Source organism: Herbaspirillum sp. GW822-FHT03A08 (assembly GCF_058801885.1).
On sequence record NZ_JBXANR010000003.1, the window covers coordinates 1 to 114,847 of the forward strand.

At 58.0% G+C, this 114,847-nt stretch carries 107 protein-coding genes, 4 tRNA genes and 1 riboswitch (1 of these 112 cut by a window edge); of the genes, 78 read left to right on the forward strand and 33 right to left on the reverse strand.

From position 1 onward, the window contains the following. Window positions 1-124 precede the first annotated feature (124 nt). Window positions 125-499, reverse strand: a complete 375-nt coding sequence (locus AC1RN6_RS09100; RefSeq protein ID WP_493004778.1) for a DUF3175 domain-containing protein — start codon at window positions 497-499, stop codon at window positions 125-127. A gap of 405 nt (window positions 500-904) precedes the next feature. Next, complete coding sequence (locus AC1RN6_RS09105) at window positions 905-1,801, reverse strand: AraC family transcriptional regulator (protein ID WP_493004780.1); 897 nt, start codon at window positions 1,799-1,801, stop codon at window positions 905-907. Between the two features lie 155 nt (window positions 1,802-1,956). On the opposite strand from AC1RN6_RS09105, the gene AC1RN6_RS09110 reads away from it, so the two are divergent. Then, a complete protein-coding gene (locus tag AC1RN6_RS09110) occupies window positions 1,957-2,937 on the forward strand; it encodes an SDR family NAD(P)-dependent oxidoreductase (RefSeq protein ID WP_493005873.1) in 981 nt (326 codons plus the stop codon). Between the two features lie 423 nt (window positions 2,938-3,360). Here the strand turns inward: AC1RN6_RS09110 and AC1RN6_RS09115 are convergent, their stop codons facing one another. The 7 genes from AC1RN6_RS09115 to argH all read right to left on the reverse strand — a co-directional run bounded on the left by AC1RN6_RS09115 (window position 3,361) and on the right by argH (window position 11,728). Further along, window positions 3,361-4,857, reverse strand: coding sequence for a cryptochrome/photolyase family protein (locus tag AC1RN6_RS09115; RefSeq protein WP_493004782.1), 1,497 nt, complete (start codon window positions 4,855-4,857; stop codon window positions 3,361-3,363). Between the two features lie 127 nt (window positions 4,858-4,984). Next, window positions 4,985-5,713 (reverse strand): ABC transporter ATP-binding protein, encoded by a 729-nt coding sequence (locus AC1RN6_RS09120; RefSeq protein WP_493004784.1) that lies wholly within the window; start codon window positions 5,711-5,713, stop codon window positions 4,985-4,987. A 2-nt stretch (window positions 5,714-5,715) separates the two neighbouring features. Next, entirely contained in the window at window positions 5,716-6,477 is a 762-nt protein-coding gene (locus AC1RN6_RS09125) for an ABC transporter ATP-binding protein (protein WP_094564761.1), read from the reverse strand. Continuing rightward, a complete protein-coding gene (locus AC1RN6_RS09130) occupies window positions 6,477-7,367 on the reverse strand; it encodes a branched-chain amino acid ABC transporter permease (protein WP_493004786.1) in 891 nt (296 codons plus the stop codon). Before AC1RN6_RS09130 ends, AC1RN6_RS09125 begins: the two co-directional genes overlap by 1 nt. Before the next feature lie 4 nt (window positions 7,368-7,371). Further along, window positions 7,372-8,253 carry a branched-chain amino acid ABC transporter permease gene (locus tag AC1RN6_RS09135; protein WP_493004787.1) on the reverse strand — a complete coding sequence of 294 codons (882 nt, stop codon included), beginning with the start codon at window positions 8,251-8,253 and terminating at the stop codon, window positions 7,372-7,374. A gap of 242 nt (window positions 8,254-8,495) precedes the next feature. Beyond that, window positions 8,496-9,662, reverse strand: coding sequence for an ABC transporter substrate-binding protein (locus AC1RN6_RS09140; RefSeq protein ID WP_493004788.1), 1,167 nt, complete (start codon window positions 9,660-9,662; stop codon window positions 8,496-8,498). Between the two features lie 674 nt (window positions 9,663-10,336). Beyond that, complete coding sequence (gene argH, locus AC1RN6_RS09145; RefSeq protein ID WP_493004790.1) at window positions 10,337-11,728, reverse strand: argininosuccinate lyase; 1,392 nt, start codon at window positions 11,726-11,728, stop codon at window positions 10,337-10,339. A gap of 331 nt (window positions 11,729-12,059) precedes the next feature. On the opposite strand from argH, the gene AC1RN6_RS09150 reads away from it, so the two are divergent. Continuing rightward, window positions 12,060-12,887 carry an HDOD domain-containing protein gene (locus tag AC1RN6_RS09150; protein WP_493004792.1) on the forward strand — a complete coding sequence of 276 codons (828 nt, stop codon included), beginning with the start codon at window positions 12,060-12,062 and terminating at the stop codon, window positions 12,885-12,887. Window positions 12,888-12,993: 106 nt separating this feature from the next. On the opposite strand, the gene AC1RN6_RS09155 is transcribed toward AC1RN6_RS09150, so the two are convergent. After that, window positions 12,994-13,482: a GNAT family N-acetyltransferase gene (locus AC1RN6_RS09155; RefSeq protein WP_493004794.1), complete on the reverse strand. Its 489-nt coding sequence runs from the start codon at window positions 13,480-13,482 to the stop codon at window positions 12,994-12,996. 101 nt (window positions 13,483-13,583) lie between these two features. On the opposite strand from AC1RN6_RS09155, the gene AC1RN6_RS09160 reads away from it, so the two are divergent. The 3 genes from AC1RN6_RS09160 (at window position 13,584) to AC1RN6_RS09170 (ending at window position 17,788) form a co-directional block, all read left to right on the forward strand. After that, window positions 13,584-14,135, forward strand: a complete 552-nt coding sequence (locus AC1RN6_RS09160) for a sigma-70 family RNA polymerase sigma factor (RefSeq protein WP_493004796.1) — start codon at window positions 13,584-13,586, stop codon at window positions 14,133-14,135. Further along, window positions 14,132-15,139, forward strand: a complete 1,008-nt coding sequence (locus tag AC1RN6_RS09165; protein WP_493004798.1) for a FecR family protein — start codon at window positions 14,132-14,134, stop codon at window positions 15,137-15,139. Before AC1RN6_RS09160 ends, AC1RN6_RS09165 begins: the two co-directional genes overlap by 4 nt. 81 nt (window positions 15,140-15,220) lie before the next feature. Beyond that, complete coding sequence (locus AC1RN6_RS09170; protein WP_493004800.1) at window positions 15,221-17,788, forward strand: TonB-dependent receptor; 2,568 nt, start codon at window positions 15,221-15,223, stop codon at window positions 17,786-17,788. An 86-nt stretch (window positions 17,789-17,874) separates the two neighbouring features. On the opposite strand, the gene AC1RN6_RS09175 is transcribed toward AC1RN6_RS09170, so the two are convergent. From AC1RN6_RS09175 to ppc, 3 genes are all read right to left on the reverse strand, one after another. Further along, the gene (locus AC1RN6_RS09175) at window positions 17,875-18,810 is read right to left on the reverse strand and encodes a dienelactone hydrolase family protein (protein WP_493004801.1); all 936 of its coding nucleotides are present in this window, start codon (window positions 18,808-18,810) and stop codon (window positions 17,875-17,877) included. A 119-nt stretch (window positions 18,811-18,929) separates the two neighbouring features. Next, a complete protein-coding gene (locus tag AC1RN6_RS09180; protein ID WP_493004803.1) occupies window positions 18,930-19,820 on the reverse strand; it encodes a DMT family transporter in 891 nt (296 codons plus the stop codon). Between the two features lie 199 nt (window positions 19,821-20,019). Then, window positions 20,020-22,905 (reverse strand): phosphoenolpyruvate carboxylase, encoded by a 2,886-nt coding sequence (gene ppc / locus AC1RN6_RS09185; RefSeq protein WP_493004805.1) that lies wholly within the window; start codon window positions 22,903-22,905, stop codon window positions 20,020-20,022. A gap of 167 nt (window positions 22,906-23,072) precedes the next feature. On the opposite strand from ppc, the gene hemC reads away from it, so the two are divergent. The 5 genes from hemC (at window position 23,073) to ppa (ending at window position 27,995) form a co-directional block, all read left to right on the forward strand. Continuing rightward, entirely contained in the window at window positions 23,073-24,026 is a 954-nt protein-coding gene (hemC, locus tag AC1RN6_RS09190) for a hydroxymethylbilane synthase (RefSeq protein WP_493004806.1), read from the forward strand. Between the two features lie 71 nt (window positions 24,027-24,097). Then, on the forward strand, window positions 24,098-24,880 hold the full coding sequence (locus tag AC1RN6_RS09195) for a uroporphyrinogen-III synthase (RefSeq protein ID WP_493004808.1): 783 nt from the start codon (window positions 24,098-24,100) through the stop codon (window positions 24,878-24,880). Beyond that, window positions 24,877-26,061 carry a uroporphyrinogen-III C-methyltransferase gene (locus AC1RN6_RS09200; RefSeq protein WP_493004810.1) on the forward strand — a complete coding sequence of 395 codons (1,185 nt, stop codon included), beginning with the start codon at window positions 24,877-24,879 and terminating at the stop codon, window positions 26,059-26,061. The genes AC1RN6_RS09195 and AC1RN6_RS09200 overlap by 4 nt, the downstream gene beginning before the upstream one ends. Window positions 26,062-26,078: 17 nt before the next feature. Beyond that, window positions 26,079-27,278 carry a heme biosynthesis protein HemY gene (locus tag AC1RN6_RS09205; RefSeq protein ID WP_493004811.1) on the forward strand — a complete coding sequence of 400 codons (1,200 nt, stop codon included), beginning with the start codon at window positions 26,079-26,081 and terminating at the stop codon, window positions 27,276-27,278. A gap of 177 nt (window positions 27,279-27,455) precedes the next feature. Further along, on the forward strand, window positions 27,456-27,995 hold the full coding sequence (gene ppa / locus AC1RN6_RS09210; RefSeq protein WP_050476660.1) for an inorganic diphosphatase: 540 nt from the start codon (window positions 27,456-27,458) through the stop codon (window positions 27,993-27,995). Between the two features lie 72 nt (window positions 27,996-28,067). Here the strand turns inward: ppa and AC1RN6_RS09215 are convergent, their stop codons facing one another. After that, the gene (locus tag AC1RN6_RS09215) at window positions 28,068-29,225 is read right to left on the reverse strand and encodes a GNAT family N-acetyltransferase (RefSeq protein WP_493004814.1); all 1,158 of its coding nucleotides are present in this window, start codon (window positions 29,223-29,225) and stop codon (window positions 28,068-28,070) included. 79 nt (window positions 29,226-29,304) lie between these two features. Here AC1RN6_RS09215 and AC1RN6_RS09220 point away from each other — a divergent pair, with 79 nt between their 5' ends. From AC1RN6_RS09220 to AC1RN6_RS09235, 4 genes are all read left to right on the forward strand, one after another. After that, window positions 29,305-30,918 carry an NAD+ synthase gene (locus tag AC1RN6_RS09220; RefSeq protein ID WP_493004815.1) on the forward strand — a complete coding sequence of 538 codons (1,614 nt, stop codon included), beginning with the start codon at window positions 29,305-29,307 and terminating at the stop codon, window positions 30,916-30,918. Window positions 30,919-31,027: 109 nt separating this feature from the next. After that, a complete protein-coding gene (locus AC1RN6_RS09225; protein WP_007881397.1) occupies window positions 31,028-31,366 on the forward strand; it encodes a P-II family nitrogen regulator in 339 nt (112 codons plus the stop codon). A gap of 19 nt (window positions 31,367-31,385) precedes the next feature. Continuing rightward, a complete protein-coding gene (locus AC1RN6_RS09230) occupies window positions 31,386-32,537 on the forward strand; it encodes an ABC transporter substrate-binding protein (protein ID WP_493004817.1) in 1,152 nt (383 codons plus the stop codon). Between the two features lie 79 nt (window positions 32,538-32,616). Next, a complete protein-coding gene (locus tag AC1RN6_RS09235; RefSeq protein ID WP_493004819.1) occupies window positions 32,617-33,795 on the forward strand; it encodes a PA0069 family radical SAM protein in 1,179 nt (392 codons plus the stop codon). A 35-nt stretch (window positions 33,796-33,830) separates the two neighbouring features. Here AC1RN6_RS09235 and AC1RN6_RS09240 read toward each other — a convergent pair whose 3' ends face one another. Further along, window positions 33,831-34,832, reverse strand: coding sequence for an aldo/keto reductase (locus AC1RN6_RS09240; protein WP_493004820.1), 1,002 nt, complete (start codon window positions 34,830-34,832; stop codon window positions 33,831-33,833). Window positions 34,833-34,971: 139 nt separating this feature from the next. On the opposite strand from AC1RN6_RS09240, the gene AC1RN6_RS09245 reads away from it, so the two are divergent. After that, window positions 34,972-35,859, forward strand: coding sequence for a LysR family transcriptional regulator (locus tag AC1RN6_RS09245; protein WP_493004822.1), 888 nt, complete (start codon window positions 34,972-34,974; stop codon window positions 35,857-35,859). Between the two features lie 22 nt (window positions 35,860-35,881). Here the strand turns inward: AC1RN6_RS09245 and AC1RN6_RS09250 are convergent, their stop codons facing one another. Continuing rightward, window positions 35,882-36,538, reverse strand: a complete 657-nt coding sequence (locus AC1RN6_RS09250; protein WP_493004824.1) for a Smr/MutS family protein — start codon at window positions 36,536-36,538, stop codon at window positions 35,882-35,884. A gap of 71 nt (window positions 36,539-36,609) precedes the next feature. Then, complete coding sequence (gene trxB / locus AC1RN6_RS09255; RefSeq protein WP_094564740.1) at window positions 36,610-37,563, reverse strand: thioredoxin-disulfide reductase; 954 nt, start codon at window positions 37,561-37,563, stop codon at window positions 36,610-36,612. A 332-nt stretch (window positions 37,564-37,895) separates the two neighbouring features. On the opposite strand from trxB, the gene AC1RN6_RS09260 reads away from it, so the two are divergent. Continuing rightward, on the forward strand, window positions 37,896-40,226 hold the full coding sequence (locus AC1RN6_RS09260; protein ID WP_493004826.1) for a DNA translocase FtsK: 2,331 nt from the start codon (window positions 37,896-37,898) through the stop codon (window positions 40,224-40,226). Window positions 40,227-40,283: 57 nt separating this feature from the next. After that, window positions 40,284-40,919, forward strand: a complete 636-nt coding sequence (gene lolA / locus AC1RN6_RS09265) for an outer membrane lipoprotein chaperone LolA (RefSeq protein WP_493004828.1) — start codon at window positions 40,284-40,286, stop codon at window positions 40,917-40,919. Between the two features lie 17 nt (window positions 40,920-40,936). On the opposite strand, the gene fdxA is transcribed toward lolA, so the two are convergent. Next, entirely contained in the window at window positions 40,937-41,272 is a 336-nt protein-coding gene (gene fdxA, locus AC1RN6_RS09270; RefSeq protein ID WP_493004830.1) for a ferredoxin FdxA, read from the reverse strand. 192 nt (window positions 41,273-41,464) lie between these two features. Between fdxA and AC1RN6_RS09275 the strand changes: the two genes are divergently transcribed. Beyond that, window positions 41,465-42,760, forward strand: coding sequence for a replication-associated recombination protein A (locus AC1RN6_RS09275; RefSeq protein WP_493004832.1), 1,296 nt, complete (start codon window positions 41,465-41,467; stop codon window positions 42,758-42,760). A 172-nt stretch (window positions 42,761-42,932) separates the two neighbouring features. Here AC1RN6_RS09275 and AC1RN6_RS09280 read toward each other — a convergent pair whose 3' ends face one another. After that, window positions 42,933-43,532, reverse strand: coding sequence for a hypothetical protein (locus AC1RN6_RS09280; protein ID WP_493004833.1), 600 nt, complete (start codon window positions 43,530-43,532; stop codon window positions 42,933-42,935). Window positions 43,533-43,733: 201 nt separating this feature from the next. Here AC1RN6_RS09280 and serS point away from each other — a divergent pair, with 201 nt between their 5' ends. After that, complete coding sequence (gene serS, locus AC1RN6_RS09285) at window positions 43,734-45,032, forward strand: serine--tRNA ligase (RefSeq protein ID WP_493004834.1); 1,299 nt, start codon at window positions 43,734-43,736, stop codon at window positions 45,030-45,032. A gap of 136 nt (window positions 45,033-45,168) precedes the next feature. Here the strand turns inward: serS and AC1RN6_RS09290 are convergent, their stop codons facing one another. Next, window positions 45,169-47,058, reverse strand: a complete 1,890-nt coding sequence (locus AC1RN6_RS09290; protein WP_493004835.1) for an EAL domain-containing protein — start codon at window positions 47,056-47,058, stop codon at window positions 45,169-45,171. 244 nt (window positions 47,059-47,302) lie between these two features. Between AC1RN6_RS09290 and AC1RN6_RS09295 the strand changes: the two genes are divergently transcribed. Together AC1RN6_RS09295 and AC1RN6_RS09300 are read left to right on the forward strand one after the other, a co-directional pair. Then, window positions 47,303-47,392: transfer RNA gene (locus AC1RN6_RS09295), tRNA-Ser, on the forward strand. A 259-nt stretch (window positions 47,393-47,651) separates the two neighbouring features. Next, window positions 47,652-49,379: a diguanylate cyclase gene (locus AC1RN6_RS09300; protein WP_493004836.1), complete on the forward strand. Its 1,728-nt coding sequence runs from the start codon at window positions 47,652-47,654 to the stop codon at window positions 49,377-49,379. Window positions 49,380-49,390: 11 nt separating this feature from the next. On the opposite strand, the gene AC1RN6_RS09305 is transcribed toward AC1RN6_RS09300, so the two are convergent. After that, complete coding sequence (locus AC1RN6_RS09305; RefSeq protein WP_493004837.1) at window positions 49,391-49,816, reverse strand: MarR family winged helix-turn-helix transcriptional regulator; 426 nt, start codon at window positions 49,814-49,816, stop codon at window positions 49,391-49,393. 139 nt (window positions 49,817-49,955) lie between these two features. Between AC1RN6_RS09305 and AC1RN6_RS09310 the strand changes: the two genes are divergently transcribed. The 4 genes from AC1RN6_RS09310 to AC1RN6_RS09325 all read left to right on the forward strand — a co-directional run bounded on the left by AC1RN6_RS09310 (window position 49,956) and on the right by AC1RN6_RS09325 (window position 52,541). Further along, window positions 49,956-51,155 (forward strand): HPP family protein, encoded by a 1,200-nt coding sequence (locus tag AC1RN6_RS09310; protein ID WP_493004839.1) that lies wholly within the window; start codon window positions 49,956-49,958, stop codon window positions 51,153-51,155. A gap of 95 nt (window positions 51,156-51,250) precedes the next feature. Beyond that, a complete protein-coding gene (locus tag AC1RN6_RS09315) occupies window positions 51,251-51,373 on the forward strand; it encodes a hypothetical protein (RefSeq protein ID WP_493004841.1) in 123 nt (40 codons plus the stop codon). A gap of 243 nt (window positions 51,374-51,616) precedes the next feature. Beyond that, window positions 51,617-51,808: a DUF1289 domain-containing protein gene (locus tag AC1RN6_RS09320; RefSeq protein WP_493004843.1), complete on the forward strand. Its 192-nt coding sequence runs from the start codon at window positions 51,617-51,619 to the stop codon at window positions 51,806-51,808. A gap of 70 nt (window positions 51,809-51,878) precedes the next feature. Then, on the forward strand, window positions 51,879-52,541 hold the full coding sequence (locus tag AC1RN6_RS09325) for a cysteine hydrolase family protein (protein ID WP_493004845.1): 663 nt from the start codon (window positions 51,879-51,881) through the stop codon (window positions 52,539-52,541). Window positions 52,542-52,637: 96 nt separating this feature from the next. On the opposite strand, the gene AC1RN6_RS09330 is transcribed toward AC1RN6_RS09325, so the two are convergent. After that, the gene (locus tag AC1RN6_RS09330; protein ID WP_493004847.1) at window positions 52,638-53,267 is read right to left on the reverse strand and encodes a Maf-like protein; all 630 of its coding nucleotides are present in this window, start codon (window positions 53,265-53,267) and stop codon (window positions 52,638-52,640) included. Between the two features lie 104 nt (window positions 53,268-53,371). Between AC1RN6_RS09330 and AC1RN6_RS09335 the strand changes: the two genes are divergently transcribed. The 37 genes from AC1RN6_RS09335 to htpX all read left to right on the forward strand — a co-directional run bounded on the left by AC1RN6_RS09335 (window position 53,372) and on the right by htpX (window position 85,247). Then, window positions 53,372-53,866 (forward strand): YceD family protein, encoded by a 495-nt coding sequence (locus AC1RN6_RS09335; protein ID WP_493004848.1) that lies wholly within the window; start codon window positions 53,372-53,374, stop codon window positions 53,864-53,866. 108 nt (window positions 53,867-53,974) lie between these two features. Then, the gene (rpmF, locus tag AC1RN6_RS09340) at window positions 53,975-54,157 is read left to right on the forward strand and encodes a 50S ribosomal protein L32 (protein ID WP_006463510.1); all 183 of its coding nucleotides are present in this window, start codon (window positions 53,975-53,977) and stop codon (window positions 54,155-54,157) included. Between the two features lie 145 nt (window positions 54,158-54,302). Further along, window positions 54,303-55,394: a phosphate acyltransferase PlsX gene (plsX, locus tag AC1RN6_RS09345; RefSeq protein ID WP_493004849.1), complete on the forward strand. Its 1,092-nt coding sequence runs from the start codon at window positions 54,303-54,305 to the stop codon at window positions 55,392-55,394. Beyond that, window positions 55,391-56,377, forward strand: a complete 987-nt coding sequence (locus tag AC1RN6_RS09350) for a beta-ketoacyl-ACP synthase III (RefSeq protein WP_493004850.1) — start codon at window positions 55,391-55,393, stop codon at window positions 56,375-56,377. The genes plsX and AC1RN6_RS09350 overlap by 4 nt, the downstream gene beginning before the upstream one ends. A 54-nt stretch (window positions 56,378-56,431) precedes the next feature. Beyond that, window positions 56,432-57,364 carry an ACP S-malonyltransferase gene (fabD, locus tag AC1RN6_RS09355; protein WP_007881443.1) on the forward strand — a complete coding sequence of 311 codons (933 nt, stop codon included), beginning with the start codon at window positions 56,432-56,434 and terminating at the stop codon, window positions 57,362-57,364. Continuing rightward, window positions 57,361-58,125 (forward strand): 3-oxoacyl-ACP reductase FabG, encoded by a 765-nt coding sequence (gene fabG, locus AC1RN6_RS09360; RefSeq protein WP_493004851.1) that lies wholly within the window; start codon window positions 57,361-57,363, stop codon window positions 58,123-58,125. Before fabD ends, fabG begins: the two co-directional genes overlap by 4 nt. Before the next feature lie 123 nt (window positions 58,126-58,248). Continuing rightward, window positions 58,249-58,488 (forward strand): acyl carrier protein, encoded by a 240-nt coding sequence (gene acpP, locus AC1RN6_RS09365; protein ID WP_007881445.1) that lies wholly within the window; start codon window positions 58,249-58,251, stop codon window positions 58,486-58,488. 30 nt (window positions 58,489-58,518) lie between these two features. Continuing rightward, entirely contained in the window at window positions 58,519-59,760 is a 1,242-nt protein-coding gene (gene fabF / locus AC1RN6_RS09370) for a beta-ketoacyl-ACP synthase II (protein ID WP_493004852.1), read from the forward strand. A 63-nt stretch (window positions 59,761-59,823) separates the two neighbouring features. Next, window positions 59,824-60,309: a protein YgfX gene (locus tag AC1RN6_RS09375; RefSeq protein WP_493004854.1), complete on the forward strand. Its 486-nt coding sequence runs from the start codon at window positions 59,824-59,826 to the stop codon at window positions 60,307-60,309. 113 nt (window positions 60,310-60,422) lie between these two features. Next, entirely contained in the window at window positions 60,423-61,025 is a 603-nt protein-coding gene (rpoE, locus tag AC1RN6_RS09380) for an RNA polymerase sigma factor RpoE (protein WP_007881448.1), read from the forward strand. 123 nt (window positions 61,026-61,148) lie between these two features. Continuing rightward, window positions 61,149-61,799 carry a sigma-E factor negative regulatory protein gene (locus AC1RN6_RS09385; protein WP_493004855.1) on the forward strand — a complete coding sequence of 217 codons (651 nt, stop codon included), beginning with the start codon at window positions 61,149-61,151 and terminating at the stop codon, window positions 61,797-61,799. 1 nt (window position 61,800) lies between these two features. Next, window positions 61,801-62,826, forward strand: a complete 1,026-nt coding sequence (locus AC1RN6_RS09390) for a MucB/RseB C-terminal domain-containing protein (RefSeq protein WP_493004856.1) — start codon at window positions 61,801-61,803, stop codon at window positions 62,824-62,826. Window positions 62,827-62,842: 16 nt separating this feature from the next. Further along, a complete protein-coding gene (locus tag AC1RN6_RS09395) occupies window positions 62,843-64,342 on the forward strand; it encodes a DegQ family serine endoprotease (protein ID WP_493005874.1) in 1,500 nt (499 codons plus the stop codon). 101 nt (window positions 64,343-64,443) lie between these two features. After that, window positions 64,444-64,707, forward strand: coding sequence for a glutaredoxin family protein (locus AC1RN6_RS09400; RefSeq protein WP_493004857.1), 264 nt, complete (start codon window positions 64,444-64,446; stop codon window positions 64,705-64,707). Window positions 64,708-64,961: 254 nt separating this feature from the next. Further along, complete coding sequence (lepA, locus tag AC1RN6_RS09405) at window positions 64,962-66,761, forward strand: translation elongation factor 4 (protein ID WP_493004859.1); 1,800 nt, start codon at window positions 64,962-64,964, stop codon at window positions 66,759-66,761. Next, window positions 66,758-67,669, forward strand: coding sequence for a signal peptidase I (gene lepB, locus AC1RN6_RS09410; protein ID WP_493004860.1), 912 nt, complete (start codon window positions 66,758-66,760; stop codon window positions 67,667-67,669). The genes lepA and lepB overlap by 4 nt, the downstream gene beginning before the upstream one ends. Window positions 67,670-67,895: 226 nt before the next feature. After that, the gene (rnc, locus tag AC1RN6_RS09415; protein ID WP_493004862.1) at window positions 67,896-68,951 is read left to right on the forward strand and encodes a ribonuclease III; all 1,056 of its coding nucleotides are present in this window, start codon (window positions 67,896-67,898) and stop codon (window positions 68,949-68,951) included. Beyond that, entirely contained in the window at window positions 68,948-69,862 is a 915-nt protein-coding gene (gene era / locus AC1RN6_RS09420) for a GTPase Era (protein ID WP_493004864.1), read from the forward strand. Before rnc ends, era begins: the two co-directional genes overlap by 4 nt. Before the next feature lie 14 nt (window positions 69,863-69,876). Beyond that, entirely contained in the window at window positions 69,877-70,752 is an 876-nt protein-coding gene (recO, locus tag AC1RN6_RS09425; RefSeq protein WP_493004866.1) for a DNA repair protein RecO, read from the forward strand. A 16-nt stretch (window positions 70,753-70,768) separates the two neighbouring features. Then, window positions 70,769-72,028, forward strand: a complete 1,260-nt coding sequence (locus AC1RN6_RS09430; protein ID WP_493004868.1) for a benzoate/H(+) symporter BenE family transporter — start codon at window positions 70,769-70,771, stop codon at window positions 72,026-72,028. Between the two features lie 4 nt (window positions 72,029-72,032). Further along, window positions 72,033-72,800: a pyridoxine 5'-phosphate synthase gene (gene pdxJ, locus AC1RN6_RS09435; RefSeq protein ID WP_493004869.1), complete on the forward strand. Its 768-nt coding sequence runs from the start codon at window positions 72,033-72,035 to the stop codon at window positions 72,798-72,800. Window positions 72,801-72,802: 2 nt separating this feature from the next. Further along, entirely contained in the window at window positions 72,803-73,195 is a 393-nt protein-coding gene (acpS, locus tag AC1RN6_RS09440) for a holo-ACP synthase (RefSeq protein ID WP_050476692.1), read from the forward strand. Beyond that, window positions 73,192-74,250: a beta-N-acetylhexosaminidase gene (nagZ, locus tag AC1RN6_RS09445; RefSeq protein ID WP_493004870.1), complete on the forward strand. Its 1,059-nt coding sequence runs from the start codon at window positions 73,192-73,194 to the stop codon at window positions 74,248-74,250. The genes acpS and nagZ overlap by 4 nt, the downstream gene beginning before the upstream one ends. A gap of 70 nt (window positions 74,251-74,320) precedes the next feature. Beyond that, window positions 74,321-76,207, forward strand: a complete 1,887-nt coding sequence (uvrC, locus tag AC1RN6_RS09450; protein ID WP_493004871.1) for an excinuclease ABC subunit UvrC — start codon at window positions 74,321-74,323, stop codon at window positions 76,205-76,207. 200 nt (window positions 76,208-76,407) lie between these two features. Beyond that, entirely contained in the window at window positions 76,408-76,998 is a 591-nt protein-coding gene (gene pgsA / locus AC1RN6_RS09455) for a CDP-diacylglycerol--glycerol-3-phosphate 3-phosphatidyltransferase (protein ID WP_493004872.1), read from the forward strand. A gap of 42 nt (window positions 76,999-77,040) precedes the next feature. Then, a tRNA-Gly gene (locus tag AC1RN6_RS09460) sits at window positions 77,041-77,116 on the forward strand. 147 nt (window positions 77,117-77,263) lie between these two features. Beyond that, a tRNA-Cys gene (locus tag AC1RN6_RS09465) sits at window positions 77,264-77,337 on the forward strand. A 10-nt stretch (window positions 77,338-77,347) separates the two neighbouring features. Further along, a tRNA-Gly gene (locus tag AC1RN6_RS09470) sits at window positions 77,348-77,423 on the forward strand. 248 nt (window positions 77,424-77,671) lie between these two features. Next, window positions 77,672-78,622 (forward strand): chemotaxis protein, encoded by a 951-nt coding sequence (locus AC1RN6_RS09475; RefSeq protein ID WP_493004874.1) that lies wholly within the window; start codon window positions 77,672-77,674, stop codon window positions 78,620-78,622. 291 nt (window positions 78,623-78,913) lie between these two features. Further along, on the forward strand, window positions 78,914-79,948 hold the full coding sequence (gene cobT / locus AC1RN6_RS09480; protein ID WP_493004876.1) for a nicotinate-nucleotide--dimethylbenzimidazole phosphoribosyltransferase: 1,035 nt from the start codon (window positions 78,914-78,916) through the stop codon (window positions 79,946-79,948). A 1-nt stretch (window position 79,949) separates the two neighbouring features. Then, complete coding sequence (locus AC1RN6_RS09485) at window positions 79,950-80,762, forward strand: adenosylcobinamide-GDP ribazoletransferase (protein WP_493005876.1); 813 nt, start codon at window positions 79,950-79,952, stop codon at window positions 80,760-80,762. A 15-nt stretch (window positions 80,763-80,777) separates the two neighbouring features. Next, a complete protein-coding gene (locus AC1RN6_RS09490; protein ID WP_493004878.1) occupies window positions 80,778-81,332 on the forward strand; it encodes a histidine phosphatase family protein in 555 nt (184 codons plus the stop codon). Between the two features lie 292 nt (window positions 81,333-81,624). Next, window positions 81,625-82,008 (forward strand): response regulator transcription factor, encoded by a 384-nt coding sequence (locus AC1RN6_RS09495; RefSeq protein WP_493004880.1) that lies wholly within the window; start codon window positions 81,625-81,627, stop codon window positions 82,006-82,008. Continuing rightward, window positions 82,005-82,622, forward strand: a complete 618-nt coding sequence (locus AC1RN6_RS09500; protein ID WP_493004882.1) for a chemotaxis protein CheC — start codon at window positions 82,005-82,007, stop codon at window positions 82,620-82,622. Before AC1RN6_RS09495 ends, AC1RN6_RS09500 begins: the two co-directional genes overlap by 4 nt. A gap of 11 nt (window positions 82,623-82,633) precedes the next feature. After that, window positions 82,634-83,590: a diguanylate cyclase domain-containing protein gene (locus AC1RN6_RS09505; RefSeq protein ID WP_493004884.1), complete on the forward strand. Its 957-nt coding sequence runs from the start codon at window positions 82,634-82,636 to the stop codon at window positions 83,588-83,590. 97 nt (window positions 83,591-83,687) lie between these two features. Next, entirely contained in the window at window positions 83,688-84,215 is a 528-nt protein-coding gene (locus AC1RN6_RS09510) for a hypothetical protein (RefSeq protein ID WP_493004885.1), read from the forward strand. Between the two features lie 147 nt (window positions 84,216-84,362). After that, complete coding sequence (gene htpX, locus AC1RN6_RS09515) at window positions 84,363-85,247, forward strand: protease HtpX (protein ID WP_493004887.1); 885 nt, start codon at window positions 84,363-84,365, stop codon at window positions 85,245-85,247. Between the two features lie 56 nt (window positions 85,248-85,303). Here the strand turns inward: htpX and AC1RN6_RS09520 are convergent, their stop codons facing one another. After that, window positions 85,304-86,263: a sugar-binding transcriptional regulator gene (locus AC1RN6_RS09520; protein WP_493004889.1), complete on the reverse strand. Its 960-nt coding sequence runs from the start codon at window positions 86,261-86,263 to the stop codon at window positions 85,304-85,306. A 59-nt stretch (window positions 86,264-86,322) separates the two neighbouring features. After that, window positions 86,323-86,778, reverse strand: coding sequence for a ribose 5-phosphate isomerase B (gene rpiB, locus AC1RN6_RS09525; protein WP_493004890.1), 456 nt, complete (start codon window positions 86,776-86,778; stop codon window positions 86,323-86,325). Window positions 86,779-87,052: 274 nt separating this feature from the next. On the opposite strand from rpiB, the gene AC1RN6_RS09530 reads away from it, so the two are divergent. The 9 genes from AC1RN6_RS09530 (at window position 87,053) to AC1RN6_RS09570 (ending at window position 95,669) form a co-directional block, all read left to right on the forward strand. After that, window positions 87,053-88,531 (forward strand): sugar ABC transporter ATP-binding protein, encoded by a 1,479-nt coding sequence (locus AC1RN6_RS09530; RefSeq protein ID WP_493004891.1) that lies wholly within the window; start codon window positions 87,053-87,055, stop codon window positions 88,529-88,531. Then, the gene (locus AC1RN6_RS09535; protein ID WP_493004892.1) at window positions 88,531-89,514 is read left to right on the forward strand and encodes an ABC transporter permease; all 984 of its coding nucleotides are present in this window, start codon (window positions 88,531-88,533) and stop codon (window positions 89,512-89,514) included. Before AC1RN6_RS09530 ends, AC1RN6_RS09535 begins: the two co-directional genes overlap by 1 nt. A 28-nt stretch (window positions 89,515-89,542) precedes the next feature. Beyond that, entirely contained in the window at window positions 89,543-90,538 is a 996-nt protein-coding gene (locus tag AC1RN6_RS09540; protein WP_493004894.1) for a substrate-binding domain-containing protein, read from the forward strand. A gap of 20 nt (window positions 90,539-90,558) precedes the next feature. Continuing rightward, window positions 90,559-91,326 (forward strand): SDR family oxidoreductase, encoded by a 768-nt coding sequence (locus AC1RN6_RS09545; protein WP_493004896.1) that lies wholly within the window; start codon window positions 90,559-90,561, stop codon window positions 91,324-91,326. A gap of 65 nt (window positions 91,327-91,391) precedes the next feature. Then, a complete protein-coding gene (locus tag AC1RN6_RS09550) occupies window positions 91,392-92,405 on the forward strand; it encodes a dihydroxyacetone kinase subunit DhaK (protein WP_493004897.1) in 1,014 nt (337 codons plus the stop codon). Beyond that, the gene (gene dhaL / locus AC1RN6_RS09555; protein WP_493004899.1) at window positions 92,402-93,058 is read left to right on the forward strand and encodes a dihydroxyacetone kinase subunit DhaL; all 657 of its coding nucleotides are present in this window, start codon (window positions 92,402-92,404) and stop codon (window positions 93,056-93,058) included. Before AC1RN6_RS09550 ends, dhaL begins: the two co-directional genes overlap by 4 nt. A gap of 12 nt (window positions 93,059-93,070) precedes the next feature. Continuing rightward, a complete protein-coding gene (locus AC1RN6_RS09560; protein WP_493004901.1) occupies window positions 93,071-94,165 on the forward strand; it encodes an alcohol dehydrogenase catalytic domain-containing protein in 1,095 nt (364 codons plus the stop codon). Window positions 94,166-94,295: 130 nt separating this feature from the next. Beyond that, window positions 94,296-94,454: riboswitch (FMN riboswitch) on the forward strand. Window positions 94,455-94,538: 84 nt separating this feature from the next. Continuing rightward, window positions 94,539-95,054 carry a 6,7-dimethyl-8-ribityllumazine synthase gene (locus AC1RN6_RS09565; protein ID WP_493004903.1) on the forward strand — a complete coding sequence of 172 codons (516 nt, stop codon included), beginning with the start codon at window positions 94,539-94,541 and terminating at the stop codon, window positions 95,052-95,054. Window positions 95,055-95,345: 291 nt separating this feature from the next. Then, a complete protein-coding gene (locus AC1RN6_RS09570; RefSeq protein ID WP_493004905.1) occupies window positions 95,346-95,669 on the forward strand; it encodes a hypothetical protein in 324 nt (107 codons plus the stop codon). 178 nt (window positions 95,670-95,847) lie between these two features. Here AC1RN6_RS09570 and AC1RN6_RS09575 read toward each other — a convergent pair whose 3' ends face one another. Next, window positions 95,848-96,459: a DUF2242 domain-containing protein gene (locus tag AC1RN6_RS09575; RefSeq protein WP_493004907.1), complete on the reverse strand. Its 612-nt coding sequence runs from the start codon at window positions 96,457-96,459 to the stop codon at window positions 95,848-95,850. Window positions 96,460-96,723: 264 nt separating this feature from the next. Between AC1RN6_RS09575 and AC1RN6_RS09580 the strand changes: the two genes are divergently transcribed. The 3 genes from AC1RN6_RS09580 (at window position 96,724) to AC1RN6_RS09590 (ending at window position 99,451) form a co-directional block, all read left to right on the forward strand. Then, entirely contained in the window at window positions 96,724-97,764 is a 1,041-nt protein-coding gene (locus AC1RN6_RS09580) for an NAD(P)H-dependent flavin oxidoreductase (RefSeq protein ID WP_493004909.1), read from the forward strand. A 297-nt stretch (window positions 97,765-98,061) separates the two neighbouring features. Then, window positions 98,062-98,283, forward strand: a complete 222-nt coding sequence (locus AC1RN6_RS09585; RefSeq protein ID WP_050476718.1) for a hypothetical protein — start codon at window positions 98,062-98,064, stop codon at window positions 98,281-98,283. Between the two features lie 766 nt (window positions 98,284-99,049). After that, window positions 99,050-99,451, forward strand: coding sequence for a response regulator (locus AC1RN6_RS09590; RefSeq protein WP_493004910.1), 402 nt, complete (start codon window positions 99,050-99,052; stop codon window positions 99,449-99,451). A gap of 79 nt (window positions 99,452-99,530) precedes the next feature. Here the strand turns inward: AC1RN6_RS09590 and AC1RN6_RS09595 are convergent, their stop codons facing one another. After that, window positions 99,531-99,719, reverse strand: coding sequence for a hypothetical protein (locus tag AC1RN6_RS09595; RefSeq protein ID WP_493004912.1), 189 nt, complete (start codon window positions 99,717-99,719; stop codon window positions 99,531-99,533). Between the two features lie 677 nt (window positions 99,720-100,396). Between AC1RN6_RS09595 and AC1RN6_RS09600 the strand changes: the two genes are divergently transcribed. Then, window positions 100,397-101,707 (forward strand): NAD(P)/FAD-dependent oxidoreductase, encoded by a 1,311-nt coding sequence (locus AC1RN6_RS09600; protein ID WP_493004914.1) that lies wholly within the window; start codon window positions 100,397-100,399, stop codon window positions 101,705-101,707. Window positions 101,708-101,834: 127 nt separating this feature from the next. On the opposite strand, the gene AC1RN6_RS09605 is transcribed toward AC1RN6_RS09600, so the two are convergent. The 7 genes from AC1RN6_RS09605 to xylF form a co-directional block, all read right to left on the reverse strand. Next, window positions 101,835-103,616: an IlvD/Edd family dehydratase gene (locus AC1RN6_RS09605; RefSeq protein ID WP_493004915.1), complete on the reverse strand. Its 1,782-nt coding sequence runs from the start codon at window positions 103,614-103,616 to the stop codon at window positions 101,835-101,837. After that, on the reverse strand, window positions 103,613-104,497 hold the full coding sequence (locus AC1RN6_RS09610; RefSeq protein WP_493004917.1) for an SMP-30/gluconolactonase/LRE family protein: 885 nt from the start codon (window positions 104,495-104,497) through the stop codon (window positions 103,613-103,615). Before AC1RN6_RS09610 ends, AC1RN6_RS09605 begins: the two co-directional genes overlap by 4 nt. Continuing rightward, window positions 104,494-105,261 carry a D-xylose 1-dehydrogenase gene (gene xylB, locus AC1RN6_RS09615; RefSeq protein WP_493005877.1) on the reverse strand — a complete coding sequence of 256 codons (768 nt, stop codon included), beginning with the start codon at window positions 105,259-105,261 and terminating at the stop codon, window positions 104,494-104,496. The genes AC1RN6_RS09610 and xylB overlap by 4 nt, the downstream gene beginning before the upstream one ends. 47 nt (window positions 105,262-105,308) lie before the next feature. After that, window positions 105,309-106,520 carry a fumarylacetoacetate hydrolase family protein gene (locus AC1RN6_RS09620; protein WP_493004918.1) on the reverse strand — a complete coding sequence of 404 codons (1,212 nt, stop codon included), beginning with the start codon at window positions 106,518-106,520 and terminating at the stop codon, window positions 105,309-105,311. Window positions 106,521-106,564: 44 nt separating this feature from the next. Then, window positions 106,565-107,722, reverse strand: a complete 1,158-nt coding sequence (locus AC1RN6_RS09625; protein WP_493004919.1) for a sugar ABC transporter permease — start codon at window positions 107,720-107,722, stop codon at window positions 106,565-106,567. A 26-nt stretch (window positions 107,723-107,748) separates the two neighbouring features. Further along, on the reverse strand, window positions 107,749-109,344 hold the full coding sequence (gene xylG / locus AC1RN6_RS09630; protein ID WP_493004921.1) for a D-xylose ABC transporter ATP-binding protein: 1,596 nt from the start codon (window positions 109,342-109,344) through the stop codon (window positions 107,749-107,751). A gap of 166 nt (window positions 109,345-109,510) precedes the next feature. Continuing rightward, window positions 109,511-110,491, reverse strand: a complete 981-nt coding sequence (xylF, locus tag AC1RN6_RS09635; protein ID WP_493005878.1) for a D-xylose ABC transporter substrate-binding protein — start codon at window positions 110,489-110,491, stop codon at window positions 109,511-109,513. 613 nt (window positions 110,492-111,104) lie between these two features. Here xylF and AC1RN6_RS09640 point away from each other — a divergent pair. From AC1RN6_RS09640 to AC1RN6_RS09650, 3 genes are all read left to right on the forward strand, one after another. After that, window positions 111,105-112,340: a XylR family transcriptional regulator gene (locus AC1RN6_RS09640; RefSeq protein WP_493004922.1), complete on the forward strand. Its 1,236-nt coding sequence runs from the start codon at window positions 111,105-111,107 to the stop codon at window positions 112,338-112,340. A 92-nt stretch (window positions 112,341-112,432) separates the two neighbouring features. Then, a complete protein-coding gene (locus AC1RN6_RS09645; protein WP_493004924.1) occupies window positions 112,433-113,497 on the forward strand; it encodes an aldose epimerase family protein in 1,065 nt (354 codons plus the stop codon). Between the two features lie 149 nt (window positions 113,498-113,646). Next, on the forward strand, window positions 113,647-114,847 hold the 5' portion of the coding sequence (locus tag AC1RN6_RS09650) for a SpoIIE family protein phosphatase (protein ID WP_493004926.1). It continues 53 nt past the right edge of the window; only the first 1,201 of its 1,254 coding nucleotides appear in the window; its start codon is at window positions 113,647-113,649; the stop codon falls past the right edge of the window.

The following is a 114,847-nucleotide window of genomic DNA, read 5'->3' on the forward strand; positions in this document are numbered from 1 at the left end:
TCAGGTGGCGCATTCCTTCATCACCAGCGGCTCGGTGCGGGAGGCTGTTGTAGGCCGTATCGGCAAGTTTGTCTGATTTTCTTGTGTTGTGTGTTGAGAAAAGGGCAGCTGCGGCTGCTCTTTTTTATGGTGCTTTGCCGAAGGCTTCGCGCAGCTTTTTCTTGGCTTGTTCCAGTGTGTGTTTGCGTTCCTTGCCGAGGTTGCGGCCGCCGCGGTTGATGTAGAAGTTGAGCATCGACATGGCGGACTGGAAGGGCGAAGCCTTGCGGCGGCCGCTGCGCTCGGAGGCGCTTTTTAGCGAGGTGGCGATTTCTGCGGCGCTGCCGGTCTTGAAGATGTCGTGCTTGATGTCCATGGCGTCGCTGGTTTCGTTGACGTGCTTGGACCAGCGGTTGATGTGGGTGGATTTACTTGCGTGGTGGCGGGCGTGGGTGCGGCGGGAGGTGTTGCCTTTCTTTTGACGGTGCAGGTGAGAGAGGTGGGTTGCTGCGGTGGTCATGGTGGACTCCTTGGCGGTTTGGGCGTCGGAGGTTTAGCGTAGGCTTGTGCGTGGTTTTTGGGTATCGGCGGGTTTGAGGTTGTGGAGTAAGGATGGTCCTACATGTTTTGTTAGGACTGGCTTTGGCGGTAATTGAATCTTTTCTTTCTTCGGACGACCGTGCCGGGGGGAGCCCGGCGTCAGCAGATGAAGATCGGGAAGGGAAACAACTCGCTCAAGCGGACTTCGAGACTGGCGCGCTTCGTTTCGCCGTCGGGTACTGAAGGGACACGATTTTTTCCGGATTTATTTACTTCGTCGTTCCAACGAGAGTTGGAACCCAGCGCCGTGAAGACGGTGGAGTGACGCTTCAACGTCACAGGGGCCCGGCATCCGCTGGGACGACGGCGTGTGCAGGTCTTAGCCTCAAACCACAACGCTGGAAATATCGCTGATGTTTTCACGCAATTGCGAGGCGTCTTGTTTTGGTGGACGTCCAAACAGTCGTGAGTACTCGCGGCTGAATTGCGACGGGCTTTCGTAGCCCACGGTGTAGGCTGTGCGGGTGGCATCAACGTCAGAGGCGAGCAGGCGTCGCGCGGCCTGGAGCCTGAGCGTTTTTTGATATTGCAAAGGACTCGTCGAAGTCGCCGCGCGGAAGTGGCGGTTGAAAGATGCGACGCTCATCCCGGCGATGTCTGCCACGGTTTCGATGGGAAATGATTCATCGAAGTGGTTGCGCATCCAGTCGATGGCTCTTCTGATCTGCGCCAGCCGGCCTTCTTCGCGCGCTATCTGCCGCAGCAACGGCCCGTGAGGACTCTGCAGCAGGCGGTACAACAACTCGCGCTCTCTTGAGGCGGCAAGAACTGGAATGTCCTTCGGCGTGTCGAGCAAGGCCAGAAGGTGGTCCCAGGCTTCCAGTACTTCGCGGGAAACTGTCTCAATGTGGAAGCCTAAAAATTCCTTTTTCGATGGTTCCCCGGGCATGTCGGCAATCAGCGCGGTGAAGATCTCATGATCCAGCGTCAGGCCCGTGCCGAGATAAGGCTTGTCGCCGTCCATTTCGAATATGCAACAAGTCGTCGGCAACTCGATCAGCGATGCGAAACAAGCGCCAGCGCCATAGCGCAGCATTTTCTTGCCGACCATCATCTGCTTGGCACCCTGGAGAACCAGGCAGACACCGGCGGCAACGGCTGTAAATGTCGGCTCCGGTTGCCGGAAGGCGCCGATGGCAAGACGCGGAATGGCGGTCTCCAGCTGCTTGTCGTCGGCGTGGCGCAGCACCCGTCGGCACATCTGATCAAGTAAATCTTTCATGAATCCAGTGTGGCATGACTTGGGAATGAGATCAATAAAATGAGCGGATCAGGCAAGAATTTGCGCAGTTTTGGCGAGTAGATGTCATGTCGGGAGCGTATCTTGGGCAAGACGGGCGCGGTCACTACGCGTCCTTAACTTCACAGGAGAGAATCTTGACTATCAAACACTTCGATGCGCATTCGACAACAGACGATGTACTGGGCAATATCGATCTGCGCGGCAAACGTGCCTTCATCACCGGTGTCTCGGCAGGGCTGGGCGTGGAAACGGCGCGTGCTCTTGTGGCGCGCGGCGCAGAAGTGATCGGCACGGTGCGCGATCTCGGCAAAGCACACCGCGCCACGAAAGTTGTGCGCGATGCGGCAGAGCAAAGCGGCGGCCGTTTTGAAATTATCCAGATGGATCTGGCCGACCTTGCATCGGTGCGGGCGGTGAGCGATGCGATGGTCGCCGGGCAGAAATCCTTCGATCTGGTGGTCGCCAATGCCGGCATCATGGCGACGCCGTTTGAGCACACCAAAGACGGCTTCGAGCTTCAATTCGGCACCAACGTGCTGGGTCACTATGTACTGGCTAACCGTCTTGCACCCCTGATGAAGGAGGGGGCTCGCTTGATCGTGCTGTCTTCCAACGGCCACCGTTTTGCAGACGTCGATCTTGAGGATCCGAACTTTGCGAACGGGCCCTACGATCCATGGGTTGCCTACGGCCGCTCCAAGACCGGCGACGCGCTGCTGGCGGTTGCGTTCGACGCGCGCTATCGTCATCGCGGCGTGCGCGCAGCGAGCATCCATCCAGGCGTGATTCAGACGGAACTGATCCGCAACATGGAACCGGAAGCCTTCCAGGCCGCATTCGCCGCGATGAATGAACAGCATCTGGCGCAAGGACATCAGCCGTTTGAAGTGAAAACCGTCGCGCAAGGAGCGGCAACAACCCTATGGGCAGGCATCGTTGCGGATGCCGAAACGATCGGCGGCCGTTATTGTGAGGATTGCCATGTCGGGGAGATTTTGTCGGACGATGCGCTTGTTAGCGCATTCAGTGCCGGCGTACGTCCCTATGCAATTGATCCGAAGCGGGCCGATGCGCTTTGGGAGAAGGTGGGGGAGCTTGTTGGTGAGAAGTTTTAAAGCCTCTGTAACGCCGACATCAGTTGAGCGCTGACGCCACTGGGTCCCAGCGTTCGCTGGGACGACGCAAACGAGGCCGGAAGAAGTTGATGCATCAAAGGTTCCAACAAGACTGGCGATGCGAAGCGAGCCAGTCTAGAGGTCCGCTTGAGAGTAGCCGGTGTCAGCAGAGGAAAATCGGATTAATAAGGGAAAAATGTCTGAGCAGAGTGAGTTGTTTTTCCTTCCCGATTTTCCTCTGCTGACACCGGGAACCCCCGAAGAGGGCTACAACCAGGCGGTCGCTTCTTTTGCTCACTTTTCTTGGCGAGACAAGAAAAGTGAGTAGCTGCCGGGCTACCCCCGGCAGGGTCGTCCGAACAAAGAAAAGATTCAATTACAGATAAAACCAGCCGGAACAAAACACACCGAAAAAAAGAACACTCAGTCCTCATCCCCCAAATCTTTCTTCACCACCGCATAACGCAGCAACGTCCTCTTCCGAGCCTCTGCATGATCCACCATAGGCTCCGGATAATCCTTCCCCAACTTGACCCCGGCAGACTTCAACAAGTCAGCAGGACACAACCAGGGCGCATGAACATACTTATCCGGCAAGCCGGCCAGCTGCGGCAGATACCGCCGGATGAACTTCCCCTCCGCATCAAACCTCTCCGACTGCGTGATCGGATTGAAGATACGGAAATAAGGCTGCGCATCGCACCCTGAAGAAGACGCCCATTGCCAGCCGCCGTTGTTGGCCGACAGGTCGAAGTCATTGAGCTGATCGGCAAAGTACTTCTCGCCCCAGCGCCAGTCGATCCCCAGATCCTTGGTGAGAAAGCTCGCTACTACCATGCGCAGACGGTTGTGCATGTAGCCGGTCTGGTTCAGTTGCAGCATTGCTGCATCCACCAGCGGATAGCCCGTACGTCCCTCGCACCACGCTGCAAAACTCGCGCGCGCGTGCTTGCCGCCTTCCCACTGAATCGCGTCGTAGTCCGCCTTGAAAGAGCGCTCAACCACGCGCGGATGATGGAACAGGATCATGAAATAAAAATCGCGCCACACCAGCTCGGACAACCACACCGGCGCACCGCGGCGGCCTTCGCCGATGCGCATGGCATCGACTGCGGCACGCGCCAGCGTGCGGATGGAGATCGTACCGAAGCGCAGATGTACCGACAGATACGACGGTCCTTTGATTGCCGGAAAGTCGCGGGTGTCGCCGTATTTTCCCAGCCGCGGCAGGAAGTCTTCCAGCAATTGCGCCGCGCCGGACATGCCGGTCGGGATACGCAGGTCCTTCAGATTGGTCGGCAGGAATCCGAGGTCTTTCAGTGTAGGGAATGCCTTGTGATGTTGCTTCGACGGCGGCGCCAGTTGTGCGAAATAGGCATCCACCGGATAAGGCTTGAGATAAAAGTCGCCGCCGGGGCCGGACAGCTTGTTCATCCATGCATTCTTGTAGGGCGTGAAGACGGAGAAAGGGCGGCCGGCCAGCGACAGTACTTCGTCTTTTTCAAAGATGACCTGATCCTTGTAGGTCAGCAACTGGCGGCCGTCTTTCTCCAGTTGTTTCTTGACGGCGGCATCGCGTTTGATCGCCTGCGGTTCGTAGTCGTGATTGGTGAAGACGGCGTCGACGCCGAGTTCTGCAGCCAGCGCCGGAATGTCTTGCAGGGCCGACGCATGGCGCACGATCAGCGCACCGCCGGCTGCGCGCAGGGCGGCGCCGAGTTCGGCGATGCAGGCCATGATGAATTCGATGCGGCGATCTGCTTGCAGGCCATCGGCGAGCAGCGCGTCGAGGATGTCGCGGTCGTAGACGAAGACGCAATGCACCTGCTTGCTTTGCCTGAGCGCATAGTACAAGGCGGCATGATCGCTGATGCGCAGGTCGCGGCGGAACCAGACGAGAGAAGAATCGAAAGTCGGCATGAAAGAGTGGGTGAAGAGGTTGGTGACGGCAATAACGTTCGATGGTAAAGCATCCGGGCGCTACAAACAAAAACAGCGACCATCAGGCCGCTGTTTTGCTGCAAGCAGCATTGCAACAACGAGGCGATCAACCGCCCAGATAGGCTTCGACCACTTTCGGGTTGTGCAGCAGGTTGGCGCCAGTGTCTTCCAGCACGATCTTTCCGGTTTCGAGCACGTAGCCGCGTTGCGCGATGCGCAGCGCCTGGCGTACGTTTTGTTCGACTAGCAGGACCGTCATGCCGGTCTTGTTGATCTCTTGCACGATGCGGAAGATTTCCTGGATGATCAGCGGCGCCAGGCCCATCGACGGTTCGTCCAGCAGCAAGACCTTGGGCTTGGCCATCAGCGCGCGGCCGATGGCGAGCATTTGCTGTTCGCCGCCGGATAGATTGCCGGCCAGGCCTTTGGCGCGTTGCTTGAGGACCGGGAACAGCGAATAGACCCATTCCAGATCGCCGGCTACGGCAGTCTTGTCCTTGCGCGTGTAAGCGCCGAGGGCGAGGTTTTCTTCGATGGTCAGGGTGGTCAGCGTGGCGCGGCCTTCGGCAACTTGCACCACGCCGCTGCCGACGATGCGGTGCGGTGACTGCTGCGTGATGTCGGCGCCGTTGAACAGCACTTTGCCGCGCGCCGCTTTAACGAGGCCGGAGATCGCCAGCAGCGAGGTGCTCTTGCCGGCGCCGTTGGCGCCGACCAGCGCGGTGATTTCGCCTTCGTTCAGGGTCAGGCTGATGCCTTTGACGGCTTCGATGTGGCCGTAGGAAACCGCCAGGTCCTGGACTTGCAGAATGACTTTAGGGACTGTCTGGCTCATGGTTACGCTTCTTCCTTGCCGAGGTAGGCCTCGATCACTTCCTGATTGTTCTTGATCTCATCCGGTGTGCCTTCGGCGATGATCTTGCCGAAGTTGAGCACGGCGACGCGGTCGCACAGGCCCATCACGAAACGCATGTCGTGCTCGATCATGAAGATCGAGAAACCGCGTTGCTTGATGTTGATGATTTCTGCCATGAGTTCGGTCTTTTCCGCCGGGTTCATGCCGGCCACCGGTTCGTCCAGCAACAGCAGCTTGGGTTTGGTCGCCAGCGCGCGGGCAAACTCCAGCTTGCGCTGTTCACCGTAGGAGAGGCTGTCGGCGAGCATGTCGGCCTTATGGTCCAGGCGTACCCAGGACAGCAGCTCCAGCGCGCGTTCGCGGGCTTCCTTTTCGATCTTGCGGAATGAGCCGAGGTTCAGCAGCAAGCCGCCGAAACCGTAGTCGAGGTGATCGTGCATGCCGACCACGACGTTTTCCAGCAGCGTCATTTCCTTGAACACGCGGATGTTCTGGAAGGTGCGCGCGATGCCGCGCTCGGTGATCTTGTGCGGAGCGACGTTGCCGATGTCCTGGCCGTCGAACACGATGTTGCCGGAGGAGGCGCGCAGCAGGCCGGTGATCAGGTTGAATACGGTGGTCTTGCCGGCGCCGTTGGGGCCGATCAGACCGAAGATGCCGCCTTCGGGCACATGGAACTGGACGCCTTGCAGAACCTGCAAACCGCCGAAGTTTTTACTGATCTGGTTGAATTGTAAAAGCATCAGTTCACCTTCTTGCTTGCAGTTTTACCGGCATTGCGGCGTTGCATGAACGCGCGAATGCGACGCGGATCCCAGATACCCTTCGGCAGATACAGCACGACGAGGATCAGGATCAGGCCGTTGGCGGCCAGGCGGAAGTCCTTGAAATGGCGCAGCACTTCCGGCAGCAGCGAGAGGATGGTCGAGCCGATCATCGGGCCGATCAGATTGCTGGTGCCGCCGAATACGGCCATGGTCAGGATATCCACGGCGTTTTCAAAGCCGTAGTTGTTGGGGCCGATGGTGAAGGTGTAGTGCGCATTCAGGGCGCCGGCCACACCGGCGATTGCAGCACCGATGACGAAGGCCAGCAGCTTGTAGCCGGCCACGTTGACGCCCATCAGGCGGGCGGCAACTTCGTCTTCCTTGATCGCCTCAAAAGCGCGGCCGATCTTGGAGCGGCGTACGCGGGCGAGGAAATACACCGTCACGCCCAGCAGCAGCACGATGTGCCACCACTCGGTGACCGGCGGAACACCGTTCAGGCCCATCGGGCCGCCGGTGATTTCCATGTTCAGCACGACCACGCGCACCACTTCGCCGAAGCCCAGCGTGGCCATCGCGAGGTAGACGCCGGACAAGCGCAGCGTCGGGATGCCGATCACCAGCGCCACCAGCGCCGGCAGGATGCCACCGGCTGCGAGCGCGACCGGGAAGGGCAGACCTGCCTGCATGGTAATCAGGGATGCGACGTAAGCGCCGATCCCCATGAACGCTGCGTTGGCCAGCGACAGCAGGCCGCACGACAGCGTGACGTAGATTGACAGGGCCAGCATGGCGTTGACGCCGACGCTGAAGATGACGGTGTTATACGTCGCCCAGAATCCATCCCACCATTCCATCATACTCATGGGATTAAGCCTTTCTTTCGAGCACTTTGCCGAACATGCCGGAAGGCTTGACCAACAAAATCAAAAACAGGAGACCGAACGCCACCGCATCGCGGAAGTCGCTCGAAATGTATGCCACGGTCAGCACTTCGGCAAAGCCGAGGAACAGGCCGCCGATCATCGCGCCGCGGATGTCGCCCATGCCGCCCAGGATGATCACGGCGATGCCCTTGTGCAGCATCGGCTGGCCCATGAAGGGCGAGATCGCGTTGAATGACAGGCCGACCAGTACGCCCGCTGCGCCGCCGAGGGCTGCTGCTGCGAACGAGGTGAGGTAGAACAGGCCTTCAACGTTGATGCCCAGCAGATAAGCGGCTTTCGGCGACTCGGCGATCGCGCGCAGAGCGCGGCCCAGTTGCGTGCGGCGCATCACGGCCAGCAGCACGATCATCAGCACGAAGGCGATGACCACGATGCCGACTTGTACCGCGGTGACGTGCATGTTGCCGATGGTGACGCTGTCTTCCGGAATGGTGCCGATCGGGAAGCGCTTGTTCTCGGCGCCGAACAGGCCTTGCGCCAGATTAGTCAGCATGATCGCGACACCGATGGTGGCGATCATGGGAATCAGGTGGGGTGCATTGCGCTTGCGCAGCGGTTTCAGCACCAGGAAGTCGACGATGAGGCCGATCAGTCCGGTGGCGACCATTGCCGCGAGCATGGCCAGCCAGAGCGGCAGCGCCAGCTTCTCGACCAGCAGCAGGGCGGCATAGCTGCCCAGCATGAAGATCGCGCCGTGCGACAGGTTGATGACGCCGAGTACGCCGAATACCAGCGTGAACCCGAGCGCAAAGAGCGCATAGACGCTGCCTAGCGAAAGGGCATTGATAAGTTGTTGTTCTAACATAGGACCTGCGAATAGAGTGATGACGAATAGTGAGGAGCGCCGGTCTCATCCGTCAGTCATGCATGAACATGCACGCGCTGGCAGGCTGGCGATGTATCCCTCGTTACATCAGAAAAGCGGCTTTTGGCTAGCCTGTTCTTTTTCGCGATTGGGTAAAGCTTGTGACACTAACTGAGCAGTGGGAACAAAAAGACTCCGGTAAAAAATACCGGAGTCTTTGAGCTCGTTCTTCCTGTTGAAAATTACTTCAGCAGAGTGAACTTGCCGCCCTTGGCGATGCTGACGACAGCTTCCTGTTGTGCATCGAAGCCGACTTGCTTGCCGGCGACGGCAGGCGCAGCGCGGAAGGCGAACTTACCGGTCGCGCCGTCGATCTTGACGGTAGGCAGGGCCAGACGCAGAGCGTCACGGTCCTTGTCCAGTGCGCCGGACAGCTTGACGTTCTTGAGTGCTTCAGCAACCACGTGCAGTGCATCGTAGGCTTGTGCGGAGAACTGGTCAGGATCGGAACCGAACTTGGCCTTGTACGCGGCGATGAACGCCTTGTTGGCGGGAGTCAGGTTTTCCGACGACCATGGGCTGCCCATCAGCGTGTTGTCGCCTGCGTCCTTGGCGATTTCAAACAGCTTCGGCGAGTTCAGGCCGTTGCCGCCGATGAACGGTTGCTTCATGCCCAGCGCGCGGGTTTGCAGGATGATGTTCGCAGCTTCTTCCGCCAGGCAGGAGCAGACGATGGCGTCAGGATTGCCGGCCTTGATCTTGGTCAGCTGTGCCTTGAAGTCGACGTCGCCCTTGGCATACGCTTCAGTCGTTGTGGTCGGGATCTTTTGCTGCTCCAGCGTGGCCTTGAAGACGTCGTAGCCGGACTTGGTGAACGCATCGTCGTTACCGTAGATCACGGCGACTTTCTTGATGCCGAAATGCTTGACTGCTGCTTTGACGGTCACTGGCAACACGTCGGCTTCCATGACGGAGTTACGGAAGGTGAACGGGCCCATGGCAGTGATGCCGTCGGCAGTGTTGCTGGTGCCGAAAGCGACGACCTTGGCGGCGTTGGCGATCGGGTCAGCAGCAAAAGCGGAATTGGACAGGGTCGGGCCGAAGACCATCAGTACCTTGTCCTGGAAAATCAGTTTTTTGAAGACGTTGATGGCTTCTTCTTTCTTGCCTTGTTCGTCTTCTGCAATCAGGACCAGTTTGTTGCCGTTGACACCGCCCTTGGCGTTGACTTCGTCAGCGGCCAGCGTGAAGCCGTTCTTGATGGCGACGCCGTATTTGGCGGCAGGGCCGGTCAGTGCAGCGGCGAGGCCGAGCTTGACGTCGGCAGCCAGGGCTGCATTTGCCAGAGTTGCACCGATCATCAGCGCAGGCAGGGTCTTTAAAGCGGTTTTAAGCATGTTGAATCGCATCGAGTTCTCTCCTTAGTTAGATATTCTTATAGAGGATGACGCGAAATATTAGCCGGGGGTAACCGACGCAGGAATCTTTGGTGGGACTCCCTATTTTGCTCCATCCTCTGGGGCCTGTTAGTAATGAATTTGCGAGATGCGTTTCAAGCATAAGGCGTGCTGGCAAGGCGCGTGGCGTAGCAGGTGGCGGGCCCACCTGCAAGCCATGCAACGCGGCCAGCGCGCCTTATGCTTGAAACCCTTCGGGAACGGCTGCAGGCGTCGCCTGCCGTTATTGCAGCTCCTTGCCGTAGCACCGCTACGTCGCGTCGCTGCGCCTAGGCAGTCAACGCCTGCCGCGCGTTCGCACTCGCAAATTCATTACTAACAGGCCCGAGACCGTTGTGCGGTCTTTGGGATACAACCGGTCAAGAATACCGTAAACCGGCTTAAACACACTGCTGCACTGCAACCTGATAAGTTGCCTTGCAGCGGTCTGCAGACTCCGCCGAAGCGGAGGTGACACTGATGACAGATTTGATGCGGCTCCATCCGGAGACGGAGCGGTCCTGCTGATTACCTCGCACTGCTACTTTTGGTACAGACTCAGTACAGCGGCATCCGGGTCGCGTTGGCAGTTCGGATGCCGCTGGTATTTCTTTATTTCTTTATTGCTTTATTCCTCGGTCGCAGTCTTACAGCGACTTGCGCACTTCCGCGATCGCCAGACGTACCTGATTCGGGGCGGTTCCGCCGATGTGGTCGCGGGCGGCAACGGAACCTTCCAGCGTCAGGACGCCGAAGATGTCGTTTTCAATCAAGGGCGAATAGACGCGCAGTTCTTCCAGCGTCAGGTCCGACAGGTCGCAGTTGCGGTCGACGCAGGTGCGCACGGCGTGCGCGACGGCTTCGTGCGCATCGCGGAACGGCAGGCCCTTTTTGACCAGATAGTCGGCCAGGTCGGTGGCAGTGGCGTAACCCTGCAGTGCGGCGGCGCGCATGGCTTCCGGCTTGACGGTGATGCCGCTCGCCATGTCGGCAAAAATGCGCAGCGTGTCGGTCAGTGTGTCGACGGTGTCGAACAGCGGTTCCTTGTCTTCCTGGTTGTCCTTGTTGTAAGCCAGCGGCTGGCCTTTCATCAGGGTCAGCAGGGCGATCAGGTGGCCGTTGACGCGGCCGGTCTTGCCACGCGCCAGTTCAGGCACGTCCGGGTTTTTCTTTTGCGGCATGATCGACGAGCCGGTGCAGAAGCGGTCGGCGATGTCGATGAAGCCGACGCGCGGGCTCATCCAGATCACCAGCTCTTCCGACATGCGCGAAATGTGAGTCATCACCAGTGCGGCCGCGGCGCAGAATTCAATTGCGAAGTCGCGGTCGGAGACGGCGTCCAGCGAATTGCGGCAGACGTCGTCGAATCCCAGCGTCTTGGCAACGCGCAGGCGGTCGATCGGAAAGGTCGTGCCGGCCAGCGCAGCGGCGCCCAGCGGCAGGCGGTTGACGCGCTTGCGCGCATCGGCCATACGCTCGGCATCGCGGCCGAACATTTCAACATAGGCCAGCACGTGGTGGCCGAAAGTGATCGGCTGCGCCACTTGCATATGGGTGAAGCCCGGCAGGATGGTATCGGCGTGTTGCTCGGCCAGATCCACCAGCGCAGCGCGCAGGTCGCGCAGCAGGCCGCTGATATCGTCAATGGCGGATCGCATGTACAGTCGAATGTCGGTCGCGACCTGATCGTTGCGGGAACGGCCGGTGTGCAGACGCTTGCCGGCGTCGCCGACCAGTTCGGTCAGGCGCTTTTCGATGTTCAGGTGGACGTCTTCGAGGTCGAGCAGCCATTCGAACTGGCCGCCGTCGATTTCACCCTTGATTTGTGCCATGCCGCGCTGGATGTCGGCGTAATCCTGTGCGCTGATGATCTGCTGATGCGCCAGCATTTCTGCATGGGCAAGCGAGCCTTGAATGTCGAACTGCGCCAGGCGCTTGTCGAAAAAGACAGAGGCGGTGTAACGTTTCACCAGATCGGAAACGGGTTCGGAAAAGCGAGCCGACCAGGCTTCGCCTTTTTTCGATAATTGAGCGGTCATAGTGGGGGTCCCGGAGAATACGCGATTATAGCAAGTCGATGACATTTGAGCCACGCCACAGGATGCTCCGGCATGGTGCGGATCCTGACGGGGCGCAAATTGGCGGCAAGTCCGGGGCAAGTCAATAGGGAAATTTCTGCGTGGTGCAGATGCAGGCATGATGGCAACATCGAGGCAATATCAATGGGGCGTGGCATAAAAAACATTGCACTCTTGCCAAATCTTGAAGATACTCAAATTGCTGTTTTGTAAATCCAACTAATTCGATTTTGTCTGGCTTGTTAACCAGAAATCTGACAGGCTGACGTGGTCTCATCCGGGGAGAGGTCTCATGAATTTAGAAGCACTGTTTCAGCAACAAGCAGCATTGCCAAGCATTCCCAAGGTCGTACAGGAAGTCATCGAGAGCTTCAACAACGACAATGTATCGATCGAAGACATCGCCAAGAAACTGAGCGCCGATCAGGTGCTGAGCGCCAAGCTGTTGCGCCTGGCGAACTCTTCCTACTATCACGTCTCGCGCAGCATCGGCACCGTCGACGACGCCGTCCTGATGCTGGGTTTCATGACCGTGCGCACGCTGGTGGTCAGCACCGGCCTGACCGGCAGCTTCAAGTCCATGTCGGGTGTGGATCTCAAACTGTTCTGGCGCTATAGCCTGCATACCGCAATCGTCGCCAAATGGCTGGCGAAGAAGCAGGGCGTCAACTCGGATCTCGCCTTCACGGTTGGCATGATGCACGCCATCGGTCAACTGGTCATGCATGCGGTCATGCCGGAGCAAACCTTGCAGATCGACAAGATCGCCAGCCCCATCGATGCGCGTCGTCTGGACGTCGAGCGCACTACGTTCGGCTATGACTTCTCCGATGTTGGTGCTGAGCTGGCCAAGCGCTGGCGCTTCCCTGACGAATTCTCGGATGCAATCAAGGCTTTCCCGACGCCGCTGGAAGTGACGCCATTCAACAAGATCGCAGCTGTTATCCACATCGCCGCATGGCGGGCTCGCGCGGAAGAGAATAAATATTCCCGCGAGGAAATGGAGTCGACTTTCCCCGACGACGTTGCGGCCAAGCTGGGCGTGAAATCGACGGTGCTGCTGGATGAATTGCCGCCGCTGGCCGAGTTGGGTGCAGGGATGGAAGAGTTGATTTCCTGAACGGAAATTGCTCTTCGGAAATCCGTAGGTGTTGTATGGATTGCGGCCGCATTGTGGGCCGCAATTTTTTTGATTTCTCTGAATTGATCTCTCTGAATTAATCTCTTTAGTCGGACGAGAGTGTTCGCACCATCGTGATCTCACTGGCGACGAATCCCGCCTTGCGATACAGCGCCTGTGCCGCTTCGTTATGCGCAAATACGTTCAGGCTCAGGCTGGCGAGGCCGCGCAGTCTGACTTCTTCCAGTAATAGTTCCAACGCAGCGCTGGCAAAACCGCGCCGGCGATGTTCGGCGTCGATCGTCAGGTCGTACAGGAAGGCCGACGTCTCGCCATCTTCCTCCACTTCGCCAAACCAGATCTCGCCGACACTGGCGCCGCTTTCTTCTTCCTGCAACAACATCAGATAGTGGCCCGGTGTGGCCAGGCCGAGCGGCAGCAAGGCTTGCAGGTTGGCGCGCGCTTGCGGCTGGCTGGTTTCCAGCGAGGGCAGGCCGGTCAGGCGGCATTGTTCGGCATAGTCGGTGGACGAGGTTTCGACAAAGCGTTCGAAGTCGGTAGTCGTCATGGGAATCATCTTGAGCTGGTGCGGCATGGGCGTCCTTCGGGAATACCGGCTTGTGTTTTGCGGTAAATAAGTTAATAATAATCATTCTTATTTAAGAATGGCGTCACCGGATGTTCCAAGGGGGGAGCATGTCCAGTAGTATTCATAACAACATCGACACGATTGATCGCAGCGAATTCCTGAGCAGCCTATTTGTCTGCCATCAGGGCTGGCTTGCGTCGTGGCTGCGTAAAAAGACCGGCTGTCCCCATCATGCGGCCGATCTGGTGCAGGAGGCGTTCATGCGCGTGCTGACGCTGGCCGATCCCACACAATTGCAACAGCCGCGTGCTTTTCTGACGACTACAGCCACGCGCCTGATGATTGATGAAGCGCGCCGCCGCAAACTCGAACAAGCGTATCTTGAAGCGCTGGCCGGCATGGCCGGCGCTGATGAAGATGTCGCGCACTCACCCGAACAGATCATGCTTGCCGTAGAAGCGCTCAACGCCATCGCCGCGATGCTGGAAGGGCTCGCTGCAAAGCCGCGCCGCGCATTTCTGATGAACCGTCTGGACGGCGCCGGCCATGCCGAGATCGCTGCCGAGCTGGGCGTGTCCGTGAGCATGGTCAAGCAATATATCGCCACGGCCATCGGTCATTGCTACCGCGTCCTTTATCCGATCGTCGGCGCAGCATGAACCATATCGCCGCACCCGAGCCGGATCAGGCTACCGTCGATCGCGCCATTGCGTGGCTGACGCTGCTCAGCTCAGGGCAAGCCGGTGAGCACGAGCGGGGGCAATACCGTCAATGGCGCGCCGCCGATCCGCAGCATGCATTGGCCGCCAGCCGGATGGAGCAAATGTTTGCGCATTTCGACGCCTTGCAGGCGGGGCCGGCCAACAAGGCGCTCGACGCCGTTGCTGTGAAGAAGCGCCGTTTGGCGTTGGCTCCGGTTGTTGCCATGCTTGCCGTGATGCTGATCTCTGCAATGGGTTTGTATGCCGCTCAATCGGAATGGCGCGTCTGGCTTGCCGATTACCGTACCGGGGCAGGCGAACGCCGCACCATCGAACTGGCCGATCATAGCCGGATCACGCTCAACAGCGAGAGTGCCGTGGACGTCAGCTATGCAAGCGATGGTCGCCGCGTCGCGTTGTTGCGCGGCGAAGTGCAAGTGGACGTCGCGCACATTGACGACCCGGCATCGCAGCCGTTTGTTGTGTCCACCCGAGATGGCACGGCGCGTGCGCTGGGCACCAGATTCATCGTGCGGCGCGACGTCGACAGCACGCTGGTCACGGTGCTGGAATCCGCTGTGCAAGCCAGCGCAGCTGAGGGGAATGCGACGCAGACTGTGGTCGCGGGCAAGCAGGCGATTGTGACCAGAGATGCAGTTACTGCGCCCCAAAGTATCGACGCCGATCAGGCGGGCGCCTGGGCTGGCGGCAGGCTGATCGCCGACAACACGCCCTTGTCGGAAGTGCTGGCGGCGCTGAGTCACTATCGCCACGGCATGTTGCGTTACGACGCGGAGCAGGCTGCCGCGTTGCGTGTATCAGGCGTGTTTTCGCTGGACGACAGCGACCGTACGCTGGATGCCTTGCAGTCGGCGTTGCCGATCCGCGTGCAGCGTTATACGCCGCTGCTCACGGTTGTGAAATTTCCGAAGATGGTTGAAAAAGCACCGGCCGGGCACTGATTGAAAATATTTTTGGCCGGTGACTGTCTCTTTTTCTTTTTGCTTCGTCATGGTTAGTGATACCCATAAAAAGGACCTGACATGACGTTGAATCTTCGTATTTCTCCACTCTGCGCCGCCGTGCGGCTGAGTCTGTTTTGCCTCACCACAGCCGGCGCCATGATGTCGGCGCCGGCGCTGGCGCAGAACGCCGCCAGCGCCAATGCGGTCACGCCGCAAACGACCTACAGCATCGCTCCCGGTACACTCGGCAGTGCGCTCAACAAGTTTGCACAGCAAGCCGGCGTGACGCTGGTGTTCGATCCCAAACTGGCTGAAGGCCTGAGCAGCGGCGGCCTGAACGGTCGCTATACCGTGCGCGAAGGATTCGACAACCTGCTCAGGGGCTCCGGCCTGACAGCGGTGGCGCAAGCGGACGGCAATTATCTGATTCAGCGCCCGGCAGCCGCCGCAGGCAAACCGCGCGCAGCGGCCCAGGATGCCTCCGGGTTGAGCGAAGTGGTAGTGGTCGGCTCGCGTACCCCGACATCCATTACCGAATTGCCGAGCACCGCCTGGGTGATCGACAGCGAACAGATCAGCGAGCAGGCGCGCGCCGGTGTGCCGCTCAAGGAGTTGCTCGGCAATCTGGTGCCGGGTCTGGACATTGGCCCGCAAGGCAGAACCAACTACGGCCAGAATCTGCGCGGCCGCAGCGCGCTGGTGATGATTGACGGCATTTCGCTCAACGGCTCGCGCGCCCTGAGCCGCCAGTTCGATTCCATCGACCCGTTCAATATCGAACGCATTGAGGTCCTGTCCGGCGCCAGCGCACTGTATGGCGGCAACGCCACCGGCGGCATCATCAACATCGTGACCAAGCGTGCCAAGTCGGGCGATCTGGCCTTTACCAGCGAAGCCGGTTTCCGCAGTGGATTCCGCAGCGGCGACGATTTCGACTGGCGTCTGGCACAGTCCGTTTCCGGCGGCAATGACCGCGTGTACGGGCGGCTTGGCGTGGTCTACGGCAAGAACGGCGGCGCGTATGACGGCAGCGGTAAGGCGGTGATTCCTGATATTACTCAGACAGATTTGCAGTTCAACCAGTCGATCGATCTGCTCGGCAATCTGGATATCAATCTCGGCGGCGGCAGCAGCCTGAAGCTGCTCGGGCAGATTTACGATTCCGGCTATGAGCCCGGCAAGACGCTCTATATGGGGCCCAACCTGGGCGGCGCGATTCAGTTGACCGCGGCGCCGGTCAATCCTGCCTTGCTCGACGTGCGCGACGGTTTCACCTCGGACGTCAAGCCGCGCACCCAGCGCCAGATGCTGTCGGCCGATTATCATGCGGCCGATGTCCTTGGCGGGCAGGATTTTTATCTGCAGACTTATGCGCGGCAAGAGAAGCTGGATTTCTATCCTTTCCCGGGTACGGACAATTACACCATCGGCGGCGTTACGCGCCGTGCGCTGTACTACAGCACCTCGCGCCAGAACACGGATGCCTATGGCATCAAGACGGTCTTGTCCAAACAGTTCGACACCGTCAAGCTGACCTACGGCTTTGACTACGATCATGAAAAGTTTGAAGGCAATCAGGTCATGTTCGACACCACGCAGGCATTTTCCAGTGGCGGCCTGACATTCAACCGATCGAGCGAGATCGGCCGCTATCCCGGTTTCAAGACCAATATTTATGCAGTCTATGGGCAAGCCGACTGGAAGCTGAGCGATCGCTTCACAGCGTCCGGCGGCGTGCGTCGCCAACGCGCCAACATCAGCGTCGGCGATTTCGTGCAGGTGGCGCAGCAGCGTCTGGTAGCGGCTGGTGTGGGCGCATCGGCGCAGGCTATTCCGGGCGGTTCCAACAGTTACGACATGACGCTGTTCAACGGCGGTCTGTTGTTCAAGCTGACGCCGCAGCAGCAGATCTGGACCAATTATTCGGAAGGCTTTGAACTGGCAGATCCGGCCAAATACTACGGACAAGGAACGTACTCGCTGGTGGGCGGCGCCACCGGCACCTGGAATCTGCTGAACGCCGTCAGCCCGGGCACTTCGCCGATGAGTGGCATCAAGACGCGTCAGGTGGAACTCGGCTGGCGCCATCGCGGCGGCGGGCTGACGACGCAGGTGGCGGCGTTCTATGCCTGGTCGGACAAGGCGATCGAGGTCAACCGGACCACGCTCAATATCAACGTGGTGGATCAGAAAGTACGCAACATCGGTCTGGAAGGGCAGATCGGCTATGCCTTCAATGATCATTGGGATGTCGGCGCTTCGGGGCTGGCTATCATCACGCAGCAGGAAATCAACGGCGACTGGAGCAAACGCGACGTGACGGTGTCGAGCCCGTCCAAGCTGACTTCCTACGTCGGTTGGAAACAGACCGATCTGTCGATGCGCCTGCAGGGTACGCAAGTGTTCGGCGTCTCGGATGGGCAAGGCCACCGTCTGACCGGTTATGCCTTGTTCGATCTGCTGGGCGCTTACCAATTACCGAAGGGCGTGCTCAGTTTCGGTATCCAGAATCTGCTGGATCGCGACTACACCACGACCTGGGGGCAGCGCGCCAAGCTCCTGTACAGCAGCCTGATCGCCACGCAGGCGCTGGACTACAAAGGGCGCGGCCGGACTTTCGGTCTGACGTATTCGCTGGATTACTGATCGGCGATAGCGGCTGGCGCGAGCCAATAAAAAAAGCGGATGGGGCTTGCGCCTCATCCGCTTTTTTTCATGGTGTCAGCCTTGGCTTATTCCAGCTTGTCTTTCAGAAACTTCAGCATCTCGCGATAGGCTTCCGCGCGCGAGTCGGCATTGCCGCCGCTGGTGACGCCTTCGCCGCGTTTGCCGACGCCGGGGATATCCATGCGAACGTGGATGGGCAGGCCAGGCGCATCGAAGTCATGGTAGGTGTCCGGATAGAGGCGCAAGGTGATGTCCGTGTCGCTGCCTGCCACTTTCTTTTCCAGCGATTCGCAGGCTTCCGGCGGCGTCCAGTCGTCGTTCTCTCCCATCAGAATCAGCATCGGCGCTGCCGGCTTGTAAGGAGTACGGCTGCCGGCGAAGGGAGTGCAGGTCGGGTAGAAGGCAACGGCGGCTTTGGGTTGGACCTTGCGCACGGCGACGTCGGTCTGCGCCAGATTCAGCGATGCGAGAATGGTCGTGGCGCCGTGCGACCAGCCGACCATGCCGACGCGTGCGTAGTCGACGTCGTCCTGCGTGGCGAGCCAGCGCATGGCGATCTGTACGTCGAAACGGCGATTGGCGCTGCTGGCTTCGCGCTGAGCCAGGCTTTCCTGGCAGATCGAACGGCGGCCGCGCGGCGTGAAGCTGTCCGGGAACAGCACGTTGTAGCCGGCGTCGGTCAGTGCGCGCGCCATCGCGATGTGGCGCGGCGTGAATTCGATTTTCTCTTTATTGACGCTGCTGTAGAGGCCGCCGCAGCCGTGCATGGCGATGATAGTCGGTTTCTTGTCCGACTTGCCTTTGCCCTTGAACCAGAACCCGAACAAGGCCGTCGCTTTGCCGCCTGGCGATTCGACGCTGGTCAGAAAGACGCGCTCGGTGCGCAACGGCGGCAGCGGCGGTGTTTTGGCGGCCGGCGTTGCCGCGACGGCAACAGCAGCGAATTGTGTGCACAGCCCTGTCAGACAGAGCGATGCGATAGTTTTGCCCCAGATACGCATGGTGAACTTCCCCAAATATTTGTGTGTGCAACCGTCGGTCTGCCTGCCGGCTAGCCGTCAGGACGACGTTGGTGTGCTGTCGATTCTGTTTTGCCTGGATACTGCTGTTGCTGCTGATGTCACTTTCCCGTTGTTGCCGGCTTCAGCACCAGCAGCAACGCCGCCCCGATCAATACGCCTCCCACAGCGTAGGCCCAGGACAATTGTTCATTGAGAAACAGCCAACCCCACAAGACACCGAATAGCGGTATCAAAAAAGTAACGGTTAACGACTTCACTGGTCCTATATCGGCAATTAATCGGAAAAATAAAATGTAGGCCAGCGCCGAACACACAAATCCCAATGCCAGCAAAGCAAACCACGTACCAGCGCTGCCATGAAACGGGCTGCCCACGGTGCTTGTCGTGATGGCAAAAAACGGCAACAGCAGCGCAACCGCGCCCAACTGGCTGCCAAATGCAACCAGTTTGCTGTCCAGTCCGCCGCGATCAGTGATCCAGCGCTTGGTCAGAAATCCGGCGAGGCCATAACAGCTGGTGGCCAGCAAGCACGCCAGCGCACCGAAAACGGTCGCCGTATCGAAAGCCACCGGGCCGGTCCTTGTCAGCACGATAACGCCTGCCAGGCCGAGCGCCACACCTGCCACTTTGCGGCCGGTCAGTTTGTCACCGAAAAATAACGCCCCGATGACCACACCCATCAAAGGCGTCGTCGCATTCAGAATCGCAGAATATCCCGCCGGCAATACCTTCGCGGCCACGCTGTACAGCACGAACGGAATGCCGGAATTGATGGCGCCCAGCATCATCGCTGCACGCAATTTTCCCTGAAACCGATATTTTACGCGCAGTACTGCAAGGATGAGCAGCAGGCCCAACGCCCCGAACAACACTCTGAAGAACGCCGTATTCAAGGCGCCCATTTCCGGCACTGCGATGCGCATGAACAAAAAGCTTGCGCCCCAGATGGCGGACAAGATGAACAGGCGAAGCAGGTCGGCGGGTTTCATCGGCATTCGAGAGGAGAAAGAGGAGGGACATCATTCTCGGAGGAGAATGATGCCCGGACACTCCGAAACTTGCTATCGTGTTTTTCCTGATGGATCGCAGGAAGCGAAACGGGTATGGCGGATCACGATAGTGATCGCGTACACCGGCGCGCTGCAGGCCGGTGTACGCACGGAACAACTTACGGCATCAGCTCTTACATCAGCCTGTATTGCGCAAACCGGCCGCCACGCCGTTGATAGTCAGGTGGATGCCGCGCTGCACGCGTTCCTCGACCTTCTTGCCTGCTGCGGCCGTGCTGCGATGGCGCTTGATCAGCTCGACCTGCAAGTGATTCAGCGGATCGAGATAGGCGAAGCGGTTTTTGATCGAACGCGCCAGCAACGGATTGCCGGCCAGGCGGTCCTTGTTGCCGGTGATCGAGCTGAGCAGCTGGCTGGTGCGCTCATGCTCGCTGACGATGCGTCCGAAGATCGCGGTGCGCAGCTTGCGATCGGCCACCAGCCCGGCGTAGCGCGAGGCCACGGCCAGATCGGTCTTGGACAAGACCATGTCCATGTTCGACAGCAGAGCGGCGAAGAACGGCCATTCCTTGCACATGGCGCGCAGTGTCGCCAGTTTCCTGGCGCTTTCTTTGGCGCCGCCTTCCTGCAACCAGCCCGACACCGCGCTGCCGAAGCCATACCAGCCCGGGAACAGCAAGCGGCATTGACCCCACGAGAAGCCCCATGGAATCGCGCGCAGGTCTTCGATGCGGCGCGTCGATTTACGCGAAGCAGGGCGCGAACCGATGTTGAGTTCTGCGATCTCCGCAATCGGCGTCGCCGCGAAGAAGTAGTCGGTGAAGCCCGGTGTTTCGTAGACCAGATTGCGGTAGGCCTGGTAGGCACGCTCCGACAAGTCTTCCATCACGCGTTCGAACTCGGCCAGCTTGCGGGTTTCCTTGGCGTCGGTGGTTTCCGGCATGAGGCTGGCTTCCAGCGTCGCGGCAACCAGCAGTTCCAGATTGCGGCGGCCGATCTCGGGATTGGAGAATTTGGACGCAATGATTTCACCTTGTTCGGTCAGACGGATCTGGCCGTTGACCGTGCCCGGCGGTTGCGCCAGGATGGCTTGATAGCTCGGGCCGCCGCCGCGACCGACGGTGCCGCCACGGCCATGGAACAGGCGCAGCTTGACGCCGGCGCGGTTGAACAATTCCACCAGACGGTTTTCGGATTTGTACAATTCCCAGTTGGAGGTGAGGAAGCCACCATCCTTGTTGGAGTCGGAATAACCCAGCATGACTTCCTGCAGCTTGCCTTGCTTGGCGATCAGCGGCGCCACCAGCGGAAACGACAGCCATTGCTCCATGATGTCGGCGGCGCAGCGCAAGTCTGGAATGGTTTCGAACAACGGGATCACCATCAGTTCGAGTTCCACCAGCTTGGACGGATCCTTGGCGTCGGCATGCAGCAGGCCGGTTTCCTTTTGCAGCAATAGCACTTCCAGCAAGTCGGATGCTGTCTCCGTATGCGAGATGATGTAGTTGCGGATCGCGCGTGCGCCGTAGCGTTGGCGGATCTCACGGGCAGTGCGCAGGATGGTCAGCTCGGAATTGGTTTCGTCGGAATACGTCAGGTAGGGCGAATACAGCAGGCGTGGCTTGGAGAGCTCGGCCAGCAGCAGTGCAATCTTCTTTTCTTCGCTGAGGCTGGCATAAGAGGTCTCCACTTGCGCGCTGGCGAACAGTTCGCCGAGTACGCGCTCGTGCACGTCGGAGCTTTGACGCATGTCCAGCGTGGCGAGGTGGAAGCCGAAGATTTCAATCGAACGCTTCAGCACCGCCAGACGTGGCTTGACCAGTGCGCTGCCGTGATTGGCGTTGAGCGAATCGATCAGGACCTGCAGTTCCTTGATGCATTCTTCCGGCGCATCGTAATGCGCAGCGGCGCCGACTTCCTGGCGCAGGATGTTGACCACGCCGAGATTGCGGGCCGTCGCCGCCAGACGCGCATACACGCCGATCAACGCGCGCCGGTAAGGTTCGTCGGCGCGATGGTTGGATGTGTCGGGCGAGGTGTCGGCCAGCGTCAGCAATTCAGCGCTGGCGTCGACCATCAGGGTCGAGATCGACAGTTCGGCGCCGAGCGCGTGGACTTCGTCGAGGTAGAAATCGAAGATCGTGGTCGACTGGCGTTGCAGCGCGCGCTGCATGGTGCCGGCGTTGACGTTGGGATTGCCGTCGCGGTCGCCGCCGATCCAGCTGCCCATCTGCACGAAAGGCGGGAGTTCCGCCGGCGTGGTGCGTGAACGCGCGCGTGACGGAAACTGCGCATTGATTTCTTCTTCGATGTCGTCGTACAGCGCCGGCAGTTCACGCAGGAAGGTGATGCGGTAATAAGACAACGCGTTTTCGATTTCGTCGGCAACCGTCAGCTTGGTATAGCGCAGCATGCGGGTTTGCCACAGCGTCGCGATGCGCGCGCGCAGCAGTTCGGTGTTGTCGCGCAGTTCCTTGGGGGTGAGCGGATGATCGCGCAGCGCCAGCAGGCGGGCGATTTCGCGCTCTGCATCGAGAATGCTCTTGCGCTGCACTTCCGTCGGGTGGGCGGTCAGCACCGGCGAGATCAGCGATTCCGACAGGAAGTTGCGCACGGTGTTGCCGGACACGCCCGCATTGTCAAGGCGCGACAGCGCATAGGCCACGCTGCTCGGCTGCGGCGCCGAACCTGCCAGCAAGTGGGCGCGGCGGCGGCGGTTGTGGTGCTGGTCTTCCGCAATATTGGCAAGGTGCGAAAAGTACGAGAACGCGCGCACCACTGAGTTGGTCTGGTCGCGGGTCAGTTTCTTGAGCAGCTTGTCGAGTTCGGCGCCGGCCTTGGCGTCCGATTCGCGGCGAAATCGCACGGCGGTCTGGCGTATGGTTTCGACCACTTCGAAAACGGCGTCGCCTTCCTGATCGCGCAGCACTTCGCCAAGCAGACGGCCGAGCAGGCGGATGTCTTCTTTGAGCGGAGCGTCCTTGTCTGCGGACTTGACGGGGCGTTTTTCGGTGGAGCCGGGGGTGTTGCGAGCAGAAGTTTTAGTTTGTGGTTTGGTTGGCATGATCAACAATTGCTACGGTTTTCAGAGGAGAAAGTCGGGCGTGCTGGTCGAACTGTCAGTGGTGCTGCGTGCTAGAATTTGGCTCACTTGTTTGCCTCCACTATTTTTATATTTTTTATGCGCCGGGCACCTTCACAGATGACTCGGCGACTACCGGAAGAGCCCTCTTGAAAGAATTTCCTCCCTCCAAGCTGGTCATCGCTTCGCGCGAAAGCCGCCTCGCCATGTGGCAAGCCGAGCATGTACGCGACCGGTTGGCAGCATTATATCCGCAGTGCAGCATAACTATCCTCGGAATGACCACGCGCGGCGATCAGATCCTCGATCGCACCTTGTCCAAAGTCGGCGGCAAGGGGCTGTTCGTCAAGGAGCTGGAAGTCGCCATGGCTGAGGGCCGCGCTGATATGGCAGTGCATTCGCTCAAGGATGTACCGATGGAGCTGCCGGAGGGTTTTGTGCTGGGCGGCATTCTGGAGCGCGAAGATCCGCGCGACGCCTTCGTCTCCAACGACCATGCCGGACTGGATGACCTGCCCGAAGGCGCCGTGGTCGGCACCAGCAGCCTGCGCCGCCAGGCCTTGATCGCTGCGCGTTATCCGCATCTGGTCATCAAGCCCTTGCGCGGCAATCTCGACACGCGTCTGGGCAAGCTCGACCGCGGCGACTATGCCGCCATCATCCTCGCTGTCGCCGGCCTGAAACGCCTCGGCCTGGAGTCGCGCATCCGCTCGGCGATTCCTCCCGAACAAAGTCTGCCGGCGCCGGGGCAGGGCGCGATGGCGATCGAAATCCTGGCCGACCGCACCGACCTGCAGCGCGTACTGGCGCCGATCAATGATCTGTCGACCGACCGCGCAGTGACGGCGGAGCGCACTTTGTCGCGCACCTTTGGCGGCAGCTGCCAGATCCCGCTGGCGGCTTTCGCCACGATTGACGGCGACAGCATGCACATGCGCGCGATGGTCGCCACGCCCGACGGCAAACAGATTGCCGCCGCCGAGGCCAGCGGTTCGGCCGATGCGCCGCAAGCGCTGGGCAAACAAGTCGCAGATCTCTTGCAAGCGCAGGGTGCAGAAGCTATTTTGGCTGCGTGCAAGGCCGAATCGGCCGGGGCGGAATAGTCATCCGGACTTACCCGATCTCAGAATCTATTCCTTAGCCGATCTCTGAATCCAACTCTGAAAGGAGCGCTGTGGCGGACCTCGGTTCCAGGCCGGTAATCATCACGCGTCCGTTGGCGCAGGCACGGGCCTTTGCGGTCCAGGTTGCGGCGTTGGGGCGCGAAGCAGTGATTTTTCCTTTGCTGGAGATTGCCCCGGTCGCTGAAGCCGGGGAACTGCAAGCGGTCTTGTCCACCCTGAATCACTACGCGCTGGTCGTGTTCGTGAGCCCGAATGCGATCGATGCGGCGTTCCGTTTCGTTCAGGTCTGGCCGACAAATGTCGCCATCGGCATCGTCGGCGAAGGCAGCCGGCTGGCGCTGCAGCGCCATGGTGTCGATGACGGCAATGCGACGATCTACGCGCCGCGCAACAGCGAACGGATGGATTCGGAAGAATTGTTCAAGGCGCTCGACCTCGACGCTTTGCGCGGCAAACGCGTGCTGATCGTGCGCGGTCAGGCGGGGCGCGATTTTTTGACCGACATGCTGCGCGCCGAACAGGTGTCGGTGGAGCATGTCACCGCGTACGAACGTCTGACGCCGCAGATGGACGCGGCAAAGATCGCTCAATTGCGCGCTCTGATTGACGCCGACAGCGAATGGATCGTTACCAGTTCCGAAGCATTGCGCAACCTGTTGCAGATCACGACGGATGTACTCGGCGCCGAGTGTGTGGTAAAACTGCAACGTAACAAAATGATCGTTTCGCACCAGAGGATCGCTGAAACAGCGCGATCGCTGGCTTTCTCCCATGTGACCATGACCGGATCAGGCGACGAACGACTGCTTGCCGCGTTACAATCCCGACCATGAACGAACTGCAATCCTCCCCCGACCAGAACCAGCCGGACGCGAAAGCGGATCCCGGACTGCAGGCGAGCATGGTGCTCCCTTCCTTCACACCATCGGACAACGGCGTGCTGAAAAAACGCCTGCGGCTGCTGACTTTCCTCGTTGTCGTCCTGGCGCTTGTGCTGGTGGCGCAGTGGTGGATGTCGCATTCCGAAATTCGCAGCCTGCGGGAAGAGGTCGCGCGCCGTCTGCAAACCGGCGATGTCGCCAACACCGAAGTCAAAGGCGTGTTGAAGACCGTGCAGGAAAGCACTAAAGAATTGCAGGCCAAGGTCAGTGTCCTCGACAGCAAACAGGCTGAATCGCAAAGCCAGCAACTGGCGCTGGAACAGCTGTATCAGGATCTCTCCAAGAATCGCGATGACTGGGCCTTGTCCGAAATCGAAGAAGTGTTGTCGACAGCAAGCCAGCAGCTGGAACTGGCCGGCAACGTGCAGGGCGCACTGATCGCGCTCGGCAACGCCGACAAGAGCCTGTCGCGCTCGGACAAACCGCAATTCATCGCCATCCGCCGCGCCATCGCGCGCGACCAGGACCGTCTGAAAGCCTTGCCGACCGTTGACGTGCCGGGCATCGCCGTGCGCCTGGACAGCGTCATCGGCCAGATCGACGGCATGCCTTTGCTGTCGGATGAGAAGCCGGTGGTCTCCGTGACTGAACCGAAGAAACAGCCTGTTCGCCCGGCGCCGAAGGCCACCAGCGCTGCCAAGCCAAACGGCAAAGCTCAGTCCGCCGACGCTGCGCCGGCGAACGACTGGCTGGCCAACGCCCAGGACAAATGGCAAAGCCTCAGTTCGGAAATGTGGACCGAGTTGAAGCAACTGGTCCGCATCCGCAGCGTCGATACGCCTGACGCACTGCTGCTGTCGCCGACACAGGCTTACTACGCACGCGAAAATCTCAAGCTGCGCTTGCTCAATGCGCGTCTGGCGCTGTTGTCGCGCAACGAATTTGCCTTCCGCAATGACCTCAGCGCAGCACAGGACACGATTGCCAAGTACTTCGACACCCGCGCCAAGCAGGTCCAGACCACGCAGGCGCTGTTGAAGCAAGTACAGGGCAGCAACCTGTCGATCCAGATGCCGACGCTCAGCGAAAGCATCAACGCGGTGCGTAATTACAAAAGCCGGCGTGTCAATTAAAGCGGCCTAACAGTTATATGCGAATTCTCCTCTGGCTTCTTACCCTGTTTGCCTCCGCCATCGGCCTGGCGGTAGTGGCACGCTTCAATCCCGGCAATGTGGTGCTGTTTTATCCGCCATACCGGGTTGATCTGTCGCTGAACTTCTTCTTGTTGGCAGTCGTTGTCCTTTTCATCGCCTTATACGTGTTGATCCGCGCCGTGCGCCTGACGCAGAAACTGCCGGGCCGCGTGATCGCTTATCGCCGCCAGAAGCGTGAAAACGAAGGCAACAAGGCTTTGCGCGACTCTCTGAAAGCGTTCTTTGAAGGCCGCTTCGGCCACGCAGAGAAAGCTGCCACGCGCGCCGCCGAATTGCCGGAAAACGCCGGCATCGCTGCTCTGGTCGGCGCCCGCGCCGCGCATCGCATGCGGCAGACCGAGCGTCGCGACATCTGGCTGGCCAGCACCGACGGCGACAACGGACTCAAGGCTGCGCGTCTGATGACCAGCCTTGAATTGCTGGTCGACGACCATCAGTTCAAAGCTGCACTGGAAACCGTCGAAGAACTCAACGCCAACGGCACGCGCCACATCCAGGCGCTGCAATGGGCGCTCAAGGCCAACCAGCAAGCCAAGAACTGGCCGGAAGTACTGCGTCTGGTGCAGACGCTGGACAAGCGCAATGCGTTGCATCCGGCCTTGTCCAACCGTCTGCGCGAAATGTCTTACGACGCTTTGCTGTCGGACCGTTCGCACGACGCCGAATCGATCCGCCGTCTGTGGGCAGAAGTACCGAACGCAGATCGCCTCAAACCTTTCATCGCTGCACGTGCTGCACAGGCATTCAGCAGCCGCAGCTTGCACGACGAAGCGCGCACCTTGCTGGAGCGTGCACTGGCCGCCGATTGGGATGACCGTCTGATCCGCGCTTATCGCGAGTCGACGGCAGAAGCGGGTTCGCCGGCTTTGCTGGCGCAGATCGAGCGTTGCGAATCCTGGCTGGCGAAGCGTCCTACCGATGCCGAACTGGCACTGACGCTGGGCATGTTCTGCCTGCGCCAGAAGCTCTGGGGGAAAGCGCAGCGTCATCTGGAACAGGCTTTGTCCGACGCACTGGAGCCACGCACGGTGCGTGAATCGCATCTGAGCCTGGCGCAATTGCACGATGCGCTGGATCAGCACGAACAGGCGGCAGCGCATTACAAGCAATGTGCATTGGCCACGGCCATTCGCTAAAATTCGGCATTGACGGTTGTACAAAATCGCCGCTGCGTCCCGCCAGGGATCCAGCGGCGATTTTTATTGCCGGGCTTCAAGAGCGCGCATATTCGGGCCGGATGTTCGGGCTGATGATCTGAATGCCGTTATAATCTCGGCTTTCCCCATTTCTTCATTTCCTTACGAGAAAGCACCATGAGCCTGAATAACGTCCCGTCCGGCCGCGACCTGCCTAACGACTTCAATGTGATCATCGAGATCCCGATGAACGCCGATCCGATCAAGTACGAAGTGGATAAGGATACCGGCGCGATTTTCGTTGATCGCTTCATGGGCACCGCCATGCACTATCCGTGCAACTACGGCTACATCCCGCAAACACTGTCGGAAGACGGCGACCCGGTCGATGTGCTGGTGATTACCCCGTTCCCGCTGTTCCCAGGCGTCGTGGTGCGCTGCCGTCCTATCGGCGTGCTGAAGATGACCGATGAATCCGGCGTGGACGCCAAGCTGCTGGCCGTGCCGGTCGACAAGGTGCTGCCGATTTACACCCACTGGCAAAAACCGGAAGACATGAACGAACTGCGCCTGAAGCAGATCCAGCATTTCTTTGAGCACTACAAGGATCTGGAAAAGGGCAAGTGGGTCAAGATCGATGGTTGGGAAGGTCCTGAATCCGCCAAGGCCGAAATCCTGGCAGGCGTCGAAGCCTTCAAGAAGCAACAAGCCAAGTAATCTTGCCTTGCCGATAAAAAAGCGCACTCAAGGGTGCGCTTTTTTACGTCCATATCGTCAGCACTGGGCGAATCAGCTTGGCGCTGAAGTGCGAAACGGATTGCGCTCGTTGAGTTCGCTCAGGTAGTCATTGATGCCGCCGCCTTCGCGTTCGAGGAAGCGTTCCACCGCATCGGCAAACGAGGGGTGCGCCAACCAGTGCGCCGACCAGGTTTTTTGCGGGAGGAATCCGCGCGCCATTTTATGCTCACCTTGCGCGCCGCCTTCGAACCAGGCGATCTTGTTGGCGATGCAGAATTCCAGCGGCTGGTAGTAGGCGGTTTCGAAATGCAGGCAAGGTACTTCTTCGAGGGCGCCCCAGTAGCGACCATATAGCGATTGCTGATCATGCACGACCAGCGACGAGGCAATGGCCTTGCCGTCGCGGTAAGCGATCGTCAATAGCAGGTGTTGCGGCATGTCGGCGGCGATGCGCAGGAAAAAATCCAGATTGAGATAAGGCGTGGAGTAATGAGCCGAATAGGTGTGGCGATAGCAGCGGTGGAAAAAGCGCCAGTCCTTTTCCGTCGCTTCGGCACCGCCGAGATGGCGGAAAGTCACGCCTGCCTCGGCGACCTTGCGCCGTTCCGCGAGAATATTCTTGCGCTTCTTGCGTTCCAGCGTCGACAGGAATTCGTCGAAGTCGCGATAACCTTCGTTATGCCAATGGAATTGCACGCCGCTGCGAAGCATGAAGCCGGCTTGTGCCAGGGTCTGGGCTTCCGCTTCGGGCGGGTAGAGGATGTGCGTCGAGGATGTCTGGGCGGCGCTTTGCAATTCGCTCAGGGCCTGCACCAGCGCTTGGCGGGCGATGTCGTCATGGGCGAGCAAACGTCCGCCGGTCACCGGTGTAAACGGAATCGCGGATAACAGCTTGGGGTAATACGGCAAGCCGTGGCGCTCGTATGCTTCGGCCCAGGCCCAGTCGAATACATACTCGCCATAGGAGTGATATTTCAGATAAAGCGGTATCGCCGCCTTGAGCTGATCGTCTTGCCAAAGCGTCAGGTATTGCGGTTCCCAGCCGGATTCCTTGGCGGCGGAGCCGCTTTCATGCAGCGCATGCAGGAAGGCATAAGACAAAAAAGGCGTTGCATCCGGCTGCGCGGCGACCAGCGAATCCCACGGGCTTTGGCCAATTTCAGCCAGAGAAGAAATGATTCGCGTGCGATAATGGACTTTCGCGTTCACTGCGTGCAGCTCCCTGGCATCGGTGTTCCGCCTTTGGTCTTCATCGTCGTCATTTTCTTACTCATTCTTACCTGCCATCATGTCAGTCAAAGTCGCCATCGCCCAGATCAACAGTACAGTTGGGGATATTTCGGGCAATCGCAACAAAATCGCCGAATTTTCGCGTCGTGCCGCCGAGCAGGGTGCCGATATCGTCCTTACGCCTGAATTGTCGCTGGTGGGCTACCCACCGGAAGATCTCTTGCTGCGCCAGGCATTCTACGCAAAAACCGAAGAAGCGTTGCAGGCGCTCGCCGCCGATCTGGCGACGCTGAGAGACGTGCACGTCGTCGTCGGCCATCCGACGCTCAAAGATGGTGCACGTTTCAACTCCGCCTCGGTTCTGCTCAACGGTCAGATCACCGTCACCTATAGCAAACTGGAATTGCCGAACGACAGCGTCTTCGACGAAAAACGCTACTTTACCTCGTCGGAACAGGCCGTCGTCTTTGACGTCAAAGGTACTAAATTCGGCATCAACATCTGCGAAGACACCTGGTTCCCGCGCGCACCCGCGCTGGCAAAGCAGGCCGGCGCACAGGTATTGCTGATCCTGAACGGTTCGCCGTACCACATGAACAAGCAATTGCTGCGCCTGGACGTGATGCGCGCCAATGTCACCAGGCAAGGCATGCCGCTGGTGTTCGCCAATCTGGTGGGCGGACAGGATGAACTGATTTTCGACGGCAATTCCTTCGCCATGGACATCGCCGGCGAGCTGGTCGCGAGCCTGGCGCACGCGGAAGAAGATTTGCAACTGATCGAATTCGACGGCGTGCAGATCCGTAACCCGAAGATGGCGCCTGCATTGTCCATCGAGGCGCAGGTCTATCAGGCATTGGTGCTGGGCGTGCGCGACTATGTCAGCAAGAACGGTTTCCCGAGCGTGCTGATCGGTTTGTCGGGCGGCGTCGATTCCGCGCTGACGCTAGCCATCGCGGTCGACGCGCTGGGCGCAGACAAGGTGCGCGCGATCATGATGCCGTCGCCTTACACGGCTGATATTTCCTGGCTCGATTCGCGCGATATGGTCGAGCGCATCAAGGTGCGTTACGACGAGATTTCCATTAATGATTGTTTTACGGCTTTCCGCAATACTTTGGCCGAAGAGTTCAAGGGACGCAAAGAAGACACGACCGAAGAAAACATCCAGGCGCGCATTCGCGGCACGCTGCTGATGGCGATGTCCAACAAGTACGGCTCCATCGTTCTCACCACCGGCAACAAGAGCGAGATGGCGGTTGGCTATTGCACGCTGTACGGCGATATGGCCGGCGGTTTCGCCGTGATCAAGGATATCGCCAAGACGCTGGTTTATCGTCTGTGCGCCTATCGCAACAGCGTCTCGCCGGTGATCCCGGAGCGCATCCTGACGCGTCCGCCTTCGGCCGAGCTGCGTCCCGATCAGAAGGACCAGGATTCGTTGCCGCCTTACGAAGTGCTCGATGGCATCATGCAAATGTACATGGAAGAAAACCGCAGCATTGGCGAAATCGAAGCAGCCGGTTATCGTATGGAAGATATTGAACGCATCACGCGTCTGATCAAGATCAACGAATACAAGCGCCGCCAGGCGCCGGTCGGTATTCGCGTGACGCATCGCGCCTTCGGGCGCGACTGGCGCTATCCGATCACATCGAGGTTTCGTGAGTAATTGGCATTTCAATGCGAGGTATTTCAGGGCGCGCTTTGAAGTGTGTATTCTGAAAACATTGATAGATTTAATTTGATTTTTTGCGACATTTTATAAGGAGGGAGTTGTCATGAAGCAAGTCACTGCTATCATCAAACCGTTCAAGCTGGACGAAGTGCGCGAGTCGCTGGCTGAAGTCGGCGTCACGGGCCTGACCGTGACTGAAGTCAAGGGTTTCGGCCGTCAGAAGGGCCACACTGAGCTGTATCGCGGCGCAGAATATGTGGTCGATTTCCTGCCCAAGGTCAAAATCGAAGTTGTCGTCGACAACAGCGTGGTCGAACCTGTCGTTGACGCCATCATCAAGGCGGCGCGCACCGGCAAGATCGGCGACGGCAAGATTTTTGTGCAGGAAGTTGAGCAAGTCATCCGCATCCGTACCGGTGAGACAGGAGCGGAAGCGGTCTAAACCATGAAGGGGAGGGCGTATGCAGGAACGGCATCGAGGCTGGTTGTTTCGAATTCTTCCGATGCTGTTAGCGTGGCTCCTCTCTCCGGTACATGCCGAAACGGGTGTCACCAATACTCGTATTCTGCTGGGGCAGTCCGCCGGATTGTCCGGGCCGACGGCGCAAATGTCGCGGCAACTGCTCATCGGCGCCAGGGTGTACTTCGACAAGATCAACAAGCAGGGTGGCGTATATGGACGTCGCATCGAGCTGATCACGCGCGACGACAAGTACACTGCCTCTTTGGCTGCCTACAATACCCGCCAATTCATTGAAAGCGACAAGGTGTTCGCCTTGTTTGGCTTCGTCGGCTTGCCGTCTAGCCAGGCCGCAGTGCCTATCGCTACCAAAGCCCGGATTCCTTTTTTTGCACCGCTGACCGGCGGAACTGCGCTCTACACGCCCTTCAATCGCTACATCTTCACGCTGCGCGCCAGTTATGGTGAAGAGTACGCTTACGCCTTGCACAACCTGAGCGGCATGGGCTTGCGCAGATGTGTGCTGGTATACCAGCAAGATCGGTACGGGGTCTCGATCAAGCAGACGGCGGAAGACAAAGCACGGACCGAAGCGATCGATCTGACCAGCATTGACATCGATGTCGACGGCCAGAATGTCGAGCCGGTCGTCGACAAGGTACTGGCCGCACGTAGTGAGGTGGTGATGCTGCTCAGTGGGAACTACGTCGCCAGTGCGCGTATCGTCCGCGCTTTGCGCGGTAAAGGATATCTGGGGCAATTCTTCGGCACCTCCTTTGTCGGCCAGAAGGCGCTTGCTCAGGAATTAGGCGATCTTGCACGCGGCATTCTGGTGACGCAGGTGGTTCCTTTTCCCTGGCGCGTTTCGATGCCGCTGGTGGCGGAGTACCGCAAGTCCATGTCAGACGCCGGCTATGAAGACTTGACGTTCAGCAGTCTTGAAGGATATATCGCTGCGCGGGTCCTGGTGGAAGGCCTGCGGCGGGCGCAGCGCGATCTCACCCGCGAAAAACTGATCCGGGCCCTGGAAAGCATCAATGCGCGCAATTACAGCGGCGGCGGCTACGTCATCAATTTTTCCCCGAATAATCACAATGCTTCCTCCTATGTGGACATGGCTACCATGACGAGCGGCGCACGCTTTCTGAACTGAATACGATTAAACAGAAGATGGCATTTCTTCGATGCGATATACTGTATATTTATACAGTATAAAATCTTGAAGGATTGCCATGGCAAAGTCAACTTACCGACCCGTGCCGCTGCAGACGGTACGTACCCTGGAGAGCGCCGGCGACACGTTTTCGCAGGTGTTCGATGCTCGCAAGGGGCGCGGCGCCGTCAGCAATATCCAGGGGAGGTATGAGTCGGAGCAGCGCGTCGGGTTCGATGATGGTTGGGGATCCGGCGAGGATGATGGCGAGGACGGCGAACCCGGTGCGTTGCGCACCATCGTCACGGAAGAAATCGCCAAGTCCATTATCAGCCGAAACAAGTCTCCCGATCTTCCATTCAATGTATCGCTCAATCCTTATCGTGGCTGTGAGCACGGTTGCGTGTATTGTTTTGCCCGTCCGACGCATGCCTATCTGGGTTTGTCGCCGGGGCTGGATTTCGAGAGCCGGATTTTCGCGAAGGTGAATGCGCCGGAACTGCTGCGCAAAGAATTGGCGAAACCATCTTACGTTGCCGAGACCATTACAGTCGGCATCAATACGGATGCCTATCAACCTTGCGAGCGCGAGTTGCAGATCACGCGTCGCGTGCTGCAGGTCCTCGACGAATGTCGTCATCCGGCGGCGCTGATCACCAAGTCGTCATTGATAGAGCGCGACATCGACATTCTTGCCGCCATGGCATCGCGACGCCAGGTGATCGCCGCAGTGACGATTGCCACGCTCGATCCGGCGTTGGCGCGCAAGCTGGAACCGCGGGCGGCGACGCCGACACGGCGTCTGCGCGTGATCAGAACGCTGGCTGATGCGGGCATTCCGGTCAGCGTCAGCATCGCGCCCATCATCCCTTTCATCAATGAGCCGGAGCTGGAAAGCATCCTCGCCGCCGCTGCCGAGGCAGGCGCACACCGCGCGGGATACACCGTGCTGCGTTTGCCGTGGGAAGTCAATCCGCTGTTTCAGCAATGGTTGCTGACGCATTTTCCCGAGCGCGCCAATCGTGTGATGAATCGCATCCGCGAGATGCGCGGCGGCAAGGACAATGATTCGGATTTTGCCACCCGCATGCGTGGCGAGGGCGTGTGGGCAGATCTGATTCGCCAGCGTTTCGACAAGGCGGTGCAGCGCAGCGCCATGCATCAGCGTGGGTGGTTCGACATGCTTGATGCGTCGCAATTCGTTCCTCCCGCGCGTCCGCCGAGGGCGTCGCTGTCCGGCCAGTTCAATCTGTTCTGATCCGGCCGGACCCCATGGCAGGCGTGTCTTGCTTGTTATTTCTCGCTGTCCAGATGCGCCATCGCGTAGGCGGCGTAGCGATCACCCGCTGCGGCGCCGGCCGGAATGGCTGCTTCGATTTGCGCCAGATCCTGTGCCGTCAGTTTGAGGTTTAACGCACCCAGCGACTCAGCCAGGCGTTCCGGACGGCGCGCACCGACCAGCGGCACGATGTCGCTCCCTTGCGCCAGCACCCAGGCGATGGCGACCTGCGCCGGCGTGGCTTGCTTGCCGGCGGCGACGGCGCGCAATACGTCGATCAGCGACAGATTGTGCGCGAGGTTGTCGCCGGAAAAGCGCGGGTTGGTGCTGCGGAAGTCGTTGGCCGCCAGTTGACGCGACGGATCCCAGTGACCGCTGATCAGGCCGCGCGACAGCACCCCGTAGGCTGTAATGCCGATGCCCAGTTCGCGGCAGGTCGGCAGGATGTCTTTTTCAATGCCGCGCGAGATCAGCGAATACTCTATCTGCAGGTCGGCGATGGGATGCACGGCGTGAGCGCGGCGCAGAGTATCGGCGCCGACTTCGGACAAACCGATATGACGCACGCGGCCTGCTTTGACTTCTTCGGCAATGGCGCCGACAGTTTCCTCAATCGGCACGTTGGGATCGAGACGCGCAGGACGGTAGATATCGATGTGGTCGGTGCCGAGGCGGCGCAGCGTATACGCCAGGAAATTCTTGACCGCTGCCGGACGGTTGTCCATGCCGACCCAGTTGCCGGCGGCGTCACGCATGGCGCCGAACTTGACGCTGATGAGCGCACTGTCGCGCTTGCTTCCTGCACTGCGCAGCGCATCGCGAATCAGCATTTCATTGTGGCCCATGCCGTAGAAGTCGCCGGTGTCGAGCAGCGTGACGCCGGCTTCCAGCGCGGCGTGGATGGTGGCGATGCCGTCTTGCTCGTTGGCTGGGCCGTACAGATCGGACATGCCCATGCAGCCGAGGCCGATTGCCGATGAGACCAGGCCGTTACGGCCGAGGGTGCGTTTTTCCATGATGTTTCCTTCCAGTCAATAAGATGGTGCGTTTGCCTGTCAGCAGGCCTTTGCGCTTGGATCATATTATTGGGCTTATTTTTATTCGAATAAATAGCGTTAAAATGATTTCTTTATTCGAAAATGGATAATTATAAAAATGGACCGTCTTCAGGCAATGGAAGTATTCGTGCGCGTCGCCGAACTGGGGAGCTTCAGCAAGACCGCCGAGCAGATGGGATTGCCGGCAGCGACCGTGACCAATGCGATCCAGTCCGTGGAGAAGCGCGTCGGCGTGCGCCTGCTGCAGCGGACTACGCGCAAAGTGACGCTGACTGACGATGGCGCTGCTTATCTGGAGCGCTGCCAGCGTCTGCTCGCGGAATTTCAGGATGTGGAGAATCTCTTCGACCGCGAGCAGCCGCAAGGCATTGTGCGCGTAGACTTGCCGGAACGTTTGGCGCACAAGGTGGTGATTCCGCAATTACCGTCATTCTTTGCCCGTTATCCGGATATTCGCCTGAAACTCAACGCCAGCGACCGCTTCGTCGATCTGGTCGGCGAGGGCGTGGATTGCGTGGTGCGTGTCGGCATCCTCAGCGACTCGACGCTGATCGCGCGCAGTATCGGTGCGATGGAGCAGATTACCTATGCGTCCAGAGACTATCTGGATCGCCATGGCCGTCCGCGCACGCTGGCGGAGCTGGATAAGCACACCATGATTAACTATTTCTCCAGCCGCACCGGTCGCGATTTACCGTGGGAATACATGCAGAATGGCGAGCTCAAAACATTGAAGCTGCAAGGGCAGGTGTCGGTTGCCAGTTCTGAAGCGTACATGGCGTGCTGTCTGGCGGGCCTGGGCATCGTGCAGGCGCCGCGCTTCGGCGTGGAAGATTTGCTGGAGCAGGGCGTGTTGGAGGAAGTGCTGCCGGCATTCAAGCCGCCGCCAATGCCGGTGTCGATCGTGTATTCGCACAACCGGCACTTGTCGCCGCGCGTGCGGGCTTTCGTCGACTGGCTGGCGGAAATACTGAAAATACGCTGAGTGTCCCAGGCGTTGATTGCCTTTATCCTACGTTAGTAGGCGTACTCGATTGCAGCAGCACGACCAGCGCACCTGAACCGCCGTCGGCCGGGCGCGCCTGGCAGAAGGCGATGACTTCATCCTTTTGCGCCAGCCAGTTGCGGACTTTTTGTTTCAAGACGGGTTCCTTGTTAACCGAACCCAATCCCTTGCCGTGGATGATGCGCACGCAGCGCTGGCCGCGGCGGCGCGCCTGACGCAGGAATTCGCCGAGTGCTTCCCGTGCTTCGTCGCGGCGCAAGCCGTGCAGGTCGAGTTGATTCTGGATCACCCAATGGCCGCGGCGCAGTTTGCTGAGTACGTCGCTGCCCACGCCGGGACGGGCGAAGCTCAGGTTTTCATCGCTGTTGAGCAGAGTATCGAAAGTGAATTCGTCGGACAGCGACTCCATCAGCGCGGCCTGTTCGTCGGCGATGTGCTGGCGCGCAATCGGCAACGGTTGCGGCGGCATGAGCGTGGCTTTGTCGTTGTTGCGCAACGGCGCTACCTTGCCGATGCTGTTGCGGAAAATGTCGGCTTCTTCGCGCAGGCGTTTTTCGTCGGCGATACGCTGCCGCTCAGCGGCCAGGCGAGCTTCTTCCTGCGCCTTGAGATCCTTGCGCAACGACTTGAGCGCGGAAAAATCCTTGATAGTCGCCATGATTCGCGAACCGGTGAGAGATGAACATGCTCTCCCACGCTAAACAAGATCGCGGGAGAGCACCGCCGATGTTACTCCAGACCTTCCAGATAACGCTGGGCATCCAGTGCAGCCATACAGCCGGTGCCGGCGCTGGTGATGGCCTGGCGGTAGATATGGTCCTGCACGTCGCCGGCGGCGAACACGCCGTTGATGCTGGTGGCGGTGGCGAAGCCTTCGAGACCGGTGCGGGTCTTGATGTAGCCGTTATGCATGTCGAGCTGGCCATCGAAAATGCCGGTGTTCGGCTTGTGGCCGATGGCAATGAACAGGCCGTGCAAAGTGATCGGCGTGACGCTGCCGTCTTGCGTCGACTTGATCTTGATGCCGGTCACGCCGCTGTCGTCGCCGATGACTTCATCGAGAGTGTGGTGCCATTTGATGTCGATCTTGCCTTCGGTGACTTTGTGCAGCAGGCGGTCGATCAGGATAGGCTCGGCGCGGAACTTGTCGCGGCGATGGATGATGGTGACCTTGCTGGCGATGTTCGACAGATAAAGCGCTTCTTCCACGGCGGTATTGCCGCCGCCGACCACGGCGACTTCCTTGCCGCGATAGAAGAAACCGTCGCAGGTCGCGCAGGCCGACACGCCCTTGCCCATGAAGGCTTCTTCCGAAGGCAGGCCAAGGTATTGCGCCGAGGCGCCGGTGGCGATGATCAGCGCGTCGCAGGTGTACTCGCCGGAGTCGCCGATCAGGCGGAATGGCTTTTCCGACAATTTGGTGGTGTGGATGTGGTCGAAAATGATTTCAGTATTGAAACGTTCTGCATGTTGCAGCAAGCGTTGCATCAGTTCCGGACCTTGCACGCCCATCGGGTCGCCCGGCCAGTTTTCGACGTCGGTGGTAGTCATCAGTTGGCCGCCTTGCTCGACGCCGGTGATCAGCACCGGATTGAGGTTGGCGCGCGCAGCATAGACGGCGGCGCTGTAGCCGGCAGGGCCGGAACCGAGAATCAAAACCTTGGCGTGTTTGGACGTGGTCATAAAATACTCTTAGTGAACTGAACAGAAGTGGGTGCAGCAGCATAGGTACTTAGCGCACATGATGCCGGTCTGCTGAATTTCAATGCATGCGCGCAGCCGGTGATGGTGGCCTTAAGCGGCTTATCCGGCTTATGTTGCCGTTTACCCTATATTGCGCTGCAAAACGGTTAAGATTATAGACGAACCGCCGGACCGGCCTGATGGAATTACGCTATCCGATCAATAGGGGCGCAGCGGTGCAAATGCCAGGCGATTTCCGCTTGCCGGTTTTCTGACAGGCAATCGCCGTTACAATGTCGGCTTAGTTCTTGAAGTGCGCCAGATAAAGATTTATGACCAAAACCAGCCAAGCCTACACCCGCACCACCAAAGCCGCCGAAGCGCCGCCGCTGCCCAGCAGGCTGGTACGCCTGCTCTACGAAGCACGCTGGCTGGCGATGGCGACCTTGCTTGCCTACCTTGCCATCATCCTGCTGACTTATTCGCGCAATGACCCCGGCTGGTCGGTGGCCAATACCGTGCCGCACCTGCACAATTGGGGCGGCCGCATCGGCGCCTGGCTGGCGGATCTGATGCTGTACATCTTCGGCATATCGGCGTGGTGGTGGTGCGTGTTATTGGCGCATTCCATCTGGCGCAGTTACCGGCATCTGGCGAACCGGTTTCTGGTACAGAAACAGGCCGAACCTGAACATCATCAGGAAGGCCTGATCCGCGCCATCGGCTTTGTGTTCCTGCTGGCCGGCAGTCTCGGTATCGAATACATGCGCATGTATTCCATGAAAACGCCGATGCCGCGTGCGCCTGGTGGCGTGCTGGGTGAGATGATCGGCAGCGCAGCGCAATCGTCGCTGGGCTTTACCGGCGCGACACTGTTGCTGCTGCTATTGTTCGGCCTGGGCTTCAGCCTGTTTTTCCACGTGTCCTGGCTGGCCACGGTGGAGCGCATCGGTGGCGCCATCGAGGACGGCATTTTCTGGATCCGCAATTTTTATTCTGCGCGTGAAGACCGCAAGGTCGGGCACGTTGCCGCCGTCAAACGCGAAGAAGTCGTGGTGCAGGAACGCGCCAAGATCGATGAAGCTCCACCGATCCGCATCGAGCCGCAAGTCGTGGCGGTGCCGAAGTCGGAGCGTATCGAGAAAGAACGTCAGACCAGTTTGTTCCAGGACATCGATTCCACCTTGCCGCCACTGTCGCTGCTGGACGAAGCGCCGCCTGCGCAGCAGACCGTCACTGTCGAAACGCTGGAATTCACCAGCCGCCTGATCGAGAAGAAACTCTCCGACTTCGGCGTCGAAGTGAAGGTCGTCGCAGCTTATCCCGGTCCCGTCATCACGCGTTACGAAATCGAACCCGCCACCGGCGTCAAGGGCAGCCAGATCGTCGGCCTCGCGCGCGATCTGGCGCGTTCGCTGTCGCTGACCTCGATCCGGGTGGTGGAAGTCATCCAGGGCAAGAATTTCATGGGTCTGGAGTTGCCGAACCCCAAGCGCCAGATCGTGCGCCTGACCGAGATTCTCGGCTCCAAGGTCTACAACGACAGCCATTCCAGCCTGACCGTGGCACTCGGTAAAGACATCGCCGGCAATCCGGTGGTGGCCGACCTCGCCAAGATGCCGCACTTGCTGGTTGCAGGTACCACTGGCTCCGGTAAATCGGTCGGTATCAACGCCACGATTCTGTCGCTGCTGTACAAGTCGACGCCGAAGCAAGTGCGTCTGATCCTGATCGATCCGAAGATGCTGGAGTTGTCCATCTATGAGGGTATCCCGCATCTGCTGGCGCCGGTCGTGACCGACATGCGTCAGGCCGGCCATGCGCTGAACTGGGCCGTGGCCGAGATGGAACGCCGCTACAAGCGCATGTCCAAGCTGGGCGTGCGTAATCTGGCGGGCTACAACCAGAAGATCGCCGATGCCGAAAAGCGCGGCGAGAAGATTCCGAATCCGTTCAGCCTGACGCCGGACGCGCCGGAGCCGCTGGAGCAGCTCGAAACCATCGTCATCATCATCGACGAACTGGCCGACCTGATGATGGTGGTCGGCAAGAAGGTGGAAGAGCTGATCGCCCGCATCGCGCAAAAGGCGCGCGCCGCCGGTATTCACCTGATCCTCGCCACGCAGCGTCCTTCGGTCGACGTCATCACCGGCCTGATCAAAGCCAACGTGCCGACGCGGATCGCCTTCCAGGTCAGCAGCAAGATCGACTCGCGCACGATTCTCGACCAGATGGGAGCCGAAGCGCTGCTTGGCATGGGCGACATGCTGTACATGCCGCCGGGTACCGGGCTGCCGATCCGCGTGCATGGCGCCTTTGTTTCAGATGAAGAAGTCCATCGCGTGGTGGATCATCTGAAAGAGCAGGGGGAACCGAATTACATCGAGGGCATCCTAGAAGGAGGCGTTGCCGACGATGCCGAAGGGGCTGTCGGAGGCGGCGCTGCGGGTGGCAGTGAAGGCGATGAGCTCTACGATCAGGCCGTCGCTGTCGTACTGAAGAACCGCCGGGCATCGATTTCTCTGGTGCAGCGTCACTTGCGCATCGGCTACAACCGCGCGGCGCGTCTGCTGGAGCAGATGGAGCAGAGCGGTCTGGTATCGACCATGCAATCGAACGGCAATCGCGAAATCCTCGTGCCGGCAGGAAATACCTCGGAATAATCTATGCAAAAAACAAGACAAGAAGCAACGCAAGCCCAACGATCCGCATTACCTCGCATGAAGAAATGGCAACTCGCCGCTGCGGTGGCGGGGTTGACCATGGCGCTGTTTTCTGCTCAGGCTTCGGCGAGCGCGCTGGAACAGTTCAAGCAATTCGTGTCGTCGACGCAATCGGCCAAAGGCCAGTTTGTGCAGCGTCTGGTCAAGACCGACAGCGGCACGGTCAAAGTCTCCAATACCTCCAGCGGCACTTTTGTGTTCTCGCGTCCGGGTAAATTCATCTGGACCTATCAGAAGCCGTATGAGCAAGTCTTGCAGGCCGATGGCGACAAGCTGTTCATTTACGACAAGGATCTGAATCAGGTTACTACCAAAAAACTGGGCAACGCGCTCGGCTCATCGCCCGCTGCGATCCTGTTCGGCAGCAACGATCTGGAAAAGAATTTCACGCTGAAAGAGGGCGGCGCCAAGGATGGCATGGAATGGCTGGAGGCCACGCCCAGGAGCAAGGATACGACCTTCGATCGCATCGGCATCGGTTTGAAGGACGGCGTGCCGCAAGCGATGGAGCTGCGTGATTCTTTCGGCCAGACTTCGCTGCTGTCGTTCACGAACTTTGAAAAGAACCCACCGCTCAAGGCCACCAGCTTCACTTTCGTCGTGCCCAAGGGCGCCGACGTCTTCAATAACTGATAGGCCGGGTTACCGTCTCAGATGGACATCTTGAGCATGCCGATCTTGCCTTCCACGTCGCGCCATTGCTCATGATCCGGCATCGGTGCCTGCGCCTGGGTAATCGGTTTCCAGCCGGGGTGCCTGGCCAGTTTTGCGTTCAGGTCGGTGAAATGTTTCAGCGCTTCGGGCAGGTCGGTTTCGTTGTAGATCGCGCCGACCGGGCATTCCGGCACGCACATCGAGCAATCGATGCAGCCGTCAGGATCAATCGCCAGGAAGTTGGGTCCTTCGACAAAACAATCCATGGGGCAGACGCTGACGCAGTCGGTGTATTTGCAGGCGATGCAGGAATCGGTGACAACAAAAGGCATGAGCAGAAACGCCCTGAGGCGTGAAGTGATGTAAGCAGAATGGCAAGTCCCCGGCGCGAGGTCGGCTTTAAGCCGACTCCTATCCGTGAACCCGGCAGGATTCTAGCATCTGGGCCGATGTGCTGCTGTCGGATCGGTTAGACTAGCGATCCTGCGATCCGTCCGATCTTAACTCTCCATTTTTACAACCGCATGAATTCTGCGCCGTTAGCCGAACGTCTCCGCCCGCATTCCTTTGACGATGTCATCGGCCAGCAGCATCTGCTCGGCGCGGGCAAGCCGCTGCGCGTGGCTTTTGAATCGGGCGAGCCGCATTCGATGATCCTGTGGGGCCCGCCGGGTGTCGGCAAGACCACGCTGGCGCGCATCATGGCCGACAGTTTCAATGCCGAATTCATCGCCTTGTCTGCGGTCCTGTCAGGCGTCAAGGACATTCGCGAAGCCGTGGAGCGCGCACAGGTCACCCGCGCTAATTCCGGCCGCCGCACGATCCTGTTCGTTGATGAAGTGCATCGCTTCAACAAGAGTCAGCAGGATGCTTTCCTGCCGCATGTGGAAAGCGGCTTGTTCACTTTCATTGGTGCGACAACCGAAAATCCATCCTTCGAAGTCAACGGCGCGCTGTTGTCGCGCGCGGCCGTCTATGTGCTCAAATCGCTGACGGAAGACGACCTGGGCGCGCTGATCGATCGCGCCTGCCGCGAAGAACTGGATGGTTTGCAATTCGAGCCGGAAGCAAAAGAAATGCTGATCGCCAGCGCCGACGGCGATGGCCGCAAGTTGCTCAACAATCTTGAAATCGTGGCGCGTGCGGCGCAAGCGAAGAATGTCGGCATTGTCGGCCCAGAAGTGTTGGCCGAATGCCTGGGTGACGCCTTGCGCCGTTTCGACAAAGGCGGCGACGCATTTTATGACCAGATTTCCGCATTGCATAAGTCAGTACGCGGCTCCAGCCCCGACGGCGCCTTGTATTGGCTGACGCGCATGCTCGACGGCGGCACCGATCCACGCTATCTGGCGCGCCGCATCGTGCGCATGGCGTGGGAAGACATCGGCCTGGCCGACCCACGCGCTATGACGATCGCCAATGACGCCGCCGCCACCTACGAACGTCTCGGTTCACCCGAGGGAGAGCTGGCCCTGGCGCAAGCCGTGATCTATCTGGCGATTGCAGCCAAGAGCAATGCCGGCTACATGGCATACAACCAGGCACGCGCTTTTGTCGCCAAGGACAAGTCGCGCGGCGTGCCTGAACATCTGCGCAATGCGCCGACCAAGCTGATGAAAGAACTGGGTTACGGCAAACTGTATCGCTATGCCCATGATGAGCCGGAAGGCTACGCCGCAGGTGAAACCTATCTGCCCGATGGTATTCCTGATCCGCATTGGTACCAGCCGGTGCCGCGTGGGCTAGAGGCTAAGATCGGCGACAAGATGGCGCATCTGCGTGATCTGGATCGGGAATACAAGAACAATAACAAAGGGTAGCGCCGGATCCAAGCAGTAAGGCCGTTCAGTGGAATCGAAAAATGTTTGTATTCATCACGGATGCTAAAGGAACTGTCGTCCTGACGAAAGTCAGGGCCCGGCGTCGTATGGGCGGTCGTTACGACACTGGGTCCCAGCGTTCGCTGGGACGACAGCAATGGCAATAATGGCACTAGGCTGAGACAGCCTTCTTCCACACCTCAAACGTGCCTTCCATCGCCCCCATGGCGCTGATCACCGCATTGTAGGTCGCATCGTTGTCGTAACCCGGCAGTTTCGCTTTGAACTCTTCCATCAGGTTTTCCAGCCCTGGCGTGTCGTTGGGCAGGCGGATGCCGCCTTTGGTGGTCGCAATCATCCAGTACGGCATCGGTAGAAAATCATCGCCGATGGTGATGACGATGCGGTTGATGTCTTGCCAGGCGATGCTTTCCAGCTCGGCATCGCCGCGCGAGGTTTTGATGAATTCGTCATCGAAAGCGACCGTCACCGGCTTGGCGCGCGCGGCGGCGCGGCGTGCCGGGCGCAGGTCGGCTGCGGTCGGGCCGGCATTGATTTTCCATTTGGTGGATTCCGGCGTCGGGAACAGGCGATTCTTGACGCGTTGGCCGAAGGCGAACATGGCGCCGAAACTAAGTCCGGTCAACACGCCGTAGCCGATGCTGGAACCGGTCAGAGCGAACTGCGAACCCGCCCAGATGGCGCAGCAGGCGGCAAGGGCGAAGCCGATGATGTAGGCAAGCAGCGGCGGTTGCGAAGGTGTATCGGACATGGCGCGTTCCTGTGATATTTCTCTGATGTGATGGAGAGATTGGCGGCAATGGTAACGCAAGCCGGAGCGACCGGAGCGACATTGGGCAAGGGCGCCGCTATTTTTGCCGCATTATTTTCCGCAATAAGCCACCGGATGGCGAGGACAGGCAATGTCCTTGGTACAATCTCGGTTTTACCGCATTTTCACATTTGGCATTCCATGATCGACATTCAACTTCTTCGTAAAGACATCGACAATGTCGCCGCCCGTCTGGCCGCGCGCAAATTCCAGCTCGATGTCACCGCTTTTAATGCGCTCGAAGGCGAGCGCAAGCAGATTCAGACCCGTACCGAGGAATTGCAGGGCAAGCGCAACAGCCTGTCCAAGCAAGTCGGCATGCTCAAAGGCAAGGGTGAAGACGCATCGGCGGTGATGGCGGAAGTGTCCGGCATAGGCGACGAGCTCAAGGCATCGGCTACCCGTCTGGAAGAAGTGCAGGCGCAACTGAGCGACTTCCTGCTGACCGTGCCGAACTTGCCGCATGAATCGGTACCTGCCGGTGCTGACGAAAGCGGTAACGTCGAAGTACGCAAGGTCGGCACGCCGCCGGTGTTCGATTTCGAAGTCAAGGATCACGTCGACGTCGGCGCTGCGCTCGGCCTGGATTTTGACGTCGCAGCCAAGCTGACCGGCTCCCGCTTCGCCGTCATGAAGGGCGGCATCGCCCGTCTGCATCGCGCGCTGGCGCAGTTCATGCTCGATACACATACGCTGGAACACGGCTACACCGAATGCTATACGCCGTATATCGTCAACGCCGATTCGCTGCGCGGTACCGGCCAGCTGCCAAAGTTCGAAGCCGATCTGTTTGCGGCAAAGAAGGGCGGCCAGGAAGGCGACACCAGTGACAACACGGCGCTGTACCTGATCCCGACAGCGGAAGTACCCTTGACCAATCTGGTGCGCGACGAGATCGTCGCCGGTGACACGCTGCCGTTGAAGATGACGGCGCATTCGCCGTGCTTCCGCTCTGAAGCCGGCAGCTATGGCCGCGACACGCGCGGCATGATTCGCCAGCATCAGTTCGACAAGGTCGAAATGGTCCAGATCGTGCATCCGGAGAAATCCTACGAAGCGCTGGAAGAAATGCTCGGCCACGCCGAAAACATTCTCAAGAAGCTGGGTCTGCCTTACCGCGTGATTACGCTGTGCACCGGCGACATGGGATTCGGCGCGGCCAAGACTTACGACATTGAAGTGTGGCTGCCGGCGCAGAATACGTACCGTGAGATTTCGTCGGTCTCGAACTGCGAAGCCTTCCAGGCACGTCGCATGCAAGCGCGTTTCCGTAATGCTCAAGGAAAGCCTGAGCTGGTTCACACACTCAACGGCTCCGGCCTGGCGGTCGGTCGTACGCTGGTCGCGGTGCTGGAGAATGGCCAGCAGGCTGACGGTAGTGTGGTGATTCCTGAGGCACTGCGTCCTTACATGGGCGGCTTGGAAAAGCTGGCGCCATAAGAGTCACGAACCGGAGCCGGCATCGAGCCTTCATGCCGGTAAGATAAAAAAGGGCTGACGATTCAATATCGTCAGCCCTTTTTTCATCGTTGATCAGATATCAGGCGCAGTCATCGCCGCAGCACCTTGTTATCGTTTACATTGCCCACGCGAAAGTGGCCGGAATCCGCCGCTCTATGAATAAGCTATTGCCGGGTGTCTTCTTGGCTTGTTTCTTGGCCTTGGTCGCGGCGGAGGCGATCTGGTGCGGCGACGAGTATTGCGACGGCTCGATCTTGACTGCGCCCAGCGACAGGCTGACCAGCGGATGGAGCACGCGATTGCCCTGGCGGTCTTCGCTGTAGTAGCCGCCGCGCTCTTTGTCTTCCATATAGTAGAAGCTTTGCGATGCGGTGCTGAATGCGTCGAGCATGGCTTTGCAGCGATGTTCCCAGTCTTCGCTCTGGAACATGATCAGGAAATCGTCGCCGCCGATGTGGCCGATGAAGTCGAGCTGCGGATCGCAATACTGGCTCAGCGTGCGGCCGGTCAGCTGGATCATGTCGTCGCCCTTGCGATAGCCGTAGACATCGTTGAAGGGTTTGAAGTTGTCCAGATCGCAGTAACAGATGCAAAACTCCACACCGCTTTGCAACAGGAACTCGATGTGTTCGTTGATCGGCACATTGCCCGGCAATTGCGTCAGCGGATTGGCGTAGCGTGCTGCTTCGATCTGCATTTGCGTGATCTCGCGCAGCAGGTCGTGGCCGGTGCCCATGCCGACATATTGCCCCTGATCGACGATGATGAAGCCGTTCGACAAGTGATGCGATTCGGCCTGCACCAGAATGTGGCTGAGGTCTTGCAGGCTGGTGTCTTGTTCGGTCAGCAGTGGATTCGGGTCCATGAAGAAGGTGCAGGACTTCTTGCCGTACAACTCGCGGCCGTAGAGGCGGGCGAAGCGTTCCACCATGCTGTAGCGATTGATCAGGCCGACCGGAATGCCGTTGCTGACGACCGGTAATGCCTGGAGCTGCGGATCGTTGACGAACAGATCGTAGACTTCATCGTTGGGCACGCTGGGCGAAACGTATTGTGTCTCGCGGAGCAATTTGAAAACGGTGGCGCTTTTTTTGGTCGGACCGTATTTTTGTGTTGCCAGCGGTACCTTGTCGCGGCGCAGGATCTTGCTGATGTCGTCGCCGACCACGGTCTTCGGATTGGCGTGCGGCCGCGCGATGTGATAGCCCTGGCCGCAGGCGATGCCGAGGTCGCGGATGGTGAGCAACTCAGCCTGGGTTTCTATGCCTTCGGCGATGACGATGGAGCCGGACTTTTCGGCGATTTCCTGAATGGAGCGTACGAACTGCAGTTTCATCGGGTCGTTATTGATGCCCTGAATGAAGTGCATGTCGACCTTGACGTATTCCGGTTGCAATTCTGACCACAGACGCAGGCTGGAAAAACCTTCGCCCAGATCGTCGATCGCGATCTGGAACCCCATGTCGCGGTAATGCATGGCGGCGTTGCGCAGCAACTGGTAGTCGTAGGTCGGTTCGTTCTCGGTCAGCTCGATGATGATGCGTTGCGGGTTGATGCCGAGTTTTTCCAGGTGACGCAAAGTCTCACCCTGAATCGCTTCGGGTTGCACCAGCGCGCCCGGGCTGACGTTGAGGAACAGATTGCCCGGCAAACCGGATTGCGCGAACTGCGCCATGACGATGTGGCGGCAGAGATGCTCGACTTGCACCGATAGCTTGTTGGCGCGCGCCACCTTGAACAGATTCAGCGGTGAATGCAGGGGGCTGTTGGACGGACCGCGAATCAGACCTTCATAGCCGACGATCTCGCCGCTGCGCATGCGAATGATAGGTTGAAACAGGGCCGTCAGGCTGCGCTGTGCAATGATTTCGTGAAGATGGGACAACAGATGCGAATCCTGTTGTTCTTCGAGCTGGCGAGCATTGCCGGCGTCTCCTGTCTCGCCGGCATGCGCAGCGGGAAAGGGGGGGATGTTGTCGAAATCATGTGCGGCAAAAGGTGCCATTGTCAGGTCCACTGGGTCCAACTGTAAGTGAGTGTGAATGCCTTGTCCGAATGGCAGGCAACATCTGATCGTAGTGGAGATTTATGACAAGATGATGATGCGTAAATTATTTTCGACGCCTGTCGGAATCTGCCGGGAATAAAATTTATAGAAAAACATCGCAGACCTATTTCCATCTCTAAAATGATTCTGCTATAATCTTTTGCTTTGCTGCCCTCGGGCAGTAATTTCGACTAGGTTAACCGGAGAGGTGGCAGAGTGGTCGAATGTACCTGACTCGAAATCAGGCGTACGGTTTCCCGTACCGTGGGTTCGAATCCCACCCTCTCCGCCAGATACAAGCAACGCCCGCTTTATGCGGGCGTTTTGCTATCCAGACTGCATCGGTACATCGAATACTGCCGTTGCTTCTTCCAGAAAAAAATTGGTTCTTGTTGTTGATTGCGCCTGGTCCGTTGTTTATCCAGGGCCGAGTTTGTTGCTTTGTAGCTGAAGAGTGAGTAATTCCGGATCGCTGCACTATAATGGCGATCGTTGAAAGTTGTTTAATTTGCAATTTTCTTCATTCTGCGGATATTTCGAAGGTAATAAAGATGTCGCTGAATCGTCTGTTCTGGCTAATCTCGGTCGCATTGATGCTGATCTTTCTCGCGCTGGCCGCAAGGATTGTCTCCAGCGAATGGGGTGAGTACCGCCGCGGCGCTCGCAGCGTCGAGACGGTGCGGGTGGTGCAACTGACGATGATTGCCATGGAAAAAGCTTCCATCGAGCGAGGTCCCTCCAATGCGCTCATGGGTGGCGAGCCTGCCGATCTGCCTCAGCTTTCCAGAAAACTTCAGGCTGCGCGTGAACAAACCGACGAATCGATCGCTGCGTTGCTCGACGTTCTGCGCGCAGATGCCGATGTGCGCTATGCCCCGGTCATTCGCAAGATCGAATACGTCAAGGGCGCGCTGGAGCCGGCGCGCTCGGACGTGGATCGCCAGGTAGGCTTGCCGCGTTCTCAGCGGTCTTCCGATGATGTGTCTGCCGCAGTCAGCGGCATGATCAATCTGATTCCTCCCTTTGTGACTGCGGTTGCCGATTTGACGAGCATCGCCATTCAATCCGATCCGGAATTGCTGGACGGTCTGACCGGCATGCGCGTGGCGTCGAGCCTGCGCGAATACGCCGGCCAGGTCGGGTCCAAATTCACCGCGCCGGTGATCACCCAGCGGCCCCTGACCAAGGATGAAGTCATCGAGATCGGCAAGCTCTACGGCCGTATCGAGCAGTTGCGCTCTTTGCTCAATATCCAGATGCGGGCCTACCGGAACAATGCGGCTTACAACGCTGCCTTGTCGGATCTTGATGCGCAATATTTCGGCAAGGGTTTGCCGATTTTGGGTGAATTGCTACAGGTTGGGCTGATTTCGGGTGACTATGGATTGACCACGGCGGAGCTGGCCGCGCGTTACGTGCCGCCGATGGCGTCGATCTTGCGCTTGCGCGATGTCATCCTTGCCGACTTGATTCGCGATGCGGAAATTCGTAACCGCCAGGCGCGCAACTATCTGGTTGCCACGATTGTGATGGCGATTGCGGCGGTGGCCTTTTTCTTCGTTCTGATGTATCTCGTGCGTCAGCGCGTGCTGGCGCCGATTCTGAGGGCGACGACGCTAGTGACCGGGTTGGCGGTCGATAATCTCGATGTGGAGATTCCAAAGGCACGCTATCGGGATGAAATCGGCGACATGCTGCGCGCGTTGCAAGTGCTGAAAGCGCGCAGTCTTGAGCGTATCGGGCTGGCCAGCGAGCGCGAGACGCTGATACAGCAATTGCAGGTGTCGTCAAATACGGATTTCTTGACCGGCGTACTGAACCGGCGCGCGTTTTTTGCGCATAGCGAGCAGCAGTTGGCGGTGGCGCAGCGCTACAAGCGCAATCTCGCGCTCATTCTTCTGGATATCGATCATTTCAAGCGCATCAATGACACGCATGGCCATCTTGCGGGCGACAGCATTTTGCGTAACGCCGTGCAGCTGATTGCGCAGCTGCTGCGCAAGGTGGATATTCTTGCGCGTTACGGCGGCGAGGAGTTCATCATTCTGTTGCCGGAGGCTGATCTGGAGCAGGCGTTGGTTGTGGCGGAAAAATTGCGTGCAACGTTGGCGGGGCATGTCATCGCGGCTGGCGATGGTTCGCAAATTTCCATTACCGCCAGCTTTGGCGTGAGCGCACGTTCCCGCGCAGAAAATCTCGATCACATGATTCGTATGGCGGATGAAGCGCTCTATGTCGCTAAGAATGGTGGACGCAATCAGGTTGTGCGAGCCGGTTGATTTTTGCCTTCTCAGTCGCGATCATTGAAGGCCGAGATGTTCGATACCTGAAAGACGCTCGACAGCGAGTGCAGTTCGTTACGATGTAATTCAGCCAGGCGGTGCAGATACTGTTCTCCGATTTCTGTCAGTCTCACCTGTACCAGGCGCTTGTCCTTGTCATCCTGCGTGCGCGTCACCAATCCCGCCTTTTCACATCGCGTCACCAACGCCACCACGCCGTGGTGCTGGGATTGCAGGCGTTCAGCCAGTTCGCTGATGCTGGCCCACTCGCGACCCGGAAACCCCTTGATATGCAGCATAAGCAGATATTGCAGCGGCGTGAGGCCTTCGCCTTGTGCGGCGTCTTCGCTGAAACGGATGAAGCGGCGCAACTGATAGCGAAATTCCGACAGAGCTTCGAAATCGTCTTTTTGCAGGCGTGAGGGTGTTTTCATTGATGGTGTGGTGGGGCGGGTAAGCGGGTGTGGAATCCCGGCAATCCTGCATAGTAATGCCTTGTTGCAGCAAAATATATCATCTTGTGATGTAATTGCGGTTTATGGTTTTTGATTTCCTGCAAAAATGGATTGGGGCATGCGCGATTCTATCCTTCAATGGCTGAGGAGTTTTATTCCGCAACGATCTGCGGTAGATCGCTTCGAGCGCATGCGCGCTAGTGTGGGTGCCTTGTTTGGAATTCTGCTGACAGGGTTGTTGAGCGTGTCGATCTTGCCGCATGAGGCGGCGACCGTGTGGTTGATTGCGCCCATGGGAGCGTCGGCGGTGCTGCTGTTCGCTGTGCCGGCCAGCCCGCTGGCGCAGCCATGGTCCATCATTGGCGGCAACCTGGTATCGGCGCTGGTAGGCGTGTCGTGCGCCAAGCTGGTGGCTGAGCCAGCTCTGGCGGCGGCGCTGGCGATTGCCCTGGCGATCGCTTGCATGTTTGCGTTGCGCTGCATTCATCCGCCCAGCGGTGCGGTCGCGTTGACGGCAGTGCTCGGCGGTCCGGCAGTGCATGCGATGGGATACGGATTTGTATTGACGCCGGTGTTGCTCAATTCATTTCTCTTGTTGGCGATGGCTTTGTTCTTCAACAATGCAACGCGGCGGCGTTATCCTCACACTCAGCAAAATGAACACCGGAACAATGTTCATCGGACGGCTGATGCGGCGCCGACGGCGCGATTGGGATTTTCTCATGATGATCTTGACGCGGTGCTGCGGCGCTATAACCAGGTGCTGGATATCAGTCGTGATGATCTGGAAGAGATTTTTCTGCAAACGGAGATGGAGGCTTACCGTCGCCGCTTCGGTGAGACAGTCTGCGCAGACATCATGTCGAGTGATGTTGTTGTGGCGGAATTTTCGACCGAGCTGGCAGAGGCGTGGCGCTTGATGCGTGAGCACCGGCTGCAGGCGTTGCCAGTGGTGGACAGGGCGCGCCGCGTCATCGGCATTGTCACAAAGACCGATTTTCTGCATCATGCCGGTCCGCATGATTATCAGAGTCTGGGCGACAAGCTGCGCGCCTTCCTGCGGCGCACGCCGCATACGCATTCCATCAAGCCGGAGGTAGTCGGGCAGATCATGAGCGCCAGGGTCAGAACGGCATCTGCGCATTTGCCGATCGTGCAGTTGGTGCCTCTGATGGCTGATGAAGGCGTGCATCAGATTCCCGTGATCGATGATGATAGACGTCTGGTAGGGATGGTGACGCAGGCAGACATGGTGGCCGCGTTGTATGTGAACAATCTGGCGCGAGCCTCGGCCGGTCTGCGTGTGGTGGCATCCTGATGTGTCTGTTGCCCATGTCGAACGATTTGATCTGATGGCGTCTAAAATAGTGAGGACACGCGAAGTACCGATCTGAACAGATACAGGAGACCGCCATGCGCCAAGCTGCTCTTATTTCAGTCATTCTTGCTGTGTTGTTGATGGCGGCGTGTCAGCGCAAAGGCGATCCGCCGAAGCCGACCGTGTCGACGGCGCCGGTTGCAGAACGTGCAGGCTAGCGTTTGAGGTATAAGTTATTGGATTGGTGAATGTCTGCTATTGGAACAATAAAGCAGACGAGGGCGGAGGTGATCGCTATAGTTGCACCTGTCTCCTCCAATTTTCCTCCTTAAGAAATTGGATTCAGCCCGCAACCTCTGGTTCGCGGGCTTTTTTTTGCCCAGAATTCGGCTCATAAGACTGCGGCTCTGCTTCTTGGTAAGATGTCGCCCAGTTGCCACGTAGTCCTCGTAAAGATATCCATGCCCCAAACTCCCCCGGAACGTCCTGATACACCTTGTGTTGCAGTTTGCTCAACAACTTTTGACGATGTTTGCCGCGGTTGCGGCCGTACCGTGTCGGAAGTCGCGCATTGGGTCTTCATGACTGAGGAGGAAAAAGACGTGGTGTGGAAGCGCATCACTGCCGAGGGTTATCCGCGCCGCCAGAAATAAGATGCATCTGTAAGTTCTGGATGCCAATGCCACTGATGAAGTAGTAGGTCCCACTTAAGGAGTTACAAACATGATTCACAAACGCTTTGCTTATCACGCTGCATCGGCATTTGTGCTCGCCGCATTGACGGCGTGCAGTGCTGTTTCAACGACTGCGCCCACCGTGAATGCCAATACCCTGCCGGAAATTCCTGCGCCCGCGCCGGTGACGCTGGCTGCCGGTTCGACGGCATTGCTGGTGCTGGATATCAATTCGGCCGTGTGTCAGCCTAATCCTGCTTGCCTCGCTACCGTACCGGCAATCGTGTCGCTCATCAACAAGGCGCGTGCAGCCAAGGTTCCGGTTCTGTATTCGACCACCGTCAGCCCTTCCGGTCCGCCGCCAATGCTGTCGGTAGTTGCGCCGCAGCCGGGCGAGCCTGTAGTTTCGACCCGTGCCAACAAATTCACAGGCACCAATCTGGAGGAGCTGCTGAAGCAGGTCAAGGCGGAGACGCTGGTGATTGTCGGCAGTGCGGCCAATGGCGCGGTGATGTATACGTCCTTCCATGCCAATACCCGCGGATTCACCGTGGTGGTGGCGGAAGATGGCATTTCCAGCCCGGCCGCCATCAGTACGCAGGTGGCGCGTTATCAGGTACTGAATCAGCCAGGCTTCATCAATGCAAACAACACGCCGCTGGCGGACAAGAAGGTTACCTTGAGCCGCGGCGATCTGATCACGTTCAAATAAATGCTTGATGGGTTCGGAGGTTTTTATCTCTGATCGGCGTCGGCAATAAGGGGTGTTTGCCCCTTATTGCATTGTGTGGAGTGGGTTTGTTGCGAATCAGGCTGAGGTCGGATCGGCGATGCCGAAAAACGGCATGCCTGCCTTGCGCAGCATGCCGGTCAGCGCAATCATGGGCAGGCCGGTCAGGGCGGTAGGGTCGGTGCTGTCGATTTTTTCGAGGATGGCGATCCCCAGGCCTTCATTTTTAGCGCTGCCGGCACAGTCGTAAGGTTGTTCAATGCGCAAGTAAGCATCGAGTTCGTCGTCGGACAGGTTGCGGAAGGTGACGAAGGTCTGGATATTCTCGATTTGTATGACGGGCTCGCTGGGATTGCGATTGTCCAGCAGGCACAATGCTGTGTGGAAGGTCACGCGCCGGCCACGCATAAGTATCAGTTGCTTCAGTGCATTGTTGTGGTTGCCGGGCTTGCCGATTTGTATGCCATCAAGCGTGGCGACCTGGTCGGAGCCGATGATAAGCGAGTTCGGGCTGTGCTTTGCGATAGCCTCGCCTTTTTGTCTGGCCAGGCGCAGGGCCGTGGCTTCCGGGCGTTCTCCTGCTGCGGGAGTCTCGTCGATATCCGGTGCAATCGCCTCGAAAGGCAATTGCAGCCTGGATAGCAGCTCTTTCCGGTAGGTCGAGCTGGAGGCCAGAATCAGGCGGGGGAGGGGTGCGGAATTGTGCATTATGCGACAACAGGTAAGAAGTGTTTGCTAAAAATGCGCTAACACTTTGACGAATAAGGGAAAACGCTGTTATTATCGCAGGTTTTCCGGATTCTGCTTTCGCCATGGGCACTTTTGTGATCGACGCATTTGACTTTAGTCGGCTCAAAGAGCAAGCCGAAGGCGAGTTATCGGTAGCCGATCTGGCGCGTCTTGCCAGCGAAACGGTTGATCGCTCCGGCGCCCTTAAGTGGTCGTTGAGCGGCGGTGTCGACAAGCTCGGGCATCCGCAATTGAGTCTCTCTATTTCTGGTCAGGTTAATCTGGTCTGTCAGCGTTGTTTGACGTCGATGCCGTTTCAGGTGTCGTCCGATTCGAAGCTCGTGCTGGCCAGGGATGAAGATGCCGCGGACGCCATCGAAGAGTTGCTCGATGATGAAGAGGTTGATGTCATTGTCGGCGATGCGGCTTTTGATGTGCATACTCTGGTTGAGGATGAGGCTTTGCTGGCGTTGCCGGTGGCTCCCAAGCACGATGTGTGTCCCGGTCATGTGGCGTCTGAAGCGGTTGCGGCAGAGAAAGTTTCTCCGTTTTCGGTATTAAAGAATTTAAAGCAGTAATTGTTGGAGGCGGGCTTTCGGGCTTGCCGAAGTACGGATTCTCGGTTGGTCAGTCAATTTGCTAGCCGGATATGTTAAAATTTTAGAACTTAAGGTTTAGGAGTTATCATGGCTGTTCAGCAAAACAAAAAGACCCCATCGAAGCGCGGTATGCATCGTGCACACGATTTCCTGACAGCGCCACCGCTGGCAGTCGAGCCGACAACTGGTGAAACACACCTGCGTCACCACATCAGCCCGAACGGTTTCTACCGTGGTCGTAAAGTTCTGAAGACTAAGAACGACGAGTAATCGGGATTGCTGTTAAGGCGGAACGCGGCGCAATGATTTTTTAATTGGCGCCGCTTTTTATTATGCTGAATCAGCGTAGCGCGTCATTTTGAATCGCGCCAAATCTGCCCCATAATGCGGGTTGGCAAGGCTCTGAATCAAAACAATGACCATCAAAATTTCTATTGACTGCATGGGCGGCGATCACGGCCCGTCAGTTACTATCCCAGCCGCCATTTCTTTTCTGCAGCGCGAACCTGACGCCGAGTTGATCTTGGTCGGTCAGGAAGAGTTGTTGCGCGCTGCTTTGCGCAAGCACAAGCAGGCAGATGCCGCCCGGATTCACGTCCAGCACGCATCTGAGGTCGTCACAATGGACGATCCGATTGAAGTCGCCCTGCGGCGCAAAAAAGACTCGTCCATGCGTGTCGCCGTGAATCTGGTCAAAGACGGCCAGGCCAATGCGGCGGTTTCCGCCGGCAATACCGGCGCACTCATGGCAGTTTCCCGCTATGTACTCAAAACGATACCAGGCGTCGATCGCCCGGCTATCTGCACCATTCTCCCGAATCAAAAAGACGGTCCGACCTACATGCTCGATCTGGGCGCCAATGTGGATTGCGAGCCGCAGCATTTACATCAATTTGCATTGATGGGTTCCGCTCTGGTTTCCGCTATGGAAGGCAAGGCCAAGCCGTCTATTGGGCTGCTCAATGTTGGCGAAGAAGAAATTAAGGGCAACGAAGTGGTCAAGCAGACGGCCGAGTTGCTGCACGCCGACCATGAAAAGGGCATACTTAATTTTTACGGCAACGTCGAAGGCAACGACATTTTTGAAGGCACCACGGATATCGTGGTGTGCGACGGTTTTGTCGGCAATGTGACGCTGAAGGCGTCGGAAGGGTTGGGACGTTTCGTTAAAATCGTCCTCACCACAGAATTCAAAAAAGGCTTCTTCAACAAACTGGGCGCCCTGATTGCGTACGGCGCCATCAAGGCCTTGTCGCGTCGGCTGAACCCGTCCCGTTACAATGGCGCCAGCTTGCTGGGCTTGCGCGGGTTGGTGTTTAAAAGTCACGGCGGCGCTGATGTGTACGCGTTTGAATGGGCGATCCGTCGCGCTTACGATGCGGCCAAATATGACGTGTTGTCGCGCATCACGACAACGATGGCGGAATTGATTCCGCAGGTGGAGGCCTTGCATGTCGCTGATCGCGCCGCCACATCAACCGAACTAACAGAACAGAAAACGGTATGACTCTCTATAGCAAAATTGTCGGCACCGGCAGCTATCTGCCGCCCAAGCGTGTAACCAACGATGAGTTGGCAAAGCAGTTGGCAGCAAAGGGTATCGAGACTTCCGACGAATGGATCGTATCGCGCAGCGGCATTTCCGCGCGCCACTATGCTGAGCCGGACGTGTTGTCGAGCGATCTCGCCATAGAAGCTTCGCTACGCGCCCTTGAGATGGCCAAACTGCAGCCGAATGATATCGATCTCATCATCATGGCGACCTCAACGCCGGATCATCTGGGCGGTTTTCCGAGCACGGCCTGTGTCGTTCAGCGCAAGCTGGGCATCACCAACGGCGCTGCTGCGATGGACGTACAAGCGGTTTGCAGCGGCTTCGTTTATGCGATGTCGGTGGCAGACAGCTTCATCAAGTCCGGCGCGCACAAGAACGTGCTGGTGATCGGCGCGGAAGTGTTTTCGCGCATTCTCAATTTTGAAGACCGTACTACCTGTGTGCTGTTCGGCGACGGCGCCGGCGCGATTGTCATGACGGCGTCAAAAGAACCCGGCATTCTCGCCTCGAAATTGCATGCTGACGGCAGCCATGGCCACATTCTGTGCGTGCCTGGCAACGTCAATGATGGAGCAGTTGCCGGCAATGCTTATCTCTACATGGATGGTCCTGCGGTATTCAAGCTGGCGGTTTCCGTGTTGGACAAGGTTGCGCGTGAAGTGCTGGCGATTGCTCAGGTCGACGCCAAGGAAGTCGACTGGCTGATTCCGCATCAGGCCAATATCCGCATCATGCAGGGTACGGCCAAGAAGCTCGGGCTGCCGCTGGAAAAAATGGTGGTGACGGTCGATGAACATGGAAATACATCGGCAGCGTCCATTCCGCTGGCCTTGGATCAGGCAGTGCGCGATGGTCGCGTCAAGCCGGGTCACAATGTCATGATGGAAGGCGTTGGCGGCGGCTTCACCTGGGGCGCCGTGCTGGTCCGGATGTAAGCAGGCGCGCATTCCGTGCTGATACGAATTGATTTACTAACGACAAAATAGAGCATGACAAAATTTGCTTTTGTTTTCCCGGGCCAGGGTTCTCAGGCCATCGGAATGTTGAACGGATTCGCTGATAACGAAGTCGTCAAGGCGACTGTTGCGGAAGCTTCCGATGCGTTGCAGTTTGATCTCGGCAAACTGATTGCCGAAGGCCCGAAAGAGGACCTCGATCTGACCACTAACACCCAGCCGGTCATGCTGACTGCCGCCGTGGCGTTTTATCGCGCATGGCTTGCTGCGGGCGGCAAGGCGCCGGCGCTGGTCGCCGGTCACAGCCTTGGCGAATACTCTGCGCTGGTTGCGGCCGGCGTGATTGCATTCAAGGATGCGGTGCCGCTGGTGCGCTTCCGTGCACAAGCCATGCAGGAAGCGGTTCCTGTCGGCCAGGGCGGCATGGCGGCAATTCTCGGTTTGTCGGACGATGACGTGCGTGCTGCCTGCGCTGAAGCTGCGCAAGGCGAGGTGGTGGAAGCCGTCAACTACAATTCGCCGGCGCAAGTCGTGATTGCCGGCAGCAAGGCCGCTGTCGAGCGTGCCTGTGAAATCGCCAAGGCCAAGGGCGCCAAGCGCGCGCTGGTGTTGCCGGTTTCTGCGCCGTTCCATTCGTCGCTGCTCAAGCCTGCTTCGGATCGTTTGCAAGCGTATCTGGCCAACGTGCCATTCTCTGCGCCGCAACTGCCGCTGATCAATAACGTCGATGTTGCCATCGTCAATGATCCTGCCGCCATCAAGGATGCGCTGGTGCGTCAGGCGGCCAGTGCCGTGCGTTGGGTGGAGACTGTGCAAAAAATGTCGGCCGAGGGTATTACCCACGTCGTCGAATGCGGTCCCGGCAAGGTACTTGCCGGCCTGACCAAGCGCATCAATGGCGATCTGACCGGCGAAGCAATCGTCGATCAGGCTTCTCTGGACAAAGTATTGGAGTTGTTGAAGTGAGTGATCAAATTTCGCAAAACCTGCAAAATCAAGTTGCGCTGGTCACCGGTGCATCCCGCGGTATCGGTCGCGCCATTGCTCAGGAACTGGTTCGCCAGGGCGCTAAAGTGGTCGGCACGGCAACCTCAGAGGCCGGCGCTGCCGCCATCAGCGAATATCTGGAGCAATTGCAGCCAGGCTGCGGCAAAGGCGTCGTTCTCAATGTGACGGACGTTGCTGCCTGCAACGCGGTCATCGAGACGATACAAAAAGAATTCGGCGGTCTTTCGATTCTGGTCAACAACGCCGGCATCACGCAAGATCAGCTCGCCATGCGCATGAAGGAAGAGGAGTGGGATAATGTCATTTCCACGAATCTGACCGCCGTGGGGCGCCTGTCGCGCGCCGTGTTGCGCGGCATGATGAAGGCCAGGCACGGCCGCATCATCAACATCACTTCCGTGGTCGGCTCGGCAGGTAATGCCGGGCAGATGAACTACGCAGCCGCCAAAGCAGGTGTCGCCGGCATGAGCCGCGCACTGGCGCGTGAAATCGGCAGCCGCAACATCACGGTCAATTGCATCGCGCCGGGTTTTATCGATACTGACATGACCAAAGTGCTGGGCGAGCAGCAAACTGCCGCCTTGTTGCAGCAGATTCCGCTGGGTCGCCTGGGTGCTCCCGAGGACATCGCTGCGGCAGTCGCTTTCCTGGCATCGGCGCAGGCTGGCTACATCACCGGCACGACCTTGCATGTCAATGGCGGCATGTATATGAATTAAGCGTCTTTGGACGCAATTGGCAGCAAGTTAAGTATTCTTGTTGAGAATACTTAAAAGTAAATTTTTAGCGTGCAAACCTGATAAAATGCGCGCACTTTTGTAACCTATCCACTGGAGGCACTTATGTCCGATATCGAACAACGCGTTAAAAAGATCGTCGCTGAGCAACTGGGCGTCGCTGAAGCTGACATCAAGACTGAATCGTCGTTCGTGGACGATCTGGGCGCTGACTCGCTCGACACAGTCGAACTGGTCATGGCACTGGAAGATGAGTTCGAAATGGAAATCCCTGACGAACAAGCTGAAAAAATTACAACCGTGCAACAGGCGATTGATTACGCCAAGGCACACGTCAAGGCCTAAGCTGGTTTTGAACGACTCTAGGAGAATTGCTTGAGCCGCTCACGTGAACGTCGTGTAGTCATTACCGGTCTGGGGTGCATTTCACCTGTTGGCAACAACATTGCCGATGCATGGGGTGCAGTCAAAGAAGGTAAGTCGGGCATTGCTACCATCACGAAGTTTGACGCCACTCCTTTCACCACGCATTTCGCGGGTGAAGTGAAGGGTTTCAATATCGAAGACTACATCCCCGCCAAAGAAGCCCGCCATATGGATACCTTTATCCATTACGGCATGGCGGCCGGGATGCAGGCTATGCAGGACAGTGGCCTGGTCGTTACCGACGAAAACGCCGAGCGTATCGGCGTCATCATCGGTTCCGGTATCGGTGGTTTGCCTCTGATCGAGCAGACGCATGAAGAGCTGACCAATCGCGGCCCACGCCGCATCAGCCCGTTCTTCATTCCGGCGTCGATCATCAATATGATTTCCGGTAACTTGTCGATCAAGTACGGTCTGAAGGGGCCTAATCTGGCCATCGTGACTGCTTGCACGACAGGTTTGCATTGCATCGGCTCGGCCAGCCGCATGATTCAGTACGGCGATGCCGATGTGATGATTGCCGGTGGTGCGGAGTCCAGTGTTTCGCCATTGGGTATCGGCGGCTTCGCTTCTGCACGTGCACTGTCGACGCGCAATGACGATCCGGCGACTGCATCCCGTCCATGGGATAAGGATCGCGATGGCTTCGTGCTCGGCGAGGGGGCCGGTGTGATGGTGCTGGAAGAGTACGAACACGCCAAGGCGCGTGGCGCCAAGATCTACGCTGAAGTGCTGGGTTTCGGGATGAGCGGCGACGCTTATCACATGACCGCGCCGAATCTGGATGGCCCGCGTCGCTGCGTGGTTTCAGCTCTGCGCGATGCCGGCGTCAACCCGGACGAAGTGCAGTACCTGAATGCGCACGGTACGTCGACCCCGCTGGGCGACAAGAACGAAACCGACGCGATCAAGGCAGCCTTTGGCGATCACGCTTACAAGATGGTCGTCAATTCCACCAAATCCATGACCGGCCACTTGCTGGGCGGTGCAGGTGGGTTGGAATCGGTGTTCACCGTGTTGGCGTTGCATAATCAAATCTCTCCTCCGACGATGAACATCTTTAATCAGGATCCGGAATGTGACCTTGATTACTGTGCCAATCAGGCGCGCGATATGAAGATTGATATTGCCGTCAAGAATTCATTTGGATTCGGTGGCACTAACGGCACTCTGGTGTTCGGTAAGGTGTAAAGATGTCAGTATCAGGCTCGGCTTTCAATTGAAAGCCGAGTTTGTTTCTCCACTCCAATTTATATGTCGATAGCAGTCTCCGCGGATATTAAGCCTTCCCGTATGCTATTGATCATGATGGCTGCAGCAGCTATCGTCGTCGCTCTCATCGGCGTTACCTTTGCTTTTGCTCTGGTGGGGCAATTGTCTTTCATCCTCAGAATGTCTCTGGCTGCAATCTGCATTGTGGCAGCGTTGCTGGCATTCTGGCTGGTGCTGCAAAATCGCAAGGCGGTCTGGCTGCATATTTCCGGAACAGGGCAGATCCGTCTCGTGGAGCATCACGCCGTTGTGCGGGCCAAGGCGGGATCCCGGGTGGTGAGTGGCGGTCTGGCGCAGTTGCTGGCCGGTTCCACAGTGTGGCCGAATCTTCTTTTACTGCGTCTCAGACTTGAAAACGGCAAAGTGCGCACCATACCTGTCTTGCCGGACTCTGTCTCGAAGGAAACTTTTCGGGCGCTGCAAGTGGCCTGCCGATGGGTTGCAAGTCATAATAGCGACGCCCATTAGGAAGGCGTTTCACTAAAAAGCTAAAAAGATAGTACGCTTGCTGAATTTATTGCGTCACAACTGGTCAATGATTCGGTTTGTGCAGAAATGATAAAAAAACAAGGAACCTGGATTTGACGACGGAACGCGAAATTGATCAACTGCTTGTCGAGCGTGTACAGCGTGGCGATAAGAAGGCGTTCGAGCTATTAGTTGCCAAATATCAACGGAAACTGATGCGGCTCGTTTCGCGTTTGGTGCGCGATCAGGCTGAAGCTGAGGATGTAGTGCAGGAGGCGTTCATTAAAGCCTACCGTGCGCTGCCTCAGTTCCGCGGTGATTCTGCGTTTTACACGTGGTTGTACCGTATCGGGATCAATACCGCGAAAAATTATCTCGTCACTATGGGACGCCGGGCTCCTACTTCCACGGAGGCGGATGCCGAAGAAGCTGAAACTTTTGACGATGGAGAGCACCTAAGGGACATCAATACTCCCGAGTCGATGCTGGCGACCAAGCAGATTGCCCAGACCGTCAATGTCGCAATGGAGGCGCTGCCGGAGGAGTTGCGGACAGCGATCACGCTGCGAGAGATTGAAGGATTGAGTTACGACGAAATTGCTGATGCCATGGGATGCCCGATTGGCACCGTGCGTAGCCGGATTTTCCGGGCACGCGAAGCGATTGCGGAAAAGCTCAGGCCGTTGTTGGGCACGGCAATCGATAAGCGCTGGTAAGGTCGGAAGCTGTATGCAGAATGCGGTTGTAGTGCGTTAAGAGTTTTATAGAGTTTTTGTAGGTAAGCGACATAAAAATAAGAGTGGGTGATGGAACTGAATTTTGTGGCCGGGTGACTACTTATGGATACCAAAGAAATTAGCAGAGAACAGATTTCGGCATTGGCCGACGGTGAGCTTGTTGACGCACACGTCAACGTAGCGTTGGCCGTGTTGCGACAGCCTGAGGAGCAGATCACATGGGATCTGTATCATCAGATTGGCGACGTTCTGCGCTCAGAGGAAATGGCTTTCTCGCTGAGCGAGGGATTCGCGGCGAAGATGAGCGCGCGTCTTGATGCCGAGCCAGCAATCATCGCCCCACAGCTGAATGCTGTGGCGGCGGAGCAGATTATTCTGCCGGCAGCCGCAAATGGCGGATCGGGGCGCAGACGTTTTGTGCGACGCTTTGCCATGCCGGGTGCTGCGGTTGCGGCAGCTGTTGTAGCGGTTGTTTTCGTGACTTCTCCGCAGCAATCGGTGACGATGGCCAACAATGGTGCTGCAGCGACGTCGACCATGGTTGCTCCGGCAGGTTCGGGTATTACAACCGTGGCAGCATCGTCCTCTCCGCAAGGCGCCGTTCAGGTCAACAGCCTGGCGCAGCAGGGAGAGGTTACCCGGGATCCTCGTATTGACGATTATCTGCTGGCTCATCAGCGCTTCTCGCCATCCATGTACAGTTCGGTCCAATACGCCCGTTCGGCGGCTTTCGCAATTGACTCAGACAAATAATATGCGGCAGACACAAGGTTTGCTCCGGGTAGTTCTATTCCTTTCGGCATTCATGGCATTCTCCGCTCGGGCGGAGAATGCACTGCCGACAAAAGTGAGCAACAATCAGGACGCGCAGGTTTTACTCAAGAAAATCCAATCCGCTGCTCAGCGGCTCAATTATTCCGGTACTTTCGTTTATCAGCAGTCCAATCAGATACGTACGTCGCGCATTACGCATATCCTGGCCGGCAAGAACGAAATTGAAAAGCTGGAAGTCCTCGATGGCAAGCCGCGCGAATACATCCGCAACAACGATGACGTCGCCTGTTACGTGCCTGAAGCCAAAACGGTTCTGATCGAAAAACGCATCACCCGCGACGTTTTTCCCGCGATTCTGGCGGCTAATCCGACGGATCTGGTTGACTATTACAGTGTCAAAATGGGTGAAACCGGACGCGTTGCCGGCCATGATTGCCAGGCAGTGATCCTCGAGCCGAAAGACAAATTGCGCTACGGCTACAAGCTGTGGGCCGACAAGGCTACCGGATTGCTATTGCGGGCACAGACCTTCGACGCCAAGAATGATGTGGTGGAGCAGATTTCCTTTACGCAGATTGAAATCGGCAACATCGACCACAACCGCGTCAAGCCAAGCTTTACCAACACCAATGGCTGGCACATCGAGAATTCCGTCATGAGCCAGGTCAATCTGGCTGGCTGGTCGGTAACGCCGCCGCCGGGATTCAAGAAGATCCAGGAAGTCAAACGCCTGATTTCGGACACTCAAAATACAGGCGCTGCTGCGGCTCAGCATGGTGTAACTACCCAGCGCGAAGTTTCTCAGATCGTATTTTCGGATGGTCTTGCCGCGATTTCGGTCTTTATCGAACCCGGCTCGCAAAGCCGTACCGAAGGTTCCATGCAGCAGGGCGCCATGAACATTGTCGGTCGCCGCCAGGGCGATTACTGGCTGACCGTTGTCGGCGAAGTACCCGGTGCTGCGATCCGGCAAGTATCGAATTCAATAGAGTTCAAATCCAAATAATACAAAAATCCACATGATGATCCCCGCCAAGAAAGTCTTGTTGTCGTCGCTGCTGAGTGCTTCCGTGCTTGCGCTGTCGCCGGCATTGTCCGGCCTGAGTGCCGCGGTCGCCGCGCCTGCGGTTGCGGGCTTGCCTGATTTCGCCGATATCGTCGACCGCACCGGCCCAGGCGTCGTCAACATTCGCACGACCGAGCGCGTCAAAACCGGTCAGCCTCAGGCAGGTGCTGATGACGAAGAGATGCAAGAGTTTTTCCGCCGCTTCTTTGGTGTGCCCATGCCTCGTCAGCAGCAGCCGAATACGCCTAACACGCCAAATACGCCTCGTAATAAGGGCAAGGGTGGTGGTGCTCAGCCTCAGGAAGAAGTGCCTCGCGGCGTTGGTTCCGGTTTCATCATTTCTGCAGACGGCTACATCATGACCAACGCTCACGTGGTCGAAGGTGCAAGTGACGTCTACGTCACCCTGACCGACAAGCGCGAGTTCAAAGCCAAGATCATTGGTTCCGATACGCGTACCGACGTGGCTTTGTTGAAAATCGATGGCTCCAGCTTGCCGCGACTTGTTATCGGCGATTCGGACAAGATTCGCGCCGGTGAATGGGTGTTGGCGATTGGTTCGCCTTTCGGCCTGGAAAATACCGTGACGGCCGGGATTATTTCCGCCAAGGCTCGTGACACCGGCGATTATTTGCCGTTGATTCAGACCGATGTCGCTGTTAATCCGGGTAATTCGGGTGGTCCGCTGATCAACCTCAAGGGTGAAGTTATCGGTATCAATTCCCAGATTTATAGCCGTTCCGGCGGCTTCATGGGGATTTCGTTTGCAGTGCCTATCGATGAGGCGTTGCGCGTCTCCGATCAATTGAAGGCAAGCGGACGCGTGACGCGCGGTCGTATCGGCGTACAAATCGGCGAAGTCACGAAGGACGTCGCCGAATCTCTGGGCTTGAGCAAAGCGCAAGGCGCACTGGTGCAGCGGGTCGAGCCGGGCGGTCCTGCCGACAAGGGCGGTCTGGAAGCCGGCGACATCATTCTCAAGTTCAACGGCGCCACGATTGAAAAACCGAGCGATTTGCCGCGCATGGTCGGAAACATCAAGCCGGGTTCGCGTGCGACGGTCAACATCTGGCGCAAGGGTACGGCGCGTGATGTCAGCCTGACGGTTGTCGAGCTTGAGGCAGATAAGCCGGCCAAGGTGGAAGAGAAGAAGCCAAAGCAAGAGGCTGCGCCAAATGCGTTGGGATTGATCGTCAGCGACCTGAGCGACGCTCAGAAGAAGGAATTAAAGGTTGAAAACGGCGTACTGGTTGAGTCCTCCGTCGGTGTAGCCGCCGCGGCAGGCTTGCGTGCCGGCGACGTAGTGCAGCGTCTCAACGATATTGATATCAAAGACGCCAAGCAATTCAATGGTCTGGTCGCCAAGCTGGACTCGAAGAAGCGTGCAGCCGTGTTGGTGCGTCGTGGCGATTCGTCGCAGTTCGTTCCGTTGCGACCCAGCACCAGCGGTAACTAAGTCAGGCAGCCAGACCTGATTCAAGGCTTGTTTGGCAAGGGCTGCATGCTTCACGGCATGCAGCCTTTTTCTGTAATGCGTAGCGCAGATCGAGGCGTTTGATGTCAGTCACTCATTTCATCGTCTATTCCCGTTCGTACTGTCATTTGTGTGAAGACATGGCGCATGCGCTGGAAGCATTTCGCGCCGATCACGACTTCACTGTCGAGATGATTGATGTCGACGCGGAGGAGGCGCTGGTCGCTCGTTATGACGAGTTGGTGCCGGTTCTGGTCGGGCAAAAGGCCGGGCAGCCGGCGGTGCAGCTTTGCCATTATTTCCTGGATGTGGCGGGCGTAAAGCAGTTTTTGCTGGATGGAAACTGAAGATCGTTCATCAGCCTTTAATTGTCATTCGCGCCGTTGCCATCGGCGGATTCGGGTCATAAGTCGCCGATCGAAGGCAAATAGCCTCCGATGATGGAAAGAATCTGCACTGATGACAGCTCGTCAATGGGGATTCGGGTTTTAGCCCCTGAAATCCGGTAGAATGCTGGGTTGTACAAAAGCTGTTGTAAAGGCGCTCACTTGGGAGACGCTCCCACTCTGGAGCGCCTTTTTTCATCGTTTTCCGCAATTTAATGAACAATATCCGTAACTTCTCGATCATTGCCCATATTGACCACGGCAAATCCACGCTTGCTGATCGCATCATTCAGCTCTGCGGCGGCCTCTCCAATCGCGAGATGGAGGCTCAGGTGCTCGACTCGATGGACATCGAACGCGAGCGTGGCATCACGATCAAGGCGCAAACTGCAGCGTTGCAGTACAAGGCGCTCGACGGCAACATCTACAACCTCAATCTGATTGATACCCCGGGCCACGTCGACTTCAGCTATGAAGTCAGCCGCTCGCTGTCCGCCTGCGAAGGCGCGCTGCTGGTTGTGGATGCCTCACAAGGCGTGGAAGCGCAGACAGTTGCCAACTGTTACACCGCGCTGGAACTGGGTGTCGAAGTGGTGCCGGTCCTGAACAAGATCGACTTGCCGTCTGCGGATCCCGACAACGCCAAGAGCGAAATTGAAGAAGTCATCGGTATTGATGCCTCCGACGCGACGCCATGCTCGGCCAAGACCGGTCTGGGCGTGCAAGACGTCATCGAGGCATTGATCGCCAAAGTGCCGCCGCCGAAGGGTGATCCCAATGCGCCGCTGCAAGCGCTGATCATCGACTCCTGGTTCGACAATTATGTCGGCGTGGTCATGCTGGTGCGTATCGTCAATGGCACCTTGCGTCCGAAGGAAAAGATTTTCCTGATGGCGACGGAATCCACTCACCTGACCGAAAGCATCGGCGTCTTTACGCCCAAGTCGCAATCGCGCGATTCGCTCACGGCAGGGCAGGTCGGTTTCATCATCGCCGGTATCAAGGAATTGAAAGCTGCCAAGGTCGGCGACACCGTCACATTGGCGGCAAACAAGGCTACCGAGCCGCTGCCGGGCTTCAAGGAAGTCCAGCCGCAGGTGTTCGCCGGTCTGTTCCCGGTTGAGGCGAATCAATACGACGCCTTGCGCGATTCGCTGGAGAAACTCAAGCTCAACGACGCCGCTTTGCAATACGAGCCGGAAGTCTCGCAAGCGCTGGGCTTCGGCTTCCGCTGCGGCTTCCTCGGTTTGCTGCATATGGAAATCGTGCAGGAACGTCTCGAACGAGAATTCGACATGGACCTCATTACGACGGCGCCGACCGTGGTGTATGAAGTCGTGATGCGCGATGGTGAGGGCACCATCCTGATGGTCGACAATCCGTCGAAGATGCCGGAGCCGTCACGTATCGAAGAAGTGCGCGAGCCGATCGTCACCGTCAATCTCTACATGCCGCAGGAATATGTCGGTTCGGTCATCACGCTGTGTACGCAAAAGCGTGGCGTGCAGATCAACATGAGCTATCACGGCAAGCAGGTGCAACTGACTTACGAAATGCCGATGGCGGAAATCGTGCTCGACTTCTTCGACCGCTTGAAGTCGACCTCGCGCGGTTATGCGTCGATGGACTACGAGTTCAAGGAATACCGCTCGGCTGACGTGGTCAAGGTCGACATGCTGATCAACAGCGAAAAAGTGGATGCGCTGGCGATCATCGTCCACCGCGCCAACAGCCAGTTCCGCGGTCGCGCCGTGGCGGCCAAGATGCGTGAGTTGATCCCGCGCCAGATGTTCGACGTGGCGATTCAGGCTGCTATCGGCGCCACCATCATCTCGCGTGAAAACGTCAAAGCCCTGCGCAAGAACGTGCTGGCCAAGTGCTATGGCGGCGACATCAGCCGCAAGCGCAAACTGCTGGAAAAGCAGAAGGCTGGTAAGAAGCGCATGAAGCAAGTCGGCTCGGTGGAAATTCCGCAGGAAGCCTTCCTGGCAATTTTACAAGTGGATGAAAAATGAACCTGCAGTCTCTCTTAGGCAATTTCGCACTGATTCTGTTTGTCCTGATGATCGTGACCGGAGTGATCTGGTTTCTCGATGTGTTTTTCTGGTCCAAGCAACGCCGCGCCAAGGCTGATGCCGCGCTGGCGGAGTTCGATGCACGCGTCGCCAAGCTGAGCGGCGAGGGCATCAAGAGCGACACCAACGGCCGTGCCGCGCTGGAAGCCAGCCTGTTGCGCCAACCAACATGGATCGAATACTCGGGCAGCTTTTTCCCGGTCATCGCGCTGGTGTTTTTCCTGCGCTCGTTCCTCTATGAGCCGTTCAAGATTCCATCGAGCTCGATGGTGCCGACGCTGCTGGTCGGCGATCTGATTCTGGTGAACAAATACACCTACGGCATTCGCCTGCCTATCGTTAACAAAAAAATCATCAACGTGAATGACCCGCAACGCGGCGATGTCATGGTCTTCAAATATCCTGAAGATACATCGGTCGACTACATCAAGCGCGTTGTCGGCGTGCCAGGTGATAAAATAGTCTATAAAAACAAGCGTCTAACGGTAAATGGTAATGAAGTTTCTTATAAACCATTGCCAGATTATCTCGATGATGGGAATCTGACGTACTATAAGCAATGGCAGGAAAACCTGACCGGCGTGGAGCACAACATACTGACCGACGAACGGGCCCCGAATTTCGTGCCTGATCCACATCAGTACCCCAAGCGAGACCTGTGCTCGTACAACGCAGAAGGGTTTGCCTGCACGGTGCCGACCGGTCAGTACTTCATGATGGGCGACAACCGCGACAACAGCCTGGACAGCCGCTATTGGGGCTTTGTGCCGGACGAAAACATTGTCGGAAAAGCATTCTTTGTCTGGATGAATCTGGGTAATTTGAAGCGTATTGGCAGTTTTCATTAAGTTTCTGTCAGGCATCATCTTTTTGGAGCAAGGGAGAAAAAGCCTCTTCCCGGCATTTTTTCTCCAGTCCAGGAAAATCCTACTGCCGGCTGGCCGTCGTATTTTAGTAACGATATTGCGGTTGGTTGCAGATAACGGGCCGGGTGGCCTGAGAGGTCGGACGAATGCGTTGCGGGCGGGTAGCCGGGCGCATCCGGGTTCGGACTTCTAAGCGACGGATGAATAAATGGATCCATTAGTATTGCAAAACCGGCTGGGGCACACGTTCAAGGACGCTACATTACTGCAGCAGGCCTTGACGCATCGTAGCCATAGCAGCTTGCATAACGAACGCCTGGAATTCCTCGGCGACTCGATTCTTAACTGCGTCGTTGCATCTCTTTTGTTTGACCGTTACAGCAAGATTGACGAAGGCGACTTGTCGCGCTTGCGCGCCAATCTCGTCAAGCAGCAATCCCTTTACGAAATCGCCCAGCGCCTCGACTTGTCGCAGTTTCTGCGTCTCGGCGAGGGCGAATTGAAATCCGGTGGATTCCGCCGTCCGTCTATCCTTGCCGATACGCTGGAAGCGCTGTTTGGCGCCATTTTCCTGGATGCCGGATTCAATGCCGCGCGCGACGTGATTCGCTCGCTGTATATCCCGATTCTCGACACGGTGGATCCCAAGACATTGGGTAAGGACGCCAAGACCTTGCTGCAGGAATACCTGCAAGGGAAGAAAATTCCTCTGCCGCAATACAACGTGGTTGCTACGCACGGCGCGGCACATAATCAGGAATTCGAGATCGAATGCCTGGTTCCGAAGCTGGAGATTCAGGTTTTCGGCACCGGCGGCAGCCGCCGCGCAGGCGAACAGGCCGCAGCCAAACTGGCGCTGGAAGCGGTGCAGACAGCCTTGGTCAAGGCGCCGGCTTCGGCTCGCAAGCCGCGCACGCGCACGACTCAACTTAAACTGGCGGGTATCGCGACGATACAGCCGGATGCACCAAACGAGGAATTGCCACTGCTGGCGGAGCCGGCTGCACCTAAAGCGGAAAATAAGGCGGAAAAGCCTGTCTCGATCAAGGCAGCCAAGGCTGACACAGCAAAAGGCGACGCCAAAGTTGATGGCAAGGCCGATAATAAAGCCGACAGCAAAGCAGAAACAAAGAACGACAAGATCGATGCAAAAAACGACAGCAAGAGCGACCATAAAGCGCAACTGGCTGCCACCGATCTGAACGAAAACCGAAGCGAGGCCCTGGCCTCTGCACCACCCGTTACACAAAGTAAAACCGCATGACAGACACCACAGCTCCTTCCGACGCATCGAACGATTACCGATGCGGATACATCGCCATTGTCGGTCGCCCGAACGTCGGCAAATCGACCTTGATGAATGTGCTGGTTGGCGCCAAAGTCAGCATCACTTCACGCAAGGCGCAAACCACGCGCCATCGCATCACCGGTATTCAGACGATTGAGAACACTCAGTATGTCTACATCGACACGCCGGGTTTTCAGACGCGTCACAGCAATGCACTGAACAAGACGCTCAATCGCACTGTCACGACCACGCTGACGGCAGCCGACGTGATTTTGTACGTGATTGAAGCGGGCACTTTCGGCCCGGCCGACAAGCAAGTCATGGCGCTGCTGCCGGCCAACGTGCCGTGCATTCTGGTGATGAACAAGTCCGATCGCAACAAGGACAAATCGGTGTTGATGCCGTTTGCGCAGGAAGTCGCTTCGCAGCATAACTTCGCTGCCGTCGTTCCGGTCTCGGCCAAGCAACGCTTCCAGCTGGATCAGTTGCAGGAAGAAATCCGCAAGCTGTTGCCGAATAATCCGCCGATGTTCGACGAAGACGACATCACCGACCGCAGCGAAAAATTCCTGGCGTCGGAAATCGTTCGCGAAAAAGTCTTCCGTTTCGTCGGTGAAGAATTGCCTTACACCAGCACTGTCCTGATCGAAAAATTCGAGCAGGAAGGCGATCTGCGCCGCGTCTTTGCCGCCATTCTGGTGGAGCGCGATGGACACAAAGCCATGGTGATCGGCAACAAGGGCGCGCGCCTGAAAGAAATTTCCACGCAGGCGCGTCTGGACATGGAGCGCCTGTTCGGCGGTCCGGTTTATCTCGAAATCTGGGTCAAGGTCAAATCCGGCTGGGCTGATAACGAAGCCGGGTTGCGTGCCTACGGCTACGAATAGAACATATATATCTTATGGCTGAGATCATCGCCGATACTGCAGTTGGCCAGACACTCGATGCAGAAGCACTGAGCGCTGCGGCGACGCAGTCTGCGCTGGACAACGCCAAGAATGCCGCCACACCCAAGCGCAGCACCCGCACCTCGGCAACGCCGCGCCGTGCCAAGGCGCCGGAAAAAGAAACCCGCATCCAGGCCCAGCCTGGTTTTGTGCTGCACAGCTATCCCTATAAAGAAACCAGTCTGATCATCGACGTGTTTTCACGCGATCACGGCCGCGTCGCACTGGTCGCCAAAGGCGCCAAGCGTCCGCATTCCGCATTGCGCGGCGTGCTGCAGACCTTCCAGCCCTTGTCGGTCAGCTGGGCCGGCAAATCCGAAGTGCGCACCCTGACCGTCGCTGAATGGGTCGGCGGCATGCTGCCGCTGGAAAAATCGGCATTGCTGTGCGGCTTCTATCTCAACGAATTGCTAGTCAAGCTGCTGGCGCGCGACGACGCGCATCCGGCGTTGTTCGATCATTACGTGTCGACGCTGAATCAGCTCGCACATGGCGAGTCAGCGCCCATCGTGCTGCGCAAGTTCGAGCGCGCCTTGCTCAAGGAAACCGGCGTTGCCGGCGACTGGACCAGGTGCGTCACCAATGGCAAGGCGGTTGAGCCGGGCGAAATGTATGTTGTCGATCCGGAGCAGGGCGTGCGCTTTCCGCGTCTGTCCGACGCCTGGCCCAAAGTCTCCGGCAAGACCTTGCTCGACATGGAGAAGGAAGACTACGGCGACCTCAACACGCAGACGCAGAGCAAATTCCTGATGCGCTCTTTGTTGTCGCATCATCTGGGTGGCGCACAATTGAATACGCGGCAGATTCTGATCGATCTGACGCAGCTCTGAGACGCCAGGGATTCCCGTGTTGAAAGATTTTTCCTGGTCGGGCATGGCGGCAGGCTTCGTCGCCGTCCTCATCGGCTTTACCAGTTCCGCCGCGATCATCTTCCAGGCCGCCGCAGCAGCCGGCGCAACGCCCACCCAGATCAGCTCATGGATTTTTGCGCTCGGTCTCGGCATGGGCGTAACCTGCATCGGCTTGTCGCTTTATTACCGCACCCCCGTCGTCACCGCCTGGTCCACGCCCGGCGCAGCCTTGCTGATCACCGGACTGGCCGGTCTCTCGATGCCGCAGGCGATCGGCGTGTTCATGTTTTCGGCCGCGCTGGTCACCATTTGCGGCGTTACCGGCTTGTTCGCACGGGCGATGAACCGTATCCCGATTTCAATTGCTGCAGCCATGCTGGCCGGAATCCTGGCGCGCTTCGGCATGGATGTCTTTGTCGCCATGAAGCTGGAGTTCGCGCTGGTATTGCTGATGTTTGCCGTGTATCTGATCGCCAAACGCCTCTTGCCGCGCTATGCCATCATCATCGTCCTGGCGCTCGGCACCGTCTTTGCGGGTACGCAGGGCTTGTTGAAGTTTGAGACCTTCCACGCGAGCCTCGCCACGCCGGAGTTCGTCATGCCCGAATTCGCCTGGACCAGCTTGCTCGGCGTCGGCATCCCGCTGTTTGTCGTGACCATGGCTTCGCAGAACGCGCCTGGCGTGGCCATCATGCGCGCTTCCGGCTACAACACGCCGGTGTCGCCGCTGATGACGTGGACTGGCCTCACGACCCTGGTGCTGGCGCCTTTCGGCTGTTTTTCGATTTGTCTTGCGGCCATTACTGCGGCCATTTGCATGGGCAAGGAAGCGCATGAAGATGCCTCCAGACGCTACATGGCCAGCGTGGCGGCCGGCGGCTTCTACCTGGTGGCAGGGATCTTCGGTGCCACGGTGGTAGCGCTATTCTCGGCGTTCCCCAAGGCGCTGATCATGGCGATTGCCGGACTGGCATTGTTCGGCACCATCGCCAACGGCCTGACCGTCGCCATGTCCAACGAAAAGCAGCGCGAGGCGGCATTGATCACTTTTCTGGTCACGGCGTCAGGCGTGTCTCTGTTCGGTATCGGCACCGCATTCTGGGGCCTGGTTGCGGGCGGCCTTGCGATGCTGGTGTTTAACTGGAAATGGAAAACCACATCCGTTTCCGACTCCCTGACACAAGCGACGCCGGAAGCAATGCGCGATAAAATTCCAGCCTCGCATTCCCAATCACCTCACAGCGCACAGCGATAACGTCATGAGCTTCCTGAACCCTGTCGGTCCGGCCATCGAGCTGGGCATCAATATCGATCACGTCGCCACCTTGCGCAACGCGCGCGGCACGACCTATCCCGATCCTATCCAGGCTGCCTTGCAGGCCGAAGAAGCGGGTGCGGATGCAATCACTTTGCACTTGCGCGAAGATCGCCGCCATATCCGCGATGCGGACGTCGAAGCGATTCGTCCGCTGTTGCGCACACGCATGAATCTGGAGGCCGCCGTCACCAGCGAGATGATCGATTTTTCCTGCCGCATCAAGCCTCAGGATTCCTGCCTCGTGCCGGAAAAGCGGACAGAAATCACCACCGAAGGCGGCCTCGACGTCGTCACGCATTTTGCGCAAGTGCAGGCAGCCGTGAAGCAATTGCAAGCCGAAGGCATCCGTGTCAGTCTCTTCATTGATCCGGATGACGAACAAATCAAGGCTGCCGCCGAAACCGGCGCGCCCGTGATCGAACTGCATACCGGCCGCTACGCCGAAGCACACGGCCAGGCCGAGCAGGAAAAAGAGCTGGAACGCGTCAAGGCCAGTGTGCTGGAAGGCATCCGCCGCGGACTCAAAGTCAACGCCGGTCACGGTTTGCACTACACCAATGTACAAGCGATCGCGGCTATCCCAAACATCGCCGAACTCAACATCGGCCATGCCATCGTCGCGCAGGCGGTGTTCGTCGGCTGGCAAAAGGCGGTCAGCGACATGAAGGCGATCATGCTCAAGGCGCGCCTGGACGCCGCCAAAGGCTGATCATGATCTACGGCATCGGTACCGATATTCTCCAGATATCGCGTCTCAAGGCCACGCTGGAACGGCGTGGCGACCGCTTTGCGGAAAAGATTCTGGGGCCGGAGGAAATGGTCAAATACCTCAGCCGCAAAGCCAAGGTCGAGGCGCGCGGCATCAGCTTCCTGGCGACGCGCTTCGCTGCGAAGGAAGCGTTTTCCAAGGCCATCGGTCTGGGCATGCGCATGCCGATGACCTGGCGTTCGATGCAGACGCTCAATGCGCCCAGCGGCAAGCCGATCGTCGTGTGCAGCGGCAAACTGAAAACATGGATGGAAGAGCAGGGCCTGACCGCGCAAGTCTCGATCACCGATGAGGTGGAGTACGCGGTCGCATTTGTCATAGCGGAGAAAACATGAAGGCAACAGGTCTGGCGGAACAGTCGAAACCATCGAAACAAGCCTTGGGCCCCGTCATGCTTGACGTGGTCGGGACCACCTTGACGGTGGAGGATATCCGCCGCATCCAGCATCCGCTGACCGGCGGTGTCATCCTGTTTGCGCGCAACTATGAAAACCGCAAGCAGATCACGGCACTGGCGCAAGCCATCCACGCAGCGCGCCCGGGCGTGCTGATTGCCGTCGATCATGAAGGCGGCCGCGTGCAACGATTCAAGACAGACGGCTTCACGCATCTGCCCGCCATGTGCGTGCTGGGCGAGTTGTGGGATCGTGACGTGCTGGAGGCGACTCGCCTTGCGACAGCGGTCGGCTATGTGCTGGCAGCCGAATTGCGCGCCTGCGGCGTCGACTTGTCGTTCACGCCGGTGCTGGATCTCGACTTTGGCGTATCAAGCGTAATCGGCACCCGTTCTTTTCATCGTGATCCGCGTGTAGTGACCTTGCTGGCCAAGAGCCTTAATCACGGACTGGCATTGGCCGGCATGGCCAATTGCGGTAAGCATTTCCCCGGCCACGGCTACGTGCAGGCCGATTCGCACATCGACACGCCGGTCGATGACCGCGCCTATCAGGACATCATCGGCGACGACGCCATGCCGTACGACTGGCTCGGCATGAGCCTGACGGCCGTGATGCCAGCGCACGTGATTTACCCGAAGGTAGACAAACATCCTGCGGGCTTTTCCAAGAAATGGCTGAGCATTCTGCGCAAGGACATCGGCTTCCAGGGCGTGATCTTCAGCGATGACCTCAGCATGCAGGGCGCCAGCGTTGCCGGTAGTGTGCTTGATGGCGCCCAGGCGGCGTTGCAGGCTGGATGCGACATGGTGCTGATCTGCAATTCTCCGGATAAGGCCGACCAGTTGCTGGCGGGCCTGAAGACCAAGGTGTCTCCTGCATCAGCAGCGCGCATCGCCGCGCTGGTGCCGCAAAGCGACGCCCTCGATTGGGACGAGCTGCAAAAGGACGAGCGTTACCTTGCCGCCAAAAAACTGGTGTTGACGCTGGCCTGAGTGCCCTGAGTTGCGCCCTCACGCTACAACGATATTTATAGCTGTCCACGAGACGAATTACTGAGCCAGCATGTCCGACACTTTGCCAACCGATCCTGTCGACCCGATCAATCTTTCGATTGATCCACGCGATATCGTCCTTGAGACGGTAGCCAAGCTACCGCATCTGCCGGGCGTATATCGCTATTTCGATGCGGAAGACAACGTCCTGTACGTTGGCAAGGCGCGCGACCTGAAGAAGCGGGTGTCGAGCTATTTCCAGAAGAACCTGAGCAGCCCGCGCATCGCCATGATGGTCGATCGCATCGCACGCCTGGAGACGACCGTCACCCGCAGCGAAGCCGAGGCGCTGCTGCTGGAAAACAATCTCATCAAGACGCTGCGCCCGCGTTTCAACATCCTGTTTCGCGACGACAAGTCCTATCCATACCTGAAGATCACCGGCCATGCGTTTCCGCGCATGGCCTATTATCGCGGCGCGGTGGATAAGAAGAGCCAGTATTTCGGTCCATTTCCCAATGCCTGGGCAGTCAAGGAATCAATCCAGATTTTGCAGAAGGTGTTCTTGCTGCGCACCTGCGAAGACACCGTCTACGCCAACCGGACGCGGCCGTGCCTGCTGCATCAGATCCATCGCTGCAGCGGTCCCTGCGTCAATCTGGTGACGCCGGAAGACTATGCACTCGATGTCGAAAACGCCTCCAAATTCCTGCGTGGCCGCCAGACTGAAGTGCTTGATACACTTGAAAAGAAGATGCACGCCTACGCCGGCGAACTCAAGTTCGAACAGGCGGCAGCAGTGCGCAACCAGATCACTTCGCTCTCCAGCGTCCTGCATCAGCAGACCATGGAAACCGGCAGCGACGCCGACATCGACATTATTGCCGTGATTGTGCAGGGCGGTCGTGCCTGTGTGAATCTGGCGATGGTGCGCGGCGGCCGTCATCTGGGCGATCGCGCCTATTTTCCGACGCATGTCGACGGCGCCATTCCTGAGGGGGAAGAGTCGCTGGAAGCGGAAGTCATGAAGGCTTTTCTCGCACAGCATTACATCGACAAATTCATTCCCGGCAATTTGATCGTCAACACCGAGTTTGACGATCCCGCGCTGATGTTGGCGCTCATGGAACAGTGCGGTCATCGCATCACGCTCACGCTGCAGCCGCAAGGCCAGCGCCGCCAGTGGCTGGAGATGGCGCACAAGGGCGCAGAGATTGCGCTGGCGCGCCTGCTGTCCGAGCAAGGCTCGCAACAGGCGCGCACGCGTGCACTGGTCGAAGCACTGGGCAGCGAAGTGGAAGACATTGAAAGCCTGCGCGTGGAATGCTTCGACATCAGCCACACGCAAGGCGAGGCGACGCAGGCTTCATGCGTGGTATTCCACCATCACGCCATGCAGAACGGCGAATACCGCCGCTACAACATCAACGACATCACGCCGGGTGACGATTACGCCGCGATGCGTCAGGTGCTCATGCGCCGCTATGAAAAAGTCGCTAATGGCGAGGGCACCATGCCCGACATCGTCCTCATCGACGGCGGCAAAGGGCAGGTGGAAATGGCACGCCAGGTGTTCACTGAGCTGGGGCTGGACATCAGCCTGATCGTCGGTGTGGCCAAAGGAGAAGGGCGCAAGGTCGGCCTGGAAACGCTGGTCTTCGTCGATGGCCGGCCGCCGCAGGAACTGGGCAAGGAATCCGCCGCGCTGATGCTGATCGCGCAGATCCGCGATGAGGCGCACCGTTTTGCGATCACCGGCATGCGCGCCAAGCGCGCCAAGGCCAGACAGACGTCGCGGCTGGAAGAGATTGAAGGCATCGGCGCCAAACGCCGTCAAAAACTGCTGGCGCGCTTCGGTGGCTTGCGCGGCGTGGCTGACGCCAGCATCGATGAACTGGCGTCGGTGGAGGGAATTTCACACACGCTGGCGGAAGAGATCTACCGCCAATTGCATTGAATTACGGCGATTCAGCAGCCGGTGCTTGCCTGCCATTGAATTTCACCTGAGTGCCTGCATGTAGCTGGGGCGGCTTAAACTGCGCAGCGAAGGCCTGATTTCCGCATTGATTTCTCCCGGTAACAGGTTTTTAGAGGATGCTCTGATACTATCTCGGTAAATTTCACTCAGCGCAGAAGTTCACGACAATAAATAAACGTATGCCATTCAATATTCCCATTTTGCTTACCTGGTTGCGTGTCGCCCTGATTCCACTGGTAGTCGGTGTGTTTTATGTGCCGGAGATCGGGCTGTCGCGTTACGAGCAAGGCATCGCGTCGACGATCATCTTTATCGTCGCTGCCGCGACCGACTGGTTCGACGGCTTCCTGGCGCGTCGCTGGGATCAGACGTCGGCATTCGGCGCTTTCCTCGATCCGGTCGCAGACAAACTGATGGTCACCGGCGCCTTGCTGGTGCTGGTGCATCTGGACCGCGTACATCCGATTACCGCCTTCATCATCATCGGCCGTGAGATCGCCATCTCCGCACTGCGCGAATGGATGGCGCAGATTGGCGCATCGAAATCGGTGGCGGTCAGCTCGCTCGGAAAAATCAAAACCACGGCGCAAATGATCGCAATTCCGATGCTGTTGTTCTACGGCGATTTGTTCGGTTTTATCGATACGCAGGTGCTGGGAAAATGGCTGTTGCTGATCGCCGCGGTGCTGACAGTGTGGTCCATGCTTTACTACTTGCAGAAGGCATGGCCGCTGATAAAAAAAGTGCAAGAAAGTAAAAGTGGCGCTTGACTTCCTCTATGGAAGCTCTATAATAGCGTTCTGTTGTTGATTGCGGGAGTAGCTCAGTTGGTAGAGCGATACCTTGCCAAGGTATAGGTCGAGAGTTCGAGACTCTTCTCCCGCTCCAGAATTACTAAAGGAAGCGCCAAAACGCTTCCTTTTTTCATTGTGAGAGTTCTGCATCAGCCGAAAAAACTTCAGAAGATCTGCTCTGGAGCCGGTTGAAAAGAAAGCCGCAATTAGCAACGAATAGACAGTAATATTAATGTCCCCTGGCGGGGTAGCAAAGTGGTTATGCAGCGGCCTGCAAAGCCGTCTACGCCGGTTCGATCCCGACCCCCGCCTCCAAATGCTCCATGCGGGAGTAGCTCAGTTGGTAGAGCGATACCTTGCCAAGGTATAGGTCGAGAGTTCGAGACTCTTCTCCCGCTCCATATTAAAAAGGAAGCTCAGCAATGAGCTTCCTTTTTTCTTTTCCGCGTTCGTTTTTCCTGCCTTCCTTTTCTTCCTTCAGACGATTGTCCCGTCACTGATTTGCTGCACCAGCACAGGGCAATAAATATTGGATTTCTGTCGTATTTTGTTCGATTGAATTGTTTTTTATGCAATTACACTCTACATTGACGTATCGATTGATTGGGCCGTTTCAATCGCAATAGAAGACAACGACGGGGGTGTCGCAATGGATGCATTTCAAAAAGAGATCGACGAAAGAACCAATCTCACCAGTTCAAACAAATTTGAATTGCTGCTCTTCCGTCTCGGTTCAGATCCGCACGGCGTGCGCTCAGAGCTGTTCGGCATCAATGTCTTCAAGATTCGTGAAATTGTCCCGATGCCCGCCATCACCAAGGCGGCAGGTACGCAATCGCCGATGCTGGGTATGGTCAACATCCGCGGTCAGATCATTTCCGTGATCGATTTGCCGGCAGTGGTCGGCTGTACGCCCAAGTCCGGTTTGAATATTCTCCTCGTCACCGAATATGCGCGCAGCACGCAGGCCTTTGCCGTTGAATCCGTTGACGAAATCGTGCGACTCGAATGGAGCCAGGTTTTGTCTGCAGAATCGAAAGCCGGCGGCAACTTCGTCACCAGCATTGCGCGTCTCGACGATGAGATGCACGGCAGCCGTCTGGCACAGGTGCTGGATGTCGAGCAGATTCTGCACGAGATCATGCCGACCGAGCGCGACATGGACATCGTCGGTATGGAACACATCAAGCTCAAGCCGGGCGCCGTCATCATCGCAGCAGACGACTCCAAGGTCGCGCGTTCGCTGGTGGAAAGCGGTTTGACTGCCATGGGCTTGCCTTTCCTGATGCATAAAACCGGCAAGGAAGCCTGGGAGAAACTCCTCGAGATCAGCAAGGAAACCAAAGCGCAAGGCATACCGATTACCGATCGCGTCGCGATGGTGCTGACCGATCTGGAAATGCCGGAGATGGACGGCTTCACGCTCACGCGCAATATCAAGCGCGACGAGGGGCTGAAGGCGATTCCGGTTGTGATCCACTCGTCCTTGTCCGGTTCTGCCAATGAAGATCACGTCAAGAATATCGGTGCCGATGGCTATGTCGCCAAATTCGTTATCGAAGATTTGACCAAGGCCATTGCTCACGCATTGGGAAAATAGTTTCTTTCTGTTCTTTTTGTCAGCGCCTCGTCAGACGATATTGCCGGTTAAAACGTAAAATGCCGCGATTCATTCAAACGGATGAATCGCGGCATTTTTGCCATTGAGCGTATTGTGACTACAATGAATGACGGTCTTTCCGGATATGAAGGCGCGAGAATGTAAAGAACGCCTACTCAGCACTGCACATTCGGTCGCAACGCGCGACTATCTCTTATACTGACGTCCTTTCGTCAATTCTGTTTCCAACGGTCAGAATTCATTTCACGGCTAACGGCGTGTGATACAGCTATGCTCATTCCACAATTATCTTCTACACAAGACGCCACGCTGTCATCGGCTTTGCAAGGCCTGATCGACAACAAGACCAAGCCGCAAGGCAGTCTCGGCGTGCTGGAGTTCATCGCACATCGCATCGGCCTGATCCAGCAGACATCCAGCCCGCACATCGACCGCGCTGCAATCGTCGTCTTCGCTGCCGATCATGGCATCGTCGCCGAAAACATTTCAGCCTATCCGCAAAGCGTGACCTGGCAAATGGTGGAAAATTTTCTGCAGCAGGGCGCTGCCATCAACGTGTTTGCACGCCAGAACGATTGCGCATTGCACATCGTCGATGCCGGCGTAAATCACGACTTCGGCACGCGCGCCGAACTGATCGACAGAAAGATCGCCTCGGGCACCCGCAACTTTGCAAAAGAACCGGCGATGACGGCTGAGCAATGCCAGCAGGCGATTCAGTGCGGCATGGATCTGATCGCCGCAATGCCGGTCGACGTCATCGGATTTGGCGAAATGGGCATCGGCAATACGACCACTGCTGCGGCGCTCATGCACAAGATCACCGGCATTGCCGCTGCTGAATGCGTTGGCGCCGGCACCGGTCTGGCGGCTGAAGGTATCCGCCGCAAGCAGCAAGTCATCGAACAGGCTGTCGCGTATCACGCCGGCGTCGATGCGCCGATGGATGTATTGCGGACCTTCGGCGGTTTTGAAATCGCCATGATCGTCGGGGCCATGCTGAAAGCGGCAGAGCAGCGTACTGTGCTGCTGATCGACGGATTCATCGTCACCTCCGCGTTGCTGGTGGCGGCGAAGTTGCAGCCGGCCATTCTCGACTATTGTGTGTTCTCGCATTGTTCGGACGAGCATGGTCATCGCCGCATGTTGGACTATCTGGATGGCCGCCCGCTGATGCAACTCGATTTGCGTCTGGGTGAGGGGACTGGCAGTGCATTGGCTTTGCCGCTATTGCACGCCGCAGTGAATTTCTTAGCACAGATGGCGACGTTTTCGTCGGCGCAGGTCAGTGAAAAAAGTGTCTGACATGTCGGCCGTGCCTAACGCCGGCTCAGGCTTGCGCCATCAACTGCGGCTGTTTTTTACGGCGCTGCAGTTTTTCACGCGCCTGCCGGTGCCGCGCTGGGTCGGATTTGATACAGCGTGGCTGCAGCACGCCACGCGCTATTTTCCGGCAGTAGGCATTCTGGTCGGATTGGTGTGTGCGATCGTGTATTGGCTGACGTCGCTGTTGTTGCCGCAAGTCGTGGCCGTACTGTTGTCGACGGTAGCGGGAATTTATCTGACCGGCGCTTTTCATGAAGATGGTTTTGCCGATGTCTGCGATGGCTTCGGTGGCGGCATGCAAGCGTTACGCGTTCTCGAAATCATGCGCGATTCGCGTGTCGGTGCGTATGGCGTGATCGGTGTTGTGCTGCTGCTGGGCCTCAAAATCGCCGCGCTGGCCTGCCTGCCTGCGGTGCAGGTAGCGCCGGCTCTGTTATTGGCGCATCCGGTGTCGCGCTGTCTGGCTGCCGGCCTGATCTGGCGCATGGATTACGTGCGTGAAGAAGGCAAGGCCAAACCGCTGGCGCAGCAAATGAGTACGTTTGAATTCACCGTTGCTACGCTGACGGCATCTCTGCCGGTCGTGCTGTGCGTGGCGATGGGATGGTTTGCATGGCAGAGATTGATGCTGGCGTTGCTATTGGGTCTGGCCGCCACGGTTTTCCTCGCGCATAAATTTCGGCGCCGCATCGGCGGCTACACCGGCGATTGCCTCGGCGCCGTACAACAACTTAGCGAAATCGCGATTTACCTGGGCCTGCTGGCTGAGGTATCGGCGGTATCGTCCTTATAGACAGAAAGGTCCACCATGTTGCTGCATTTAATTCGTCATCCTCAGCCGGTTATCGGCAAGGGCCTCTGTTATGGCAGCAGTGATCTGGCCGTGACCGAAGAAGATTGCCGCAAGGTGCTTGATCAGGTCCAGCCGGTTCTGCCGCCGCATGCGCCGCTGTATTCCAGCCCGCTCCAGCGTTGCGTTTTCCTTGCCGAGCCGCTGGCTGCCGCGCTTAATGCAGGACCCGTGCGCTACGACCCGCGCCTGATGGAAATGCACTTCGGCACCTGGGAGCAGTGCGCATGGGACGATTTGCCGCGCGCGGAGATCGATCAATGGGCGGCGGATGTGGTTGGCTATCGTCCGGGCGGCGGCGAGAATGTGCTGCACGTGGCGCAGCGCATCGACGCGTTTTGCACCGACCTGCTGTCGCGCGGACATGGCCAGGCCATCATCGTCTGCCATGCCGGCACGATCCGCATGCTGCAAGCGCGCGCACTGAATCTGTCGGTCCCCAAGATGGCCGAACATGCCGCCATCAACGCCCATGCGATTGCCTTTGGAGAAGTCCTGACTTTGCAGCTCTGAGGTCGAATGTGGGCGGTGTTGTTCTGTGCCCACATCAAAATCGGCATAGTTGTTGAAAAGGAAGCCTTTGTGCTTCCTTTTTTTATCGTCGCATTGAGGACAAAGTGCGGCGTTGCGCGGCACGCAGGGCGGTTGCTTGCCGATCGCAGCAAGTCATTGTTTTAGCGCAAGATTTCTGCAAAAAAATGCCAGTTGCTTTTGCCTCTTTTTCTGCAACACTAGAAAAGCAAGGTGGCTAAAATAGTAGAATGTAGAAAAAAAGACAATATTGGTAAAAATATAATAGTGACCTATGTCAGCAAGCACTTCTCCTAAAAAAATCCTGATCGTCGATGACAGCAAAGTGTCGCGGATGGTGATCAAGGCGCATATCCTCGCCGTTCACGCTGACTGGGTGATCCAGGAAGCTGCCAGCGGCAACGACGCTATCGCCATGGTTGATCAGGAGCAGCCCGATTACTGCACTATGGACATCAACATGCCGGGCATGCTTGGCACCGATGCCGCCGAGATCATTCTGAGCAAATACCCTGGTGTGCGCATCGTCATCTTCTCCGCCAACATCCAGGAAGCGGCGCAATCGCGCGCGCAGCAGCTTGGCGCATTGTTTGTCGCCAAACCGGTCACGGAAAAATCCATTGCCCAGGCCATCGGTTATTTCGCGGGGGCAGTGTGAAGGTGCTTTCAGAGATTGAGCTTGATGCGCTCACCGAAGTATTTAATGTCGGCGCCGGGCGCGCCGCATTGAGTCTGAGTGAAATCGTCGGCGAAGAGGTTTTGCTCTCGGTACCGTCCGTTGAAATCCTCAAAGCTGCCGAGGTCAATAGCCGCGTACTCACGCTCAAGGACAACAAGTTCGCCACGGTCAGCCAGATGTTCACCGGCCCCTTCGATGCCGAAGCAGTACTCTTGTTCACCGAGAACTATGCGCTGGAGATCGTGCGCGACATGATGGGTTCGCAGATGAGCATCGAGGACCTGGCGGAGTTCGAGCAGGAAGCCATGTGCGAGCTTGGCAACATCATCCTCAATGCCTGTTTGTCGGCGATGGCCGACATGCTCAAGATCAGCCTCAGCAGTTCGCTGCCCACCTACAACATGTCATCGCCGGATGAAATCTCCGCGCGCCTGGCCGAGCAAGGCCGCGACGACAGCTACATCCTGGTATTGCACATCGATCTGGTGCTGGAAAAGCATCACACCGAAGGCCATCTGATTTTCCTGCTCAGCTCGACCTCGCTGAGCAAGCTGATTTCGCATATTCAGCAGTATCTGAATAATATTCTCTGAACGGTATGTCCATGAGTAGTCCAGCTCCACTTGGTTTTTCGGCCGACGAGGTTGTCAACAACGTCAACCTGGGACTCGTCGTGGTCGATCATGATCTGAACATCCTGTTGTGGAATGACTGGATGAGCCGGCACGCCCGTGTCGACCGTGAGCAGGCGCTGGCGCAAAACATCATCGCGCTGTTCAGCGAGCAACTGACGCCAGGTTTTTTGCGCGCCCTGAACAACGCGATTGGGTACGGCCTGCCAGCGATCCTGTCCAGCGCATTTCATCGTTCGCCCTTGCCGCTGTTCGTCGAGCATGACAAAAGCGAGGCACCCGTGCGCATGCATCAGTCCATCATCATGACGCCGCTGCAATCTGCAGACGGGCAGCCGACCTGCCTGATCCAGATCAGCGACTCCAGCACGTCGGTCAAGCGCGAAAAAATGCTTATGTCGCATTCCGACGCGCTCAAGCGGGAAGCCATTACCGACGGCCTGACCGGCATTTACAATCGCCGCTTTTTTGACGAAAGCTATGCGCTTGCCTTGCGCGACGCCAAGCGCAATCACAGCAGCTTATCGCTGTTCATGATCGACATCGATTACTTCAAACAGTACAACGACCACTATGGCCACGGTGAAGGCGATCGGGCGCTGAAACAGGTTGCCAACGTCTTGCGCTCGCAAATGCGCCGTCCCAACGATGTCTGTGCGCGTTACGGCGGTGAAGAGTTCATCATGCTGATTCCCGGATTTACCGAAGTCCAGGCGGAGAAATTTGCCGAGCGCCTGCGCATCAGCGTCAGCGATCTAGGCATTCCGCATGAGAGATCTCAATCCGGCGCGCATATGACCATCAGCGTCGGCGTCTGCACCATGACGCCGGATATCGGCAGCGACGGCGCCGCTTTGCTCGACAGCGCCGACGATGCGCTGTATCAGGCGAAAAAGCAGGGACGCAATCAGGTCATCAGTGGCGGTTGAGGACAGTTCTGCCTGTTTTTGAACGAAACAGGAACAATCCCCGCAAAAGCTGAACGGACGCGGCCCGGGCATTGTCATAAACAAGTTATCAACAGGGTTGACCACATTTTCTGTGGGTAACTTCAGCTCTCGCCAACCTGTCGATATGGCCGCATTCGTCCGCTTGCCGATCTTGCGTATAATGCGCTCCTTGATGTTTTTTGCTCTTTTCACCGCCTCGCTCATGCGCCGATTCTGCTTTTTGTTGCTGGCATTCCTCTTTCCCTTGCAATTGTTTGCAGGGACGCTTGAGCCTGTGACAAAGCAACTGAGCGAAACACCGGTGGTCGTGCTGTCTGCTGGCGCGCACTCGCAAGACAGTACGCAGCAATCTGCATGGCAGTTGGTTCACGATGCCGCCGGCACCATTGCAGGTGAGGCGAGTGATCTTGCCGATGCAGCAGGCACAGGCGATCAGCCCGATACCAAGAAGCTGACAGCGCAAGGGGATCTGGAAGATCAGACCTTGCCGGTTCCTTTTGCCACCTTGCCGCTGGACTGGCATCCATTTCCCCATTTTTATCCCCTCGTAAACGACGGTACTTCCGCGTTCATCGATCTGCAGCGTCCCCCACCGCTAGCCTGACCGCGTGCTTGCCGGCCCGCTGCTGATCGTTTGAGGTCAGCGCGCGACGCGGGTTATTGCATGCATCTCTATTGTCTTCACTGTCATCGCTCGTACAGTAGCCGCGTCGCTGCTGCAACTTCTCGTATTTTTTATTTAGGAAGCACCATGAAACGCGTCATTCTTTTTCTCGTCACCAATCTGGCCGTGATGCTCGTCCTGAGCGTGACTGCCAGTATTCTCGGCATCAATCGCTACATGACTGCCAACGGTCTCAACTTCGGGATGCTGCTGATGTTCTGCGCCCTGATGGGTTTCGGCGGCTCGTTTATTTCCCTGCTGATGTCCAAAACCATCGCCAAGTGGTCTACCGGCGCGCGCGTCATCGAACACCCGCAAAACTCCACTGAAATGTGGCTCGTCGATACCGTCAATCGCCTGGCCACGCGTGCTGGGCTGACTATGCCCGAAGTCGCCGTCTATGACGGTCCGCCGAACGCCTTTGCCACCGGCGCCAGCAAGAGCAGCTCGCTGGTGGCAGTGTCGACCGGCCTGTTGCAAGGCATGACCAAAGAAGAAGTGGAAGCCGTGCTGGCGCATGAGGTCGCACACATCGCCAACGGCGATATGGTCACGCTGACACTGATCCAGGGAGTGGTGAACACCTTCGTCATGTTTGTCGCGCGCATCGTCGGCTACTTTGTCGATTCGGCCTTGCGCCGCAATAACGAGCAATCCTCTGGTCCAGGCATCGGCTATATGGTCACCGTGGTGGTGTGCGAAATCGTCTTTGGCATCCTCGCCAGCGTGATCGTCATGTACTTCTCGCGCCAGCGTGAATACCGTGCCGATGCCGGTGCGGCATCGCTGATGGGTTCCTCGACACCGATGATCGGCGCACTGCGCCGTCTGGGCGGGATGCAGTCCGATGGCTTGCCGCAGAACCTGCAGGCATCCGGCATTGCCGGCCGCGAATCGTGGATGGGTTTGTTCTCCAGCCATCCGTCGATTGAGTCGCGCATTGCGTCTTTGCAAGGCAAGGCACGCAACTGAGCGCTACGGCGCAGCGTGAAAACGCCCGGTCTGTCCGGGCGATTTTTTTGAGACGGTTATTTGTCCCGCGGACGTGTCGCTTCATCCAACGTCAGGATGGAGAGTGCGATGGTTTCCGTCGTCGCCAACGTGTTGATTGCGCCGGTGCGCAATGCGCCGAGCACAGCGGTGGCTTTGGAGCTTTCGCTGGCAACTGCAATGACGTCGGGAATACGTTTCAAGTCGGCCAGAGTCAAGCCGATCACGCGTGCTTGCAATGAAGTCTCGGCGGGTTCTCCATTGACGTTCACGAAATCGTAACCCATCATGTCGCCGACTGCACCCTGGCGTTTGACCTCAAGAATTTCTTGCGGCGAAAACCAGCCCATGCGCACCATATTGCTGTCTTCATTGATGTCGCCGATGCCGATTAGCGCAATATGCGCGCGGCGCGCCTTATCCAGGGTTTGCTTGACGGCGTCATTGGCCAGCAGGTCGTTGCGCACCTGCGGATCGTTGACGAGCGCCGGCGCGTAAAGTGTTTCGCTTTCGCCTCCGAAGCGCATCGCTAGTCGGCGGCAGATATGGTCGGAGTTCATCGTCTCCCCACCGCGATAGGAGCCGCCGATTGCACAGACAAAGGTCGAGTTATGCTGCATCGACGATACCGCATGCTCGGACACCGCGCTGATATTGCGCCCCATGCCGACTGCCACGATCATGTCGTTGGCGAGAATGCGGTCGAGATGGCTGGCGACCAGACCAGCCAGCAACTCGCGCTGCTTTTCCTGGTCTTTGTGGTTGATTGAGATGATGGCGCGTTCGATGCCGAAGCGCGTCATTAATTCATGCTCGAGCTGGCTGGTGTCGCTGGGGTGATGACGCACGCGAATTTCGACGATGCCCGCTTCCTGGGCGCGCTTGAGCATGCGGCCGATGGTTGCGCGCGAGATGGAAAATCGCTTGGACAATTCTTCTTGCGTCAGCCCGTCCACGTAGTACAGCGTAGCGAGCCGCGTCAGCTCATCGGTCAGCATGTGCAGGTCCTTTTCATTTCCTCTCCCTGTAGTCCGGATCTTGGTGTCCGGATTATCGTTCACTTTTGTTTTTGCAAGCTGCTTTCGTATTCGTGGATGCGCTCCAGCTTCGAAGTCGAACGTCCTCCTGAAAATTCGGATCCTATCCAGCTGTCCACAATCGACTTGGCCAGTTCTGGGCCTACCACGCGTGCGCCCAGCGTGATGATTTGTGCGTTGTTGCTCTTGCTGGCGCGTTCGGCCGAATAAGTGTCGTGGCATTGGGCGGCGCGCATGCCCGGTACCTTATTCGCAGAGATCGCCATGCCAATACCGGTACCGCAGAGCAGGATGGCGCGCGCAAAGTGGTCTTGCATAACGGCTTCGGCAACCGCAAAAGCGATGTCTGGGTAGATCACGGGCTGAGTGTCGAAGGTGCCGAAGTCGGTCACATCGAGGCCTTTTCCGATCAGATGTTGCTTGATGATTTCCTTCAATTCGAACGCTGCTTCGTCAGAGCCAATGGCGATTTTCACAAACTTTCCTTTCTGGCCGCGTCGATGAATGGGTGAGAAAATGATCGCGACAAATCAAATTTTCAATTTTGATGTCGTTCAAGTCAATGGGTATTAATAGTTAATTTCTCCTTATTTTACTTATATTGTTTTTATTTGTAATCATCTTCGTTTTTTTTCTAATTTTCTCAGAGTTTTTCAAACTCAATTGACAGTCAAAAATCCAGCTTGCTACCATGAATTCAGATGAGAAAAAGATCTTGATGGATCAAATGATAATGGCTGGAGACAAATTGTGGAAACACTGCATCTTGAGGCTCGCGGAGTAGAGAAGTCCTTTCAAGGGATCTCCGCATTGATGGATGGTCGACTGGCATTGCGGCCAGGGAGCGTGCATGCCTTATGCGGTGGCAATGGTGCTGGCAAGTCCACTTTCCTCAATATCGTGATGGGTATGGTGCGGCGCGACCGCGGCGACATTTTCCTGCAAGGCCGTCCGGTGGATTTCGCCACGCCAGCCGAAGCCTTGCAAAATCGTATCGCCATGATTACCCAGGAGCTGTCTCCGATTCCAGGCATGACGGTGGCGGAAAATATCTATCTTGGACGCGAGCCACGCAAGGTCAGGATTTGCGTTGATTTCAAGAGCATGTTGCGACAGGCGCAAACTTTGCTGGAGCAACTCCAATTCCCGGTTGATCCGCGCGCGCCGATGTCTTCGCTGAGCCTGGCGCAAGTGCAACTGGTCGAGATCGCCAAAGCATTCAGCCGCGACTGCGACGTCATGATCATGGACGAGCCGACTTCGGCAATCGGCGAACGTGAGACCGAAGTACTGTTCAATGCGATCCGCAGCCTGACCGCCCAGGGTACCGGGATTATTTATGTTTCGCACCGCTTGTCGGAGATATTCCAGATCGCCGACGACTACACGGTGTTTCGTGACGGCCGCTTTGTGGAAAGCGGCCGCATCGCAGACATCGACCGCACAGCGTTGGTGGCGGCCATCGTCGGTCGCAAGTTGCAGGCAGCGCAGCGTCGGCGCCGCGCCATCGGGGATACCGTCTTGGAAACCGAGGGGTTGAGTCGCGGCGGCGAATTCAGCGAAATTTCATTGCGCGTGCATGCCGGGGAGGTGTTAGGCATCTACGGTCTGATGGGCGCGGGTCGTAGCGAATATCTCAATTGCGTTTATGGCCTTACGCGGCCAGACCAGGGCAAGGTCCGCTTGCAGGGCGCGCCGCTGGCGATCGGTAATCCGGGCAAGAGCATTGCCGCCGGCATTTCGCTCGTGACCGAGGACAGGAAGGAAACCGGCCTGGTGCTCACCGCATCGATACGCGACAACATCGCCATGTCGGCATACAAGCGCATGTCACGCCTGGCCCTGGTCGATCGAGTGCGCGTGAATCGACTGGTCGGCGAGATGGTGACGCGCATACGTATGAAAATCAGTTCGGTGGGTCTGCCAGTGTCTTCCATGAGCGGCGGCAACCAGCAAAAAGTCGTGCTGGCGCGCTGCCTGTCGACCGAGCCCATTTGCCTGATGTGTGACGAACCGACACGCGGCATAGACGAAGGTGCCAAACGCGAAGTCTATCAACTCATCAATGAGTTCACCGAAAACGGCGGCGCAGTGCTTCTGGTCTCTTCGGAGGCTCAGGAAGTACTGGACGTCAGCGACAGGATCGCTGTTTTCAAGGCGGGCAGCGTGGTCGCCATGATCGACGGACATACCTCAACCCAAGAAGAACTTTTGCATCTGGCATCGTGATGAATACTAAGACCTCTCCTCTCGCCCTGCATTCCGCGGCACCTGCTTTTAACCTGCAGCAGTTCTACGCGCGCTACGGCATTTTGGCGGCGCTGGTTGCATTGTGCATTTTCCTGTCGTTCAGCAATCAATACTTTATGACCTGGGGGAACTGGGCCGATATTTTGCGCCAGACTTCGATTAACGGCATTCTTGCCATCGGCATGACCTTTGTGGTGCTGACCGCAGGCATCGATCTGTCGGTAGGGGCGGTACTGGCCTTTGCGGGCATGGTCAGCGCCTGGATGGTGGCTGGTGACGGCAGCCACAGCCTTGCGGTTAGCTTGTTGGCGGGGCTGGGCGTCGGTGCATCATTGGGCGCGGTCAATGGACTGCTGGTCGCGCGCCTTTCGGTGCCTCCTTTCGTCGCCAGCTTGGGAATGCTTAGCGCCGCGCGCGGTTTTACCTATATCTACAACGACGGCATGCCGGTCTCGGATTTGCCGGATAACTTTCTCGCCATTGGCTCTGGCCACGTGTGGCAGGTTCCTGTACCCATTCTGATTTTCGCAGCGGTGATTGCAGTCAGTTGGTTCGTCCTGCGTTACACCGTCTATGGGCGCTACATCTACGCAGTCGGCGGCAACCCCAAGAGCGCCAAGACCAGTGGCATCAGCACGCGCAAGGTCTTGTTCGCGGTGTATGTCGTCAGCGGCGTGCTGGCTGCGCTCGCTGGCATCTTGCTGGCAGCGCGCACTACGGCGGCGTTGCCGCAGGCGGGCGTGTCTTATGAGCTGGACGCCATTGCCGCAGTGGTGATCGGTGGCACCAGCCTGTCGGGCGGAACCGGTTCGCTGGGAGGCACGGTGGTGGGCGCCTTGCTTATCGGCGTGATTAACAACGGCCTCAATCTTCTCGGGGTTTCTTCCTATTACCAGCAAGTCATCAAGGGCGTGATTATCGTTGTCGCCGTGTTGCTGGATGCCTCTCGTAAAAAGCAGTAATCCACAAAAACCGTCTTTGGAGACCACTATGATTTCGTTCAAAAAAATTGCCGTCCTGTGTGGACTGAGCCTGGCGCTGTCGGTTCATGCGCAAGACAAACCTTTGCGCATCGGCGCCGCAGTCTATGGCCTGAAGGGCGAGTTTATGCAAATGTGGAGCAACCAGCTCAAGGCACACCCCTCGGTCAAGGATGGTTCGGTGCAGATCACCATTTTCGACGGGAACTACGATGCCCTTACGCAGAGTAACCAATTCGACACCATGATCACGCAAAAATACGACGCCATCATCTTCGTGCCGATTGACCTCAAGGCTGGCGCAGCTCCGGTACAAAAAGCGATCAAGGCAGGCATTCCGGTGATTGGCTCCAATACGAGGGTGCTGGGCGACGTATTGACATCGTATGTCGGCAATGACGATGTCGTTGCAGGTCGCATGGAAGCCGAGGCCCTGATGAAAGCCATTGGCGGCAAGGGCAACATCGTCGTGATCGAAGGACCTATCGGCCAATCGGCGCAGATTGAACGCGCCAAGGGCAATGATGAAGTGCTGGCCAAATACAAAGACGTCAAGGTACTGGCTCGTAAGACCGGCAATTGGTCGCGGGCGGAATCCATGAGCCTGATGGAAAACTGGCTGACGGCCTATCCGGGAAAGATCAACGGCGTTATCGCCCAGAACGACGACGAAGCGTTGGGCGCGGTGCAGGCGATCAAATCCAAGGGAATCGACATCAAGACTATTCCCGTAGTTGGCGTCGATGGCATTGCCGCCGCGATCCAGGCCGTCAAGCGCGGCGAGATGACCACCAATTTCCAGGATGCGCAGGCGCAGGCGCAAGGCGCGCTGGACGTGGCCCTGCGTGCACTGAAGGGCGCGTCCTACCAGCCGCGCTCGCCGATCTGGCGCGAATATGCCGAGAGCATGCCATGGGGCGACGGCACGGCAAAATCATATAGCGTGCCATGGACGGCAATCGTGCCGGCGAACGCCGATGCATTTCTGAAAAAATTGAAAAAGTGATCCCTGTGGAGATGGTTGCAATGAATACATCGGGCAAGCCTTGCTTCGATTTCTCCGGGCGCGTTGCTATGGTGACCGGAGCGGCCAGCGGCATCGGACTGGCGGTGAGCGAATTGCTGGCATCTTGCGGCGCGCAGGTGGTGTTGCTGGATCGTCAGGCAGAAGTGCTGCAGGTCGCTGCAAGCCTTGAGGGCGAGGCTGAGCGCCACTTGGGTTGCGTACTGGATGTGACTGATGCGGCCGGCATTGCCAAGGTCGTAGAGCAAGTGGTGGCGCGCTACGGTCGAATTGACATCTTGGTCAACAACGCCGGCGTCGCCCTGCTGGATGCTGCGGACAATTTATCCGAAGCTGCCTGGGATGTCACCATGGCGATCAATCTCAAGGGACCTTTCCTGCTGGCGCAGGCAGTGGCGCCGACCATGCGGCAACAGGCTTACGGCCGTATCGTCAATCTCGCTTCCCAGGCCAGCGTGATCGGCCTTGAGCGTCATGCGGCCTATTGCGCCAGCAAGGCCGGGCTGGTTGGCCTGAGCAAGGTGTTGGCGCTGGAGTGGGCGAAAGATGGCGTAACCATCAATGCGGTGTCGCCGACGGTGGTTGAAACAGCGCTCGGAAAGCAAGCCTGGTCCGGTGCCGTGGGGCAGGCGATGCGACAGAAAATACCGGTGGGACGTTTTGCGCAGCCGGAAGAAATCGCCGGTCTGATCGCTTATCTCGCCAGCGACCAGGCGAGCATGATCACTGGCGAAAATATCGTCATCGACGGCGGTTATTCGGTGCAGTAGATATCGCTATAACAGTTACCAGCGCCGTCGCGGTTTCGCCATGACGGTATGCATAAGGAATCGCAATGAATCGAGTGATCAATCATCCTGACATGGTGGTCGAGGACATGTTGCGCGGCATTGTCGCCGCTCATCCCAACTTGTCGATCTGGCCGCAAAATCCGCGTGTGGTGCGTCATGCGGGTGCCTCCGTCAAAGGGCGCGTCGCCATTGTCACCGGTGGTGGTTCCGGCCACGAGCCGGCTTTCATCGGCTACGTCGGCCGGAATATGGTGGACGCGGTGGCGATCGGTGAAGTCTTTTCTTCTCCCACGGCGAAATCATTCTTCGATGCGTTTCAGGCCGCTGACGGCGGTGCCGGCGTCGCCTGTTTGTATGGCAACTACGCCGGCGACAACATGAACGTAAAAATGGCGATGAAAATGGCCGAGCGCGCCGATATCAACGTCCGTACGGTTGTCGCTAACGACGATGCTGCCTCGGCGCGCGCCGATGAAATCAGCAAACGGCGCGGCGTTGCCGGCGAGATTCTGATGTGGAAAGTGGGAGGCGCCAAGGCAGCGCTGGGAGGAAATCTGGATCAGGTCATCGCAGCGGCGCAAAAGGCCATCGACAATACGCGCTCGATCGGCATCGGTCTGTCGGCTTGTACCATTCCCGCCGTTGGCAAAGCCAATTTCGTTATCAAGCATGGCGAGATGGAGGTCGGCATCGGCCATCATGGTGAGCCGGGCGTCCTGGTGCAAAGCGTGGTGCCGGCGAAGCAAATGGCCCGGCTGATGCTCGACACACTCTTGCCTGACCTGCCGTTCAGCCGTGGTGACAAGGTCGCAGTATTGATTTCCGGTTTGGGCGCAACGCCCTTGATGGAACAATACATTCTCTATGCGGACGTTGCTGAATATTTGCAAGAGGCCGGCATCGAAGTACGCCACTCGCTGGTCGGCAATTTGTTTACCTCGCTGGAAATGATGGGTGTCACGCTGACGCTGATGCGGCTGGACGATGAACTCGACCAGTGCATGGCCCATCCTTGTGAATCGATGGGGCTGACAGTGACAGTGGGAGCGCAAGCATGAACGACCGCTTTGACATGACGCAGGCGGATTGGGTGGTCAAGGACTTGATCGCCGCGATCAATCAGAACCGTGAATATCTGAGCGAGATCGACGGCGCAATTGGCGACGGCGACCACGGCATCAACATGAGCAAGGGGTTCACGCAATGCGGCGAACGTTTGCTCAAACAGCCGGGCCATTCGCTGGCAAGCGCTTTCGAGGAGTTATACCTGGTCTTGATGGAGGGTATCGGCGGCTCCATGGGGCCTTTGTATGGCAGTTTCTTCATGACGTTCGGCGAAGTGCTGGCGACGCAAAAAATTCTCGACAAGGAACTCTTTCTCGACGCATTGTCGGCTGCGATCGATGCCGTGCAAGCGATCGGCGAAGCCAAAGTCGGCGACAAAACGCTGATCGATACTCTGGTTCCTGCGCGCGATGCCTATCGCCAGGCCTTGTTGCAAGGACGCTCGTTTTCGCAATGCCTGACGGCGATGACGGCGGCGGCAGAAGCCGGCATGCAATCCACCAAGGCGTTGCAGGCGCGCATCGGTCGCGCCAGCCGTCTGGGTGAGCGTTCGATCGGTGTGCTCGATGCCGGTTCCTGCTCTTGCTTCCTTGTCTTGCAGAGCATTGCGCAATCCTTGCAAACCAAGCTGAACGCAAAACTATAAAAGGAAAATACGATGAACTTCCATGATCAAGACATGTTGGCAGTGGTGTGCCATGCCCCCCAAGACTATCGGCTGGAACGCGTCAAACGTCCAGCGGCCGGGGTCAACGAAGTGATTATCAAAATTGCTTCTTGCGGTATTTGCGCCGGGGACTGCAAGTGCTATGCCGGTGCTGCGCGCTTTTGGGGGGACAAGGAAAAAAACAAACCGTCCTACGTCAAGCCGCCGGTGATCCCGGGTCATGAGTTCTGGGGCCATGTGGTGGAGCTTGGACCTGGCGCTGAGGAGTATCACGGCGTCAAACTGGGCGACCGCGTGATCGCCGAGCAAATTGTGCCATGTCAGAAATGTCGCTATTGCAAAACAGGTTACCGGTGGATGTGTGAAGTACATGACGTCTATGGCTTCCAACGCCAGGTTGCAGAGGGCGGCATGGCCGATTACATGCGCTTGTCTGCACGCGCTGTGATCCACAAGATACCTGCACATATCGCGTTTGAAGACGCCGCGATCACGGAGCCTTTGTCTTGCGCCATTCATGCCGTCAATCGCGGCGATATCCAGCTTGACGATGTCGTGGTGATCGCTGGCGCCGGCACGCTCGGTCTGTTGATGGTGCAAGTGGCACGTCTGAAGACACCGAAAAAATTGGTGGTAATCGATATGGTTGATGAGCGCCTGGAGCTTGCCAAAATTTTTGGCGCCGATGTAGTGATCAACCCGGGGCGCGAAGACGCGGAAAAAGTAGTACGCAGTCTGACCGGCAACTATGGCTGCGATGTCTACATTGAGACTACCGGTGCGCCGATAGGGGTAACGCAAGGACTGGACATGATTCGCAAGCTCGGACGTTTTGTGGAGTTCAGCGTATTCGGCCGTGACACTACGGTCGACTGGTCCATCATCGGCGAAGAAAAGGAGTTGGATCTTCGCGGCGCCCATTTGAGCGCCGACTGCTATCCAATTGCGATTGACTTGCTGGCGCGAGGCCTTGTTACCTCAAAGGGCATCGTGACGCATCGCTTTACCTTGTCAGAGTGGGACAAGGCCGTCAAAGTGGCCGATTCGATGGCCTCAATCAAGGTCTTGTTGCGACCAGAGGGCTAACGCTCTGGTGACGGCGCGCAAGCTTTGGAAAGAATGTCTTGAAATTATTGTGTGCTCTGCAGCATTTTCGCAATCGTGATAAATTTCCGTGTGGCGACAAACTTCGTAGTAATGCGGAGCTTTTCGTCCACGATGTTCTCGGGGCGGGGTGAAAATCCCCACCGGCGGTAATGTTGCAATCTATGTGCGACGAGCCCGCGAGCGCTTGATGGATGCCAGTCCGTCAAGGTCAGCAGACCTGGTGAGATCCCAGGGCCGACGGTCATAGTCCGGATGAAAGAGAACGGAAACTTGCCGCGCGCATGCACACTTGCATGCGCCTGCTCGTTCCCATGCGCCCTGTTTTTTGTCACCAAACAGGAGTCCTGAACAAATGCAACACGCAGCAAACAATACCAATACCTCGTCTGCCAAGAATCGCATCGCCTTTATCCAGGCTTGCTGGCACAAGGAAATCGTCGATCAATGCCGTATTTCCTTCACGGCTGAAATCGCCAAGCTCGGTTTTCCGGAATCCAGCATCGATTTCTTCGAAGTCCCCGGCGCATTTGAAATTCCACTGCACGCCAAGCTGTTGGCCAAGACCGGCAAGTACGCCGGCATCGTTGCTTCCGGCCTGGTGGTTGACGGTGGTATCTATCGCCACGATTTTGTCGCCACGGCGGTGATCAATTCGCTGATGAACGTTCAGCTGGAAACCGAAGTGCCGGTGTTCTCGGCCGTGCTGACGCCGCATCATTTCCACTCGCATAGCGAGCATCAGCAGTTCTTCCACGAGCATTTCGTGGTCAAGGGCCAGGAAGCCGCGCGTGCTTGCGCCGACACCGTCGGCAAGATCGCGCGTCTTGATGCTGCGCAGAACGTGGCACCGGTGCTGAACGCGGCCTGATTGGTTTTTTTGGAATAGCCGGGTGACCGGCTAATTGGCAGAGACGGACATTGCGGAAGCGGTGTCCGTTTTTTTACGTCTGGCGGTTAGTGCGGAGAAGCAGATGTGAAGTCCGGTCAGGAATTTGTAGCATCTTGTTACAAGGCTTACCGGGTACTGACTGGTTATCGGACTCGAATTGGATTTAAATAGAGTCAATAGTTTAACGAGTGCAGTTGCCGCGCAGCCGGATCAGCGCGGTTACTCAACTCACCACGAATACGCATCTTCAGATGCACCCAAGGAGCCATCGTGAAAAAATCTCTTCTCTCCGTGACAGTCGTATCGGTTGGCGTGCTCGCCGCAAGTCTGTTTGCGGCTCCGGCGATGGCCGCGCATGTCGGTGTCGGAATCAATATCGGCGTGCCGGTGTATGCACCGCCACCACCTGTTTATTACGCACCGGCTCCGGTCTACGCGCCACCACCACCGGTGTATGTGCGTCCAGCCCCGGTCTATGTCGCCCCTGCGCCGATCTATGTTGAGCGCGGCGGCTACTACCATCGCGGCTACGGCCCGGGCTACTACCGCCACGGCTATCGCCATCACGGTCCCGGCTACTACCACCATCGCTGATCGATCGCGCGGCAAGTGATTCGTTGCAAACGGGTCTGAAGTTACCCACACTTACCCACAAAAACTGTGGGTAAGTTTGTGAGCAAGTCGTGTGGAAAATGCTAAGTGTTTGATTTTGTTGAACTTAGTTATCTCGCCTCAAAATCAGGCAGCAGGTGACAACATTCTGAAAGGAGTCCTATTTGGACTCCTTTTTTTCCGGTTGCGCGACTGGTCCATCGAGTTGCGTCTTTGCGGCTTTGGCCGCGTCGTCTTCTCCTGGATCCAGATAGCGCTCCACGGCGCCAAAGAAGCGATCATAGAAGTGGCCGGAGCGAATGGTTTCGCTTGCAACGCGTACCAGCGAATCATCGCTGGAGCCGAAGGGCATCGATACCGAGCCCAGCACGCCGACGCCAAGGCTGGCGGAATTGTTGGTTTTCTTCAGCGCATAGCGATCCTGCGTTGCGCTCACAAACAAAGAAGCGTTGTGATCCGCCTTGCCGTTGGGGGCACATACGATGTGGAAAGCGATTTCCACATGCTGATCGGCCTCGGGCTGGAAGCTCTTGGTGCCGTCAACGATATTGGCCTGCGCCTTGCTGATGATGTAACCCTGACCCAGCAAGGCGCGGCGCGCGGCTTCGCAGACGGCATTGTCGCTGGCGCCGAAGCTGCGCGAATAGGTGTCGGTTTCGCTGAAGTCTTCCTGATGATAGAACGACGGTTTCGACGTCGAGCAGCCTGCCAGGCCGGCGATACCGGTGATCAGCAAAGCGGAAACGGATAACGAAGGAAGCAAGCGGCGCATGCCAGGAATCTCCAGATGGTAGGTCAATGCTGCAATTGTAAATTATCGGCAAGGTCACAAGTCGAAGCAGAACGTAAGGATCGGTAACAAGTTAAGTGCCCGGCAACATCATTTCCGACTCCCCGATATACTTGTCATTCGAATAGTTATTGCAAGTGGTGGCGTAAAAGTTTTCCTTCGACGCAGTAAACGTACTTCATCGATCTAAAACGTTCGCCATTCCTCTTCCTCTGTACGCAATACTACGAATAGACCGGAGAAGCCATGGAATCGTTGCAGAAGCTGCTGGGCATTGATTTACCGATCATTCAGGCGCCGATGGCCGGCGTGCAGGGGCATGCATTGGTCACTGCGGTCTCCAACGCCGGCGGACTTGGCTCCTTGCCGTGCGCCATGCTCACCCCCGACGCCTTGCGCAAAGAGCTGACGTTGATTCAGGCCGGCACCGGCAAGCCGTATAACGTCAACTTTTTTGCTCATATTCCACCTGAACCTGACGCCGCGCGCGAAGCAACATGGCGTGCGGCGCTGGCGCCTTACTATCGCGAGTTCGGCATTGATGCCGATGCCATTCCAACCGGCCCTGGCCGCGCACCCTTCACGGAAGAAGCCGCTGAACTGCTAAGCGAATTCAAACCGGCGGTGGTCAGCTTCCATTTCGGCCTGCCTAACGCGGCACTGCTGGCGCGCGTACGCAGCTGGGGAGCGAAAGTCTTGTCCACTGCCACCACTGTCGCCGAAGCGCGCTGGCTGGAAGAGCAGGGCGTTGACGCCATCATTGCGCAAGGATTGGAAGCCGGCGGGCATCGCGGCTTCTTCCTGTCGCATGATATTTCCACCCAACTCGGCACCTTCGCCTTGCTGCCGCAGATCGTGCGCGCAGTGAAAGTCCCGGTAATCGCCACCGGCGGCATCGTCGATGCCAAGGGCGTGGCCGCCGCCAAACTGCTGGGCGCAGCGGGTGTGCAAATCGGCACTGCTTACATGCTCACGCCGGAGGCAACCACCAGCGCCATTCATCGCGCCGTGTTGAAGAGCGATGCAGTGGAACACACCGCGCTGACCAATTTGTTTACCGGCGGGCCGGCGCGCGGGGTAGTCAACCGTCTTATGCGCGAACTGGGCTCGCTGAGTCCGTCCGCACCGGCTTTTCCGCTGGCGACTTCCGCCATCGCGCCATTGCGCAGCAAAGCGGAAAGCCAGGGCAGCGGCGACTTTTCGCCGTTATGGTCGGGGCAGAATGCGCGCAGTTGCAAAGAGATTCCCGCCGCCGAGTTGACGCATGAATTGATGGCCGCCTGGTAAAACGGGGGCGCTGGGCCGTACTCCTTGTTCGACGTTCAAGACTCGCTGAATAAATTGATAAAGATCAGGTTCATGCAAAAAATTCTGCTTAGTCTTTAAAACTATTCAATTCAGTTTGGAAATAACGTGTAATGTTTATTGCGCGATATCAATATACTGTACCGAATGCGAGTCACAAGCTTGAAAGAATTGATGCATAGTATGTCTTCGGGTTCGCATGTTATATTTCCATGTGGAAATTAATGACGTGCTCCGATGCCAGTCAGATTCAAACAACCGACGAGCTAAAAGATAGCGATGGACAAAATAAAGAAAGCGGAGCTGGAGCGGATCCGCAGGGAGTTGATCAATGCACATAATCGTGCGGCCTGGCACATGGCGGCAACGATTATCAAGGCATCTCTGGTCAAAGGAGGGATGGACGAACCTCCGACGGCGAGAGAGTTGGCTGATCTGAACGCCACGATCACCAATTTGCGCAGCGTTGCTGAAGACGCCATTGAGCTGTTGAAGAAGTAGTTCTACTTCAGACCCTGTCCCGAGAACATCAGTACTTTGTCGCCGGCGTATTGCACGCTGACGGAGCTGTCTTTGTCGCGCCATGTACAGCTCGACATGCCCAGCGCTCCAGAACAGTCAGCGGGTTTGCCCAACAGTTTTTCCACGTCTTCCTTGTGCATTCCTGCTGATAACTTGGAATAGTTTTCCTGGGTAATCCTGGTGCACGCCACTAGCAGTAAGCAAAAAGACAGCAAGACGGAAAATCGCAACGACATGTGAAACTCCTGAAGGGAAAAGGGCGCAGGTGCCGACGACAACTTTAGAAGAATGCTTGTCTTGCCGGTTCCTCGCCAAAAAACGATTCTTGAGCGGGCCAGATGCATGTGTTCCCAGGCCGCTGCTTGATCAACAGACTTTTTCCGATGTCAGTGGCGCGAGCGTGTCACTGAACGAAGACGTGTAAAAAGTATAGGCATGAAGTTTGCACTAGTTTAGGAAGCCGAAGGTGCTGATTCAGGCATATGGTGCTTTTCTCCGCAAAAATACTTTAGCGGTTTCGCTGTATGGATCTGGAACGCCTCGTTGATTAGCAATGTCTTTAGAAAGTGGCCAGATATTCGCTATTTTTTTTGATGATCATCGGTATTTTTTATTAAAAACGATATCTATATTGTTGGTTTGCGGCAAAATATTGAAATAATTCGAAGTGCCTTAAAATACGAAGAATAGAAAAAATTAGATATTCGCCCTCACTTTTAACTCGCAAGATACCCAATTACCCAAAATGGCAGATGATCAATATTTCCTGGTAGTCGATGACTTCTCCACAATGAGGCGCATCGTTACCGGTTTGCTCAAGGAGCTTGAGTTCACCAAGATGGCTGAAGCTGAAGACGGCTCGGCAGCGTTGAAAGTGCTGGAGGCCGGTGCGGCGCCGATCACTTTTGTCCTGACCGATTGGAACATGCCGGTGATGGACGGCCTGGCTTTACTCAAAAAAATTCGCGCGACGCCATCGCTGGCGCATCTGCCCGTGCTGATGATTACTGCGGAAGCAAAGAAAGAGAATATCGTTGAAGCGGCGCAAGCCGGCGCCGACGGTTATATCGTCAAGCCGTTCAATGCTGCAACGCTGAAAGAAAAGATCGAGAAGATTCTGGCGCGGCGCGCCAACATGGCAAACTGATCGTTATAGGAACGCGCTGGGAGAAAGGCGCGTTTTTTTCGCAGAGATTGCTGGAAAGCCGGGTCCGGCTTAGCCGGATTCAGTTTGGAATCGAGAAGTAGGCGCGGATATCGCCAGGCGTCCATGATTTGACAACGACGCCATCAAGCAGCACGCGATATTCACTGTGCCGTGCGCCATCCGCAGCTTCGACCGTGCGGCTCTGAAGCAAATACTCAACATTGTTGATGATGGTCGGTAGTTCAACGCAATCGTGACCGTCAGACATTCTGTAACTCTCCCTTGAATAGCAAAATCGTAGCACGAAGCAAGTGTCGGGCGCAGGTCAACTTGTGTAAAACGGGTGAAATATTTTCGTTTCATTGCCGTGCTGCCAAGGACTTCAACAACAAATGTGCAATCTGGCAACTGAACCTGCACATTTCATTGTCATTGAGATCATCCGCGGCATCGCCGGCACCTTTCGCTTGTCTCCATCATCATGCCGACGGTACGTAAAAATCAGAAGCGCAAAGTTTTCATCTGTGCAGATGTTCCTGCGGGTACATGGTCTGCACGTACTTGCCGTTTGCTTTCTCATGGGTTTCTTTGCAAAACTTTTCGACGTTTTACGTCGCGCTGACGAACCTTTTCCACACTTCTTTTTATACTCGCTTCCATACACGGAACGTCGCGTCTCTCGGCGCGATGAGGTCGTGTCGATCAGATGCGAGGAAGAGCATGATGACCTTCGATTGGCTCTTGCATGTGTTGGCGGTCTTAGCCATGGGAGTGCTACCGGCAGTCCTGTGGGTGGTGGCAAATCAGGATTTGAGTAGATAGGTGCTCGCGAGCGGCGCTGACGCTTGACAGGGATCCTGCTTGCCGCCGGGTATCGCTGTAAGATATGTGCCTGCATTCAACATGCCGACACCTTCCGGCTGCTCAGAAAACCAATCAAATCTCATGTCCCTCACCCCGTCATCTTCGTCTGCTCATCCCTCGTCCCCATCTTCAGCACCGCGCCGCGTCGTCGTCATCGGCGCCGGTGCGATCGGAGCAATGAGCGCACTGCATGCGCTCGATCAGGGGCTGCAAGTCACCATCGTGGATCCGGGCACGCCCGGCGGCGAACATGCTTCCAGCTATGGCAATGCCGGATGGCTGTCCTCCCATTCGATCCTGCCGCCGTCCGAACCCGGCGTGTGGAAGAAGGTGCCGGGCTTTCTGCTCGATCCGCTGGGGCCGTTGTCGATCCGCTGGCGCTATCTGCCGCGCACCTTGCCATGGCTGTTGCGTTATCTGATTGCCGGTTCGACCGAAGCGCGTATCACCGAGACCGCCAAAGCCTTGCGCACACTGCTGGCCGGCGCCGCGCCTCTGCATCGGCAGATTGCAGAGAAGGCTGGCGTCGGAACCTTGATTGAGCTCACCGGCCTGCTGCACGTCTATCGTTCACGCCGGTATTTTGAAAGCGACGCCCGAGGCTGGCGCATTCGCCGTGAGTTGGGTATCGGATGGGAAGAGCTGGAGGCCGAAGAATTGCGCCGCCGTGAGCCCGATCTGGACCCCAGCTACGGATTCGGCGTCTTCATCAACGAAGCCGGCCATTGCCGCAATCCCGGCGCGTATATCGCCGCGCTGGTGCAGCACGCCTGCGATCGCGGTGCAGGTCTGCGCGCCGTCAAGGCGACAGGATTCCGTTTTGCCGGCGATCGTCTGGCAGCCGTACAAACCGAAGAGGGCGAGATCGTCTGCGACGCTGCCGTGATCGCCGCCGGTGCACAAGCAAAAATGCTGGCCGCACAAGCCGGCGACAACGTACCGCTGGAAACCGAACGCGGCTATCACGCCATGGTGGAACAGCCCGAAGGCCGTCCACGCACACCGATGATGATCATGGACCGCAAAGTCATCGCCACGCAGACCGAACTGGGATTGCGTGTGGCAGGCCAGGTTGAGATCGCTTCCTTCGACGCTGAACCCGACTGGCGCCGTGCAGAAATCATGCGCGACCTCGCGCTGCAATTGTTCCCTGCGTTGCCGCGCGATCTGCCGGCGAACCGCGTGCGTTACTGGCTGGGACGCCGGCCCAGCATGCCGGATGGTTTGCCATGCATCGGACCATCGACGCGCAGTGCGGATGTGATCCACGCATTCGGTCACGGCCATATCGGACTGGGGACCTCGGCGAGAACCGGGCGTCTGGTTGCGCAACTGCTGACTGATCAGAAACCGGAAATCGATCTGGCGCCGTTCAGCGCGCAGCGATTTTAGATTGATGCGGGAATTGATGCGGGGGAACTGATACGGATCCGGCACGCGCCGGACTGGGAAGTGAAGTGACCGGCTCGGCATGCCGGCGCCCGAAGACGTTCATCGGGGCGCCGACAGCAGCCGCTTCTTAGTGGTTATGACGTGGCAAGACCTTCGCCACGCCCTGATACTTGACCGCCAGTTCCATGCAGGCGCCGGTTTCCAACTGGCCGACGGTGCTGCGATAAATTTCCTGCCACGGCGTCTGGCTTGGCGGTACGGCAGGGATGCCTTCCGCCTTACGTTTGGCGAGTTCTTCATCGCTGATCAACATGTCGCAACGTCCGGCGTTGAGATCGATGCGGACCTTGTCGCCATCGCGCAGGTAGGCCAGACCGCCGCCGACCGCGCTTTCCGGCGACGCGTTGAGGATGGACGGACTATCCGAGGTGCCGGACTGGCGACCATCGCCCAGCGTCGGCAGCGTGGTGATGCCACGGCGCAGCAGCGCATCTGGCGGTTGCATGTTGACCACCTCAGCCGATCCTGGCCAGCCGACCGGACCAGCACCGCGAATCACCAGGATGGTATTTTCATCGATGCCCAGTGCGGGGTCGTTGATGCGCGCATGATAATCGTCTGAACCGTCAAACACCGCCGCCTTGCATTCGAAGATGCCTTCGCTGCCCGGCGTGTTCAGGTAGCGTTCGCGGAAGGTATCCGAGATGACGCTGGTTTTCATGATCGCGAAGTCGAACAGATTGCCCTTCAATACCAGGAAGCCGGCGCGTTCGCGCAGCGGTGCTTCAAAGCGGAACACCACTTCACGGTCGTGGCTTTCGCGGCCTTCCAGGTTTTGCACCATGGTCTTGCCGGTAGCGGTAAGGCGGTCGGAGCGCAGCTTGCCGGCCTGTTGCAGTTCCCACATGACGGCAGGCACGCCGCCTGCGCGGTGGAAGCGCTCGCCCAGATATTTACCTGCCGGCTGCATGTTGAGCAGCAGCGGCACGTCGTAGCCGTACTCCATCCAGTCGTCGGAATTCAGCTCCACACCCGCGTGGCGCGCCATAGCCATGATGTGCGGCTGGGCGTTGGTCGAACCGCCGATCGCAGCGTTGACCACGATCGCATCGAGGAAGGCCTCGCGCGTCAGGATCGCCGATGGGCGCAGATCTTCGTGCGCCATGCCGACGATGCGACGGCCGGTTTCATATGCCATCTGACCGCGTTCGCGATAAGGCGCAGGAATCGCGGAGCAGCCGGTCAGCGACATGCCCAGCGCTTCGGCCATGGCGTTCATGGTGGAAGCGGTGCCCATGGTGTTGCAGTGGCCGGAAGAGGGGGCCGACGCTGCGGCGATTTCCAGGAATTTTTCATTATCGATGACGCCTGCCGACAACTGGCGGCGGCCCTTCCAGATCGCTGCGCCCGAACCGACCAGTTCGCCGTCCATCCAGCCGTCGAGCATTGGTCCGCCCGACAGCACGATAGCAGGGATATCCACGGTGGACGCCGCCATGATCTGCGCCGGCGTAGTCTTGTCGCAGCCGGTCGTCAGGACTACTGCATCAATCGGATAGCCGTGCAGAATTTCCACCAGGCCGAGGTAAGACAGATTACGGTCGATCGCTGCCGTCGGGCGGCGGCAGTTTTCAAAGATCGGGTGCAGTGGAAATTCCATCGGAATGCCGCCCGCATCGCGTATACCGTCGCGCACGCGGCGCGCCAGTTCCAGATGGATGCGGTTGCATGGGCTGATGTCGCTGCCGCTCTGCGCGATGCCGATGATCGGGCGGCCGGAACGCAACTCCTCGGCGGTGATGCCGTAGTTCATGAAGCGCTCGAGGTACAGCGCGGTCATGTCAATATGGTCGGGATTGTCAAACCAGTCCTGAGAGCGGAACCGGCGGGGTGTCTGTTGATTCTTCACTTCTTTACCTCTGTTGATAGGTGATGTTGAGCCAGGCCCGGCGTGTCGGCGATGAAGGAAAACAGTCCGCCTGCGAGCGGTTGCCTTGCCCGCTCTTCAGACGACAGTCCTTTCCATGCCGTTGTGACATGGACCGTCCGCAAATCGTTTCCGCCGAAGACCAGTTTGGTCACATTGGCGCAAGGGACGGGGATGACTCCCGCCAGCTCGCCTGATGGCGAGAAGCGTTCTATGCGCCACCCGCCGAACAAGGCGACCCACAGAAAACCTTCGGCATCGACAGCCATGCCATCGGGATAACCGGTGCCTTCGATATGCACGAACGGACGCTTGCGTGACAGTGTTCCTGCAGCGTCGACATCGAAAGCATATACCGTTCGCTGCAATGTGTCCGTGTGATAGAGCGTTTTTCCGTCCGGACTCATGGCCGGGCCGTTGGTGATGACGTAGCCGCGATCCTGCGCCTGCATTCCGCGTGAGCGCTCCCATCGATACAGCACGCCGCTCGGACGGCTCTCGTCATTGTCCATCGTGCCGAACCAGAGCCGCCCCTGGCCGTCGACGAAACCATCATTGATGCGGTTGCCAGGCAAGTGCTGTTCAACCGGGTGGATCAGTGAGAAGTCATTGATGTCCCGGTTAAACCGGTAGAGACCGCCTTGCAGTCCGCAGATAAAACCGCCGTCGTCGCAAGGCACGATGAATCCCGGCGCATGCGGTGTCGTCCAGCTTTGACGCTGAGTGCCATCGGCGGCACAGCGATGGATCGCCTTACCCTTGATGTCGACGAAGTAGACCGCCCGGTCCGAGGCATGCCAGATCGGGCCCTCGCCCAGTTCGGCGCCGACAGGCCATACGCAGACGGGCACCGAGGCAGTCATGCGCCGTACCAGCCGGCGTCGACGAAGTAGTCGCGGCCGGAACACCTGGCTGCGCTGTCGGAGGCCAGGAATAGCGCCAACGCGGCGACGTCATGCGGCTCCACGCGCTCGTACAGACATTGCGCGGCGAGGATCTTGGCTTCTTCTTCCGGGCTGTGCCACAGACGCATCTGGCGCGGCGTACGTACTGCGCCGGGGATGATGCAGTTGACCCGGATGCCGTGCGGGCCGAGGTCGCGCGCCAGACCGCGCGTGAGACCTTCGATTGCCGCCTTGGCCGTCATGTACAGCGTCAGGCTGGGTAACGCCAGATGCCAGGAAATCGAACCGAAGTTGAGAATAACGCCCCGGCCTTGTTCACGCATGCCTGGCGTCACCGCCTGCGCGCAGAAGAACTGATGGCGCAGGTTGACTGCCATGCGCTCATCCCAATATGCCGGGGTGACGTCGGCGATCTTGTGGCGATCATCGTTGGCGGCATTGTTGATCAGAATATCGACGGTGCCCGCCATTTTTTCGATGCCGATGAAGGTTGCCGCTAGCGCATCCAGATCGAGCAAGTCGCAGTGCAGGAAGGTCGGCGGCAGCGCAGAATGCTTCAGCGATGTTTCCAATGCACGCGATTCTTCCAGCGCGATATCGAGGAAGAACACCTGCGCCCCTTGTCCGGCAAAGGCCTCCACCAGCGCCGCACCGATGCCGGTGCCGCCGCCGGTGATGACGACGCGTTTGCCGGCCAGACTACGATAAATGGCATGCTCCATCGAAGCCGGCAGTGTTGATGCAGCCGGCGCGGTTTGAACTGATACGGTCATGCTGAAGCACTCCTGGAAGATGGCGAAGTTCCTGCCAGGCCACGCCCGGCAAGATGTTGATAGAGGGCGCGGATGCCGAAGGTCCACGGCGCAATGGCATCACAGCGCTGGACACGGTTGACCAGCGCACCCAGCGCCGGGCTGGCGATGGTGACGCGGTCACCCAGATGATGAGTAAAGCCGGAACCGGTCGCGTCGCGGTCCTTGATCGGCGAGAACATGGTGCCGAGAAACAGCAGGAAACCGTCCGGATACTGATGATGCGCACCGCAGGTTTGCGCCACCAGATCGAGCGGGTCGCGGCTGATCTCGCGCATGAAGCTGGCGCCGTTCAGGCGGAATCCGTCATCCTCGCCTTCGATCAGCAAGGTGACTTCCGCCTGACGCACGGTATCGATGGTGAAGCGCTCATCGAACAGGCGGATGAAAGGGCCGATGGCGCATGAACCGTTGTTGTCCTTGGCCTTGCCCAGCAGCAGGGCGCTGCGGCCCTCGATGTCGCGCAGATTGACGTCGTTGCCCAGCGTGGCGCCGACGGCTTCTCCGCGGCTGTTCACGGCCAATACGATTTCCGGCTCGGGATTGTTCCATTGCGATTCGGGATGCAGGCCGACATCGGCGCCCAGTCCGACCGCCGACATGGCCTGCGATTTGGAAAACACCTCTGCATCGGCGCCGATGCCGACTTCCATGTATTGCGACCAGGCGTCGCGCTTGAGCAGTTCCTGTTTCAGCTTCATCGCGGCTTCCGAGCCCGGTCGGATCGCCGACAGGTCGGAGCCGATGCTCGCTTGCAGCTCCTTGCGCAGCGACTCGGCGCGGCTGGCGTCGCCTGCGGCTTTTTCTTCGATGACGCGTTCCAGCATGCTGACCGCAAAGGTCACGCCGCAGGCTTTGATCGGCTGCACATCGCAGGGTGCCAGCAGTTGTGGCAACCGCTTGTCTGAAAATGGATCAAGCGCATCGCGGACCAGATCCGCCACGCTGCCCAGCGACTCGCCTGGTGCGTGGCGCGCCAGCGCCAAGAGGTCCTCGGCATCCAGCAAATCCGCCGAGGTCGGTGCGGTGGCGGTGATGTCGAACACCTCGCCACGGCGAACCACGACCACGCAGGGACCATTGATTTTGCTGTTTCGCCAGACGCGTCCGACCAGCAAGGCATCGGACAGATCTGCGGGTAAAACCGCTTGTGCCTGAATTGATTGCATCCTGGATTGCATATCACTTTCCTCCGTGAATAGTCGTATTGATCTCAGCGTCCGGAACGGGTGCTCACATCCACCCATACCGCCAGCATCAGGATGCTGCCCTTGACGATCATCTGCCAGTAGGTGCCGACGTCGAGCATTGACATGCCGTTGTCCAGACTCGCCATCACCAGCGCACCGATCAGCGCGCCGTAGATGGTTCCCGATCCGCCTCGCATGGAGGTGCCGCCGATGAAGCAGGCTGCGATGGCGTCCAGCTCCCCCATGCTGCCCGACGAGGGCGAACCCGCCGCCAGACGCGCCGTGTTGACCAGGCCGGCGAGCGCGCACATCACACCCATGATGCCGAACACCCACAGCTTCACCGACTGCACGTTGACGCCCGACAGCCGCGTCGCTTCCATATTGCTGCCGACCGAATAGATGCGGCGGCCGAATACCGTCTGCGTCGTGATGTAGCTGAACAAACCGAGCAAAGCCAGCAGCAGCAAGACCGGCACCGGAATGCCGTCATAGCTGTTGAGCGTGCGTACAAAGGCCAGCAGCACGCCGCCGATGATCAACACCTTCACTGCGTCGCGCCACAGGGCATGCACAGGCAGTGAGTGACGGATGCGATTGGCGCGCTGACGCCAGGTCAAGGCCAGTGCGAGGACGAACAGCACGATCACCAGCGCCACGCCCAGTTGTTGCGGCAGATAGCCTTGTCCCAGATAGACCAGTTCGCTGGACACCGGCGCAATAGTCAGGCCGCCCGTCACCCCCAGCAGCACGCCGCGAAACGCCAGCATGCCGCCAAGACCGACGATGAAAGAGGGGATGCGCATATAGGCCGTCAGGTAGCCGTTGAACAAGCCCAGCGCGAGGCCGCACAGCAAGACCAGCGCCAAATTGATCGGCAGCGGCAGGTGATAGGTGACATCCATGATCGCAGCGATGCCACCGAGCAGACCCAGCAGGGAGCCCACCGACAAGTCGATTTCACCCGCGATGATCACGAGCACCATGCCGCAGGCGAGGATGCCGGTTACCGACATCTGGCGCAGCAGATTGGAGAGGTTGCGCGGCGTCACGAATCCGCCTTCGGTCTTCCAACTGAAGAAGGCCCAGATGATGGCGATGGCGATGAGCAGCGCCATGATTTTGTAGCGGCTGAAAAGCTGCTTGATGTTGGTCGAGCTAATCGAATTAAGCGAGTTCATGCTGATTGATTCCAGGTTGTTTTTATCTATGCCGTCGGGCCGGATGCAACGGAAGCGGCAGTGGCAGCTGCAGCCGCAGCCGTGGTACGGAGTGACTGATGAGATTGATTGATGGCGGCCGCCAGCACCATCTCCTGCGTCAGGTTTTGATTCACGAAATCGCCGCGCAGCTTGCCTTCGCCAATGACCAGCACGCGGTCTGACACGCCCAGCACTTCCGCCAGTTCGGACGACACCATGATCACGGCCACGCCCTGGCGCGCCAGCTCAGAGATGAGCCGGTAAATCTCCGCCTTGGCGCCGACGTCTACGCCGCGCGTCGGCTCGTCGAGGATCAGCACCTTGGGCTGCGCCAGCAGCATCTTGGCCAGCACGGCCTTCTGCTGGTTGCCGCCCGACAGCCCGGTGATCGGCAGAAAAGGGCTGGATGTCTTGAGCTGCATGCGCACGATTTCGTCTTGCACGGCCTTCAGTTCAGATTCGGCATCAATGCGGGTGTGATGGGAAAAATTTTTCAGCACCGTCAGCGTGATGTTTTGCCCGACGCTCAGATCCGGCACGATGCCGTGATGCTTGCGGTCTTCCGGAACCATGCACAGGCCCATGCGGATCGATTTGAGCGGCGTGCCGGTATCGACTTTGGCGCCGTTCATGAGGACTTCTCCTTCATGGCGGCCCGGGTAAGCGCCGAATACCGCCGATACCAGCTCGGTGCGTCCGGCGCCGACCAGTCCTGCGATGCCGAGGATCTCGCCGCGGCGCACAGAGAACGACACGTCATCCACGCGCTTGCGTTTAGGATTGTCGACATCGAAGCAGGTGACATGGCGTGCTTCAAAAATCACTTCGCCGATCTCGTGGTCGCGCGTCGGATACATGGCCGTGATTTCGCGGCCCACCATCTGGGTGATGATCTGGTCCACGTCGAGCGCCTGCATTGGCGTGGTGGCGATGTGCTTGCCGTCGCGGATCACGGAAATGGTGTCGCAGACTTCCGCCACTTCATCGAGTTTGTGCGAGATGTAGACGCAGGCCACACCCTTGGCCTTGAGGTCTTTGATGATCTTGAGCAGGACCGCGATTTCCGACGAGGTCAGCGACGAGGAGGGCTCATCGAGAATCAGCAGACGCGCCTTCTTGTTGAGCGCCTTGGCGATTTCCACCAGTTGCTGATGGCCGCCGCCGTATTGCATGACCGGCAAGGCGACGTTGATATCGGGCATGTTCAGCTCGCGCATGAGTTCTTCCGCGCGGCGATACATCGCCGGGTAGTTCATGCGGCCGCCGGGCAAGGTCAGCTCGTGGCCCATGAAAATATTTTCCGCCACCGACAGTTCCGGCACCAGCATCAGTTCCTGGTGGATGATGACGATACCGGCCGCTTCGGTATCGCGCACGGATTGTGCCATCAGCGGCTTGCCGTCCCACAGGATCTCGCCGTCCCATGTGCCGTGCGGATAGACCCCGGACAGGATCTTCATCAGCGTCGATTTGCCGGCGCCGTTCTCGCCGCACAGGCCTACGCATTCGCCGGCCTTGATCTTGATATCAATGCCGTCGAGGGCGCGGACGCCGCCAAATGTCTTGACGATGCCCTTCATTTCTAACAAATACTCAGACATGCCTGCTCTCGTGGAGTAAAAGAACCGCGAAAAAACCGCGGAGCAATCTGCATTGCAGACGCACCGCGTTTTCACGCACAACCATCGCAATCGTCACCGTCACCGTCGCAATCAAACGGCAACGCCGGACAGGCGCATTGCCTGCCCGGATCGCTTCTTCTTGTTGTTATTTGCCGCCGATTTGCGCTTGTGTGTAGAAGCCGTCGTCCACCAGCACATTGACGTTGGCCTTGGTCAGTGGAATCGGCTTGAGCAGCACGGTATCGACCTTCTTGAAACCGTTGTCGTATTGCGAGTTGTAGGCAGGCTTCTCGCTGCGCGCCAGATGTACCGACAGATTGGCGGCTTCGGTGGCGATCAGCTTGAGGGGTTTGTAGACGGTCATGGTCTGGGTGCCGGCCACCACGCGCTTGACGGCTGCCAGGTCGGCGTCTTGTCCGGAGACCGGCACCTTGCCGGCCAGCTTTTGTGCAGCCAGCGCCTGGATCGCGCCGCCGGCGGTGCCGTCGTTGGAGGCGACGATGGCATCGATCTTGTTGTTATTGGCGGTCAGCGCGTTTTCAACGATGGACAAGGCTTCGGTCGGATTCCAGTCCTTCACCCATTGCTGGCCGACGATCTTGATGTCGCCCTTGTCGATGTAAGGCTTGAGCACCTTCAACTGGCCTTCGCGCAGCATCTTGGCGTTGTTGTCGGTCGGCGAGCCGCCCAGCAAATAGAAGTTGCCCTTGGGCTGCGCCTTGACCACGCCTTCGGCCTGCATCTCGCCGACCTTCTCGTTGTCGAAGGAGATATAGGCGTCGACATCCGCATTCAGGATCAGGCGGTCATACGACAGCACCTTGATGCCGGCCTTCTTGGCTTCCTTGATGGTATTGGTCAGCACGGTCGCATTGAACGGCACGATCACAATCACGTCCACGCCGCGCGAGATCAGGTTTTCGATCTGCGAAATCTGGCGCGCTTCGCTGGCGTCGGCGGACTGGACGAATACTTTGGCGCCCAGTTTTTCAGCAGCAGCGGTAAAGAAGTCGCGATCGCGCGCCCAGCGTTCGACGCGCAGGTCGTCAATCGAAAAACCGATCTTCGGATTCTTGGCATCCGCCATGGCGCTTGTGCTGACCAGCGAAATCGTGGTCACCGCCATCAATGCCAATACACTTTTCTTGAGGATTGCGTTCATTGCCTTGTCTCCAGTTTCATTATGATTTTTAAGGGAAATGCTCCCGTGCATGGTCGGCATCCGTCTCGCGTTCCACTTTTTTACCGACGGCTTTTCATGGTTTGATTTGTGGTTCGCCGCCGTGCCGGGAGGATGGCGCGATCCGCTGTTCCACCCCGCAAATTCAGGTGGGAAGGCGTTCCGCTCATCTGCTCTTACATCATCATTTCCTTGCAGAAGATCCCTGCCGGGTTTGATGTGGGGCCATACTAGCAATCAGCGACAGGCGTCTACAATTACGAAATTCACCAACCGGGATAGCGATTCTTTCTATTGCAGTTGCACAAAGGGGTATTTGGCCTGACGCCGCGCTGACGCCTCGGTACAATCAAAAAAATCGCATAAAGTGGAATAAGACATCCGCACAAGACGGATGAAATCGCATACCGGAAGGTACGGAATGCGCAGAAACATGAAGGAACAAGAAACAAGAAGAGATGGCACTTTGCCATCATCAATAGCTCCGATGCTCGGAGGAGACTGCCGGCAGCCGGTTTCGGCGCACGGTAAAGGTAGTGGAACATCGGGAGACCGCAGAGTGACAAGAGTACCGACCGTGCATCGCATTGCGCTGCTGTTCAACGGCAACAAGATATTCGATCGCGACATCATCGCCGGGATCGGCGAATACCTCACCAGCACGCGTGCTTCCTGGGACTTGTACCTGGAGGAGGATTTTCGCTGCCGCCTGCAAGGCATCGAGCGTTGGCAGGGGCACGGCATCATCGCCGACTTCGACGATCCGGCTACGTGCGAAGCCCTGTCGGGAGTACATCTGCCGGTGGTCGCCGTCGGCGGATCGTACGCCGATGAAACCGATTATCCGAAAGACACCGCCTACGTCGCGACCGACAACTTCAAACTGGTGAAGCTGGCCTACGACCATCTGATCGAAGCCGGCCTGCAGAATTTCGCCTGCTTCAGCCTGCCCAAGGCCGACGTCAACCGTTGGGCGCAGGAACGCGAAAAAGCTTTTGAAGCGCTGATGCAGCGCGATGGCATTCAGGGACATATTTACCGCGGCGTCGGCACCAGTGCGCCGTCATGGGACACCGCCGTCGAGCAGCAGATCGCCTGGGTGCGCAGCCTGCCCAAGCCGATCGGCATCATCGCCGTCACCGATGCGCGTGCGCGGCAACTGCTGCAAGCCTGTCTGTGCGCAGGCATTGCGGTGCCGGAGCAAGTCGCGCTGATCGGCATCGACAACGATCCGCTGGCGCGCATCCTGACGCGGGTGCCGCTGAGTTCGGTGATTCAGGGTACGGTCGAGATGGGGCGCACCGCGGCGCACTTGCTGCATCAGATGCTGCATGGCGCGCGGTTTTCCGATACACGCATCCTGGTGCCGCCGGCCGGCATCAACGTGCTGGCATCGAGCCGCCACGAAGCGCGCAACCATCCGCACGTGATGCAGGCCATGCATTTCATTCGCCAGTACGCTTGCCAGGGCATCAAGACCGAGCAGGTGGCCGACTATGTCGGCATCTCGCGCTCCTCGCTGGAATGGTACTTCCGCCGCGAACTGGGGCGCAGCGTGCACGACGAGATCCTGCGCTTCAAACTGGACGCCGCCAAACGCCTGCTGCAACAGGCCGGCAGCAACGTCGCCGACATCGCTGTCAGTTGCGGCTTCACGTCAGTGCAATACATGCACGCAGTGTTCAAGCGCGAACTCGGATGCACGCCGCGGGAATATCAGGAGCAGATGGCGGGCGATGCGCCGCCACCGGTTGCAATCCCGCGAAAGAAAGCGCTCGCAACGTCCTCGGCATGAGCCCGTACCAGCACACACGAACGCATACACGAACGTGCAGACAATCAAACGAATGGATTGACGGATTCAATCCATCGCCAATTTTTCAGACGATGACACATTTCACAATCACCAGCGCCCCCGCCGACCACGGCATCACCCTCTACACCTTGCGCAATGCACACGACATGCGCGTCGTCATCAGCGACCGCGGCGCTACGCTGATTTCGTGGTGGGCGCCTGATCGCTATGGCCGCGAAGCCGACGTCTTGCTCGGTTATGCCGGCTGCGACGGTTACGTCGCCAATCCAGCCTTCTTCGGCGGTGTGATCGGACGCTGGGGCAATCGCATCGCCAACGGCCGGTTCACGCTGGATGGCGTCGACTATCAGATCGACCGCAACGAAGGCGACAACCATCTGCACGGTGGAAAGGGGGGATTTCACCTCATGCCATGGCAGGTGCAGACTGATCCGGAAGGGTTGAGAATGACGCTGGCGTCGCCGCACGGCGCAGCGGGATTTCCCGGCAACGTGCTGGCTTCGGTGCTGTACCGTCTCGATGACGACGGGCAGCTGCGCATCGATTACACCGCCACGACGGACGCGCCCACGCCGATCAACCTGACCTCGCACGGCTACTTCAACCTCAATGGCGGCGCAGGCGACATCTGCGACCATATCCTGTCCATCGATGCGGATGCCTATCTGCAAGTGGACCGCAGACTGATACCCGAAAAAGTCGCCAACGTGGCCGGCAGCGCCTTCGACTTTCGTCAGCCCGCGCCGATCGGCCCGCGTCTGGCGTGGCCCGACGAACAGCTCAGAGTGGCCGGCGGCTTCGACCACTGCTACTGCCTGCGCCGGGACAACGATGACGTCACCGAACCGGGGCGCAGCATCCAGCCGCTGCGCGACGTGGCGACGGTCTACGATCCGGGCTCAGGACGTGAGCTGACCGTCTCGACCACCGAGAACGGCCTGCAGTTCTACAGCGGCAATTTCCTGAAAGGCGTGCAGGGACGGGCGACGCAGCCCTACGCCATGCACGATGGCTTTTGTCTCGAAGCGCAAGCCTATCCGGATCAGGTCAATACGCCGGAGCGTGAGGCGGTTATCCTGCGGCCGGGCCAGGTCTACCGCCAGACCACGGCATACCGGCTGAGCGTCAGGACTTAGCCTGTTTTGACGGATGCCATGCCAAAAACAGCCTGAACAGCCCGTCCCGCCTGGATGTTGAGAGCGTCATATCGCTGTCACACAAGTTAACTAAAATTGCTGGTTAAACAACAATTTGCTGTTTTGCAGTTAACTGGGACAGGGACCACGTGGACACCGATTTTAGCCTTGCGCCGATGGCAGGGCGTCATTTGCAACAGCCGACAGCCAGCGCGCTGGCGGTGAGCGTACCCTCAGTGACCTTTGAAGAGAACAATGCCAAGGTCCTGGAGGTGTTCGGACGCCATCGCGAACTGATCAGCTTGCCGGTGCTGGAGAACGGTCACCCGATCGGACTCATCAGCCGCAATATCTTCATGTCGCAGATGTCCAAGCCATACCACCGCGAACTCTACGAGAAGAAGAGCTGCATCGCCTTCATGGACAAGGACCCGCTCATTGTCGAAGTCGACACCTCCATCGAGACGCTCGGCGCGCTGGCGGTGGAATCCGGCGACAAGACGTTGGCGGACGGCTTCATGATCGTCGACCAGGGCAAGTTCACCGGCCTCGGCTCCGGTCTGGATCTGATGCGCATGATGGTCGCGCTGCAGGCAGAAAAGAACCGCCAGGTCATGCAAAGCATCGACTACGCCAGCGTCATCCAGCGCGCCATGCTGAGCGCCTCGCGCACGGCCATGTCGCAAGCGCTGGCCGATGCCTGCCTGATCTGGGAGCCGCGCGACGTCGTCGGCGGCGACTTCTACCATTTCGAACGTTATGCCGACGGCTGGTTTGCTGCAGTCGCCGATTGCACCGGCCACGGCGTGCCGGGCGCGTTCCTGACGCTGATCGCCTCGTCATCGCTCAAGCAGGCGTTGGAACAACACGGCCCGCACGACCCGGCGCGCGTTATGGGCGAAGTCAACCGCAGCATGAAGAACGTACTCGGCCAGCACGCCACGGCAGAGCAGCGGTCCGAATCCGACGACGGCATGGACGCCTGCTTCTTCTGGTTCGAAGCCGCCACCGACAGCCTGACCTACGCCAGCGCCAAGATGCCTTTGCTGGTGCTCTTGCCCGGCGCGGAAGAAGTGCAGACCCTGGACGGTTCGCGCACCGGTCTCGGCTATATCGACACGCCCGACGATATGAAGTGGAGCAACCGCAGCGTGCAACTGAGCGAAGGCGCAGTCGTCATGACGGCCACCGACGGCATCATCGACCAGATCGGCGGTCCGAAGAACATCGCCTTCGGCAAGCAGCGCCTGCGCAATGCCATGCTGGCTAACCGTGATCTGTCCATGTCGGAGTTCGGCAAGAAGTTCATGGAAGAGCAAAAGAACTACCAGGGGCATCAGCGCCGCCGCG

Excerpts from the sequence above, each read along its gene's own strand:
- AC1RN6_RS09100 (WP_493004778.1), bottom strand. The coding sequence starts at position 499 with ATGACCACCGCAGCAACCCACCTCTCTCACCTGCACCGTCAAAAGAAA.
- AC1RN6_RS09105 (WP_493004780.1), bottom strand. The coding sequence starts at position 1,801 with ATGAAAGATTTACTTGATCAGATGTGCCGACGGGTGCTGCGCCACGCC.
- AC1RN6_RS09115 (WP_493004782.1), bottom strand. The coding sequence starts at position 4,857 with ATGCCGACTTTCGATTCTTCTCTCGTCTGGTTCCGCCGCGACCTGCGC.
- AC1RN6_RS09120 (WP_493004784.1), bottom strand. The coding sequence starts at position 5,713 with ATGAGCCAGACAGTCCCTAAAGTCATTCTGCAAGTCCAGGACCTGGCG.
- AC1RN6_RS09125 (WP_094564761.1), bottom strand. The coding sequence starts at position 6,477 with ATGCTTTTACAATTCAACCAGATCAGTAAAAACTTCGGCGGTTTGCAG.
- AC1RN6_RS09130 (WP_493004786.1), bottom strand. The coding sequence starts at position 7,367 with ATGAGTATGATGGAATGGTGGGATGGATTCTGGGCGACGTATAACACC.
- AC1RN6_RS09135 (WP_493004787.1), bottom strand. The coding sequence starts at position 8,253 with ATGTTAGAACAACAACTTATCAATGCCCTTTCGCTAGGCAGCGTCTAT.
- AC1RN6_RS09140 (WP_493004788.1), bottom strand. The coding sequence starts at position 9,662 with ATGCGATTCAACATGCTTAAAACCGCTTTAAAGACCCTGCCTGCGCTG.
- argH (WP_493004790.1), bottom strand. The coding sequence starts at position 11,728 with ATGACCGCTCAATTATCGAAAAAAGGCGAAGCCTGGTCGGCTCGCTTT.
- AC1RN6_RS09150 (WP_493004792.1), top strand. The coding sequence starts at position 12,060 with ATGAATTTAGAAGCACTGTTTCAGCAACAAGCAGCATTGCCAAGCATT.
- AC1RN6_RS09155 (WP_493004794.1), bottom strand. The coding sequence starts at position 13,482 with ATGCCGCACCAGCTCAAGATGATTCCCATGACGACTACCGACTTCGAA.
- AC1RN6_RS09160 (WP_493004796.1), top strand. The coding sequence starts at position 13,584 with ATGTCCAGTAGTATTCATAACAACATCGACACGATTGATCGCAGCGAA.
- AC1RN6_RS09165 (WP_493004798.1), top strand. The coding sequence starts at position 14,132 with ATGAACCATATCGCCGCACCCGAGCCGGATCAGGCTACCGTCGATCGC.
- AC1RN6_RS09170 (WP_493004800.1), top strand. The coding sequence starts at position 15,221 with ATGACGTTGAATCTTCGTATTTCTCCACTCTGCGCCGCCGTGCGGCTG.
- AC1RN6_RS09175 (WP_493004801.1), bottom strand. The coding sequence starts at position 18,810 with ATGCGTATCTGGGGCAAAACTATCGCATCGCTCTGTCTGACAGGGCTG.
- AC1RN6_RS09180 (WP_493004803.1), bottom strand. The coding sequence starts at position 19,820 with ATGAAACCCGCCGACCTGCTTCGCCTGTTCATCTTGTCCGCCATCTGG.
- ppc (WP_493004805.1), bottom strand. The coding sequence starts at position 22,905 with ATGCCAACCAAACCACAAACTAAAACTTCTGCTCGCAACACCCCCGGC.
- AC1RN6_RS09200 (WP_493004810.1), top strand. The coding sequence starts at position 24,877 with ATGAACGAACTGCAATCCTCCCCCGACCAGAACCAGCCGGACGCGAAA.
- AC1RN6_RS09205 (WP_493004811.1), top strand. The coding sequence starts at position 26,079 with ATGCGAATTCTCCTCTGGCTTCTTACCCTGTTTGCCTCCGCCATCGGC.
- ppa (WP_050476660.1), top strand. The coding sequence starts at position 27,456 with ATGAGCCTGAATAACGTCCCGTCCGGCCGCGACCTGCCTAACGACTTC.
- AC1RN6_RS09220 (WP_493004815.1), top strand. The coding sequence starts at position 29,305 with ATGTCAGTCAAAGTCGCCATCGCCCAGATCAACAGTACAGTTGGGGAT.
- AC1RN6_RS09225 (WP_007881397.1), top strand. The coding sequence starts at position 31,028 with ATGAAGCAAGTCACTGCTATCATCAAACCGTTCAAGCTGGACGAAGTG.
- AC1RN6_RS09230 (WP_493004817.1), top strand. The coding sequence starts at position 31,386 with ATGCAGGAACGGCATCGAGGCTGGTTGTTTCGAATTCTTCCGATGCTG.
- AC1RN6_RS09235 (WP_493004819.1), top strand. The coding sequence starts at position 32,617 with ATGGCAAAGTCAACTTACCGACCCGTGCCGCTGCAGACGGTACGTACC.
- AC1RN6_RS09240 (WP_493004820.1), bottom strand. The coding sequence starts at position 34,832 with ATGGAAAAACGCACCCTCGGCCGTAACGGCCTGGTCTCATCGGCAATC.
- AC1RN6_RS09245 (WP_493004822.1), top strand. The coding sequence starts at position 34,972 with ATGGACCGTCTTCAGGCAATGGAAGTATTCGTGCGCGTCGCCGAACTG.
- AC1RN6_RS09250 (WP_493004824.1), bottom strand. The coding sequence starts at position 36,538 with ATGGCGACTATCAAGGATTTTTCCGCGCTCAAGTCGTTGCGCAAGGAT.
- trxB (WP_094564740.1), bottom strand. The coding sequence starts at position 37,563 with ATGACCACGTCCAAACACGCCAAGGTTTTGATTCTCGGTTCCGGCCCT.
- AC1RN6_RS09260 (WP_493004826.1), top strand. The coding sequence starts at position 37,896 with ATGACCAAAACCAGCCAAGCCTACACCCGCACCACCAAAGCCGCCGAA.
- lolA (WP_493004828.1), top strand. The coding sequence starts at position 40,284 with ATGAAGAAATGGCAACTCGCCGCTGCGGTGGCGGGGTTGACCATGGCG.
- fdxA (WP_493004830.1), bottom strand. The coding sequence starts at position 41,272 with ATGCCTTTTGTTGTCACCGATTCCTGCATCGCCTGCAAATACACCGAC.
- AC1RN6_RS09275 (WP_493004832.1), top strand. The coding sequence starts at position 41,465 with ATGAATTCTGCGCCGTTAGCCGAACGTCTCCGCCCGCATTCCTTTGAC.
- AC1RN6_RS09280 (WP_493004833.1), bottom strand. The coding sequence starts at position 43,532 with ATGTCCGATACACCTTCGCAACCGCCGCTGCTTGCCTACATCATCGGC.
- serS (WP_493004834.1), top strand. The coding sequence starts at position 43,734 with ATGATCGACATTCAACTTCTTCGTAAAGACATCGACAATGTCGCCGCC.
- AC1RN6_RS09290 (WP_493004835.1), bottom strand. The coding sequence starts at position 47,058 with ATGGCACCTTTTGCCGCACATGATTTCGACAACATCCCCCCCTTTCCC.
- AC1RN6_RS09300 (WP_493004836.1), top strand. The coding sequence starts at position 47,652 with ATGTCGCTGAATCGTCTGTTCTGGCTAATCTCGGTCGCATTGATGCTG.
- AC1RN6_RS09305 (WP_493004837.1), bottom strand. The coding sequence starts at position 49,816 with ATGAAAACACCCTCACGCCTGCAAAAAGACGATTTCGAAGCTCTGTCG.
- AC1RN6_RS09310 (WP_493004839.1), top strand. The coding sequence starts at position 49,956 with ATGCGCGATTCTATCCTTCAATGGCTGAGGAGTTTTATTCCGCAACGA.
- AC1RN6_RS09315 (WP_493004841.1), top strand. The coding sequence starts at position 51,251 with ATGCGCCAAGCTGCTCTTATTTCAGTCATTCTTGCTGTGTTGTTGATG.
- AC1RN6_RS09320 (WP_493004843.1), top strand. The coding sequence starts at position 51,617 with ATGCCCCAAACTCCCCCGGAACGTCCTGATACACCTTGTGTTGCAGTT.
- AC1RN6_RS09325 (WP_493004845.1), top strand. The coding sequence starts at position 51,879 with ATGATTCACAAACGCTTTGCTTATCACGCTGCATCGGCATTTGTGCTC.
- AC1RN6_RS09330 (WP_493004847.1), bottom strand. The coding sequence starts at position 53,267 with ATGCACAATTCCGCACCCCTCCCCCGCCTGATTCTGGCCTCCAGCTCG.
- AC1RN6_RS09335 (WP_493004848.1), top strand. The coding sequence starts at position 53,372 with ATGGGCACTTTTGTGATCGACGCATTTGACTTTAGTCGGCTCAAAGAG.
- rpmF (WP_006463510.1), top strand. The coding sequence starts at position 53,975 with ATGGCTGTTCAGCAAAACAAAAAGACCCCATCGAAGCGCGGTATGCAT.
- plsX (WP_493004849.1), top strand. The coding sequence starts at position 54,303 with ATGACCATCAAAATTTCTATTGACTGCATGGGCGGCGATCACGGCCCG.
- AC1RN6_RS09350 (WP_493004850.1), top strand. The coding sequence starts at position 55,391 with ATGACTCTCTATAGCAAAATTGTCGGCACCGGCAGCTATCTGCCGCCC.
- fabD (WP_007881443.1), top strand. The coding sequence starts at position 56,432 with ATGACAAAATTTGCTTTTGTTTTCCCGGGCCAGGGTTCTCAGGCCATC.
- acpP (WP_007881445.1), top strand. The coding sequence starts at position 58,249 with ATGTCCGATATCGAACAACGCGTTAAAAAGATCGTCGCTGAGCAACTG.
- AC1RN6_RS09375 (WP_493004854.1), top strand. The coding sequence starts at position 59,824 with ATGTCGATAGCAGTCTCCGCGGATATTAAGCCTTCCCGTATGCTATTG.
- AC1RN6_RS09385 (WP_493004855.1), top strand. The coding sequence starts at position 61,149 with ATGGATACCAAAGAAATTAGCAGAGAACAGATTTCGGCATTGGCCGAC.
- AC1RN6_RS09390 (WP_493004856.1), top strand. The coding sequence starts at position 61,801 with ATGCGGCAGACACAAGGTTTGCTCCGGGTAGTTCTATTCCTTTCGGCA.
- AC1RN6_RS09395 (WP_493005874.1), top strand. The coding sequence starts at position 62,843 with ATGATCCCCGCCAAGAAAGTCTTGTTGTCGTCGCTGCTGAGTGCTTCC.
- AC1RN6_RS09400 (WP_493004857.1), top strand. The coding sequence starts at position 64,444 with ATGTCAGTCACTCATTTCATCGTCTATTCCCGTTCGTACTGTCATTTG.
- lepA (WP_493004859.1), top strand. The coding sequence starts at position 64,962 with ATGAACAATATCCGTAACTTCTCGATCATTGCCCATATTGACCACGGC.
- lepB (WP_493004860.1), top strand. The coding sequence starts at position 66,758 with ATGAACCTGCAGTCTCTCTTAGGCAATTTCGCACTGATTCTGTTTGTC.
- rnc (WP_493004862.1), top strand. The coding sequence starts at position 67,896 with ATGGATCCATTAGTATTGCAAAACCGGCTGGGGCACACGTTCAAGGAC.
- era (WP_493004864.1), top strand. The coding sequence starts at position 68,948 with ATGACAGACACCACAGCTCCTTCCGACGCATCGAACGATTACCGATGC.
- recO (WP_493004866.1), top strand. The coding sequence starts at position 69,877 with ATGGCTGAGATCATCGCCGATACTGCAGTTGGCCAGACACTCGATGCA.
- pdxJ (WP_493004869.1), top strand. The coding sequence starts at position 72,033 with ATGAGCTTCCTGAACCCTGTCGGTCCGGCCATCGAGCTGGGCATCAAT.
- acpS (WP_050476692.1), top strand. The coding sequence starts at position 72,803 with ATGATCTACGGCATCGGTACCGATATTCTCCAGATATCGCGTCTCAAG.
- nagZ (WP_493004870.1), top strand. The coding sequence starts at position 73,192 with ATGAAGGCAACAGGTCTGGCGGAACAGTCGAAACCATCGAAACAAGCC.
- uvrC (WP_493004871.1), top strand. The coding sequence starts at position 74,321 with ATGTCCGACACTTTGCCAACCGATCCTGTCGACCCGATCAATCTTTCG.
- pgsA (WP_493004872.1), top strand. The coding sequence starts at position 76,408 with ATGCCATTCAATATTCCCATTTTGCTTACCTGGTTGCGTGTCGCCCTG.
- AC1RN6_RS09475 (WP_493004874.1), top strand. The coding sequence starts at position 77,672 with ATGGATGCATTTCAAAAAGAGATCGACGAAAGAACCAATCTCACCAGT.
- cobT (WP_493004876.1), top strand. The coding sequence starts at position 78,914 with ATGCTCATTCCACAATTATCTTCTACACAAGACGCCACGCTGTCATCG.
- AC1RN6_RS09485 (WP_493005876.1), top strand. The coding sequence starts at position 79,950 with ATGTCGGCCGTGCCTAACGCCGGCTCAGGCTTGCGCCATCAACTGCGG.
- AC1RN6_RS09490 (WP_493004878.1), top strand. The coding sequence starts at position 80,778 with ATGTTGCTGCATTTAATTCGTCATCCTCAGCCGGTTATCGGCAAGGGC.
- AC1RN6_RS09495 (WP_493004880.1), top strand. The coding sequence starts at position 81,625 with ATGTCAGCAAGCACTTCTCCTAAAAAAATCCTGATCGTCGATGACAGC.
- AC1RN6_RS09505 (WP_493004884.1), top strand. The coding sequence starts at position 82,634 with ATGAGTAGTCCAGCTCCACTTGGTTTTTCGGCCGACGAGGTTGTCAAC.
- htpX (WP_493004887.1), top strand. The coding sequence starts at position 84,363 with ATGAAACGCGTCATTCTTTTTCTCGTCACCAATCTGGCCGTGATGCTC.
- AC1RN6_RS09520 (WP_493004889.1), bottom strand. The coding sequence starts at position 86,263 with ATGCTGACCGATGAGCTGACGCGGCTCGCTACGCTGTACTACGTGGAC.
- AC1RN6_RS09535 (WP_493004892.1), top strand. The coding sequence starts at position 88,531 with ATGAATACTAAGACCTCTCCTCTCGCCCTGCATTCCGCGGCACCTGCT.
- AC1RN6_RS09540 (WP_493004894.1), top strand. The coding sequence starts at position 89,543 with ATGATTTCGTTCAAAAAAATTGCCGTCCTGTGTGGACTGAGCCTGGCG.
- AC1RN6_RS09545 (WP_493004896.1), top strand. The coding sequence starts at position 90,559 with ATGAATACATCGGGCAAGCCTTGCTTCGATTTCTCCGGGCGCGTTGCT.
- AC1RN6_RS09550 (WP_493004897.1), top strand. The coding sequence starts at position 91,392 with ATGAATCGAGTGATCAATCATCCTGACATGGTGGTCGAGGACATGTTG.
- dhaL (WP_493004899.1), top strand. The coding sequence starts at position 92,402 with ATGAACGACCGCTTTGACATGACGCAGGCGGATTGGGTGGTCAAGGAC.
- AC1RN6_RS09560 (WP_493004901.1), top strand. The coding sequence starts at position 93,071 with ATGAACTTCCATGATCAAGACATGTTGGCAGTGGTGTGCCATGCCCCC.
- AC1RN6_RS09565 (WP_493004903.1), top strand. The coding sequence starts at position 94,539 with ATGCAACACGCAGCAAACAATACCAATACCTCGTCTGCCAAGAATCGC.
- AC1RN6_RS09575 (WP_493004907.1), bottom strand. The coding sequence starts at position 96,459 with ATGCGCCGCTTGCTTCCTTCGTTATCCGTTTCCGCTTTGCTGATCACC.
- AC1RN6_RS09580 (WP_493004909.1), top strand. The coding sequence starts at position 96,724 with ATGGAATCGTTGCAGAAGCTGCTGGGCATTGATTTACCGATCATTCAG.
- AC1RN6_RS09585 (WP_050476718.1), top strand. The coding sequence starts at position 98,062 with ATGGACAAAATAAAGAAAGCGGAGCTGGAGCGGATCCGCAGGGAGTTG.
- AC1RN6_RS09590 (WP_493004910.1), top strand. The coding sequence starts at position 99,050 with ATGGCAGATGATCAATATTTCCTGGTAGTCGATGACTTCTCCACAATG.
- AC1RN6_RS09595 (WP_493004912.1), bottom strand. The coding sequence starts at position 99,719 with ATGTCTGACGGTCACGATTGCGTTGAACTACCGACCATCATCAACAAT.
- AC1RN6_RS09600 (WP_493004914.1), top strand. The coding sequence starts at position 100,397 with ATGTCCCTCACCCCGTCATCTTCGTCTGCTCATCCCTCGTCCCCATCT.
- AC1RN6_RS09610 (WP_493004917.1), bottom strand. The coding sequence starts at position 104,497 with ATGACTGCCTCGGTGCCCGTCTGCGTATGGCCTGTCGGCGCCGAACTG.
- xylB (WP_493005877.1), bottom strand. The coding sequence starts at position 105,261 with ATGGAGCATGCCATTTATCGTAGTCTGGCCGGCAAACGCGTCGTCATC.
- AC1RN6_RS09620 (WP_493004918.1), bottom strand. The coding sequence starts at position 106,520 with ATGCAATCAATTCAGGCACAAGCGGTTTTACCCGCAGATCTGTCCGAT.
- AC1RN6_RS09625 (WP_493004919.1), bottom strand. The coding sequence starts at position 107,722 with ATGAACTCGCTTAATTCGATTAGCTCGACCAACATCAAGCAGCTTTTC.
- xylG (WP_493004921.1), bottom strand. The coding sequence starts at position 109,344 with ATGTCTGAGTATTTGTTAGAAATGAAGGGCATCGTCAAGACATTTGGC.
- xylF (WP_493005878.1), bottom strand. The coding sequence starts at position 110,491 with ATGGCGGTGACCACGATTTCGCTGGTCAGCACAAGCGCCATGGCGGAT.
- AC1RN6_RS09645 (WP_493004924.1), top strand. The coding sequence starts at position 112,433 with ATGACACATTTCACAATCACCAGCGCCCCCGCCGACCACGGCATCACC.